At 61.3% G+C, this 114159-nt stretch carries 110 protein-coding genes and 3 tRNA genes (2 of these 113 only partly in view); 46 read left to right on the top strand and 67 right to left on the bottom strand.

All coding sequences use genetic code 11. The annotated features are described in order from the left end of the window. Positions 1–687, top strand: the 3' portion of a protein-coding gene (locus SM766_RS03385; protein WP_368946939.1) for a pirin family protein. Its footprint begins 225 nt before the window's first position; only the last 687 of its 912 coding nucleotides appear in the window; the start codon falls outside the window, past its left edge; the stop codon is at positions 685–687. Between the two features lie 53 nt (positions 688–740). Here SM766_RS03385 and SM766_RS03380 read toward each other — a convergent pair whose 3' ends face one another. Further along, a complete protein-coding gene (locus tag SM766_RS03380) occupies positions 741–1328 on the bottom strand; it encodes a TetR/AcrR family transcriptional regulator (protein WP_274867327.1) in 588 nt (195 codons plus the stop codon). Between the two features lie 130 nt (positions 1329–1458). On the opposite strand from SM766_RS03380, the gene SM766_RS03375 reads away from it, so the two are divergent. The 5 genes from SM766_RS03375 to SM766_RS03355 all read left to right on the top strand — a co-directional run bounded on the left by SM766_RS03375 (position 1459) and on the right by SM766_RS03355 (position 6311). Further along, a complete protein-coding gene (locus SM766_RS03375) occupies positions 1459–1725 on the top strand; it encodes a hypothetical protein (RefSeq protein ID WP_368946938.1) in 267 nt (88 codons plus the stop codon). A gap of 135 nt (positions 1726–1860) precedes the next feature. Further along, positions 1861–3147 carry a homoserine dehydrogenase gene (locus SM766_RS03370; RefSeq protein ID WP_065270927.1) on the top strand — a complete coding sequence of 429 codons (1287 nt, stop codon included), beginning with the start codon at positions 1861–1863 and terminating at the stop codon, positions 3145–3147. Positions 3148–3302: 155 nt separating this feature from the next. Continuing rightward, a complete protein-coding gene (gene glpX, locus SM766_RS03365) occupies positions 3303–4286 on the top strand; it encodes a class II fructose-bisphosphatase (protein ID WP_065270928.1) in 984 nt (327 codons plus the stop codon). A 106-nt stretch (positions 4287–4392) separates the two neighbouring features. Beyond that, complete coding sequence (recJ, locus tag SM766_RS03360) at positions 4393–6138, top strand: single-stranded-DNA-specific exonuclease RecJ (protein ID WP_368946937.1); 1746 nt, start codon at positions 4393–4395, stop codon at positions 6136–6138. 98 nt (positions 6139–6236) lie between these two features. Continuing rightward, positions 6237–6311, top strand: a tRNA-Glu gene (locus SM766_RS03355). A 252-nt stretch (positions 6312–6563) separates the two neighbouring features. Here SM766_RS03355 and SM766_RS03350 read toward each other — a convergent pair. Then, positions 6564–9500 (bottom strand): calcium-binding protein, encoded by a 2937-nt coding sequence (locus SM766_RS03350; protein WP_368946936.1) that lies wholly within the window; start codon positions 9498–9500, stop codon positions 6564–6566. Positions 9501–10337: 837 nt separating this feature from the next. Here SM766_RS03350 and SM766_RS03345 point away from each other — a divergent pair. After that, positions 10338–10412, top strand: a tRNA-Glu gene (locus SM766_RS03345). 247 nt (positions 10413–10659) lie between these two features. Here the strand turns inward: SM766_RS03345 and SM766_RS03340 are convergent. From SM766_RS03340 to SM766_RS03255, 18 genes are all read right to left on the bottom strand, one after another. After that, the gene (locus SM766_RS03340) at positions 10660–12159 is read right to left on the bottom strand and encodes a tripartite tricarboxylate transporter permease (RefSeq protein ID WP_368946935.1); all 1500 of its coding nucleotides are present in this window, start codon (positions 12157–12159) and stop codon (positions 10660–10662) included. Between the two features lie 12 nt (positions 12160–12171). After that, positions 12172–12597: a tripartite tricarboxylate transporter TctB family protein gene (locus tag SM766_RS03335; RefSeq protein WP_274828234.1), complete on the bottom strand. Its 426-nt coding sequence runs from the start codon at positions 12595–12597 to the stop codon at positions 12172–12174. Between the two features lie 61 nt (positions 12598–12658). Then, on the bottom strand, positions 12659–13606 hold the full coding sequence (locus tag SM766_RS03330; RefSeq protein WP_368946934.1) for a Bug family tripartite tricarboxylate transporter substrate binding protein: 948 nt from the start codon (positions 13604–13606) through the stop codon (positions 12659–12661). 163 nt (positions 13607–13769) lie between these two features. Then, positions 13770–15371 (bottom strand): acyl-CoA dehydrogenase family protein, encoded by a 1602-nt coding sequence (locus SM766_RS03325; RefSeq protein WP_368946933.1) that lies wholly within the window; start codon positions 15369–15371, stop codon positions 13770–13772. Between the two features lie 3 nt (positions 15372–15374). After that, positions 15375–15839: a DUF3237 domain-containing protein gene (locus SM766_RS03320; protein WP_368946932.1), complete on the bottom strand. Its 465-nt coding sequence runs from the start codon at positions 15837–15839 to the stop codon at positions 15375–15377. A 1-nt stretch (position 15840) separates the two neighbouring features. Beyond that, complete coding sequence (locus SM766_RS03315) at positions 15841–16713, bottom strand: amidohydrolase family protein (RefSeq protein WP_065270936.1); 873 nt, start codon at positions 16711–16713, stop codon at positions 15841–15843. A 13-nt stretch (positions 16714–16726) separates the two neighbouring features. Then, entirely contained in the window at positions 16727–18541 is a 1815-nt protein-coding gene (locus tag SM766_RS03310) for a feruloyl-CoA synthase (RefSeq protein WP_368946931.1), read from the bottom strand. Between the two features lie 3 nt (positions 18542–18544). Further along, entirely contained in the window at positions 18545–19027 is a 483-nt protein-coding gene (locus SM766_RS03305) for a MarR family winged helix-turn-helix transcriptional regulator (RefSeq protein WP_065270938.1), read from the bottom strand. 4 nt (positions 19028–19031) lie between these two features. Continuing rightward, a complete protein-coding gene (locus tag SM766_RS03300; protein WP_274832390.1) occupies positions 19032–19799 on the bottom strand; it encodes a crotonase/enoyl-CoA hydratase family protein in 768 nt (255 codons plus the stop codon). 12 nt (positions 19800–19811) lie between these two features. Beyond that, positions 19812–20576 (bottom strand): SDR family NAD(P)-dependent oxidoreductase, encoded by a 765-nt coding sequence (locus SM766_RS03295; RefSeq protein WP_368946930.1) that lies wholly within the window; start codon positions 20574–20576, stop codon positions 19812–19814. 191 nt (positions 20577–20767) lie between these two features. After that, entirely contained in the window at positions 20768–22192 is a 1425-nt protein-coding gene (gene pdxR / locus SM766_RS03290) for a MocR-like pyridoxine biosynthesis transcription factor PdxR (RefSeq protein WP_368946929.1), read from the bottom strand. Between the two features lie 41 nt (positions 22193–22233). Further along, a complete protein-coding gene (locus tag SM766_RS03285; protein WP_368946928.1) occupies positions 22234–24300 on the bottom strand; it encodes a molybdopterin-dependent oxidoreductase in 2067 nt (688 codons plus the stop codon). Between the two features lie 239 nt (positions 24301–24539). Beyond that, entirely contained in the window at positions 24540–25550 is a 1011-nt protein-coding gene (locus tag SM766_RS03280) for a GGDEF domain-containing protein (RefSeq protein ID WP_065270942.1), read from the bottom strand. Further along, positions 25547–26134 (bottom strand): heme NO-binding domain-containing protein, encoded by a 588-nt coding sequence (locus SM766_RS03275; RefSeq protein WP_065270943.1) that lies wholly within the window; start codon positions 26132–26134, stop codon positions 25547–25549. The genes SM766_RS03280 and SM766_RS03275 overlap by 4 nt, the downstream gene beginning before the upstream one ends. Before the next feature lie 378 nt (positions 26135–26512). Then, positions 26513–27532, bottom strand: a complete 1020-nt coding sequence (locus SM766_RS03270; protein WP_368946927.1) for an Ldh family oxidoreductase — start codon at positions 27530–27532, stop codon at positions 26513–26515. Positions 27533–27584: 52 nt separating this feature from the next. Next, complete coding sequence (locus SM766_RS03265; RefSeq protein ID WP_368946926.1) at positions 27585–28235, bottom strand: DUF3726 domain-containing protein; 651 nt, start codon at positions 28233–28235, stop codon at positions 27585–27587. Continuing rightward, positions 28232–29881 (bottom strand): hypothetical protein, encoded by a 1650-nt coding sequence (locus SM766_RS03260; RefSeq protein ID WP_368947111.1) that lies wholly within the window; start codon positions 29879–29881, stop codon positions 28232–28234. Before SM766_RS03260 ends, SM766_RS03265 begins: the two co-directional genes overlap by 4 nt. A gap of 122 nt (positions 29882–30003) precedes the next feature. Then, positions 30004–30975 carry a membrane dipeptidase gene (locus SM766_RS03255; RefSeq protein WP_368946925.1) on the bottom strand — a complete coding sequence of 324 codons (972 nt, stop codon included), beginning with the start codon at positions 30973–30975 and terminating at the stop codon, positions 30004–30006. Between the two features lie 149 nt (positions 30976–31124). Between SM766_RS03255 and SM766_RS03250 the strand changes: the two genes are divergently transcribed. The 10 genes from SM766_RS03250 (at position 31125) to SM766_RS03205 (ending at position 42281) form a co-directional block, all read left to right on the top strand. Beyond that, positions 31125–32045: a LysR family transcriptional regulator gene (locus tag SM766_RS03250; protein WP_065270947.1), complete on the top strand. Its 921-nt coding sequence runs from the start codon at positions 31125–31127 to the stop codon at positions 32043–32045. Positions 32046–32185: 140 nt separating this feature from the next. Then, on the top strand, positions 32186–33559 hold the full coding sequence (locus SM766_RS03245; protein ID WP_274835851.1) for a sigma-54-dependent transcriptional regulator: 1374 nt from the start codon (positions 32186–32188) through the stop codon (positions 33557–33559). 346 nt (positions 33560–33905) lie between these two features. Further along, positions 33906–35636 carry an OFA family MFS transporter gene (locus SM766_RS03240; RefSeq protein WP_065270949.1) on the top strand — a complete coding sequence of 577 codons (1731 nt, stop codon included), beginning with the start codon at positions 33906–33908 and terminating at the stop codon, positions 35634–35636. A gap of 165 nt (positions 35637–35801) precedes the next feature. Further along, positions 35802–36401, top strand: coding sequence for a DUF6134 family protein (locus SM766_RS03235; protein ID WP_368946924.1), 600 nt, complete (start codon positions 35802–35804; stop codon positions 36399–36401). Positions 36402–36412: 11 nt separating this feature from the next. Continuing rightward, on the top strand, positions 36413–37090 hold the full coding sequence (locus SM766_RS03230; protein WP_274832381.1) for a response regulator transcription factor: 678 nt from the start codon (positions 36413–36415) through the stop codon (positions 37088–37090). Continuing rightward, positions 37087–38451 (top strand): sensor histidine kinase, encoded by a 1365-nt coding sequence (locus SM766_RS03225; protein ID WP_368946923.1) that lies wholly within the window; start codon positions 37087–37089, stop codon positions 38449–38451. Before SM766_RS03230 ends, SM766_RS03225 begins: the two co-directional genes overlap by 4 nt. Before the next feature lie 111 nt (positions 38452–38562). Continuing rightward, positions 38563–39162 (top strand): thermostable hemolysin, encoded by a 600-nt coding sequence (locus tag SM766_RS03220; protein WP_368946922.1) that lies wholly within the window; start codon positions 38563–38565, stop codon positions 39160–39162. Next, positions 39162–40604 (top strand): AMP-binding protein, encoded by a 1443-nt coding sequence (locus SM766_RS03215; RefSeq protein WP_368946921.1) that lies wholly within the window; start codon positions 39162–39164, stop codon positions 40602–40604. The genes SM766_RS03220 and SM766_RS03215 overlap by 1 nt, the downstream gene beginning before the upstream one ends. Beyond that, the gene (locus SM766_RS03210; RefSeq protein WP_368946920.1) at positions 40601–41392 is read left to right on the top strand and encodes an SDR family NAD(P)-dependent oxidoreductase; all 792 of its coding nucleotides are present in this window, start codon (positions 40601–40603) and stop codon (positions 41390–41392) included. The genes SM766_RS03215 and SM766_RS03210 overlap by 4 nt, the downstream gene beginning before the upstream one ends. A gap of 31 nt (positions 41393–41423) precedes the next feature. After that, positions 41424–42281 (top strand): TauD/TfdA family dioxygenase, encoded by an 858-nt coding sequence (locus SM766_RS03205; protein WP_368946919.1) that lies wholly within the window; start codon positions 41424–41426, stop codon positions 42279–42281. Between the two features lie 19 nt (positions 42282–42300). Here SM766_RS03205 and arsB read toward each other — a convergent pair whose 3' ends face one another. The 8 genes from arsB to SM766_RS03165 form a co-directional block, all read right to left on the bottom strand. Then, positions 42301–43317 carry an ACR3 family arsenite efflux transporter gene (gene arsB, locus SM766_RS03200; protein ID WP_368946918.1) on the bottom strand — a complete coding sequence of 339 codons (1017 nt, stop codon included), beginning with the start codon at positions 43315–43317 and terminating at the stop codon, positions 42301–42303. Further along, positions 43314–44579 (bottom strand): organoarsenical effux MFS transporter ArsJ, encoded by a 1266-nt coding sequence (gene arsJ / locus SM766_RS03195; protein ID WP_368946917.1) that lies wholly within the window; start codon positions 44577–44579, stop codon positions 43314–43316. The genes arsB and arsJ overlap by 4 nt, the downstream gene beginning before the upstream one ends. Further along, entirely contained in the window at positions 44576–45574 is a 999-nt protein-coding gene (locus SM766_RS03190) for an ArsJ-associated glyceraldehyde-3-phosphate dehydrogenase (protein ID WP_368946916.1), read from the bottom strand. Before SM766_RS03190 ends, arsJ begins: the two co-directional genes overlap by 4 nt. After that, a complete protein-coding gene (locus SM766_RS03185; protein WP_368946915.1) occupies positions 45574–46416 on the bottom strand; it encodes an arsenate reductase/protein-tyrosine-phosphatase family protein in 843 nt (280 codons plus the stop codon). The genes SM766_RS03190 and SM766_RS03185 overlap by 1 nt, the downstream gene beginning before the upstream one ends. Before the next feature lie 127 nt (positions 46417–46543). After that, the gene (locus tag SM766_RS03180) at positions 46544–47455 is read right to left on the bottom strand and encodes an MBL fold metallo-hydrolase (RefSeq protein ID WP_368946914.1); all 912 of its coding nucleotides are present in this window, start codon (positions 47453–47455) and stop codon (positions 46544–46546) included. Positions 47456–47602: 147 nt separating this feature from the next. Beyond that, positions 47603–49120 (bottom strand): tripartite tricarboxylate transporter permease, encoded by a 1518-nt coding sequence (locus tag SM766_RS03175; RefSeq protein WP_368946913.1) that lies wholly within the window; start codon positions 49118–49120, stop codon positions 47603–47605. A gap of 1 nt (position 49121) precedes the next feature. After that, the gene (locus SM766_RS03170; RefSeq protein ID WP_368946912.1) at positions 49122–49616 is read right to left on the bottom strand and encodes a tripartite tricarboxylate transporter TctB family protein; all 495 of its coding nucleotides are present in this window, start codon (positions 49614–49616) and stop codon (positions 49122–49124) included. Positions 49617–49712: 96 nt separating this feature from the next. Beyond that, positions 49713–50693, bottom strand: coding sequence for a Bug family tripartite tricarboxylate transporter substrate binding protein (locus tag SM766_RS03165; protein ID WP_065270963.1), 981 nt, complete (start codon positions 50691–50693; stop codon positions 49713–49715). Positions 50694–50815: 122 nt separating this feature from the next. Here SM766_RS03165 and SM766_RS03160 point away from each other — a divergent pair, with 122 nt between their 5' ends. From SM766_RS03160 to SM766_RS03150, 3 genes are read left to right on the top strand one after another with little or no spacing between them, the layout of a single operon-like run. Beyond that, positions 50816–51481: a response regulator transcription factor gene (locus SM766_RS03160; RefSeq protein WP_368946911.1), complete on the top strand. Its 666-nt coding sequence runs from the start codon at positions 50816–50818 to the stop codon at positions 51479–51481. Then, on the top strand, positions 51478–52893 hold the full coding sequence (locus SM766_RS03155) for a sensor histidine kinase (protein WP_368946910.1): 1416 nt from the start codon (positions 51478–51480) through the stop codon (positions 52891–52893). The genes SM766_RS03160 and SM766_RS03155 overlap by 4 nt, the downstream gene beginning before the upstream one ends. Then, positions 52863–53909, top strand: coding sequence for an ABC transporter substrate-binding protein (locus SM766_RS03150; protein WP_368946909.1), 1047 nt, complete (start codon positions 52863–52865; stop codon positions 53907–53909). The genes SM766_RS03155 and SM766_RS03150 overlap by 31 nt, the downstream gene beginning before the upstream one ends. A gap of 15 nt (positions 53910–53924) precedes the next feature. On the opposite strand, the gene SM766_RS03145 is transcribed toward SM766_RS03150, so the two are convergent. Beyond that, positions 53925–54662 carry an aspartate/glutamate racemase family protein gene (locus tag SM766_RS03145; RefSeq protein ID WP_274867357.1) on the bottom strand — a complete coding sequence of 246 codons (738 nt, stop codon included), beginning with the start codon at positions 54660–54662 and terminating at the stop codon, positions 53925–53927. Positions 54663–54810: 148 nt separating this feature from the next. After that, positions 54811–55716, bottom strand: a complete 906-nt coding sequence (locus SM766_RS03140; protein ID WP_368946908.1) for a LysR family transcriptional regulator — start codon at positions 55714–55716, stop codon at positions 54811–54813. Positions 55717–55860: 144 nt separating this feature from the next. Between SM766_RS03140 and SM766_RS03135 the strand changes: the two genes are divergently transcribed. The 5 genes from SM766_RS03135 to SM766_RS03115 all read left to right on the top strand — a co-directional run bounded on the left by SM766_RS03135 (position 55861) and on the right by SM766_RS03115 (position 61203). After that, positions 55861–57102: an NAD(P)/FAD-dependent oxidoreductase gene (locus tag SM766_RS03135; RefSeq protein ID WP_368946907.1), complete on the top strand. Its 1242-nt coding sequence runs from the start codon at positions 55861–55863 to the stop codon at positions 57100–57102. Between the two features lie 54 nt (positions 57103–57156). Further along, positions 57157–58137 (top strand): TRAP transporter substrate-binding protein, encoded by a 981-nt coding sequence (locus SM766_RS03130; RefSeq protein WP_368946906.1) that lies wholly within the window; start codon positions 57157–57159, stop codon positions 58135–58137. A gap of 81 nt (positions 58138–58218) precedes the next feature. Continuing rightward, positions 58219–58932, top strand: a complete 714-nt coding sequence (locus SM766_RS03125) for a TRAP transporter small permease (protein WP_368946905.1) — start codon at positions 58219–58221, stop codon at positions 58930–58932. Beyond that, positions 58929–60242: a TRAP transporter large permease gene (locus tag SM766_RS03120; RefSeq protein ID WP_065270971.1), complete on the top strand. Its 1314-nt coding sequence runs from the start codon at positions 58929–58931 to the stop codon at positions 60240–60242. Before SM766_RS03125 ends, SM766_RS03120 begins: the two co-directional genes overlap by 4 nt. A gap of 16 nt (positions 60243–60258) precedes the next feature. After that, positions 60259–61203, top strand: a complete 945-nt coding sequence (locus SM766_RS03115; protein WP_368946904.1) for a hypothetical protein — start codon at positions 60259–60261, stop codon at positions 61201–61203. A gap of 14 nt (positions 61204–61217) precedes the next feature. Here SM766_RS03115 and SM766_RS03110 read toward each other — a convergent pair whose 3' ends face one another. Together SM766_RS03110 and SM766_RS03105 are read right to left on the bottom strand one after the other, a co-directional pair. Next, on the bottom strand, positions 61218–62006 hold the full coding sequence (locus SM766_RS03110; protein ID WP_368946903.1) for a lysozyme family protein: 789 nt from the start codon (positions 62004–62006) through the stop codon (positions 61218–61220). Positions 62007–62135: 129 nt separating this feature from the next. Further along, entirely contained in the window at positions 62136–62633 is a 498-nt protein-coding gene (locus SM766_RS03105) for a GNAT family N-acetyltransferase (protein WP_368946902.1), read from the bottom strand. Positions 62634–63442: 809 nt separating this feature from the next. On the opposite strand from SM766_RS03105, the gene SM766_RS03100 reads away from it, so the two are divergent. Then, a complete protein-coding gene (locus SM766_RS03100; RefSeq protein ID WP_274837349.1) occupies positions 63443–64423 on the top strand; it encodes a TRAP transporter substrate-binding protein in 981 nt (326 codons plus the stop codon). 30 nt (positions 64424–64453) lie between these two features. After that, positions 64454–66907 (top strand): hybrid sensor histidine kinase/response regulator, encoded by a 2454-nt coding sequence (locus SM766_RS03095; RefSeq protein ID WP_368946901.1) that lies wholly within the window; start codon positions 64454–64456, stop codon positions 66905–66907. 475 nt (positions 66908–67382) lie between these two features. On the opposite strand, the gene SM766_RS03090 is transcribed toward SM766_RS03095, so the two are convergent. Together SM766_RS03090 and SM766_RS03085 are read right to left on the bottom strand one after the other, a co-directional pair. After that, a complete protein-coding gene (locus SM766_RS03090) occupies positions 67383–68213 on the bottom strand; it encodes a class I SAM-dependent methyltransferase (RefSeq protein WP_368946900.1) in 831 nt (276 codons plus the stop codon). Between the two features lie 144 nt (positions 68214–68357). After that, the gene (locus SM766_RS03085) at positions 68358–68714 is read right to left on the bottom strand and encodes a cupin domain-containing protein (RefSeq protein WP_368946899.1); all 357 of its coding nucleotides are present in this window, start codon (positions 68712–68714) and stop codon (positions 68358–68360) included. 144 nt (positions 68715–68858) lie between these two features. Here SM766_RS03085 and SM766_RS03080 point away from each other — a divergent pair, with 144 nt between their 5' ends. Continuing rightward, the gene (locus SM766_RS03080; protein WP_368946898.1) at positions 68859–69650 is read left to right on the top strand and encodes an AraC family transcriptional regulator; all 792 of its coding nucleotides are present in this window, start codon (positions 68859–68861) and stop codon (positions 69648–69650) included. A gap of 502 nt (positions 69651–70152) precedes the next feature. Continuing rightward, positions 70153–72018: a methyl-accepting chemotaxis protein gene (locus tag SM766_RS03075; protein ID WP_368946897.1), complete on the top strand. Its 1866-nt coding sequence runs from the start codon at positions 70153–70155 to the stop codon at positions 72016–72018. A 352-nt stretch (positions 72019–72370) separates the two neighbouring features. Here SM766_RS03075 and SM766_RS03070 read toward each other — a convergent pair whose 3' ends face one another. Next, positions 72371–72760, bottom strand: coding sequence for a MerR family transcriptional regulator (locus tag SM766_RS03070; protein WP_368946896.1), 390 nt, complete (start codon positions 72758–72760; stop codon positions 72371–72373). A 97-nt stretch (positions 72761–72857) separates the two neighbouring features. Between SM766_RS03070 and SM766_RS03065 the strand changes: the two genes are divergently transcribed. Together SM766_RS03065 and SM766_RS03060 are read left to right on the top strand one after the other, a co-directional pair. Next, a complete protein-coding gene (locus SM766_RS03065) occupies positions 72858–73181 on the top strand; it encodes a hypothetical protein (RefSeq protein ID WP_368946895.1) in 324 nt (107 codons plus the stop codon). Between the two features lie 3 nt (positions 73182–73184). Continuing rightward, positions 73185–73403, top strand: coding sequence for a GDCCVxC domain-containing (seleno)protein (locus tag SM766_RS03060; RefSeq protein ID WP_274867143.1), 219 nt, complete (start codon positions 73185–73187; stop codon positions 73401–73403). Between the two features lie 210 nt (positions 73404–73613). Here the strand turns inward: SM766_RS03060 and SM766_RS03055 are convergent, their stop codons facing one another. Then, complete coding sequence (locus SM766_RS03055) at positions 73614–73832, bottom strand: DNA adenine methylase (protein ID WP_368946894.1); 219 nt, start codon at positions 73830–73832, stop codon at positions 73614–73616. Positions 73833–73917: 85 nt separating this feature from the next. Here SM766_RS03055 and SM766_RS03050 point away from each other — a divergent pair, with 85 nt between their 5' ends. Beyond that, positions 73918–74127, top strand: coding sequence for a hypothetical protein (locus tag SM766_RS03050; RefSeq protein WP_368946893.1), 210 nt, complete (start codon positions 73918–73920; stop codon positions 74125–74127). A 234-nt stretch (positions 74128–74361) separates the two neighbouring features. Here SM766_RS03050 and SM766_RS03045 read toward each other — a convergent pair whose 3' ends face one another. From SM766_RS03045 to SM766_RS02910, 28 genes are all read right to left on the bottom strand, one after another. After that, a complete protein-coding gene (locus tag SM766_RS03045) occupies positions 74362–74700 on the bottom strand; it encodes a hypothetical protein (protein ID WP_368946892.1) in 339 nt (112 codons plus the stop codon). 42 nt (positions 74701–74742) lie between these two features. Further along, positions 74743–75525 (bottom strand): glycoside hydrolase family 19 protein, encoded by a 783-nt coding sequence (locus SM766_RS03040; RefSeq protein WP_368946891.1) that lies wholly within the window; start codon positions 75523–75525, stop codon positions 74743–74745. Positions 75526–75598: 73 nt separating this feature from the next. Further along, complete coding sequence (locus tag SM766_RS03035; protein WP_065270983.1) at positions 75599–75913, bottom strand: phage holin family protein; 315 nt, start codon at positions 75911–75913, stop codon at positions 75599–75601. Then, complete coding sequence (locus SM766_RS03030; RefSeq protein ID WP_368946890.1) at positions 75913–76233, bottom strand: hypothetical protein; 321 nt, start codon at positions 76231–76233, stop codon at positions 75913–75915. Before SM766_RS03030 ends, SM766_RS03035 begins: the two co-directional genes overlap by 1 nt. 3 nt (positions 76234–76236) lie before the next feature. Beyond that, a complete protein-coding gene (locus tag SM766_RS03025) occupies positions 76237–76572 on the bottom strand; it encodes a hypothetical protein (RefSeq protein ID WP_368946889.1) in 336 nt (111 codons plus the stop codon). Between the two features lie 12 nt (positions 76573–76584). Continuing rightward, positions 76585–77541, bottom strand: a complete 957-nt coding sequence (locus tag SM766_RS03020) for a hypothetical protein (RefSeq protein WP_368946888.1) — start codon at positions 77539–77541, stop codon at positions 76585–76587. 12 nt (positions 77542–77553) lie between these two features. After that, positions 77554–78459: a hypothetical protein gene (locus tag SM766_RS03015; RefSeq protein ID WP_368946887.1), complete on the bottom strand. Its 906-nt coding sequence runs from the start codon at positions 78457–78459 to the stop codon at positions 77554–77556. Then, positions 78459–83240 (bottom strand): phage tail tape measure protein, encoded by a 4782-nt coding sequence (locus SM766_RS03010; RefSeq protein ID WP_368946886.1) that lies wholly within the window; start codon positions 83238–83240, stop codon positions 78459–78461. The genes SM766_RS03015 and SM766_RS03010 overlap by 1 nt, the downstream gene beginning before the upstream one ends. Position 83241: 1 nt before the next feature. Beyond that, the gene (locus SM766_RS03005) at positions 83242–83472 is read right to left on the bottom strand and encodes a hypothetical protein (protein WP_368946885.1); all 231 of its coding nucleotides are present in this window, start codon (positions 83470–83472) and stop codon (positions 83242–83244) included. Between the two features lie 98 nt (positions 83473–83570). Then, complete coding sequence (locus tag SM766_RS03000) at positions 83571–83942, bottom strand: GTA-gp10 family protein (protein ID WP_368946884.1); 372 nt, start codon at positions 83940–83942, stop codon at positions 83571–83573. Further along, positions 83939–84388: a phage tail protein gene (locus SM766_RS02995; protein ID WP_065270991.1), complete on the bottom strand. Its 450-nt coding sequence runs from the start codon at positions 84386–84388 to the stop codon at positions 83939–83941. The genes SM766_RS03000 and SM766_RS02995 overlap by 4 nt, the downstream gene beginning before the upstream one ends. Positions 84389–84439: 51 nt before the next feature. After that, entirely contained in the window at positions 84440–84802 is a 363-nt protein-coding gene (gene gp17 / locus SM766_RS02990; protein ID WP_368946883.1) for a tail completion protein gp17, read from the bottom strand. Next, positions 84799–85278: an HK97-gp10 family putative phage morphogenesis protein gene (locus SM766_RS02985; RefSeq protein ID WP_368946882.1), complete on the bottom strand. Its 480-nt coding sequence runs from the start codon at positions 85276–85278 to the stop codon at positions 84799–84801. The genes gp17 and SM766_RS02985 overlap by 4 nt, the downstream gene beginning before the upstream one ends. Positions 85279–85463: 185 nt before the next feature. Continuing rightward, positions 85464–85796, bottom strand: coding sequence for a head-tail adaptor protein (locus SM766_RS02980; RefSeq protein ID WP_368946881.1), 333 nt, complete (start codon positions 85794–85796; stop codon positions 85464–85466). Continuing rightward, a complete protein-coding gene (locus tag SM766_RS02975; protein WP_368946880.1) occupies positions 85793–86398 on the bottom strand; it encodes a head-tail connector protein in 606 nt (201 codons plus the stop codon). Before SM766_RS02975 ends, SM766_RS02980 begins: the two co-directional genes overlap by 4 nt. Positions 86399–86404: 6 nt before the next feature. Then, positions 86405–86632 carry a hypothetical protein gene (locus tag SM766_RS02970; RefSeq protein WP_368946879.1) on the bottom strand — a complete coding sequence of 76 codons (228 nt, stop codon included), beginning with the start codon at positions 86630–86632 and terminating at the stop codon, positions 86405–86407. A gap of 74 nt (positions 86633–86706) precedes the next feature. Beyond that, positions 86707–87912, bottom strand: coding sequence for a phage major capsid protein (locus SM766_RS02965; RefSeq protein ID WP_274840221.1), 1206 nt, complete (start codon positions 87910–87912; stop codon positions 86707–86709). Between the two features lie 36 nt (positions 87913–87948). Beyond that, positions 87949–88611 carry an HK97 family phage prohead protease gene (locus SM766_RS02960; protein ID WP_274832584.1) on the bottom strand — a complete coding sequence of 221 codons (663 nt, stop codon included), beginning with the start codon at positions 88609–88611 and terminating at the stop codon, positions 87949–87951. Beyond that, positions 88611–89834: a phage portal protein gene (locus SM766_RS02955; protein ID WP_368946878.1), complete on the bottom strand. Its 1224-nt coding sequence runs from the start codon at positions 89832–89834 to the stop codon at positions 88611–88613. Before SM766_RS02955 ends, SM766_RS02960 begins: the two co-directional genes overlap by 1 nt. Positions 89835–89837: 3 nt before the next feature. Next, positions 89838–91622, bottom strand: a complete 1785-nt coding sequence (locus tag SM766_RS02950; RefSeq protein ID WP_368946877.1) for a terminase large subunit — start codon at positions 91620–91622, stop codon at positions 89838–89840. Between the two features lie 3 nt (positions 91623–91625). Next, positions 91626–92075, bottom strand: coding sequence for a hypothetical protein (locus SM766_RS02945; RefSeq protein ID WP_368946876.1), 450 nt, complete (start codon positions 92073–92075; stop codon positions 91626–91628). 56 nt (positions 92076–92131) lie between these two features. Then, a complete protein-coding gene (locus SM766_RS02940; protein WP_368946875.1) occupies positions 92132–92542 on the bottom strand; it encodes a DUF8602 domain-containing protein in 411 nt (136 codons plus the stop codon). A gap of 94 nt (positions 92543–92636) precedes the next feature. Then, complete coding sequence (locus SM766_RS02935; RefSeq protein WP_368946874.1) at positions 92637–93332, bottom strand: hypothetical protein; 696 nt, start codon at positions 93330–93332, stop codon at positions 92637–92639. Then, positions 93329–93913: a hypothetical protein gene (locus tag SM766_RS02930; RefSeq protein ID WP_368946873.1), complete on the bottom strand. Its 585-nt coding sequence runs from the start codon at positions 93911–93913 to the stop codon at positions 93329–93331. The genes SM766_RS02935 and SM766_RS02930 overlap by 4 nt, the downstream gene beginning before the upstream one ends. Positions 93914–94187: 274 nt before the next feature. Further along, entirely contained in the window at positions 94188–94808 is a 621-nt protein-coding gene (locus tag SM766_RS02925; protein ID WP_368946872.1) for a hypothetical protein, read from the bottom strand. Beyond that, complete coding sequence (locus SM766_RS02920) at positions 94805–95053, bottom strand: hypothetical protein (protein WP_368946871.1); 249 nt, start codon at positions 95051–95053, stop codon at positions 94805–94807. Before SM766_RS02920 ends, SM766_RS02925 begins: the two co-directional genes overlap by 4 nt. Then, the gene (locus tag SM766_RS02915) at positions 95050–95376 is read right to left on the bottom strand and encodes a hypothetical protein (protein WP_368946870.1); all 327 of its coding nucleotides are present in this window, start codon (positions 95374–95376) and stop codon (positions 95050–95052) included. Before SM766_RS02915 ends, SM766_RS02920 begins: the two co-directional genes overlap by 4 nt. After that, a complete protein-coding gene (locus SM766_RS02910) occupies positions 95373–95582 on the bottom strand; it encodes a hypothetical protein (RefSeq protein WP_368946869.1) in 210 nt (69 codons plus the stop codon). Before SM766_RS02910 ends, SM766_RS02915 begins: the two co-directional genes overlap by 4 nt. A gap of 88 nt (positions 95583–95670) precedes the next feature. Here SM766_RS02910 and SM766_RS02905 point away from each other — a divergent pair, with 88 nt between their 5' ends. Next, entirely contained in the window at positions 95671–96300 is a 630-nt protein-coding gene (locus SM766_RS02905; protein ID WP_368946868.1) for an XRE family transcriptional regulator, read from the top strand. Between the two features lie 53 nt (positions 96301–96353). On the opposite strand, the gene SM766_RS02900 is transcribed toward SM766_RS02905, so the two are convergent. After that, positions 96354–97841, bottom strand: a complete 1488-nt coding sequence (locus SM766_RS02900; protein WP_368946867.1) for a hypothetical protein — start codon at positions 97839–97841, stop codon at positions 96354–96356. A 149-nt stretch (positions 97842–97990) separates the two neighbouring features. Between SM766_RS02900 and SM766_RS02895 the strand changes: the two genes are divergently transcribed. From SM766_RS02895 to SM766_RS02880, 4 genes are all read left to right on the top strand, one after another. Then, positions 97991–98260: a hypothetical protein gene (locus SM766_RS02895; RefSeq protein WP_368946866.1), complete on the top strand. Its 270-nt coding sequence runs from the start codon at positions 97991–97993 to the stop codon at positions 98258–98260. A 552-nt stretch (positions 98261–98812) separates the two neighbouring features. After that, positions 98813–99076, top strand: a complete 264-nt coding sequence (locus SM766_RS02890; protein WP_368946865.1) for a hypothetical protein — start codon at positions 98813–98815, stop codon at positions 99074–99076. Positions 99077–99130: 54 nt separating this feature from the next. Then, entirely contained in the window at positions 99131–99337 is a 207-nt protein-coding gene (locus SM766_RS02885; RefSeq protein ID WP_065271011.1) for a hypothetical protein, read from the top strand. Further along, positions 99331–100329: a tyrosine-type recombinase/integrase gene (locus tag SM766_RS02880; protein WP_368946864.1), complete on the top strand. Its 999-nt coding sequence runs from the start codon at positions 99331–99333 to the stop codon at positions 100327–100329. Before SM766_RS02885 ends, SM766_RS02880 begins: the two co-directional genes overlap by 7 nt. An 80-nt stretch (positions 100330–100409) precedes the next feature. Here SM766_RS02880 and SM766_RS02875 read toward each other — a convergent pair. After that, a tRNA-Ser gene (locus tag SM766_RS02875) sits at positions 100410–100499 on the bottom strand. A gap of 248 nt (positions 100500–100747) precedes the next feature. Here SM766_RS02875 and SM766_RS02870 point away from each other — a divergent pair. From SM766_RS02870 to SM766_RS02840, 7 genes are all read left to right on the top strand, one after another. Then, positions 100748–101665 carry an SPOR domain-containing protein gene (locus tag SM766_RS02870; protein WP_368946863.1) on the top strand — a complete coding sequence of 306 codons (918 nt, stop codon included), beginning with the start codon at positions 100748–100750 and terminating at the stop codon, positions 101663–101665. A gap of 111 nt (positions 101666–101776) precedes the next feature. Continuing rightward, entirely contained in the window at positions 101777–102907 is a 1131-nt protein-coding gene (locus SM766_RS02865) for a D-alanyl-D-alanine carboxypeptidase family protein (RefSeq protein ID WP_065273536.1), read from the top strand. Further along, positions 102904–103557, top strand: coding sequence for a dTMP kinase (gene tmk, locus SM766_RS02860; protein ID WP_274828198.1), 654 nt, complete (start codon positions 102904–102906; stop codon positions 103555–103557). The genes SM766_RS02865 and tmk overlap by 4 nt, the downstream gene beginning before the upstream one ends. Beyond that, on the top strand, positions 103554–104672 hold the full coding sequence (locus SM766_RS02855) for a DNA polymerase III subunit delta' (RefSeq protein WP_368946862.1): 1119 nt from the start codon (positions 103554–103556) through the stop codon (positions 104670–104672). The genes tmk and SM766_RS02855 overlap by 4 nt, the downstream gene beginning before the upstream one ends. 67 nt (positions 104673–104739) lie before the next feature. Beyond that, entirely contained in the window at positions 104740–105552 is an 813-nt protein-coding gene (locus SM766_RS02850; RefSeq protein ID WP_368946861.1) for a TatD family hydrolase, read from the top strand. After that, positions 105552–106349 carry an MBL fold metallo-hydrolase gene (locus tag SM766_RS02845; RefSeq protein ID WP_065271017.1) on the top strand — a complete coding sequence of 266 codons (798 nt, stop codon included), beginning with the start codon at positions 105552–105554 and terminating at the stop codon, positions 106347–106349. Before SM766_RS02850 ends, SM766_RS02845 begins: the two co-directional genes overlap by 1 nt. Positions 106350–106390: 41 nt before the next feature. After that, positions 106391–107323 carry an AEC family transporter gene (locus SM766_RS02840; protein WP_368946860.1) on the top strand — a complete coding sequence of 311 codons (933 nt, stop codon included), beginning with the start codon at positions 106391–106393 and terminating at the stop codon, positions 107321–107323. Positions 107324–107358: 35 nt separating this feature from the next. On the opposite strand, the gene SM766_RS02835 is transcribed toward SM766_RS02840, so the two are convergent. Next, positions 107359–107709 (bottom strand): META domain-containing protein, encoded by a 351-nt coding sequence (locus SM766_RS02835; RefSeq protein ID WP_368946859.1) that lies wholly within the window; start codon positions 107707–107709, stop codon positions 107359–107361. A 311-nt stretch (positions 107710–108020) separates the two neighbouring features. On the opposite strand from SM766_RS02835, the gene SM766_RS02830 reads away from it, so the two are divergent. Both SM766_RS02830 and SM766_RS02825 read left to right on the top strand, forming a co-directional pair. Beyond that, positions 108021–113555, top strand: a complete 5535-nt coding sequence (locus SM766_RS02830; protein WP_368946858.1) for a hypothetical protein — start codon at positions 108021–108023, stop codon at positions 113553–113555. Between the two features lie 22 nt (positions 113556–113577). After that, a protein-coding gene (locus SM766_RS02825; protein ID WP_368946857.1) for a CpXC domain-containing protein crosses the window boundary here: on the top strand, positions 113578–114159 show its 5' portion. Its footprint extends 141 nt past the window's final position; 582 of the gene's 723 nt are visible here — the first part of the coding sequence; its start codon is at positions 113578–113580; the stop codon falls past the right edge of the window.

Raw genomic sequence — 114159 nt, 5'->3', positions numbered from 1 at the left:
GAGCACGGCGACTCGCTGGGCAACACCGGCACGCTGGGCGCCGGTGACGTGCAATGGATGACCGCGGGATCCGGTATCCTGCACCAGGAGATGCCCAAGGGAAACATCAACGGCCAGATGCACGGTTTTCAGCTGTGGGGCAACCTGCCCTCCAGCCAAAAGATGACCGATCCGCGCTATCAGGATGTCGAAGGCAAGGAGATCCCCGAGATCATCGACGATGACGGCACCCGCGTCAAAGTCATCGTAGGAGAGTTCTGGGGCAAGACCGGCCCGGTGGATGGCATCGCCGCAGACCCGCAGTATCTCGATATCTTCGTGCCTGCTGGGGTCAAGAAGACCTTCAAGATCGACACCTACCGCCGCGCCTTTGCCTATGTCTTCGAAGGTCAAGGCGCCTTTGTGGATGCATCCCGCCCACAGGGTGTTCTGCTGGAAAAAGAAGTCGCAGGCGAAGAACTGCACATCCGCGACATGTCCGGCGACCGCACGCTGGTGCGTTTTGGCACTGGCGAAGAGATCACCGTTCAGGCCGGTCCCGAAGGTCTGCGCTTCCTGCTGATTTCCGGCGCGCCGATCGAAGAGCCGGTGGCCTGGCATGGCCCGATCGTGATGAATACCCAGGCCGAGCTGCGTCAGGCCTTCCGCGATCTGAACAACGGCACCTTCATCAAACCGGCGCACTAAGCCCGGCCCCTACCCTGCCTCCGATCCATCCGGGGGCAGGCCAAACCGGCGGATCAGGCCGCGACGGCCTTGCGCACCATGTCCCAGTAGATCGTCTCGACCTCCTGCAACGACAGGCGGCCGCCGGTGCGATACCAGGTCATGACACCATTCAGCATCGCGATCACCGCCAGCGTTGCGATCTTGGTGTCAGGGATCCGGAACACACCCTCCTCCACGCCTTGCTTCAGCACCGCCTCTAGCGCGTCCTCATAGTTGCGGCGCATGGTTTCGATGACGGCGAAGTTCTGATCTGACAGGTTGCGCAGCTCCATGTAGGCGATGAAGACCGCGTCTGGCCGCTCCATATGGAAGCGAATGTGAAAGCGCACGAAACGTTCCAACTCCCCCAGCGCGTCCTCCACCGCTGGATCCGCCTGCCAAGCCTCCATCAACTCACTCATGTGGCGCTGCATCAGGCTGAACAGCAGGCTTTGCTTGTCGGGCGTATAGTTATAAAGCGCCCCGGCCTGCACCCCGACCTCTGCTGCGATCTGGCGCATCGACACGGCGGCGTAGCCATGCTGTGCAAACAGCCGCAGCGCCGCCGACTGAATGCGCGGACCGGTGATATCGGAGTGTGAGCCTTGAGTACGTGCCATGCGTTTAAAGCTAACTGAACATTTGTTCAGATAAAAGCCCCGCTTGTGCCCTTGTCTGCAATTGTGCATCAAGGAGCCACACGTAAGCGAGAAGGACCCGCCTGATGCTTCAACTCTCCGTGAACCGATGATGCCTCTGCGCCTTACCCATATCTCCCTTCTTGGCCTGCTGTCTGCAGTCATCGCGGTTGCGGCCTGTACCCGGGTGCCGGAAATCGAGGACAGACTGTCGCCGGATATGCGCTCGGCCAGTTATCCGCCGCTCCTGCCCGTAGACCAGTTGGTTACCCCTCTGCCGGTCCCCGAAGAGCAAAGCAGCGATCTAGAGCAGGAGATGGCGGCCCGCACCGCGCGCCTGCAGGCCCGGGCAGAAGAGCTCAGGAAGGCGCAGAACTGAGCCATTTGCGCCTCTGACGCCACCCTTTCCATTTTCTGAGACCGCTTTCCGGCGCCACTCGGTCCGGCGCCGTTGCACCGCTGCGCCGAACCCGCTAAGGCGGGGCAAAGATTATGTGACAAAGGATCTCCAGCTATGACAGAGCCGCTTCGCCTTGGGATTGCAGGTTTGGGCACGGTCGGCGTCGGCGTGGTAAGAATCATCCGCCGCCAGGCCGAACTGCTGGAGGCGCGCACAGGCCGCCCTGTTGTGATCACCGCTGTATCAGCCCGTGACGCGACCAAGGATCGCGGCGTTTCGCTGTCCTCCTATGCCTGGGAAACCGATCCCGTGGCGTTGGCAAAACGCGACGATATCGACGTTTTTGTCGAACTGATGGGCGGACACGAAGGCGCTGCCAAAGAGGCGACCGAGGCGGCGCTGGCCGCTGGCAAGGACGTTGTCACCGCAAACAAGGCGCTGCTGGCGATCCACGGTCAGGCTCTGGCCGAACAGGCCGAGGCCGCAGGCCGCGTGATCCGTTTCGAAGCCGCCGTCGCAGGCGGTATCCCGGTTATCAAATCCCTTACCGAGGGCCTTGCCGGCAACGAAATCACCCGCGTCATGGGCGTGATGAACGGCACCTGCAACTACATCCTGACTCGGATGGAGCATTCCGGCTTGCCCTATGAAACGGTCTTCAAAGAGGCCGACGATCTGGGCTATCTCGAAGCTGACCCGACGCTGGACGTGGGCGGCATCGACGCCGGGCATAAACTGGCGCTGCTTGCCGCGATTGCCTTTGGCACCAAACCGGCCTTTGACGATGTGCAACTGGAAGGCATCCAGCGGATCGCCATCGAAGACATCCGCCACGCCGCCGACATGGGCTTTAGGATCAAGCTTCTGGGCGTCGCGCAGACCTCGGCCCGCGGGCTGGAACAGCGCATGGCCCCCTGCCTGGTGCCCGCGAATTCGCCGCTGGGGCAGCTGGAAGGTGGCACCAACATGGTGGTGATCGAAGGCGATGCCGTCGATCAGATCGTACTGCGCGGCCCCGGTGCCGGCGAGGGTCCGACCGCCAGCGCCGTGCTCGGCGATATCTGCGATATCGCGCGGGGTCTGCGCATTGCTACCTTTGGTCAGCCCGCCGCCACCCTGCAGGAGGCGCCCTCGGCCATGTCCGGCCTGCCCGCGCCCTATTATCTGCGCATGGCGCTTCAGGACAAACCCGGTGCCCTGGCCAAGGTTGCCGCGGCGCTTGGCGATGCTGGCGTATCTATCGACCGGATGCGCCAGTACGGCCATTCCGAAACCATCGCCCCGGTTCTGATCGTGACCCACAAATGCACCAGCGCCATGCTGGACGATGCCCTTGCCGGTCTGGCAGCCACAGGCGTCGTCGATGGCGCGCCTGTGGCCCTGCGTATCGAAGAACTCTGAGGCGACGCCCTGCCCTCATCCAGAAGGCAGAACCATGAAATACCGCGCGGAATGGCCACGGAACTGGTCCAATCCGCGCGATCATCCCTTGCCCGCAGCGCCCTGCGCGGGGTATCGACAAGCAACCCATACGGATTGACACAGGATTATTGAGTATGACCTCGACCAGCTCTGACGCCCCCTTTCACGACCGCATGCTGTCTCTGGGCCTGGCCCGGGTCGCCGAACAGGCCGCACTGGCCTCTGCCTCGCTGATCGGGCGCGGCGACGAAAAAGCTGCCGACCAGGCCGCCGTGAACGCCATGCGTGAACAGCTGAACCTCCTGGACATCGCAGGCGTCGTCGTTATCGGCGAAGGGGAACGGGACGAGGCTCCGATGCTGTTCATCGGCGAAGAGGTCGGCACCGGCAATGGCCCCGGCGTGGACATCGCGCTGGACCCGCTCGAAGGCACCACCCTGACTGCCAAGGACATGCCCAACGCGCTGACCGTGATCGCCATGGGGCCGCGCGGCTCGATGCTGCACGCGCCCGACACCTATATGGACAAGCTGGCCATCGGCCCGGGCTACCCCGAAGGCGTCGTTTCGCTGGATATGTCCCCGCGTGAACGGGTCGAGGCGCTGGCTAAGGCCAAGGGATGCGCGCCGTCGGACATCACCGTTTGCATTCTGGAACGCCCCCGCCACGAAGCGATGATCGCCGAAGTGCGTGAAACCGGCGCTTCGATCCGCCTGATTACCGATGGTGACGTGGCCGGCGTCATGCATTGCGCCGAATCCGAAGTGACCGGCATCGATATGTACATGGGCCAAGGCGGCGCCCCCGAGGGTGTTCTGGCCGCTGCGGCGCTGAAATGCATGGGTGGTCAGATCTTTGGTCGTCTGCTGTTCCGCAACGATGACGAAAAGGGCCGCGCCGCCAAAGCTGGCATCACCGACCTGGACCGCGTCTACACCCGCGACGAGATGGTCACGCAGGACGTGATCTTTGCCGCCACAGGCGTTACCGGCGGCTCGCTGCTGCCGCGCATCAAGCGCGAGCCGGGCTGGCTGGAAACCACCACCCTGCTGATGCGGTCGAAAACCGGTTCGGTCCGCCGCATGTCCTACCGCACTCCGGTTGAGGCACAGGGCTGATCCAGCCAACTGTCAGGCCCGAGCGCAGCGGCGCGACGGCTCGGTCGGATTAAACTTTCAAAGGGCCGGGTCCGCAGGGCCCGGCCTTCCTGCATGGGAGAGATGCGTGAGCTTTCTAGGGGTTGAACAGTCACTCACCGGACGGCGCTGGCTGGGTCCGGGCATCGATCTGGAACGCGCGGCCGAGGCCATGGCTCAGCAGACAGGCCTGCCCGCCGCCGTCTGTCAGGTCCTCGCGCGGCGCGGCGTTCCCGCCCATGAGGCAACCGGCTTCCTGACCCCCGCCTTGAAGAACCTGCTGCCCGATCCCCGGCGCATGAAGGACATGGAAACAGCCGCCGCCCGGTTCCTGGAGGCGGTCGAGCAACGCCAGCGCATTGCCATCTTTGCCGATTACGATGTCGACGGTGGCAGCTCTGCGGCGCTTCTCTTGGTCTGGCTGCGGGCCATGGGGCAGGATGCAACACTCTATATCCCTGACCGTATCGACGAGGGTTACGGCCCCAACGACGCCGCCATGTCCGCCTTGGCGCGCGATCACGATCTGATCGTCTGCGTCGATTGTGGCACGCTGTCCCATGGACCGATCGCAGCGGCCAAGGGCGCCGATGTGATCGTGCTGGACCACCACCTAGGCGGCGAAACCCTGCCCGACTGCGTGGCGGTGGTGAACCCGAACCGGCAGGATGAAGACGGGGATCTGGGCTATTTCTGCGCTGCAGGCGTGGTGTTTCTGATGCTGGTCGAGGTGCGACGGCAGGCCCGGGAAAAGGGTCTTGGCACCGGACCGGACCTGATGGCCCTTCTGGATCTTGTCGCCCTTGCCACGGTGGCGGATGTGGCGCCGCTGATCGGCGCCAACCGGGCGCTGGTGCGTCAGGGGCTCAAGGTCATGGCCGCGCGCAAACGCGTGGGCCTGGTGGCGCTGGCTGATGTCAGCCGCATGGATTCGGCGCCCTCCACCTATCACCTCGGCTTTTTGCTGGGACCGCGGGTCAATGCCGGCGGGCGCATCGGCAAGGCGGATCTGGGCGCGCGTCTTCTGGCCAGCGACAACCCGCATGAGGCCGCCGCGCTGGCCGAACGCCTTGACCAGCTCAATACCGAACGCCGCGACATCGAAAACGCCGTGCGCGCTGCCGCACTTGAGCAGGCGGAGGCGCGCGGGCTGGACGCACCGCTGGTCTGGGCCGCGGGCGAAGGCTGGCACCCGGGCGTTGTCGGCATCGTCGCCTCGCGCCTGAAAGAAGCCGCAGGCCGTCCGGCGGTGGTCATCGGTCTGGACGGAGACGAGGGCAAGGGATCAGGTCGCTCGGTCAGCGGCATCGATCTGGGCGCAGCGATCCAGCGGCTGGCCAGCGAAGGCCAATTGATCAAGGGCGGCGGGCACAAGATGGCCGCCGGTCTGACCGTCGCGCGGGATAAACTCGAAGAGGCGATGGCGCGGCTGGGCGATCTGTTGGCTAAACAAGGCGCCGGGGACCTTGGCCCTGCGGATGTGAAGCTCGACGGGATGCTGATGCCCGGCGCCGCCTCGATCAACCTGATCGAGCAGATCGAACAGGCCGGCCCCTTCGGCGCCGGGGCCCCTGCCCCGCGCTATGCCTTTCCCGATCTTGAGGTCCGCTTTGCCAAACGGGTCGGAGAATCGCATCTGAAACTGTCGCTGAGCGACGGGCTGAGCAGCGGCATTGACGCCATCTGTTTCGGCGCCTTCGACACCGACCTTGGCCCCCGGCTGCTGGATCATGGCGGCGCCCGGTTCCACTTTGCCGGACGGCTGGAGATCAACACCTGGGGCGGTCGTCAAAGCCCGCAATTGCGCCTGGAGGACGCCGCGCCAGCGTCCTGAAGGGCGCTTTTTCCGACAGGGAAATATTTTCGCTGAAACCCCGTTTTTTCGCTTGCGGCAACTGACGGGAATATCTAAACACCGCTCACACACAGAGTGGCCCGTTCGTCTATCGGTTAGGACGCCAGGTTTTCAACCTGGAAAGAGGGGTTCGATTCCCCTACGGGCTGCCACTTTTCCCTTCCTGAATAGCGAAAATTTACCGCCTGGTTTGTCGTGGTATTCACTGATTTGCGCCCAACTGCGTTCAGATCCGCATGTGCGTAGTAATGCCTTTCACAAAGCCAAGGCAGGGCCCCATCAGCCCCTGACGATCTCTGCGCCGTGAGGATGTCGGCCCCGGTGGCCAATTCAGGCACTCCGAAAAGAGAAACGGCCGCAAACCCAAAGGTCCACGGCCGCTTCCAGTCACTATCTGTTCAGGCTCACGCCAGGATCAGCACATCGTCAAAGACCAGGGTCTCGATGCTGGTCAGCGTATCGACATGGCCAGTGGCGTTATCGGTAACTTCCCAAGAGCCAGAGCCGTTGTCCACAACGGTAAAGTCAGCTTCGACCCCATCGAACTCAGCCCGGTCATCGCCCAAACCACCGTCAAGCACATCGCTGCCCCGGTTGAACAGGAAGGTGTCATCACCGGCCTCACCGTAGATGGTATCGGCACCCAGACCACCGTGCAGAACGTCGTCTCCGCCGCCGCCTTTCAGCAAATCGTCCCCTGCGCCACCGCCAAGACGATCGTTCGCCCAGCCACCGTCGAGGGTGTCGCTTCCAGCACCGCCCCGCAGAGTATCCTCACCCAGACGACCTACCAGATCATCGGCACCATCGTTGCCGATCAGCACATCCGAACCCAGTCGGCCAATCAGATTATTATCCTCCGCGTCCCCGATCAGCCGGTCATCGAACAGCGAGCCGGTCACGGCTTCGACGTTCATCAGAACATCACCTTCCGCTTCACCACCGATACCGGTTCCCGCCTCGAGATCCACAGTTACAGCTTCGGCAGAGTCCACATAGTAAGCGCGGTCAGTGCCGTTACCGCCGTCCAGCGTATCTGCGCCGTCACCGCCGATCAGCAGGTCCCAGCCGCCGCCGCCTTCAAGCAGGTCGTCTCCGCTGCGGCCGTTCAGAGTATTGCCCTCGTCGTCTGAACCGATCAGCGTATCTGCAGCATTGGACCCGATAACGTTTTCGATTCCGGTCAGGGTGTCACCATCCGCCTTACCGCCCACACCAGTTCCGTTCTCAAGATTGACGGTCACACCTCTGATTGAAGTCGCATAGGTTGCCGTATCCGTGCCAGTGCCGCCGATCAGAACATCCGCACCAGTGCCACTGTCAAACAGATCGTCACCTGCACCGCCGTCAAGCGAATCCGCGCCACGGTTGCCGATGAGTTCATCATCACCACCAAGACCCAAGATTGTGTCGTCACCAGCCAAACCGACCAGAACGTTATCGAAATCATCGCCAACAATGTAATCATCATCGTTCGTTCCGGTCACGGCTGTATCGCTGCTGCGGTTGATCAGCAGGAAATCTTCCAATTCCAGCTCGGAGGTGACGCCGCTCAGCGTTGCGATCTCGTAATCGCCGAGGCTGACGTGCAAACCGTCACCTTCGACGCTTTGCGATACCACATCCTTGAAGTTGACGTCTGTGACGCTGAGATCGATCAGTCCCAGAACATCCTCTCCCTGCTGGAAGTCGGTGACAGTGCTGCTGACGATCTTCGAATAGTCGTTGGTGACACCATAGGACAGAACGAACAGGTCATCGCCGTCATCGCCGGTCATGGTGTTGCCGCCCTGGCCGACCAGAGTGTCGTCCCCGGCGGAACCGGAAACACCTACACCCTTGCCGTTGATGGTGACTTCTTCATAGCTCATGACCAGCTGGGTGTCATAAAGCGTCGCAGGCTTGATATCGCCTTTGACGTAGAAGGCCACGTCGAAATTGTTGGTCATGTTGAGACCGTTGATCGACACCGAACCCGCGTTGTTCTGCCAGCCAGCACTGATCGCCAGCGGCGATACGGGGAATTCCCAGTCCAGAAGGTTGATCACGGTCTGGGTGTCTTCGCCGACTTCGTATTTCACCTGATCGTTGGTGGTCGGCGGCTCCAGGCTCGGGTCGGTCGGGATGACGACGCTGGGCAGATCCTGACCGTATTTATCCGGCTGCAGGCGCCAGCGGGGCCCGACGATGTACTCGGTTCCATCTTCATTCAGCACCGCCTCAAAAGGCTCGCGATCCATGGTGGTGTACCAGGCGTTGGTATAGCCCTCTTCCAGATCTTCCGACATGGCGCCGATCTGATCCAGGGTCGAGCCTTGCGCCGCCGCAGCCAGCGCCGGATCTTTCAGAACGGTGCCTGCCGGATAAAGCGTGCCATCACCGCCATAGTAGTCATCGGTGGTAACCCATTTGCCATCCTCAAGGATTTCATAGGTGGGCAGCTGGCCAATGGCGGATTCGTTCTCGAAATCCTCGGGGCGGATCTGGTCATTCGGGTTGTTGGTGATCGTGTGACGGGTGACCAGCTCGGCCTGGGTGATCTGGAACAGCGGGATCAGATCATCATTGTCGGCATCCGGGGTCGACCATTCGTCCGGCAAAGGCAACTCGGCCTCGATGCGCACATCGTTCGGCTTCTTGATGGTATTGCCCCAACGATAAAGCAGCTTGCCGTCATCCTTCAGCGTCACCGAATAGTCGTTACCGACCGCGATGTTTTCCTGAATGGTGGCTTCATTGGGCTCCAGCACATCCTTCAGATCCAGTACACCGTCGCCGTTTACATCGCCGACCTGAGGCAGCACGTCCGCCACATATTGACCGTCGTATTCGCCGCCAACAATCCACAGATTATCGTCCAGCTGGTATTCTGCATCCGGATCACCGGGGAAACGCTGATCCGACAGCACCTGCTGCATCACCACGTAGTGTTCGGTCGAGGCTTTGACCGTGTTGCCACCAAGGCCAGCCAGCCAGGTGCCGTGAACTGCCGGGGTCTGGAACACATCGGTGGGGGCGTTCGAAACCACCAGCCCCAGATGCTCTCCGCCCTCACCGGACAGATCGCCAACGAAGCCTTCTTCGTATTCCGGATCGTCGAAAAAGTCTTTTTCAATCGCTTGGTCAAAATCAATGACGTTATAGCCAAATTCGCTGTTTACCGGATACAGCGCGACGCCCTCTTTGGTGATCACCGGTTCGGCGGAAAAATCCACAACGGCAGGATCGCCGTCTTGGACATCGCCCTGTGTCAGCCCACCGAAGGTACCAGTCACATCATTTGTGCTGAAGGTGTGTGTCACTGTATACGTGGGTGTCTGGTTGAGCACTTGATCTGCCATGATGGGTCCCCCGGCAATACGCTTCAAAGTTTCAAAATCTTCCGCCCGCAAAAGACCGGCTCGGCATCATGTGTTCGCGCGCCTTCACATGCGGATGTTTTGATGTTTACAAACCGCAGATCAAAAGTCTTTTGATCTTGATCAAAAGACGCAAAAAAGACTGAGGACGAGGCTCCCCGCCCCGTATTATGCCCCCTGCACGCCTTCTGACGCGTACCGCAAAAGATGAATGCAAATAATTGAATTTATTTTACAAAAACGAACATTGGGCATGAGGTCTCATAGTGAGCCGCCATTCGTTTTCAAGACCGGTGGCGACAGGCGATTTTTTGCCGACAGCCCCTGTTTTTGCCAGAAAAAGGACCACACCCGGACGTAACCCCGCCCGGAAATTACGTTTTTCGCAGAAGGTTCAGCGCAGGAGAATGTTGATTTTCCGAAAACTTGATTCTCCTGACTGCGGCCTGACCTACCCTTCCCGCCTCTCTTCACAAGCCCAGAGGCCGCGCGCGATGCGCCGAAAACGCTCAGCGCCTAGCCCGCACCGCTTTCAAACGATATTTAGGCCAGTTTTCACAGCCGGAACCAAGACAACCATAAAGCGTTGCGGAAAATCGGGGAGTGATACGCAAAGAAGAGGTTGGCCCACGACATATCAATGTGGAGAAAACCTTTGACCGAATTGCAGCGCAGGCCTTCTGACGCCGCTTTTGGGGGGACGCGAACTGCCCATGAAACCACCCGGAACACCCGCCTCGAATATTTCTTCCCAAATGAGCAAAAATCACTCTTGCGCCCACTCACCTGACTGAGTACATAGCGCCTCACGCACAGAGTGGCCCGTTCGTCTATCGGTTAGGACGCCAGGTTTTCAACCTGGAAAGAGGGGTTCGATTCCCCTACGGGCTGCCACTTTCTCCCATACTGCTATCATAGCCTGGCATGCGGTTTGCGGTCCTGTTGCGCGGTTCGAGCCAGTAAAATCCAGCCGCAGCGCCGCCCGGGTCCAGCCCTTTAATCCCTACCCTATCGGCTGTTCTGATCAAGCTTCATCCGTTCAAACCGCCGTAGGCCTCCCTCTCGAAGAGCAAAAGGGAACCGCCCTCTTGGGCAATTCCCTCTGTTCATGCTGCTCTGACCTTCGGCCGAGCTCAGATAGTCACAGCTCGGCCTCCCGGCTGCGGGCCAGGAACCACACGAAAGACACCACCGACAAAAGCAGCAAAGCGACGGCAACCGGGCTTTTCAGAACCTGGGTCAGATCCCCGTTCGTAAGCGCAAGCGATTGTGCGATGGATTTCTCGAATCTTGGTCCCAGAAAGAACGCGATGATGAAGATCACCAGCGGATAGCCGAAACTGGACATCAGGTACCCGATCACCGCGAAGATCAGCATGATCGCAACGCCGAACAATCCGTTGGTCGCCATCGACACCCCGACAAAACACAACAGAACCGCCGAGGAAAAGATGATGGACTCCGGCGCCGACACCACTTTGACCCAAAGCCGCAGTCCGACCTGCCCGATCCACAGGTTGATGAAATTCGCCATGATCATGGCCCCGAACAGCCCGTAGACAAGCCGCCCCTGATTTTCGAACAGCAAGGGGCCGGGCTGCATGCCGTGGATCATGAAGGCACTGATGATCAGTGCCGCGCTGACACTGCCCGGAATGCCCAGCGTCAACAGCGGGATCAGGTTAGAGCCGACAACCGCAGAATTGGCGGATTCGGCTGCGGCGATGCCATGCAGGTTGCCCTTGCCAAAGCTTTGCGGATCTTTTGAGCGGGCCTTGGTGAAGGCATAGGACATGAAGGCGGCAGCGGTCGAACCGATCCCCGGCAAGGCGCCGAAAATGGTTCCGATGGTGGCACCGCGCAGCATGGTATAGCGACAGGACCAGTATTCCGCCCAGGTCACCCGACGGTCGTCCGGGTTGCCGGTATCCTCCATGATGATGGCGGAACGGACGCTGCCATGGGCATCGGACATGCGGCGCAGGATTTCCGAAATGGCGAGCATGCCAATCGCAACTGATGGCAGGGGCAACCCGTCGAACAGGTCCCAATAGCCAAAGATGAGCCTAGGTGTGTAATGCTCCGGATCGGTCCCGACCGAAGCCACCAGCAATCCCAGCGCCGCTGCGATGATACCCTTGGTGAGGGAATTGCCGATCAGCCCGGCCAGAACGGAAAAGGCAAAGATCATCAGCGCGGCGATCTCAATCGGGCCCATGCGCAGGGCCAGAACCGCCAGCGGCGCCGACACGGTAATCAGTACGAGGTCGCTGAAGGTATCGCCCGTCACCGAGGAAAACAGCGCCATCTTGGTGGCCTTGAGGGGCTTACCCTTCTTGGCAAGCGGGTAGCCGTCCATCGCGGTTGCGGCGGCATCGGGGGTGCCGGGGGTATTCATCAGAACCGCAGGCACTGCCCCGCCAACCAGTCCGCCCTTGTTGACCCCGACCAGAAAGGAAATCGCCACCAGCGGATCCAGCGCAAAGGTAAAGGGAATAGCAATCGCCATGGCCATGATCGGGCCGATGCCGGGCACCGCGCCGACGAATTGCCCCAGGATCACGCCACAGATGACGAACAGCAAGTTGATCAGGGAAAAGGCATCGCCAAAGCCTGCCAGGATCGTCGAAAAATCCACCATGATTTTACTCCCTCAGGGCAAGGCGCGGCCAAGCGCGTAGGTCACCAGGAACCAGATCAGCGCAGGCATGACGATGACGCCCGCCGCCAGCCAGGCCGGGCGGCGTTCCCCGATCATCCACATGATCGCAAACGCCAGCGGCGGGGCGACATATTCAAAACCGAACACGGACATCGCATAGATCCCGCCTGCCAGAACCGCCACATAGGCGCCTGTAATCGCAAAGACATGCGGTCTTTGGGTGCGGTGACCGGTCGGTTTCAGCATCAGGAACGCGCCACTAACGGCGATCACAATGGAAATCAGATTGGGCATAGTATCCGGTGACAGATTTCCCCCTTCGACCCGCTCCACATAGGAGGGGATGACCAGGAAATAGAGCACAAGACCAAGCAGAAGAAAGAACGCGCCCGAAGCACGGTCGGCAGACAAACCCATGGAACCCTCCCAAGTTCTGAAACCGCCCTGCGCGCGAACACGCGCAGAGCGGTTTGCAGTTTTATTTCGCGAACAACACGGCTGCGTTTGCCAGACCGTCGGTCATCATCTTATGGGTGCCCTCGGGTCCCATATTGATCGGCGCGCCCTTGACCGCGTTCTGCACGATTTCAGCCATTTCCGGCGAGGCAACCGCTTCATCGATCGCGGCCGCGATGGCCTCGGCCGCGGCAGGATCGGTGCCTTTTGTGGTCGCCAGATAGAACACCGGATCGACATAGGCGTTGATGCCGGATTCCACGAAGGTCTTGACCTCCGGCGCATAGCTCAGCCGCGACTGGTTGGCGCCCGCGATCACCTTCATGTCGCCGGATTCAAGATAGGGAAACTGCTCTCCCGATCCGAAACCCGCAAGCACCTGACCGCCCAGGATCAGCTTCATCACCTCGGCGCCACCATCGGCGGTCACCAGGTTGAAATCCGCTCCGGTGGTCTTGGTCGTTGCCTTCATCATCAGAACCTGCGGCGGTGCCATGGTGGCAACCGCCAGCTGGCCCTGCTCCTTGGAATAGGCGATCAGGCCCTCCAGATCGTCAAAGGGCGCATCGGCGCTGGCCACCAGCGCAAGCTCTGCCTTGGCGACGGTGCCAAGGTAATCAAAGCTGTCGACATCAAACGGCAGCTGATCGCCGCGCTGAACCAGCTGGACCAGAACGGGGATGCTGACCCCCATGCCAACGACCTTGCCCTGCGGAGGGCGCTGCGACAGGCCGGTGAACATGGCAACGCCGCCGCCGCCGGGCTTGTTCTCGACCACGATATCCCAGCCGGTGTTCTTCTCCATCACGCTGGCCAGCACGCGACCCATGGTGTCTGTCGATCCGCCGGCACCAAAACCGACCTGAATGGTCAGCGCTCCATCGGGTTTCCAGCTCTCTGCGGCCAGTGGCGCGGCAAGCGTCATCATCGCGGCGGCGCCCAGCGCCAGAATCCGGGATTTAAGTGTCATGTGATTTCCTCCTCTTTGTTGTCTTTCCTCCGTCACCCACAAACAGGCGCGACGGGTCTCCTCCTGGAAAGTTACTTAACCAGTAAACTATTTACTTCTCCCCTTGCTCAACAGTGAATTTCCTCGGCCAGACGACGCAGATCTCCTCACCTGCGCCGGATGGTTATGCCCCGGCGGTTTGCGCAACTCCCAGCAACGCGAGCCGCGCCGGACGCATTGCGGCAATCACTTCCAGTTGGCGCGTGGCGACCCGTGTCAGCCGCTCCGGATCCGAATGGGCCGATGTGGCCCGCAGAACCCGGCTCCACAGCGCCGTCAAAAGAGTATCGCGGGTCAGCAGATAGAATTCATGCGCAAAGGCGGTTGGGTCAGGGTTGTCCAGCAACTGTTTTCGCGCAAGGTTCCAGCCTTCCAAGGCAGCAGCAACGGCCTCTGCCTCCTTGCCCTCTGCCGCCATGAAGGCGGCAAAGGCCTCCGCCGGAGGTGTACCCAGCAGACGTGTCGCCAGCATGCGTTCGTGAATGCCGTTAGCCCCTTCATAGATCGCGGTGATGCGGGCATCGCGATAGGTCTGCTCCAACCGGTATTCGCGCAGATACCCATAGCCGCCCAGCACCTGCACACCCAGTTCGGCGCCGCGGATACCGGCTTCGGTGCCGCTGACCTTGGCCAAGGGGGTCAGGAATTCCACCAGATCGGGATTGTCGCCCTTCTCCATGGTGACAAAGGCCAGATGGGCAATCGCGCGGGCGCCCAGCGCACCGGCGTCGATCTCATCCAGCATCCGGCGCACATCCGCGTGTCCATCCAGTGTCACCGGCTGTCCATCCGCGCCGCGTCCCTGCTGGCGCTCTGCCGCATAGGATGCCGCAACATCAAAAGCACGCGCCGCATGGGCCACGCCTTGCAGCGCAACATCAGAGCGGGCGTGGTTCATCATCGTGAACATCGCCATCAGCCCCTGCCCCTCGGCGCCGATCAGTTCGGCCTCGGCGCCATCAAAGGCCAACTGGCAGGTGGGGGAAGCATGCAGGCCCATCTTTTCCTCGATCCGGGTGACGGTGACAGCATTGCGGCTGCCATCGGCGCGGGTGCAGGGACACAGGAACAGAGAGAGCCCTTTGATCCCGTTGTCCGAGGTTCGCGCGAGGACCAGATGCAGGACCTTGTCGCTCATGTCCTGGTCGCCGCCGGAGATGAAGATTTTTTCGCCAGTGATCTGCCAGCCATCCCCATCGTCGCTAGCCCGGCAGCGCACGCGCGAGAGGTCCGATCCTGCTCCGGGTTCTGTCAGGCACATGGTCGCCAGCGTTTCACCCGAGGCCAGAGACGGCAGGTAGCGGGCCTGCTGATCCGCCGTGCCGAACCGCGTCAAAGTGCGCGCAGCCCCCGGAACCAGCCCGGTGACCATCTGCATGGAATGATTGGCGCCTGAGAAAATCTCGGATGTGATCGCCAGCATCATCGCGCCCATGCCCTGGCCACCGAATTCCTCGGGGATGGTGAGGCCCGGCCAGCCCTGTTCAGCGTAAGATCGGTATAGATCCTTGAAGCCAGCGGGCATCGCGACGCGGCCATCCGTCAGCGTGCAGCCCTCAAGATCACCGGGTTCATCCAGCGGTGCGATCTCACCTTCGGCAAAGGCCGCGAAATGCCCGGCAATCTCGGATGCGAATTCCGCATCCCAATCCGGCAGATCCGCTGTGCCCACCACATGGTTCAGCGTGAACAGAATGTCCTCAACAGGGGCGGCAAAAGGCTTCATTGGTTATTCCACTGCATAATAGTCGATTTCAACGGCAGAGGCCCGGCGGATACCGGAGCAGACAAAGAGCATGTGATTGACCCAAGCATAGCGGTCATCGCCGGTCTCCAGCCGCGCGGCGGTGCGCATGTAATAGCTGGTGGGGTCCACATCCTCGCCTTTGGCCAGCCGCGCGATAACATCCGCAGGGCCATGGCGGCTGCCGACGTTGACGATCTCGATCACCGCGCCGTCCTCGGTTTTCACCGCATAGCGCGTATCAAGATGGGCTGCGCCATCGGCGAATATGGTCTGCCAGTCCGCGCCAAGGTTCAGCACCTCGCCGGTCAGATCGGGGCCAAGCGCCTTGCCCCCGATGATCGGTATGATCCGTCGCACACCCGCGCGTCCCTGCCCCATTTCAATCGGGGCACCCAGTTCCACCCGCAGGCGGAAGGCATGGCGCAGCTTTGGTGCGGGGATCTCCATCTCAGTCGACCCCGAGCAGACGCATGGCGTTGCCCTTGATGATGTCTTCGCGCAGGTGGTCCTTGATCGCAATTTTCTCGAAATCAGACAGCCAGCGCTCCGGCGTGATCATCGGCCAGTCGGATCCGAACAGCACCTTCTTCTTCAGGATCGAGTTGCAGTATTTCACCAGGATCTCGGGGAAATACTTGGGCGACCAGCCGGAGAGGTCGATATAGACGTTGGGCTTGTGCTGAGCCACCGACAGCGCCTCTTCCTGCCAGGGGAAGGACGGATGCGCGAGGATAATCTTCATGTCCGGAAAGTCCACCGCCACGTCATCCATGTACATCGGGTTGGAATACTTCAGCCGCATACCGTTGCCACCGCGCATACCGCTGCCGACGCCGGTCTGACCGGTGTGGAACAGGGCGATACCGCCTTCTTCGGCAATCGCTTCATACAGGTCATAGGCCATACGGTCATTGGCATAGAAGCCCTGCATGGTCGGGTGGAACTTGAAGCCCTTGATGCCAAAATCCTTGATCAGGCGGCGCGCTTCGCGGGCGCCCATCTTGCCCTTGTGCGGGTCGATGCTGGCAAAGGGGATCAGAACGTCGTCGTTCTCGGCCGCCAGCTCGGCAACCTCTTCGTTCTTGTAGCGGCGATAACCGGTTTCGCGTTCGGCATCGACCGGAAAGATCACCGCGGCGATGTTCTGCTCGCGGTAATGGGCAGCGGTCTGCGGCACGGTGGGCGGATGCTGCCAGGGCGCACCGAAGTAGCTGGCCATGGTGGCCTGCAGCTCATCATAGCCGTCATCGGCATGGCAGCCGCAGGGTTCCTCGGCGTGGGTGTGGAAGTCGATCGCACGGACCTTGGAAAAATCTACCATCGTTGTGTTCCTATCAGAGTTTCGCAATGCCACTGGCAGCGTCATCATAAAGCCGCTCCAGCAGATCTGCGCGGCGCGTCAGCACCTTGCGGAAGTTGAGGTTGCCCTTGGCGGTGATCTCAGCATCGGTGAGCGAAGGCGGCTCGGCCAGCACAATGGCGCGCACCACCCGGGTGGAGGAGCCGGAAATGCGACCTGCGCGCTCGTTCAGCCGGTGATGGATGTCGGACAGAAGCTGCGGGCAGACCAGCGCGCCGCCATCTTCCTCCAGCGTGAAGCCTGCTGCCTCGATCGCCTCGCGGTTGGGGAAGATCATCACGCCGATCTCGTTCTTGTCCTGCCCGGTCACCACCAGATCGGCGGCCAGCGGTGCAAGTGTCGAGAGCATTTCGATCCTGAGGCCCGCCGCCCGCACCCAGGTGCCGGTCAGCAGTTTGAAGTCCTCGGAAATCCGCCCGTCAAAGCGCATGCCCTTATTGATGTCGTCCTTGTCCACGAACACCATCGCATCGCCGGTGATGAAATAGCCTTCCTCGTCAAAGGCCTCGGCGGTCTTTTGCGGGTCTTCGAAATAACCGGGCATCACGTTCGGTCCCTTGACCCGCACTTCGCAGCGCATGTCGTCATCCGGGATCAGTTTCAGGGTCACACCGGTCATCGGCACACCCACCACGCCCGAGCTTTCCGTCGGCTCCTGCTGGATCATCGTCGCGGGCGCAGTCTCTGTCAGCCCCCAGGAAGAGGTCATCAACGGCACCTCGCCCTTGATCTCCATCGCCATGGTCTCGAAACCCGACCAGACCTCCTGCGGCAGTGAGGCGCCGGCGTAAAAGATCATGTCCAGCTCTTCAAAGAAACGCTGACGAAGCCCCGCGTCCTTTTCCAGTGCCTCCAGCAGCATGGCAAAGCCCATGGGCACATTGAACACAAGGCTGCCGGTTACCATCGACAGGTTCTCGACTGTGCGATCAAACAAGCCCTTCACCGGCTTGCCATCGTCGATGTAAAAACTGCCGCCATTGGCCAGCATCATGTTGAAGTTATGCGAGCCGCCAAAGACGTGGTTCCACGGCAGCCAATCCACGATGCGCGGCGGGCGCGCGCGCAGGAACGGCAGGCTGTCGGCGAGTTGGGTCTGATTGACGCACATCATCCGCTGCGTGGTCAGCACCCCTTTGGGGTTCGAGGTCGACCCGCTGGTCATCAGGATCTTGGCGACGGTATCGGGCGTCACCTTGGCAAATCCCGCGTCCACATCGACGCCCGCATCGCCTTTCAGAAGGTCCGCAAAGGCCGTGACATCGGTGCCGCCGGTGCGGGTCGCAACGATCTCAACACCCTCAAGGGCATCCAGTTTCAGTGCCTCGCCGTATTGATCGGCATCGACAACATAGGCCATCTTTGGCCGCACCAGTTCGATGGCGTGGCGCAGGCGGCCATGGGCGCCGTGGATCAGCGAATACTGCTCGGCCACCGGTACGGTCGGCACACCGGCGTATTGCGCGGCCAGCGACAACAGCCCGTGATCGACGCCATTTCCGGACATGATCAGGATCGGCGTGTCCGCCCCCATGCCCCGCGCCAATAGCGCCGCCGCAATGGCGCGCACCTGCTGCAGGGTCGCCGCATAGCTTTCCTCGCGCCAACCCGCGCCACTGCGCTCGGCCAGGAACACCCGCTCGGGCGCCTCTTCGGCCCAGCGGTGCAGCCAGTCACCAGTCCGCTCTGTCACCGGCCCCAGATCGTATTCAGACCGCAACAGCAGGCTGCCATCGGGGCGATCCTCGCGCGTGACGGCGTGTGGCAGGAAATTGGACGTCCGTTTCATGGTCTATCCTTTCGACAGGCTTTTCTGGATCAGCTGCATCGCCGCGATCACCGTGTCGCGGGTCGTTGCATCCATGTTCTCCAGCAAGCGTTGTTCATGGGCGGTCACTGCTGCCACCGCTTTTTCACAGAGCTGGCGCCCAGCCAGCGTCGCCTTCAGCGCATAGGCCCGCCGATCCGTCGGCACCCGGTCGCGCACGATCAGCTCCCGCCGTTCCAGCTCGTCTATGATCACGACCAGATTGGGCCGCTCCACATCCATCGCATCCGCCAGCTGTGACTGGCGCAATCCCGGATTGTCAACGATCAGCACCAGTGCCGTATAGGTCAGCATCCGCAGATCAAAAGGCTTCAACGTCCGGGCTAGATCGGTCTGCACGACGTTGAACGCCCGCTTCATGTGATAGCCGACAAACGCGCGCAGTGTTTCATCGCTGACGTGAGACACGCCCATTTCAGGCTCAGGCTCTTTGATGACGGTTTTCATCGGATCACCGGAACTTAGGGGCACGTTTTTCAAGGAAAGCACGCAAGCCTTCCTCGGCATCCGGCGTGGTCTGCGACAGCGCCGCCGCCAGCGATTCCGTGAACAGACCATCGGCCTGCGACATATCGTTGATGCGGGCAATCGACTGGATCATCAGATAATTCGACAAGGGCGCATTGCGGGCGATCTTGCCCGCCAGCGTCTGCGCCAGCTCCAGCGCCTCACCTTCGCCCACCGCATAATGGGCAAGGCCAAGCGCCACGCCGGTTTCGGCATCGTATTTGCGCCCCGTCAGCATCATCTCGGTCATCCGGTCCGCGCCCAAAAGACGCCCGACCCGCGCGGTGGCGCCGCCACCCACAAAGATGCCGCGCCGCCCTTCGGGCAGCTGGAAGATGGTCGAAGGTTCAGCGATGCGAACATGGGTCGAGCTTGCCAGCTCCAGCCCGCCACCGATCACCGCCCCGAACATGGCGGACACAACCGCCAGACCGCCGAACTGGATCTTCTCCATCACCTGGTGCCACTGGCGCGAGTGATAGAGGTTTTCCTCGGCCGAGCGGTGCACATGTTCCGACAGGTCCAGCCCCGAGCAGAAATGCCCTGCGGTGCCGGTCAGGATGACAACACGCACCTCCTTGGGCGGCGCCGAGAAGAAAGCATCAAGCGCCTCCAGCAGCTCTTCGCACATGGCGTTACGCTTGTCCGGACGGTTCATCGTCAGGGTGGCGATGCTGTCATTGATGTCGATTTTGAGTATCTGATCGCTCATGCGCGGGATCCTTCAGCGCGGCGGCAGGCGCACAGCGCCATCCAGCCGGATGGTTGTTCCATTGAGAAATGGATTGGTGACGATCTGCTCGGCCAGAAGCGCGTATTCCTCGGGCGCGCCCAGCCGGGCAGGAAAGGGAATATTGGCGGTGATCTGCGCCGAAATCTCGGGCGGCAACCCTTCCATCATCGGGGTCTGGAACAGGCCCGGCGCGATGGCCATCACGCGGATGCCCGATTGCGCCAGCTCGCGCGCCGCAGGCAGGCACATGGAGGCAATCGCCCCCTTGGAGGCCGCATAGGCCGCCTGCCCCAGCTGGCCATCCTCGAAGGCAACCGAAGCGGTGTTGATGATCACCCCGCGCTCGCCATCCGCCAGCGGGTCCAGCTCAGCCATCAGGCGAGCAGCATGGCTCATCACATTGTAGGTGCCAAAAAGGTTCACCCGCAGCGTCTTTTCAAACACATCGAACGACAGCTTGCCGCCACGACCGACGATGCGCGCCGCCATGCCGACCCCGGCGCAGCTCACCGCGATGCGGGGGGCACTGCCCAGCTGCTCTGCAATGCTGTCGAGGGCTGCACCGACGGCGGCCTCATCACTGACATCCACATGCAGGGCGATGCCGCCGATCTCATCCGCGACCGCCTTTGCCCGTTCGATATCGAAATCCAGAATGGCGACTTTCGCGCCTTTTACGGCAAGATGCCGGGCTGTCGCCGCACCAAGGCCACTGCCGCCACCTGTGACCAGCGCCACATGTCCATCTATCTGCATAGTTCCTCCCCGAACTGGATAACTGATATTATAGTTATCCCGCATATCTTCTTTTTAATCGTTATACGAAATATCTATCTCGCGCCAACAAAATTTTCACAAACACTTAAGCTACTAATTTTGAATGTATTTTCCGGACCGCCTCGGATCTATCAGCACGAATCCTTAATCCTGCATAGCTCGCGCCGCGGTCAGGTTTGATCCTGTTTCGGCTCGGCTTCGCCGTCAAAAACCTGCGCCAGGCGGGTCAGCGCCGCGTCGATTTCGGGGATCTCCATGTGGCAACAGCCCAGAACGAGACCATTCAGCCCGATCACCTCGGCGGCAAATCCCGAAAGCGGGCGCAATCCCAAACCGGCGTCCCGCGCCCGTTTGCAGATCTCCTGATCCTGCCAAGCGTCGTTCAGATAAAACACCAGCTGCATGCCCGCACCGTGGTCCGGCGCGCTGCCATAGGCGGAGAATTCCTGCTGCAGCCGCGCCAGCAGATGCTTGCGCCGCTCACCATAGATACGCCGCACCCGGCGCAAATGGCGGTAGAACTCGCCGCTGTCGATAAACTCTGCCAACGCCTGCTGCGGCATGCCACTGGCCCGGGTGCCAAAGCGCAGCAAACTGTCGTGCAGCGGCGCAATCAGCGTCTCGGGCGCGACCACATAACCGATCCGCAGCGCGTTCGAGAAGGTCTTGGAAAAACTGCCGAGATAGATCGTCCGGTTCAGCCCATCAAACCCCGCCATCGCCGGAATGGGCCGCCCCGCATATCGGAACTCGCTGTCATAATCATCCTCGATGATCCAAGCGCCGGTCCGTTTGGCCCAGTTGAGGAATTCCAAACGCCGCCCCGGCGCCATCGCCCCGCCCAGCGGATGCTGATGCGATGGCGTCAGTACCACCGCCTTCAGGTCGGCATCCTTTTCGGGAACACAGGCGCCAAGAGCATCGACGCGGAGGTAGTGCGAGCGCAACCCCTGCGACTGCACGATACGGTTCAGAGACGGATACCCCGGGTCCTCGATCCCGATGGCGCTGCCGCGTGGTGCCAACGTGCGCAAGCAGAGTTCCAGCGCATCCGTCGCCCCCGCAGTGATAATGATTTGCTCGGCGCCTGCCTCGATCCCCCGCCACTCTGCCACATAGGCCGCAATGGACCGGCGCAGCGCTGCATTGCCCCGGACCGCGCCGCCATCCAGCATGGTTTCCGGCGCCACCCGGCAGATCCGCGATACGCAGCGCGCCCATTGCCGGTGCGGGAACAACCGCATGTCCGGCTCTCCACTGTTGAAGGGCAACAGGGCACGCGGCGTCTCCTTTGCATGCTCCGGGGGTGCAGGATGCACCGGCTGCAGTTCGACCTGCCCCATGGCGCAGACGGTAAACCCCGAACCGCGTTTTCCCGCGATGTAGCCTTCGGCTTCCAGCTGCTCATAGGCCGCCACCACGGTCGAACGCGACACCCCAAGCTCTACCGCGAAACTGCGGGTGGCGGGCAGCTGGCTCGCCTCCGGGATCTCTCCTGCCCCGATCCGCGTCCGCAGCGCCGTGCAGATCTGCTCGAACACGGGAACAGACAGACTGCGGTCAATGGAAAAGGTCGGCCCGGGTACCTGCTGCACGGTATTGGTCTCCACATTCCGCCCAATACTGCCCCATTGCGTCAGTCCGGTCTACTATCCCACCCACGCCGCAGATCCACGAAGGTTTCGTTATAGCAGGCGCCCCCGGCAATATCCGTGCGCAGGGCCGAGGGAATCAGCGCATTCGCCGTGCGGCCGCTGCGCGAGCTGGAAAGCCAGGTGCCCTTGGGGCTGTAGACCACACCGGGCCGGGTGGCAGTTGTCACCTCCAGCGTAAAGGTCACCTCGCCCCGGGCATTCCAGACGGTGACGGGATCGCCATGGCTGAGTCCGCGTGCCTCGGCATCCTGCGGGTGCACCTGTACCACCTCAGCCCCCGCCGACAGCGCATGATGGCCAAAGGTCGCGTTGGTCCGCTTGTCCGAACTGGGGGTGACCAGCACCAGCGGCAGATCCTGCGAGGCGGGGTCATAGCGCGGCACACCGCATCCGAACCGATCCTCAAGATCCTGACTGAACAGTTCGATCCGCCCAGACGGTGTCTGCGGCATCACCGAGTGGCACAGCACCAGCGGGCTGCCATCCCCGGCGGTCATCGCGATGGCCCGGTCGCAGGGGATTTCGCTGGGTGGCTTACCCCCGAACACCGGATGCGACGCGTCCATGGCCTGATCCATCAGGTCCTTGTCACTATCGCGGAACTCGGGCTCCTGATAGCCGAACCGGGCTGCCAAACGGCGAAAGATCTCGGTATTGGGCAGGCTTTCCCCCACCGGCGCGATCACCGGTTCCGCCCGTTGAATGTAGTTCTGCCCATAGGCGCCATAGATGTCATCATATTCGAAATGGCTGGCGGCGGGCAGGATCACATCGCAATAGGCCATGGAATCCGTCATCACCACATCCGCGCCTGCAATGAACAGGTCTTCTTGCGTCAGGGCCTCGATCATCCGGTCCTGATCGGGGTGCGTTGCAACAGGGTTGTGGTTGTAGATCATCACGGCCCCGACCGGCACATCAAGGTTCCGGTCCAGCATCTTTTCCGCCACATCGACGATATTGAAACAGCGCGTGCCGGGGTGAATCAGATGATCCCCCTGCAGGCGGGACGAGGTCTTTGGCGCGGCGGCCCCGGATTTCGCGACCACCCCCGCACCGGGGCGCCCGTGATGCCCTGTCAGCGCATTCAGAGCCATCGCCGCGCGCAGCCCGGCACCGCCCGAGCGGGTCCGTTCGATCCCGTTGCCAAAGGAACTCGCCATCCGGCGGGCCGCGACGATCCAATCGACCAATTGGTGCAGCTCTTCCGCAGGGAGGCCGCAGATGTCGGCGACACGATCCGGGGTATAGGCGCGGGCCTCCTCCATATAGGCGTCAAACCCATGAGTCCATTCGCCGATGAAGGCCATATCCAGCGCATCGCGCCGTTCCAGCTCGGCTGCCAGTCCCAGCGCAAGAACCACATCGGTTCCCGGCTGCAGTTGCAGGTGCATATCGCATTGCTCGGCCAGCTTGATCCGCTTGGGATCAATCACCACCACCCGCGCGCCGGATTTACGGGCCTCTTTGATCACGCGCATGAAATGCAGGTTGGAGACCGTGACGTTGTTGCCCCAGACAAGGATAAGATCCGATTGCACTGCCTGCTCCGGCGGCATGCCCGGCGCGCTGCCAAAGAGGCTGGCGTAGGCCTCTCCGCGCACACCGCCACAGAGCGGCCCGCGATCCAGCAGCGTCGCCCCCATCCGGTAGAAGAACCGCCGGTCCATGGATCCCCCGGCCAGTTCACCATGTGGCCCGGCATAGTTCAGCGGCAGAACCGATTGCGGCCCATGCGCCTCGATTGCCTGGTTGAAACCTGTATGGATCAGGTCCAGCGCCTCGTCCCATGTTATCTGCTCAAAATCCCCCGATCCCCTCGGGCCGACCCGTTTCAAGGGATGCCGCAGGCGGGCCGCGCCATGCACGAAATCGGGATAGCAGCGGGCGACCTTGTTGCAGATCACCCCGGCGGTGAAGGGGTTTGCCGTCGATCCCTTCACCTCGGCAATCCTGCCATCCTCGACCCTGACGGAGAGGCTGCAGGTATCCGGGCAATCCAGCGGGCAAACGCTTGGGCGAAAGGCGGTCGGGTCTTGATTGGTCATCTCGGCCTCTGAAAACAACACTCAAAGGGCGGATACACCGGCAACTGGGAGGGCGTTAAGCTCCAATTTGGGCAAAAATGACCAGACCAATCTGGTGAAAGCATGGGATCGGAGGGCCAAAGTGGCCCGCTATCTGGCCACCACACGCGCTTTTGGCGCCTGCAAGAGGCGCCAAAAATCAGGTGACGAGGAAAAGAAGCTACGGCAACAGGCAGACAGAAACGACGGAATTGGGCCGATTAGTGATCGAGGGCCAGAACCTTGTTTTCCATGCCTTTTTCATAGAAGCAATGCTGCGCTCGGCCAGATCCCTTGGCCGCATAAAGCGCGACATCCGATTCATTCAGAATTTCCGCAGCGGTAAAGGTGCCGCTGTGCCAAGCCGAAAGCGTAGTGCCCGCGCTCGCCGAAATCTTGCACATCTTGCCGCCATAGGGAATCGGCACCTCCAATTCGGAGATCAGCCGTCTCGCCAGCCCTTCGATCTGGCGCAGATCGCGCAGGTCATTGAAGATCAGGACAAATTCATCGCCGCCAACACGCGCAACCGTATCGGACTGGCGGGTGCATTCTACCATGACACGGGCCACATGCTGCAACACCGCATCCCCGGCGGCGTGTCCCAGCGTGTCGTTGACCTGTTTGAAGTAATCGAGATCCAGATGCATCAGGGCAAAATCCCGGCCGCCGCTGATCAACCGATCCAGAATGTGATCCATGGCGCGGCGGTTCTTGAGGCCCGTCAGCGTATCTGTGAAGGCCTGTTCCTCGGCCGCGATCTTGGCCCCTTGCAGACGCAGGTTCAGCTGGCGCGATGCCTCCATCGCGGCGGACTTGGCCTCAACCAGATAAAGCATCTCGATGGTGAGATCGGTTGGAGAAAAATCCGCGCTGGTCAGATCATAATCCCGCACAGCTTCCAGAACCGAGATCCCGAAGGACAGGTTGATGATCGCGCCCTGCCCCTGTGGCAAAGGCACGAGAACGCCTTTCAGGCTGGTTTGCGGCGTGTCCCGAAAATGCAAATGCAATTTGGACCCGGCCGTATTGACCAGGTCCGCCATGGACCGAACCCGGCGCGGGCGCGACAGATCAAAGACACGGAAAAACCGGCGCCCCTCCCATTTCAGATCGGGTCGGAGCTTTCTGAGCGTGGGGCCGACGCGCTGGATATACCCCTTGGCATCCACGATCGCATACATCGGGCAGATCTGATCCGCGATGACGGCAAGCTGTTCATTGGTCATCATAGGGAATGCGCTCCCAGATCAAAGGCCCGCCCTTCGGCAAATTCTCTTTCCACCAGGGTGATGGAAATCACCTCTGCCCCGTCCTGCGCACCGCTTGAATCCAGAATAACGAGATCTCCGTAATCGTCGGCCATGGCCCGCAAAACACCCATCATGACATTTGAATAGCCGGGCAACCCCGGCTGGCAAACCAGTTCGAAATGACCCGGTGACTGTTCCAACAATTCCAAGCCCGGTAGATAAAGATCGGATACGGCAAGACGGGCACGCCCCGGAAGGTCATCCAGAGAATGCAAAAACTCAACATAATTGACCCCGCCGAACCGCAGCAGGCGGCGCAGGGCTTCGACCTGAGGGTTGGACACCAGAAAGGTCCCCATATCCTCAAGCATCTCAGGCAGCGGACGCTCCAGCACCGTTTCCATGGCACTCAGCATCTTGTTCGACTGGTCATCCGTATAGGTCAGCATGGCCTCGAATTGTCGAAACCCAAGCCCAGCCACATCCATGATTTCATACCAGCGGTCCGCGCCATAGGTGCTGGTCACAAAAGCCTGGATCGCCCTGTTGATCAGACCATGCATATCTTGGCCCCTTTTCCTACCGTGTCCCATTATTGGGCCCTGTGTGTTAAAAAACGCCCAACATCGGCAAAATTCATCCAAACAGCACCACGTTCCGGGCACATCCACGTGCCTCCCCCGAAACAGACCGCTGCCTTTAGGTATCCCTTGCCGACAGGACAAGCCCCCGGAGGTGGTCGTGCACACACAGCCCGGTAAACTCCCGGTGAAACGGCATAATCCGCACCAGGCTCACAGGACACGGGCACCTGATATCTTAGCGCCAAGAGCAGGCACCGATGCGACATCATTTGCTTGAAAGAGTTCCGGCGCGGACCCTAGCGATGCCAACCCGCACCCGTCAAGCCAGATGGCATCTTGCTTGCATCCTTTCCTGCATCAGTCGCGGGGCGGCAGCAGTGCCCGCACCCGCGAAAGGGTAGCCGTGCTGACCGCGACCCCGGCCTGTTCCGCCCGCGCCCGTGCTGCGGCACGCCCATCGCCCGGCAGGCGCGCGCCTTCCTGCGCCCGGACCGAGGCCACAAGCGCACCCATGCGGTCTGCATAACCTCCACCCGAGGTCGCGCCCGGATCGATGGCAATGAAGAACTGTCCGGTGCGGGGCGGCCCGCCAACCGGCCCCGAAAACGGGCTGGCCTCACTGCCCAAAAGGGCTCCGGTCATCGCTGCCGCCATCATCTCGACCATCAGCGCCACGCCAACGCCCTTGTACCCCCCGGCAGGCACCATGGTGCCCTTCAGTCCCGCCTCCGGGTCCGTGGTCGGATTGCCCGTCGCATCTAGCACCCAGCCTTCGGGAACCGGTCTGCCTTCGCGGGCGTGTTTCATCACCTCGCTTTTGGCGATGGCACTGGCGGATTGGTCGATCAGAACCATGACCTGCCCATCGGGGCCTGGTGCTGCGATAGAAAAGGGATTGGTGCCCAGAACCGGCTGAGCGCCACCTGATGGCGCGATCGAAGCCGGCGCATTGGTAAAGCCGATGCCCATCAGACCCGCCTGCGCCAAGCGCTGCGTGTGACAGCCCAGAACGCCGCAATTGTAGGAATTGCGGATCGCAAGTACCGCAACCCCCTGCTCCCGCGCCATCAGGATCAGATGTTCAAACCCGAGATCGATCGCGGCATGGGCAAACCCGGTAGCCGCATCCACAGTCACCACGCCGGGCCGGGATCTGGAGACCTGCGGCTGGGCCTGACCGTCCACCTTGCCGCATGTCACATGCTCGGCGTAGATCGGCACATAGGCCAGACCATGGGAGGCAACCCCATCCGCTTCGGTCATGGCCGTAGCCCGGGCCAAAGGCGCGGCATTTTCACGGCTGGTCCCCGCCGCCATCAGCGCCCGGAGCGCCAGATCTTCGATCTCTGCCAGAGAGAGGGTTTCTGTCGCGCTCATCTGTCTCCGCTTTCTGTCCGTTTCACGTCTTCATCCCGTATCAATCTCCGTATCAGTCATTGTCCGCCAACCCGGCCCCTGCCCCGCGCAAGCGCGAGGCCTCGGTGGCGGGGGCATAGGTGCGATGGGCGAAGGTGGACAGCTGCGCCCAGGCGTCATCTGTGACCTGCCCGCGCCTGACTGGCGCAAGGGGAGACCCCAACGTTGCCTCCGCGTGGCAGCGCAGCCAAGGCACATGATCGCGCAGCATCTCTTGCCGCGTGCCGGTCGCGCAGATCTGGCGACCATCGGTCACCAGCCGTATATTCGGCCAATCAAGGGCCACCGGCCGGTCCAGCCGCTGCGCTGCCGCCGCCGCAAAGGGCAAGAGCAGCAAGGGAAGATCCACCTCCTCCATCTCAAAAACCGCACCGGTCTCAAGCTGGGCGGCCCGGTCGCTCAGCGCACTGCCCGACACCAGAGGGCAAAGCCGTCCCGTGGCCGCGCGCCAGCGTCCGCCCTCTATCGCAGTCGGAGCAAGCGCGGCCACGGGACGCAGATCGTTGCGCGCCAGCAGCGCGGCCAGCTGCTCCGCGCCGGGCAAAGCCACCCCGGCCAGAAGACGCGCCGCCGCGCCAGCTTCCTCCGCCAGCCCCCAGGGCAGCCCAGCGCCCCGCGCCGCGCGTTTGCACATGGCTTCGATCTCGTTCAGCGACAGGTTCATGCGTCCGGATCCGGGTAGATCCAGAAATCTCCATCGCGCGCCGACAGCTCTTCGGGATAAGGCGCATTGCCGAACATGCAGATCCGCACCCAGCGGTCCGACCGCGGATCAAAATGCAGCGCGCCAAAGAAGGACAGTTTGCAGCGCAGCATGTCGATCGGCAGAAGATCGCAGGCAATCGTATTGTCCCGGATTTCGGCATAGGGCGCCTCGGCGACGATCTGTACCCGCCGCACCGCGTGCCTGTGCTCCGGGTGGCGCAGCAGAAATTCCGCCACGTTCGCTTCCTCGGGCCAGCCTTCCATCGCGTGATAAAGCGCCGCCACATCGCGCCCCGGGGCCAAAGGCTGCTCATAGGGGGCGATGGGTTCCTCGGCCCGTTCACCCAGGCGCGGTTCCAGTTTTTCCTCCGAAACATACCAGACGCGGGCAGTGGTTTCGGGAAGATCCCAGTCGATGGCCAGCGCCCAGTCATGGGAGCGCTGCACGAGTTGCCGCAGACGTCCCAGCGTCATGCCGCCAGCAATCCGCCGGGTTTCCCCCTCCCCACAGGCCATGGCGGTGGCCAGATCATCGACCAGCGCGCCATAGGGTTCCAGCATCAGCGACACCAACCATTCCTGCCCTTCGCAGGACAGAGATCGCTCGGCCCAGCGGTACAAACCATCCCAGGGGTGCGGGGCCGATAGAACATCGCCCTCCAGATGCCCGGCCAGATGGTCGATATCCGAGATCAGCACGGATCGCTTCCACGCCTGCCCCGGATGCCCGGTCTGCCAGTGCGCCACGGAACGGCGGGCGCGGGCAAAGAGGTCACGAAACCGGGCCACCTCTTGCGGGCTGGCCTGCGGCAGGCTCCGCACCCGCTCCAGCGCGGTTTCCCGCGCGGTGATCCAGTTGTTGAACAGGACCGGGTGGTTCAGCAAAAAGGGCGCCATGCCAAGGCCGGTGGAATTGCCGATGCCCAGACGCCGGGCCAGCGCCGGATCCAGACGCGCCGCACCCCCACCCGAGCGAGCACGGGCGCGGGCATCCGCCATGTGCTGCACCAGATCCCGAACAAAGGTCCGGGTCAGATACACCGACAGCATTTCGGCCTGAAACGGTGCCGCGCATTCCGGCCTGTCCGCGATCATCTCGCGGTCGGCAGCGCCCAGTTTGCCCGAGCCATAGACTGCCGTGGTCCGCATGAGGTAGCCAACCGCCTCGATCTGCGCCGGGTCGGGCTGGCAGCCTGCCGCCAGCGCCGAGACCACATGTTCCCAAAGGCGCACCGAGCGGTTCGCCCGCGACACCGACAGCTCGCGCTCGCTCACCCGGCCGGCTTCTTGCAGCGGCACGTTTTTCGACAGGCGGGCGATATCCTCGGCCTTGGGGACGCCATCGAACAGGGCAAAGGTCGCATCCCAGGCCTCGGCTATCACCCGGTCAGAGCGTTTTTCCGGCGGCAGGTCATGGGCAAAGGCCATAAGAGAATAGCTGCGTTCGGGGCCATGGGCGCTGTAGACCGCGTGCCCGATCCCGTCGTCGCCGATCTCGAACACCGGCCTGTCAAAGTGCCAGCCCTCGGCCTGCATCCGGCGGGTCAGAATGCGCATGAAGGACAGCCGCGACTGATGGAAAGATCCCAGCCGTGCAAGGCGCATCACGGTTTCAGGCGGCCGCGGCCCAGCGGGCCGGTGATCCGATGCTTCCCTTTCCAAGCCGCCCTCCTTCTCTGTGTTACCCTTGTTGCGCTTGTGTTTTCCTTTGACCCGGCGCGAATTGCCTATGCCGGGCCGAACCCCTCGCGGAAGAACCGGTACCAGTTGCCGCCCATGATCGCGGCGACCTCAGCCGCGTTCATGCCAACAGCGCGCAAGCCGGTTTCGATATTGCCAAAATCGCGGTTGTCGCGGAACCAATCCGGCGTCGGCGGAAATCCGGCGGCGTCAGCGGAGCCTTCGCCATAGTCGATCTCCTTGCTCCAGCGCCCGACGCGCATCCATTCCACCACGCTGTCCGGCTGATCCTGACACAGGTCCGAGCCGATCCCCAAATGCTCCACTCCAAAACTATCGGCGGTGCGGGCGATCATGCTGCAGAAACTGTCCAGCGTGCAGTCGGATTTGTCCTTCAGATGATGCGGGTAGAGCGAAAAGCCAATCATACCGCCGTTCTGCGTCACCGCCCGGATTACATCGTCATGCTTGTTGCGCAAGGCGGGCATCCAGCCGTGCGGGTTGGCGTGTGTGATGGCGATGGGACGCTGCGACAGATCTGCCGCTTCGATGGTGGAACGGTCGGCAGAATGGCTCATGTCGATCACCATGCCGACACGGTTCATCTCGCGGATCACCTGCCGCCCCATGCGGGTGATGCCGCTGTCCTCAGCCTCGTAACAGCCCGTCGCCAGCAGCGATTGGTTGTTATAGGTCAGCTGCATGAACCGAGCGCCGAGCGTGTGCAGGATTTCGACCAACCCGATGTCATCCTCAATCGGGGACGGGTTCTGAAACCCAAAGAAGATGGCCGTGCGCCCGCTGTCCCGCGCCCGATCGATATCGCTCGCCTGCGTGCCTTTGAGGATCAGATCCGGGTATTGCTCGAACCAGCGGTTCCATTGCTCAAAGTTCAGAACCGTTTCACGAAATCCTTCGTGATAGGCGATGGTGACATGCACCGCATCAACGCCACCTTCGCGCAGCTGGCGAAAGATCTTTTCGGACCAGTTGGCATATTGCAGCGCGTCGATCCGCATCAGGGCCGACCCCATGCAACACGGCGCAGTGTAGTTTGGTCCATATGGCGTTTCTCCGGGTCCGATATTTGCCTTGGATGAAACTATGGACTCGGCATCCGCTTTCACACAAACTCAAACAACTCAAACTCATTTCAGAAATTTTGAAAATGGCGCTGAAAATTGAGATGCTTCGATGCTTTGCCACGGTGGCCCATTCCGGCACGCTGACCGGGGCGGCACAGCAGTTGGGACGCACGCCATCAGCGGTTTCGATGACGCTGAAACAGCTGGAGGACCATCTGGGCGAGCCGTTGTTCGAGACCGGACGCAAGAACAAGCTGACCGCGCTTGGCGCCTTTGTGCTGGAACAGGCGGATCGGGAGTTGCAGCAATTCGACACCACGGTGCGCGCAATCGAAGGCTTTGCCAGCGCCAGAACCGGCAGGGTGCGCGTGGCAGCGGTGCCCTCGGTGGCGGGCAGCATCCTGCCGCAGGCGATTTCCAGTTTCATCGCGCGGTTTCCCGGTGTCCAGATCGAGGTCTGGGATATGGAATCACGCGCCATCATCCGCGAGGTGAGCCGGGACCGGGTCGATATCGGCATTGCCACGGCAGGGTTGCCGGATTCAGATGCTATGCCCGCGCTGGATCCGCCAACGCATACTGGCCTGCATTGCAGCAACCTGATGTCAGATGCCTTTGGTCTGATCTGTCCCGATGGGCATCCGCTGGCAGCGCCCGGCGGGCCGGTGTCGTGGCGCGACATCGCCGAACAGTCCTTGATCGCCAATCCCCTGTCCGCCGGGATCCGGACCAAGGTCGCGCAGAGCCTGCACAGGGAGGCCCTGCTGCAAGGGCACAATGTGACCTCTCTTCTGGCCATGGTGCGCGCCGGTCTGGGCATAACCATCCTGCCGGAGATGACCATGCTGCTGCTCGGCTCCTCTGGTCTGGTCTTTCGCCCGCTGGCCGATCCCGAAGCCCGGCGCCACATTCACCTGCTGCGCAAGGCCGACGCCCCGCTGCTGCCGGTGGCCCGCGAGCTGGAGCGGCAGATCCAGCTGACGGCCGCCCCGTTCCAGACGTGATCCCCTGCCCCTCCACCGCTTTTTCACCGCTCCCTGCTCGCGAAGAGTTCATGACCCTGTAGGGTGGCTTTTCTTGACCGGGCTGAGTTTGGCGGGCATGCCCTATTGCACTCAGACAACAGAATACGGGTAGACCTGCGGTGGCACAGGCAACAGAAGCGCAGAACGGAAACGAGCTGACAGACCGGCTGGCGCAGGCCAGCATCCTGGTGGTGGATGACGAACCGGGCATGCGCAACTTCCTGGTCAAAACGCTCGCGCCCCACTGCCGAGAGGTCGCCGAGGCCGCGACGACCGAAGAAGCCGGAGAGCTGCTGGCCCAGCGGCATTTCGATGTGATGATCCTGGACAACATCATGCCCGGTCAAAAGGGCATCGACTGGCTGGCCCATCAGCGCAGCGCCGGCGGGTTTACCGATACCATCATGATCACCGCCTATGCGGATCTGGAAACCGCGATCGAGGCGATGCGCGCCGGGGCCGCGGATTTTGTTCTGAAGCCCTTCCGCTCGAACCAAATGCTGAATGCGGTACAACGCTGCATCCAGATGGCTCAGCTGCGGCGCGAGAACGCCCTTTTGCTGCACGAGCTGAACAGCGCCGACACCGGGCGCAGGTTGCGCAACCAACTGATCGGCAGCTCGGACGCGATAGCCGATGTGCGGCGGGTGCTGGATCAGGTCCGCGATGTCAGCACGCCGGTTCTGATCACCGGCGCCTCTGGCACCGGCAAGGAAGTCGCGGCGCGGCACCTGCACGCAGCCTCGGACCGGGCGGCGCATCCCTTCGTGCCGATCAACTGCGCTTCCATTCCGGCAGAGATGATAGAATTCGAACTCTTCGGCCATGCGCCCGGCGCCTTCCCCGGCGCGCAGGGCGGTCGCGAAGGTCTGCTGCCCTCGGCGCAGGGCGGAACCGTGTTCCTGGATGAGATCGCAGGTCTCAGCGCGTCGGCGCAGGCGGCATTGTTGCGGGTGCTGGAGGATGGCTTGGTCCGCCCTGTTGGCACCGAACGCAGCACCCAACTAGATGTGCGCTTTGTCGTCTCCACCAGCAAATCGCTGAAGGACGAAGTCGCCGCCGGGCGTTTCCGCGAGGATCTGTTCTTTCGCCTCAATGTGATCGAAGCGGTGATGCCCCCGCTGAGCCAGCGCGGCACCGATGTTGTGGAACTGGCCGAGTTGTTCGTGCAGGAGATCGCCGAGCAATTGACCCGCGCGCCCTTGCAGATCGATCCCCGTACCCGCAGTGCCCTGCTGCGCCACAAGTGGCCGGGCAATATCCGGGAGCTGCGCAACTTCATCGAGCGCTCTTTGATCTTTGGCAGCTTTCCCCTGGAAACGCTGGCCCACCCGGCGGACGGCAGCGGCCAGATCGAACCGCTGGATCAGATCGAGCGGCGCGAGATCCTGCGCGCGCTGGAGGCTGTCGATGGCAACCGCTCGGAAGCCGCCCGCAGGCTGGGCGTCTCGCGAAAGACCATCGACCGCAAATGCGCCTCCTGGGGACTATAAGCCGGGAATCGTCCATCCCTTCGCGCTCTGGCGCCCTCTGCCGACACCGCTGCTGGCACCTGATCACGCATATTTTTACCGAATTGAACAACCGGACAAACTGGCGCAAATTTTACCCCCTGACTGGGAAACAATTTCCAAAATGTCCAAATTATCCCGGGTCGCGACTATAGCGCTCCGACAAAACGTCATTGTAAGTTATTGTTTTTTATATTTAAAACATTGACGCACCCCTTCACAACAGCCGAAGACTACCACGTCGCATGCGCTCGCATGCCCAGCTTCGGCAGCCGACCTCGGGGAGGAGAGAGACGCCAGCCGGTCAATAATTTGGAGGATAATCCATATGAGTTCCGCACCCAATCGGGGGCCGCTTTCCTTTCTGCTGAAGGAAAACATCGTCGCAGGCCCCGGCTTCAACCGCTGGCTGGTACCCCCGGCCTCGATCGCCATCCACCTGTGCATCGGCTCGGTCTACGCCTGGTCCGTATTCAACCCTGCTCTGACGCGCCAGCTGGGCGTTGTCAGCCCCGCTGCTGACGACTGGAGCCTGACCTCGGTGGTCTGGATCTTCTCGGTCGCCATCGTGTTCCTCGGCCTGGCTGCTGCCTTTGCCGGCAAATGGCTGGAAAAAGTTGGCCCGCGCATGGTCGGCACCGTTGCTGCCTTCTGCTGGGGCGGCGGTTTCCTCATCGGCTCGGCAGGGATCGCCAGCCATCAACTGTGGCTCGTTTACCTTGGCTATGGCGCCCTCGGCGGCTGCGGTCTGGGTCTTGGCTATGTCTCGCCGGTTTCGACCCTTCTGCGCTGGTTCCCGGACCGTCGCGGCATGGCAACCGGCATGGCCATCATGGGCTTTGGTGGCGGCGCGATGATCGCAGCCCCGGTCAAAGGCTGGCTGCTGTCCATCTATGCCAAGGCACCTGAATACCTTGGCACGCGCGAAGCCATCGACACCGTGATCGAAGGCGGCCGAGTATTTGCCCAGACCGCAAACGGCATGGTTGAGGTTGTCATCGCATCGGCGTCCCAGGCGGCAGCCCTGCCCGGCGGCGGCGAGGCTGGCGTCTATGTGGTTGGCACCGGCGACACCGGCGCATCCTCCACCTTCCTGACCCTTGGCATCGTCTATTTCATTGTGATGATCATCGCCTCCTTCAGCTATCGCGTTCCGGCGGAGGGCTGGAAACCTGAAGGTTGGGAGCCGAAACCGGCCGCTTCGGGTCTGATCACCAAGAACCACGTCCATATCGACCAAGCGCTGAAAACACCGCAGTTCTGGCAGCTGTGGGTGATGCTGTGCTTCAACGTGACGGCTGGCATCGGTGTGATCGGCGTCGCCAAGACGATGATGTCGGAAATCTACGGCACCACCATGCCGCTGATCGTGACCGCGGCTTTTGCCTCGACCTATGTTCTGATGATTTCGGTCTTCAACATGGTCGGCCGCTTCTTCTGGGCCTCGACCTCTGACTTCATCGGGCGCAAGAACACCTATCACGCCTTCTTCATCCTTGGCACGATCCTGTACCTGTCGATCCCCTATTTTGCGACCGCAGGCGCAGCAAACCCGTCGATGTTCTACCTGATCGGCTTCTACGTCGCGACGATGATCATCTTCTCGATGTATGGCGGCGGCTTTGCCACCATCCCGGCCTATCTGGCGGATATGTTCGGCACCATGCACGTGGGCGGCATTCACGGCCGGTTGCTGACCGCATGGTCCACCGCTGGTGTGCTGGGTCCGCTTGCGATCACGTCCTTGCGTCAGATGTCCGTAAACAATGCGATCACGGATCTTGCCGCCAAGGTAGATGCGCAGGCCTTTGAAACCGCCTTTGGCGCCCCGGTGTCGCAGCTGGACGCTCTGGTGTCCGCGAAGACGGTGACAATCGCCAAGCTGATGGAGATCGCGCCGCAGGGCATCGTCGATCCGACGCCGAGCCTTTACAATACGACCATGTATTGCATGGCCGGTCTGCTGGTTGTGGCCTTCTTTGCCAACCTCCTGATCCGGCCGGTGGGTTCGCACCACCACCACCCGGAAACCGGCGCAGCACCTTCGCCCGCCGAGTAACTCCGACACAATCCCAGAACCTGAAGGGGGCCTGCAAGCGCAGGCTCCCTTTTTTGCATTTATCGCCATGCACGGCCCGTGCCCCGGTCACGCCCGTAAGGTTCGCGTAAGCGGCACCACCCATATCGGGCGCCAACCCTGTACAAATATCGCAAGGAGCGTGTCATGCAGATCCTCAGGAAACTCGCCGTTCTGGTCACAGCCATCGGGCTGGCAACGCCGGTATTGGCCTCTTCCCCACCCAGCCAGGGCGCATTGCGCTTTGACGTCATCCGCAAGGGCAAGGACATCGGAGAGCTCAGCTACAGCTTCTCCGGCTCTGCCGCCAAATACTCCGTTCAGGTCGTCACCGATATCGCCGTCAAGATCCCGCTGATCCGCGTCAATGCTTATGCCTTCAAGCAGAACAGCGTCGAGACATGGGCAAATGGCAAGATGACCTCGATCCGCTCGGCCACCGATGATGACGGCGACGCCCATCAGATCAGCGAAAAGGGGCGTGGCCTGCTGCCCGCCAGCCTGTGGAACGATGATATTCTGAAACGCCGCCAGTTGCTCAACACCATCGACGGTACCGTCATGTCGGTGCGGGTGATCGATCTGGGTGTTCAGAATGTTCCCACCCGCAGCGGCCAGCTACGCGCCCATCACTATCGTATCTCAGGCGATCTCGAACGCGATGTCTGGTATGACCAGAACGGAGACCTTGCACATGTTTCCTTCAAGGCCGATGATGGGTCAACCGTGACCTACCTGCGCAAATAGGATCGCAGCCCATGCGGCTTCTCTATGTGGAAGACAACGAAAGGTTGGCGCAAAACACCTGTGCCAGCCTTGAAAGCAATGATTTCGTCGTCGACTGGGTGGCGACTGGCGCGGATGCGGTGCATTCCGCGCGCAGTTATTCCTATGACGCGATCATCCTCGACCTGGGCCTGCCGGACATGGACGGGCTGTCGGTGCTTGATGGGATCAAACAGGCCAATGCCGACACGCCGGTGATCATCTGCACCGCCCGTGATGCACTGGACGAACGGGTGAAGGGCCTCAACGCCGGATCTGACGATTATCTGGTCAAACCCTTTGACAGCAGCGAGTTGATCGCCCGCATCCGCGCCGTTCTGCGCCGCCCGGGCGGTGCGCTGGGGCTGAAGCTGAGCCTTGGTAACATCCGCTTTGACACCAACGATCGTTCCGTTGAGATTGCTGGCCAGCCCGCCCGGTTTTCCCGTCGCGAGCTGGATTTGCTGGAGGTCTTCATGCGCCGCAAGGGGCGCATCCTGTCCAAGGACAGCATTGAGAACGCGCTTTACGGATTTGATGCGCCGCCAACGCCGAACGCCATCGAAGTCGCGATTCACCGGCTGCGCAAGAAACTGCAGGATCTGGGCGCCGCAAGCACCGTCCACACGCTGCGCGGCATCGGCTACCTGATGGAAGACGACGGTCAATGAAGGCCCTCACCCAGTCTGCCCATGCCCCCCTTGGCGGACCGGGCTCACTGCAGCGCAAGCTGACAGTCAATATCGTCCTGGCGCTGCTGCTTGCCATCGCAATGTCCGTCACGATCCTGATCTCCGAGTTTTTCGAACATCTGGAAGAAAACCTCGAAGAGACGCTGCTGCGCGAAGCAAACGAGGTTCTGGTTCAGGCCGACCCGGAGGCGGAGAATTATGGCCTGCCGGTGCAATCGCTCCGATTTCGCGGCGCCGAGGGCGCCTATCGCTATACGGTGTTTGGCCCGGAAATGGTGCTGCTCGCGGGCGGTGAGACCTCTCCGCAAATCAAGGCGCAGATTGCACCGCTGCCGCTTGGCACCGCTGCCGAGATTGACCTGCCGGGAGAGCGGCGCGGCATGGCTCTGTGCGGCATCAATGCAGGGCTGAAGATCTGCGTTCTCGCCTCGGCCTATGCCCCCATCGCCGATACCAGCATCCTTGATGCCATGTGGCACGAGGTAGAAGAGCAGATCATCTGGATCATTCTTGGTGCGGTGCTGGTACTGTCATCGGCGCTGCTGGCGGCGCGGCTCTCCCTGCGGCCGCTGGATCGCGTCATGCAGCAGGCCGGCAGTATCGGCCCCGACGCGCCGGACCAGCGCCTTTCGCCCGAAGGGTTGCCGTCCGAGATCGTGCCCCTCGTCGCTGCCGTTAACAGCGCCTTTGCCCGGCTGGAAAAAGGCTACCGGTCGCAGCGCGAGTTTTCCTCGAATGTGGCGCATGAGGTCCGCACCCCTCTCGCGGTGCTGCACTCCAGCGTCGATACCATCGGTGACGCCGAGGTCCGCCAACGCCTCAAACAGGATCTGAAACAGCTAGAGCAGATCTTTGAACAGCTGATCGATCTGGCCCGCGCCGATGCGCTGGAACCCTCGACCTTTCAGGAAATTGCTCTGGACGATCTGGCGGTGCAGATCTCCTGCGCTCAGGCCCCGAACGCCATCCGCGCGGGCAAAAGCCTCGCCGTCACCGGCGCCAAGGGCGTCCGGATCCGCGGCAATGAGGGCCTTCTGGCCATCGCGCTGGACAATCTCGTGCGCAACGCGCTGATCTATTCGCCCGCCGGAACCGAGGTTGAAATCTGCGTCATGGCAAATCCACCCGGCATCGCGGTTCTGGATCGCGGTCCCGGAGTGGCCGAAACGGAACGCGAGGCGCTGTTCGAACGCTTCAACCGCGGCTCCGAGCCGGGCCGGGGCAAGGGCTCGGGAATTGGCCTGGCCATTGTAAAGGCCGTGGCCGAGGCCCATGGCGCCCGGGTCGACATTGCCGACCGGGATGGCGGTGGCAGCCGGTTCAGCATCGAATTTTCATAAAACATCACAGATACTTGACCTCCTCCGCCCATGGTTCTGCGAACCTGTAAGCGGGCTGTAAGCCTGGCGGGCGATTTCCCTAGACAACAGGAAATCCAAGCGAGGCGCTCCATGCGAATTGAGTTTTTGACGCCGACCTCTCTCGGCCGTGAAGCCGCTGAGGCCCATATCCGTGACGTTTACGACACCACCTATGCGGCGCAGGTCAAAGGCTTTGCCCCGGTTCTGGCAGCAGCCTCCAACGCAGAGGGTAAGATCCTCTGCGCGGCCGGGATCCGCACGGCGCAGGACGGGTTTTTCTCGGACTGCTACCTGAATGGCGATTTCTGCGAGGTCCTGAAGGAACGCACCGGACGCGATATCCACGCCAGCCAGATCATGGAGGTCACATCCCTGGCCTCGGTGTCGCCCTTTCCGGTGTTGCCCCTGCTCGACCGCATGATCGACTGGGGACGGCAGCAGGGCGTAGTCTGCGGCGTCTTCACTGCCACCCTGCCCCTGCGCCGCCTGCTGACGCGCACTGGGCTGGGCTATATCCCCCTTTGCGCCGCTGCGGCGGACCGCGTGGCGGACCCAGACAACTGGGGAAGCTATTACGACACTGATCCCTGGGTCTGCGCCTTTATCGAGACCGAGACGGATCTGGCGTTGTTGACGCCCGGCACCGCTGCGCCTGCATCGCTGCCGGGCCTTCAGGGAGGCGCTGCATAATGGACATGGTATTCGAGGCCCTGTGGTGTCACGCGGCAGAGCGCCCGCAAACGGTTGCCTTTTCCGGCGATGGCGACAGCCTGACCTGGGCCGATCTTGCCGCCGAAGTCACCGCACTTGCGGCGCGGCTGGACGGTGCGCCGCGTACCGTTGGCATCGCCCTTCCGGGCGGCTGCGCCTATGTAGTGGCCGATCTGGCGCTAACCCTCACCGGCCGTCGGCAGGTGCCGCTGCCGTTTTTCTTTGCGCCCGAGCAAATTGCCCATGTGATCAAGGACGCCGGGATCGGCGCGCTGATCACCGCACCCGAAACCGCCGGGCAAAGCGCTTTGCCGGAGATCCCCCTGTCGCTCGGCCATACCGGTGCTGGAGCGCGGCATAACCAGACCTCGACAGCCTCCAAGGCAGAGCGGATCATCTACACCTCCGGCTCGTCCGGGCGCCCCAAGGGCGTTGTCATCGGAAGCAGCCAGTTGCAGGCCTCGCTGAATGCACTGCTGCCCGTGGTGGCCCCGACGCACAGCGACCGCCACCTGTCGATCCTGCCCTTGGCGCAGCTTCTGGAACAGATCTGCGGCATATTCCTGCCCATTCTGGCGGGCGCGGAAACCCGGTTTGACTTCAACGCCACGCGCACTCTGTTCGGCGCCGAAATCGGACCATTGACCGCCGCCTTTGCCCGCGAAAGGCCCACCACCAGCCTGCTGGCGCCCGCGCTTCTGGGGCGCTGGGTTCAAGACCTCAGCAGCAAGGACGGCCGCGCGCCCAACTCGCTACGCTTCGTGGCCGTCGGCGGCGCTGCCAGTTCGCCCGCGCTGCTGCACGCCGCCGAGGCTGTCGGCATCCCGGCGCACGAAGGCTACGGTCTGTCGGAATGCTGCGCCGTGGTGGCGATGAACCGCCCCGGACACAATGCCATCGGCACCGTCGGAGAGATTCTGGAAGGGCTCGACGTTCAGATCATCGACGACGAGATCACCGTCGCAGGCCCCACCGTGATGACCGGGTATCTCAATGGCGATCCGCCCCCTGCCCGCTGGCACACCGGTGATCTGGGCCGCATCGAAAACGGGCGTCTGATCGTGGACGGGCGCAAGGACGCGCTGATCGTCACCGGCGCCGGACGCAACATCTCACCCGAGTGGGTCGAGCAAAGGATCAACGCCGATCCCCGCGTCGTCAGTTCGGCCCTTGGCCTGCACGAGGACGGATCGCTGGTTTTGGTGGTCGCTGCCGCGGCCCCGGTCAGCGGCGCAGAGATCGCCGCCGCACTCGAAGGGATCCCGCCCTATGCGCAGCCTGCGGCGGTAATCATGACCTCTCCGGCAGAGCCGGGCCTGCTCTTTGCGGCAGGCACCCCGAACCGCGCCGTCGCCGCCCGGATTATCAACGACCGCCCGGCGCAGCCTCTTTCCCAGACAGCCGAAAGCCTTGCCTCATGACCCAGAAAAAGACCGTTCTTATCACCGGCGCGGGATCCGGCATCGGCCGGGCGCTGACGATGGAAGCCGCACGCCTTGGCCATGTGCCGCTGATCACCGGACGCAGTCGGCACAAGCTGGAAGAGACCGCGACGCTCGCAGGATTGCCTGAGAGCGCCATCCTGCCCGCAGACGTGACCCTTGCCGAGGATCGCGCAAGGCTGGTCGCGCAGGTCGGTGGGCGGCTTGATATCCTGATCAACAATGCCGGCTGCCTGACCGTCGGACGGCTGACGGATCTCGGCGATGCTCAGCTGCAGGCGATGACGGACACAAACCTGATGGCCCCGATCGCGTTGACCCGGGATCTGTTGCCCGCCTTGCGCGCAGGCAAGGGGCGCGTGGCAAACATCGGCTCTGTCTTCGGCGATATCGCCTACCCCTATTTCGCGGCCTATTCGGCGACGAAGTTCGGCCTGCGGGGCTTTTCTGACGCGCTGCGGCGCGAATTGTCTGGCAGCGGCGTTGGCGTCACCTACATCGCCCCGCGCGCCGCCCGCACCGCCGCCGAAAGCGAATTCGGCGCCCTGATCGAACCGCTGGAGATGACGCTCGACAGCGCGGAACGGGTGGCTGCAGAAGCCTGGGAAGCGATCCGCAAAGGCAAACGCGAAAGCTTTCCCCGCGGCAAAGAGCGGTTCTTTGTCAAAGTCCAGCGGCTGTTCCCGCAGCTGGTCGACCGCTCTGTCGGGGCCCAGGCCCGCGCCGAGAAAACCATCGCCGCCCTGGACAGCCTGCGCCGCGCCTAGACCCTCCTGATTTCAAGAAGAAAGACCAAACATGACCTATACCGTGATCCGCGCCGCGCGCACCGGCAGCCAGATCGATGCCCCCGCCATTGCCACCGTCCGCGACCACCTGAACCGCGATGGCTGGGCGCTTCTGCGGGGCTTTGACGTTGATATGGCCGCCTTCAGCGCCCTGACGGCAGAGCTGTGCAGCACCATCACCTTTGACCCCGCGCGAGAATTTTCCGAACGCAACACCCAGATGGTTGACGCCGGGCTTGGCCCAATCGGCCTGCATATCGAAAACGGCAACACCCCGGTCTGCCCCGATATCGTCGCCTTCTATTCCGCCAAGGCCGCCTTTGAAGGCTCGCAGACCACGATCTGCGACGGGCGCGATGTGCTGGCCAGCATGTCGGACGCACAGCGCGCGCGCTGGAGCCAGCCGATGACCGTCTCGCGCAAGCTGCCGGAACTTTTGTGGAAACGCTACCTGGCCAATGAACACCCCGCAATCTCGGAGCCTGAAGAGGTGACCGAAGAGCATATCCTGCAATTCAAGGCAGCGATCCCGAACCAGGATTTCGACATGCACGAGGATGGCTCGCTCACCTATCATATCACGCTGAACCCGGTGCGGCCCTCGGCCCTGTCCGGCGCTGCAGGCTTTGCCAATGCGGTTCTGGGTCCGTCGCACAATTACGAGCCGCCCGTCTACCGGCTGGCAGATGGCAGCCTGGTCAGCGCCGAAGAGATCGAGGAGCTGCGCGAACTGGCCGAAGACAGCACCACCGAGATCAACTGGCAGGACGGCGATATCGCTGTGCTCGACAATACCCGCATCATGCACGGGCGCCGGGCAATCAAGGATCAGGATCGCCAGCTGTTCATCGGCATGGGCCGGGTCTGATCATAGTCCCTCTGTGCCCTCACCCGTTGCCGGGAAACCGGCTGCGGGTCCGGTTGGCAAAGGCCACCAGCGACAGCATCACCGGCACCTCGACCAGCACACCGACCACGGTGGCCAGCGCGGCGCCGGAATTCAGCCCGAACAGCGAGATCGCAACCGCGACGGCCAGCTCAAAGAAATTCGAGGTGCCGATCAGCGCGCAAGGCGCGGCGATCCGATGCGGCACCTTCAGCGCGAAGGCCGCGCCATAGGCTAGCGCGAAGATCCCGTAGGACTGGATCAGAATGGGCACCGCGATCAAGGCGATAACCTCGGGCCGGTCCAGGATCACCTGCCCCTGCAGGCCGAACAGGATCGTCACCGTCGCGATCAACCCGATCACCGACCAGGGTTTAACGTGGGCTTGAAAGCCCTCAATCCGCGCCACACTGCCCAGCCGCTTGCGCGTCCAGATCCCGGCCAATAGCGGCAGCAGCACAAAGAGGATCACCGACAGGACCAACGTTTCCCAGGGCACCTCGATATCGGTGACACCCAGCAGGAAGGCCACGATGGGGGCAAAGGCAAAGACCATCACCACATCATTCAGCGACACCTGCAGCAGGGTGTAATTCTCATCCCCGCGCGTCAGCTGCGACCAGACAAAGACCATAGCCGTGCAGGGCGCCGCGCCCAGAAGGATCAGACCGGCAATGTACTGTTGCGCATCCTCGGGCGATACCAGATCGGCAAAGACGCCTTCGAAGAACAACAGCCCCAACAGCGCCATGGTGAAGGGTTTGATCAACCAGTTGACCACCAGCGTGATGCCCAAGCCCCGCGGCTGTTTGAAGGCATCCTTCACCGCGGCCGGATCGACGCCGACCATCATCGGATAGACCATCGCCCAGATCAGCACGGCAACCACCAGATTGACCCGCGCCAGTTCCGCCGCCGCGATCATCTGCACCAACGCCGGTGCGATATTGCCGATGACGATGCCTGCCACCATGGCCAGCGCGACCCAGACGCTCAGATATCTTTCAAAGATGCTCATGGCGTGACCTCCGCGCCTTCAACGTGCAGCTTGCCCGCGGCAAGCGCCGACAGCGCCACCATAAGGGCCGCCGTCCCCAGAACAAGCGCGAGCCCGCCAACCTGATAGGTCAGCCCGGACAGAAGCGTACCAGTCAGGCGACCGCCCGCATTTGCCATGTAATAAAAACCCACATCCATCGTGACCCGCTCGGCCTTGGTGAAGGCCAGGATCAGGTAGGAATGCAGCGAAGAGTTCACCGCGAACAGCGCGCCAAAGGCCAGAAGGCCAAGGACAAGAACCGCCGTCAGCCAGGGCTGCGGCGCCGGCGACATCCAGACCGCAAGGGTCAGCGCCGCAGGCACGGTAAAAAGCGCCAGCGCCCAGCCGCGCGCGGCGCGGATCAAGGCGCCCTCGGGCCGTTTGGCTGCGCCCAGCAGCCACGGTGCAGCGGCCTGCACCGCACCATAGAGGATGATCCAGACTGCCGTGAATGTGCCGATCATGAAAAAGGCCGCGCGGTTGCCCGCTTCGGATCCATCCGACAGCACCGCGTAGAAATAAATCGGGATGCCCACCACGAACCAGACATCGCGCGCGCCGAACAGGAACACCCGCGCCGCCGACAGCCAGTTCACATTGGCGGATTTCGAGAACACCTCGGAAAACTTCGCGCCCTTGCGCCCGGTCGGCAGCCCCGGCGGCATCAGCATCACGATGGCGGCAAAGACCAGCGCCAGAACCATGGCCATAGCAATGATCGACCAGCTAAACCCAAGCGTCGCCAGCAGGGCCGCGCCCAGCAAAAAGCCCAGGCCCTTTACCGCGTTCTTGGATCCGGTCAGCACCGCCACCCAGCGAAACAGTCCGCCGTTTGCGGATGGCGCCAGCAGTTTCACCGCCGATTTCGACGACATCTTGGCCAGATCCTTGGCCACGCCGGAAATGCCTTGCACGCACATCACGAAGACGACCGAGGCACCAATGGCCCAGTCCGGATCAAGCTGCGTCAGCGCGCCCAGCGCCACGATCTGCAATCCCAGCCCGGCATAAAGCGTCGCCGCCAACCCGAACCGCGCCGCGATCCAGCCCGCCGAAAGGTTGGTCACCATCCCGGCGATCTCATAAAGGACAAAGAGATAGGCCAGCTGTACCGGAGAGAACCCCAGCGTGTGAAAATGCAAGAGGACCAGCATCCGCAGCGCCCCATCGGTGAGCATGAAGGCCCAATAGGCCGCCGTCACCGCTACATAGGCCGACAGACCCTCGGGGCGATGGTTCACAGTGAGGCTCCGACCATCAGGGCCACATCGACAAGCCGCCAAGCGTAGCCCATTTCATTGTCATACCAGGCATAAACTTTCACCTGGGTGCCATTGACCACCATGGTCGAGGGCGCATCCACGATCGAAGAGCGCTGATCATTGGTGTAATCGGTCGAGACCAGCGGGCGGGTCTCATAGCCAAGGATGCCCTCCAGCTCCCCTTCGGCGGCGGCCTTGAACAGAGCGTTGACCTCTTCGGCGGTGGTTTCACGCTCCACCTCGAAAACACAGTCGGTGAGCGAGGCATTCAGCAGCGGTACCCGCACCGCATGGCCATTCAGGCGCCCGGTAAGCTCCGGATAGATCAGCGTGATTGCCGTGGCGCTGCCGGTGGTTGTCGGGATCAGCGAATTCAGCGCCGAGCGCGCCCGGCGTAGATCCTTGGCGGGGCGGTCGACGATAGTCTGGGTATTGGTGACATCGTGGATGGTGGTGATGGAGCCGTGCCGGATACCCAGATTTTCGTGGATCACCTTGACCACAGGCGCCAGGCAATTGGTGGTGCAACTGGCAGCCGTCACGATGCTGTGGCGCGCCGGATCATAGGTGCCCTCATTGACGCCATAGACGATATTGGCCGTATCGCCATCCTTGACCGGGGCGGAGACCACGACCTTTTTCACGCCCGCGTCGAAATAGGGGGCAAGCTTGGCCTCTGTCTTGAACACACCGGTGCAGTCGATGACCACATCCACGCCGTCGAGCGGCAGTTTGGACAGATCGGAGGTGCCGACGAAGGGAAGACGCATGTCATTGATCGTCACGCTGTCTGCATCATGGGAAAACTCCGCATCCCAGCGCCCATGCACCGTGTCGAACTCCAGAAGATGTGCGTGCATTTCCGGATCACCCACCGCGTCGTTAATCCAGGCGATTTGCGCGCCCTGCTCCAGCAGCGGTTTCAGAGCAAGTTTTCCGATCCGGCCAAGGCCGTTCACAGCATATGTGGTCATTAGGTGTCTTCCTGTGCTTGGCTGGCGATATCATCCACCGCGTGTTGCAGGGCGATGCGGTCCAGTGTTTCGATGGGCAGCGCCGTAAAGGCCTCGATCCGGCGTTTCAGCGCGCCATAGGCCTGATGAAAGGCGAGGCTTTTTTCGGCATCGGTGCCCTCGGCCTTGACCGGGTCCGGCATGCCCCAGTGGCCACTGATCGGCTGACCGTCCCAGGCAGGGCATTCCTCGTTGGCGGCCTGATTGCAGACGGTAAAGACGAAATCCATCTGCGGCGCACCGGGACCTGTAAACTCAGCCGTGTTCTTGGCCCGCAGATGCGCGGTGTCGTGCCCCTTGGATTGCAGCACCTCCACCGCGAAGGGATTCAGATCTGACTGGGGGCGGGTTCCGGCGGAGTAGACGTTGAAGCGATCCGACGCGCGATCGCGCAGGATGCTTTCGGCAAAAATCGAGCGGGCGGAATTTCCGGTGCAAATGAATAGCACGTTGTATTTGCGCGCGGTCATGGCGGGGTGTCCTGTTTGGGGGGAAGTGGCGGTGGGCAGGCAAAGGTCCGGACGCCCACGGCAACAATCGAGCATCAGATAGTCAAAGGTCTGTTGCACCGCTGACATATCGACAGTGTAGAGCAGCGAGGTCCCGACCCGTTCCTGCGTCACCAACCCCGCCTGCATCAGCGCAGACAGATAGGCGGAGAGGGTGCTGGCCTTCAGATCCAGCGCCCCGGCGATTTCACCTGCGGGCATCCGGTCCGGATAGCGCCGCATCAGCAGCCGGAAAATGGCCAGTCGCTGTGGATGACCAAGCGTGGTCAGGCGGGAGGGAATCTCTTTTTCCATACTTCATGAATATAGGAAATAAAGAGCTCATGACAGTGAAGATTTTGTAACGGCCTTATGACAGGGGCCGAAACAAAAACCGCCCCCGGGATGGAGGCGGCTACAGGTTACAGAACGGCCAGCGGGGTTATTCCCACTCCATCTCCTCATAGACCGTCTGCGCATTGCGCCCGGCCAGGCTGTCGAATTGCTCAAGCCCGGCAAAAGCAGACTGATCAACCCCGGGCGCGTCCATGATGTCACCGCCCTCTTCGATCAGGGCACCGATCTGGGAGCGCAGGTTCACAAGGTATTCGTAGGTGTCAGCGCGGGCCTGTTCCAGCGTGGTGGCATGGCCATGGCCGGGAACCACATGGGTCGGCTCATAGGCCGCCATCGCCTCAAAGGTCTCGATCCAGCTTTTGGCGTTGGACTGCGGCCCGACGCCTAGGATCCGCTCCACATAAACAATATCCCCGGTGAACATCACGTCACGATCTTCCAGCCAGACAAAACTGTCGCCCAGCGTATGGGCCTGCCCGTGATGGGTGATCTGGAAGGTCAGACCGCCGACAGCGAGATCATGACCGGCGTCAAAGGTCACATCGGCATAGCGCGGCTCGGTACCTGCCAGCTCATCGCCCAAAAGCTGCGAAAGCATGGTCATCTGCATGGATTGGCGGTCCTTGTGATCCGCCACGGCAGCCTCGGATGCGATCACCGTCGCGCCCTGCGCCTGCCAGTAGCCGTTGCCCAGCCAGCGGTGATCCTGCCCGCCCGTGTCGATCACATAGGTCACCGGCTGGTCGGTGATCTGATCGATGGTGGCGTCAATCATCTCGGCGCCTTTCCAGGAGCCGCCGGGATCCATCAGCACCACCCCTTCGGAGGTCACCACCACGCCGAAGGTGGCATTGTTGCCAAGGTTCTCAGTGTTGCGTTGGCTTTTCGGACCAACCAGCGCCCAGACATCATCGGCAACCTTCTGCACCTCCAGCACATCCGCGAAGGCGGCCAGCGGCAGGGCTGACAGAACAAGGGTCAAGGTAAGTGATTTCATGTGCAGCCCTCCCGGCATCTGCGCGCGTTCCCGAAAGACCCTGCCAGAGTGGGCGAGCGTCAGACAGAGGACCATCCGACGCAGACAAAAAGACTGGCCCGGGATATCCGCCCGGGCCAGTGTTTAGTGCCAATTCAGCTCCAGTCTTCAGTCGCCATCGGACACACCGGCCTGCCGCAGCCGAGCGCGGCGCGCGCGAAAGCTGGGCAACAGCACCAAAAGCCCCGCCAGCACCAGCAGCGCCAGCGTCATCGGCCGGTCCAGCAGGAACCCCATTCCATCATAGAGCTGCATCGCGCGGGCAAAGTTGTCTTCCAGCATCGAGCCAAGGATGAAGCCGATCAGCAACGGCGCCAGCGGATAGTCGGCGAACCTCAGCACAGTGGCGCAGATGCCAAGCCCGACAAGGATCAGCAATTCGGTTGCGTTGTTCTGCCCGATGTAGGCCCCCATCAGGGTGAAGAACAGGATGAAGGGGATCAGGTAGTTGCGCGGCACCGCCAGCACCTTGGCGATGTAAGGGATCAGCGGCAGGTTCAGCACCAGCAGCACAAGATTGCCCACATACATAGAGATGATCACCGCCCAGAAGATCTGCGGCTCGTCGATCATCAGACGCGGCCCGGGCGAGACGTTGAGCGCGATGAGCGCACCCAAGAGGATCGCCGTGGTGCCCGATCCGGGAATGCCCAGCGTCAGCAGCGGCACGAAGGATCCGGTGCAGGCCGCGTTATTGGCGCTTTCCGGCGCCGCCAGCCCTTTGACCGAGCCTTTGCCGAATTGTTCCTGCTCCTCCTTGGGCGCAATGTTGCGCTCCACCGCATAGCCCAGGAACGAGGCGATGGTGGCCCCTGCCCCCGGCAACACCCCGATCAGGAAGCCCTGGATCGACTGGCGGCCAATCACCGGCGCAATCGCGCGCGCTTCGTCCCGCGTGATGCGCAGGTCCTTGATCTCGCTGCTGCCGCCGTCCGTCTTGGACCGGCTGGGATCCAGCACCAGATACAGCGCCTCCGGCAGGGCGAACATCGCCATGGCAAGGGTGATAAAGCCAAAGCCGGACTGCAGATCCATGATCCCCATGGTGAAACGCGGCATGTTGAACAGCGCGCCCTCGCCCACGGTGGCCATGATCAGCCCCAGCAGTGTCATCAGCAGTGCCTTCACCACCTGACCGGTTCCGGCAAAGGCCGCGATGGCCGACAGCCCCACCACCATCAGCGCAAAATACTCTGCGGAATGGAACAGCAGCGCCACGGTTGCCAGCGCGGGCGCAAAGATCATCAACAGCACCGCGCCGATGCTGCCCCCGCAGAAGGACGAGATCGCCGCCACCGTCAGCGCCTTGCCGGCCTTGCCCTGCCGCGCCAACGGATAGCCGTCAAACGAAGTCGCCACGGTCGAAGCCACCCCCGGCGCATTGATCAGGATCGACGAGGTCGAGCCGCCAAAGATCGCGCCATAATAGACCCCGGCCAGAAGGATCAGCGCCGCCGAGGGGTCACCAATGGTGATCGCCACCGGGATCATGATGGAGATGATGCTCATGGGGCCCAGGCCCGGCAGCATACCGATGAATGTGCCGATCAGACAGCCGCCGATCACCATCATCAGGTTCGTCAGGGAAAAGGCGCTGGAAAGGCCAATCATGATACCTTCGAACATGTCAGCCTCCCACGCCAAGGAAGATCGGCCAGGGGCTGAGGAAGATCCCCAGAACCTCTTGCACCAGATACCAGACGCCGCCCGCCGCAAGCGCCGCGATGGGCAGCAGGACGTGCAGCTTGCGCTCACCCAGGATCACCGCGCCAAGGGTCAGGAAGCCTACCGTGGAGATCAGGAACCCGGCGGGCCGCAGCAAGAGCGCATAGGCCACCATCAGAGCCAGAAGCGCCAGCGCCTGCCCCAGTTTATAATCGCCAAGCCGCCGGTGATCGATGTCGCCAACCTTGGGGCCGCTGTCGCCCTTTTGCGGGCTCAACACAATGATCAGGGCGCAAATGGCCGCCAGCACCGACAGGACCTTGGGAAAGGTGCTGGGCCAGATGGCATTGAATTTCATGAAGGGGGGAAGGCCTGCGTCCATGGTGAAATAGGCCGCATAGCCATAGGTGAGGCTGATCAGCAGGATGACCAGCGCGATCCATCGATCAAGCGCCATGTTCTCCTCCGGGTACGTCTTGGAAAATGGAATGGCGTCGCCTGCCGGGCAGATCTATCGATGCCCCGGAGGCGACGCCGGTTTGGAAACGCGGGATCAGAGGAACCCGAGTTCCTGCATCAGCGATTTGATGACCTCTTCCTGACCTTCCAGGAACTTTTCGAAGTCCTCGCCGCTGTTGTGGATGTTGACCCAGCCGTTGCGAGCCCGCACCTCTTCCCATTCGGGCGTGTCGTACATCTTCGCGATGGCTGCCTGATAGGCCGCCTTGCGCTCTTCCGGCAGGCCGGGGGCGCCGAAGAAACCGCGCCAGTTGACAAAGCTCGCGTCTATGCCCTGTTCCTTCATGGTCATGGCATCGGCATAGGCCGGAACGCGGTCATCTGCGGTAACACCGATGATTTTCACCTCACCTGCGTTGGCCAGATCGATGGCCTCGGAGAACCCGGTGGAAAGCGCCTTGATCTCGCCCGACAGCAGCGCCGCCATGGCCATACCGCCCGCGTCATAGGGGATGTATTTGACCTCAGTCGGGTTCTCGCCCGCAGCCTTCATCACCATGGCAGCGACCAGATGATCCATGCCGCCCGGAACCGAGCCGCCGCCGATGGCGGTGCCGCGCGGGTCTGCCTTGTAGGCGGCGATCAGGTCGGCCATGGAATTGATCGGGCTGTCCTTGCCCACCACGATGGCGGCGTAGTCGCCGATGGTGCCAGCGACCATTGTGAGGTCACGGAAGTTATGTGGGAAGACCCCGGTCAGCGAACGGATTACGATGGGGGTAGAGTTCACCATCAAGGTGCCGTGGTTGCTGTCGGCGTTCTCGATCAGATAGCCGATGGCCTTGCCGCCGCCGCCACCCGACATGTTCTCGAACGATGCCGTGCCCACAAGTCCTGCCTTGGTCAGCGCCTCGCCGGTGCCGCGCGCAGTGCCGTCCCAGCCACCGCCGGCGCCGCCGGGAATCAGGAAATGGATGCTGTCGACGGCCATGTCTTCGGCCATCGCGGGTGCGCCAAGGGCAAGGGTCGCGGTCGCCGCAGCCATCAGGGCCCGTCGGGTCAGGGTAAATGTCATGTGTTGTCCTCCCATTTGACAAGTGGCGGCCAAGCCGCTCATGACTGAATGAAGAACACGCAAAGCTGACACGGACCTGTCACAGACCTGTCAGCATGCGCCGGATCAAGGACAGGGATGGGATGCGATTTCTGCTGGTTGAGGACAACATGAGCCTGGCAGCTGCGGTCTGTGACAGGTTGCGGATGGATGGCCATGTTGTCGACCATGCGCCAGGCGCCCGGGACGCCGAGGCATTTTCCGCAACCACGGATTACGATCTGATTTTGTTGGATATTATGTTGCCGGACGGGGATGGCCGCAACTTCCTGAAAGCCCATCGCGCCCGCGAGGGAAAGACCCCGGTGATCGTGCTGACGGCGCGATCAGAAGTGTCGGACCGGGTCGGCGTGCTGGACCTTGGCGCTGACGATTACATCACCAAACCCTTTGATTTTTCCGAGTTGGAAGCCCGCTGCCGTGCGGTTCTGCGGCGTCAGGGCGGCAACAGTTCCAACCAGCAGCGATTCGCGAATCTGGTCTTTGATCCGCTTGCCGGCACGCTTGTGGTGGCCGGAACCCCGGTGCCGCTGCGCAACAAGGAACTGCGGCTGCTAGAAATCTTCCTGAGCGCCCCGGACCGCATTTATTCCAAGGCAAAACTGGTGGATCGGTTGTTTTCCTACGACGAGGAAGTGTCGGAGAACGCCATCGAGGTCTACGTGGGTCGGCTGCGCAAGCGCCTTGCCGGATCCGGCGCAGCCATCGTAACCGTGCGCGGGCTGGGCTACCGGATGTCGCTGGCATGACCCCGCCGAAGCCCCCCGCACCCCAGACCCCTCCCCTGCGCACCAGCGGATCGCTGCGGCGCCGGTTGATCCTGCAGGTGGTGATGAGCGCGGCGTGTCTGGCCACGATCCTGTTTTTCACCGTTCTTGTCTTTACGCGCGACGTGTCTCAGCGCACCCATGACAGCATCCTGCTCGCCTCGGCGACATCGATCATGGATTCGGTGCGGGTACAATCCGGCGCCGTCACCCTCGACATTCCCTATGCGGCGCTTTCGATGCTGGGCAATGTCAGCGATGACAGGGTGTTCTACAGTGTGCGTCAGGATGGCCAGCTGCTGACCGGATACGAAGACCTGCCGCAGACCGCCCAGCGCCCTGCCCCGGGAGATCCCGCCTTTGATACCGAAAGCTACCGCGGCAGCAGCCTGCGCATGGTGGCGCTGGTCCGGCGCCTGTCCCTGAATAACGGACCGGTCGATGTGGTCATCACCGTGGCTCAGACCCGCGAAGGACAGGCGGCCGAGCTGGGGCGGCTGACCCGCTGGGCCATGTTGATGGGCGGCGGTTTTTTCCTGATTTCCGCCCTGCTTGGTGTCTGGGCCGCACAATCCAGCATCCAGCCGCTGCACGCGCTCAGTGCCGTTGTCTCGCGCCGCGGCCCAAAGGATCTGCGCCCGGTCCGCCATGCGGTGCCCAGCGAAATGCTGCCACTGGTGCAATCACTGAACCGGTTTATTGAACGCCTGCGGGTCTCCCTCGCGCGATCCGAAGACTTCATCGCCGAGGCCGCGCACCGGGTCCGCACGCCGCTGGCCACAGTCCGGGCACAGGCCGAAATCACCCTGCGCCGAGTGGACAAGGCAGAAAACCGGGCCTCCTTGCGTGAGATGATCCGCGCCATCGACGAAAGCTCCCGCGCGGCGGGGCAGCTTTTAGATCATGCCATGGTGACCTTCCGCACCGACAGTCTGGAGCGTAAGGAGGTGGCCCTTGACACGCTGACCAATGATCTGGTCGACCGGCTGCGGCCCGTCGCCGATCTGAAGGATATCGACCTGCAGTTTGCCTGCGACGGGGTTGCGCCGCTCTGGGGCGATGCCATTCTGATCCAGAACGCAGTGCGCAATATTCTGGATAACGCCATCAAATACGCCCCTTCGGAAACCAATGTTGAGGTCACGGTGCGGCAGGGACCGCTGGACGCCATCGTCTCGGTCCAAGATCAGGCAGGTGGATTCCCCGAAGACACAGACACAGCCGCCCTGACCGAACGGTTTGTGCGCGGCAGCAATGCCGCCGGGACAATCGGTTCCGGCCTCGGGCTGACCATTGCCCGCGAAGTTGCCGAAGCCCATGGTGGCAAGCTGATCATCGCCCCTTCAGATACAGGAGCCGGAGCATGCGTTTCCTTGTCTTTTCCCTTGCGCTGATGGTGACGGCCCTAGGGCTGGCCTTGCCCGCATCCAGTTTTGAAGTAGAGGAATTCCGCCGTTTTGGCCCCGAGGGCGCCCCGGCGCTGCGGGTAGTGTCCACCACGGACATGGATGTTCTGGCGCCGCTGGTCGAGAGTTTTCTTGCGGACAGGCCGGGCACCGCCATCGAATACACCACCGTCAGCAGCGCTGTTTTGATGGAGGTGGTGACCACGGGTTCGGGCCCGCAGGCGCGGTTTGATATCGCCGTCTCTTCTGCCATGGACCTGCAGACCAAACTGGCCAACGATGGCTATACCCGGCGCCACAGGTCTGCCGCGACCGACGCCATGCCGGACTGGGCGAACTGGCGCGATCATGTCTTTGCCTTTTCGCAGGAGCCTGCATCCCTGCTGTTGTCGCGCGCCGCCTTTACCGGGCTGGAGCTGCCCCGGACCCGACAGGATCTGATCCGCCTGCTACGACAGAACCCCGATCGGTTCCGGGGCCGTATCGGCACCTATGACATCGCCACCAGCGGCCTTGGTTATCTGTTCGCCACCCAGGATGCGCGGACCTCGGATTCTTACTGGCGCCTGATGGAGATCTTTGGCGGGCTAGAGGTGCGGCTGTACTGCTGTTCGGGGCAGATGATCCGGGATGTCGCGCGCGGAGATCTCGCCATCGCCTATAATGTGCTGGGCAGTTACGCGCTGGCGCGCACGGACCTGACAGACAGTATCGTGATCATCGATCCGCAGGATTACACCAACATGATGCTGCGCACTGCCGTAATCCTGGAAAATGCCCAGCAGCCGGATCTGGCCGGAGCCTTTGTCGATCATTTGTTGCAGGCGGCCTGGGGTCCTGACCCCGATCCCGGCTACCCGTTTCACCGCTACCCGGTCGAAGCCAGCGATCACAGCGCGCCCCTTCGGCCGATCCAGCTGGGGCCGGGGCTGCTGGTGTTCCTGGATCGACTGAAGCGGGCGCGGTTCCTGAACGAATGGCACAGCGCCGTCAGTCAGAAATAGCCTGCGCGCGCCGCGTCACATCCAGCGCGGATCGTCCACCTCTAGCGGGAAATGCCGCGGCAGCAACCCGGCCTGGAACCAGTTGATGAAGCTGTAGATGGAATAAACCGGTACCCCGGTGACCTTGCGCAGGTCCCGCGCATAGGGAACCATATTGGTGCATTCCAGCACGATGGCGCCGACGTCCGGATAGCTTTGCATCATGCCAAGACCCGCATCGATCATGTCGAGACGGCAGGCCGCGAAGTCGATTGTCGGCTTGTCCCCCAGAAAATCGCGGGTCATGCAGCGCCCGCCATCGGTTCCCACCACCGGCGTGTCCGGCGGCGCCCCCGCAGCGGCCAGATGCTCCGGGCCCAGCGCCTCTTCGGAGATCGTCAGAACGCCACAGCGTTTCCCGGCGGGCAGCAGGCTTTGCACCATCGGCACCTGCATCAATGAGGATGTAGCCACCGGCACGCCAAGCGCCGATTTCACCTCCTCCTGTATCAGCGACAGGAAACCGCAGGTGGTGGTGATACCATCGCAGCCCGTGCGGATCAGGTCATGCCCCGCCTCGATAAAGCGCTCGGCCAGGTCAGATGGGTCATTGCGCACCACCCGGTCGGGACTGGCGCCTTCGACAACACGATACTGCACCGGAAAATCCCAGGTCAGCGCATTTCCCACATCGCCATGCACCCGCGGAAACTGCGTTTCCAGCATCAGGATCCCAACAGTCGCTCCGTAAACCGTCTTGCCACCGCGCTCCATATCCGTGCCCTCCCGCTTTGCGTTCTCAAACAGCCATAAATCGTAAAATTATCATAAATTCACGCGATAGCAGGCCCTCAAGTCAACAGATAAGCGTCGTTGAGATAACCCGTTGTGGCCTCTTCGATGCAGGTATGACCGCGCGGGGTCAATCTGATACGGCCAGGGTATAGGGCACCAGCGCGGTTTTCAGCCGGTCCAGAAATTCCTGACCGATCGCCGAAAGCGGTCGTGCGCTTGAGGTGATGACGGCCATTTCCATCAGGATTGCAGGCTGAAACCGGCGCGAGACAAAGCCGCCGTCCCGGTCGAAATCCAGCACGAAGGGATCAATGATGGCAACGCCCATGCCTTCTTTGACGAAACTCAGCAGGTTCTTGAACAGATGCGCATGGACCCGCGCCCGCAGCGGCACCCCCGCCTGCAGAAACGCTTCACGTGTGCGGCGGTGGGTCATGTGATCCGGCCCCATCACGATAAACGGTTCGCCCTCCAGCAATTCGGGCGTGATTACCTCGTGCCGGGCCAGCGGGCTGGCCTCCGGCATGGCGATGCGACATTCCACGGTGACCGGATGCACATCCAGCGCATCATACAGAAGCGGCATTTCGCAGATGCCGATCTCAAACAGGCCCGACAGCACCCATTCCTGTATCTTGGACGAATATTGCGACTGGAAGGAAATCGACAGATCCGACCGGTCACGGGCGAATTCGGCGATCAGCCGCGGCATGAAACCAAAGGACATCGAATGCTGCGAGGCAACCTGCAGTTGGCCCACCTGCTTGTTCTGCAAATCGATCACCGCCTGGGTCACATGATCAAAGCCCCGCACCACGGTGTCGATTTCCCGGAACAGAAGCGTTGCCTCGGGCGTGGGGGTCAGCCGCCCCTTGACCCGTTCGAACAGTTTGATCCCGGTCTGCCGCTCCAGTTGGCTCAGCAAATTGGAAATGCCCGGCTGCGAAATCCCAAGGGTCGCCGCCGCCCCGGTGACCGTCCCGGTTTCCATGACGGCATGAAAAGCCTGCATCTGACGAAATCTGAGGTTCATATCACAAGCATATCATTTTTCCTGATACCCCTGCCAGATAATAGTATTTGAAATGATGTAATTCCCTATGCATGGTTGGCCAAAACCAGCAGAGACGATGACAGAAATCATGACCACCTACAGTTTCGCAGAACGGTCCCCCGCATGAGCGCGCCGCAGACCATCGTGATCGGCGCGGGCATTGTCGGCGCCGCCACCGCCATCTGGCTGCGCCGCGCGGGCCATGAGGTAACGCTTATCGACAAGGGCGAGCCGGGCATGGGCGCGTCCTATGGCAACGGCTGCATTCTGGCCAGCTGCGCCATCGTTCCAGTCACCACGCCCGGGCTGCTGCCTAAGGGGCCGAAATACCTGATGGACCCCAATTTCCCGCTGTTCATGCGCTGGTCCTATGCACCGAAACTGGTGCCCTGGCTTGTGAAATACCTGTCGCATGCCAACGATGGCGACACCCGCCGCATCGCCAAGGGGCTGACCCATGTCATCGGCGACAGCGTCGAACAGCACCAGGCCCTGACCCATGGCACCCCCGCGGCCAAATGGGTGCAGGAAAGCGACTATTGCTTTGCCTATGAAAACCGCGCGGCCTTTGACGCGGATAAATACATCTGGGATCTGCGCCGCGAGGCCGGGTTCGTGCCCGAGCTGATCGAAGGCGCCGAAGTACAGGAACGGGAGCCGATCCTTGCGCCCGAGATGAAGTTGCTCGCGGTGATGAAAAATCACGGCTTTATCCTCAACCCCGGCAAATATGTTCAGGATCTGGTGAAGTTGCTGCAAGAGATGGGCGGACGCTTCGTACAGGCCGAGGTTAAGGATTTTGACCTGTCCGGTGGGCGCATCAGCGCCGTGGACACCGACAAGGGCCGCTTTGAATGCCGCGAGGCGGTGCTGGCCACCGGCGTCTGGTCCAAGCCACTGATGCAGAAACTGGGGCTCAACGTGCCGCTGGAGGCGGAGCGCGGCTATCACATCGTCTTCAAGGGGCCCAGCCAGACCCCCAACAATCCGATGATGCTGGCCTCGGGGAAATTCGTTGCGACCGCGATGGATCAGGGGCTACGCTGCGCGGGTGTGGTGGAGTTCGGCGGCCTCAGCGAAGAAAAATCCAAGGCACCGCTGGCGCTCCTGCGCCGCAAGGTCAAGCAGTGCTTTCCGCAGATGGTCGCGGAGAGCGAGGAAGAATGGCTAGGCTATCGCCCCGCGCCCTCGGACAGCCTGCCGCTGATCGGCGAGGTCGGCAGCACCGGCGTCTATGCCGCCTTTGGCCATCACCACGTGGGTCTGACCGGCGGCGCCAAGACCGGCCGTATGGTCGCCGATATGATCGCAGGCCAGCCCAGCAATATCGACCTGCGCCCCTATGAACCGGACCGGTTCGCCTGAGGCGCCAAAATCATAAGAACCATAAAAAAGACCAACCAAAACAGGGAGATCACAATGATCGCTAATTTCACAAAGACCGTCGCATATTCCGTCTCTGCCCTGGCCCTGTCGGCTGCGGCAGCCGCAGCGGAAAAATGGGACATGCCCATGGCCTATGCCGCCACCAACTTCCATTCGGAAATGGGCGTCGTATTTGCCGACAAGGTCCGCGACTATACCGGCGGTGAGATCGACATCACCGTGCATCCGGGCGGCTCGCTGTTCAAAGGCGGCGAGATCAAGCGCGCCGTGCAGACCGGGCAGGCCCCCATCGGCGAACGCTTCATGTCCGCCCATGCCAACGAGGCGCCGCTTCTGGGCTGGGACAACCTGCCCTTTGTCGCCACCACATACGCCGACAACGAAAAGCTGTGGGCCGCCGCCAAGGACAAGGTGAACGCCCAGCTGTCCGATCTCAACCTGGTGGCGCTTTACACCTGCCCTTGGCCTGGTCAGGGCTTCTACTTTAACAAGGAAGTCGGCTCTTCGGCCGATACTCAGGGCGTGAAGTTCCGCTCCTATAACACCGCCACCGCCACCTTTGCCGAAGAACTGGGCATGATCCCGGTGCAGATCGAAGCGGCAGAGCTGTCGCAGGCGCTGGCCACCGGCGTTGCCGAGGCCTTCATCTCCTCCGGCTCCACCGGCTATGACCGCAAGGTCTGGGAGCATCTGAGCCATTACTACAAGGTCAACGCCTGGCTGCCGCGCAACTATGTCATCGTCAACAAGCAAGCCTGGGAAGGCCTTAGCGATGATATGCAAGCCGCCGTTCAGAAGGCCGCCGATGAAACCGGTGCCGCCTGCGCCGCCAAGTCCGAGGAACTGGCAAACTGGTATTTCGACCAGCTGAGCGCCAATGGCATGACAGTCACCGACGCTAGCCCCGAGTTCCTGGGCGAGCTAAAGGCAATCGGCGCCAAGATGACCGAAGAATGGCTGGCCTCGGTCGGCGATGACGGCAAGGCCATTCTCGACGCCTATAACGGCAACTGATCCGCCCACCCGGGCGCAACGGCTCCGCCCTGCCTGGTGCGGGCGGAGCCTAATCTTTTCTGACTTTCTGGGGGTGTCAATTTGCGCGACTGGCAACCGTTTTTGGGCCTGCCGCTCTGGCTGTGGCTGTTTGTAATTCCAACCCTTGTGGCACTGGCCTGCCTGCTGGTTCCCGGCCCCGCCGGGCGCATACTGCGCCCCCTCCAGCGGCTGGCGGACCGGATTTATCTGGGCTCTGGTGTTCTGGCGGCGGGATTCATGCTGCTGATCCTTCTGCTGATCGTGGCGCAGATGGTCGCCCGTTGGAGCAACCTAACCTTTCCCGGCTCCACCGAATACGCCGGCTATGCCATGGCCGCGACCTCCTTTCTGGCGCTGGCCCACGCATTGACGCGCGGCGCCCATATCCGGGTGTCGATCTTACTTAATATCAGCCCCCGGATCGGTCTGGTTCTCGATGCGGTGGCGATGTGGATCGCCGCCATCACCGCGACATACTTCGCCCGCTACGCGATCAAGACCAACATCTTTTCCAAGATGCTGAATGACCGCACGCAGGGGCAGGATTTCGTGCCGGAGTGGCTGTTGTCCTTTTTCGCCATGTTCGCCACCGCCCCCAGCAAATGGGGAGAGCTTTGGGCCAAGACCGGGTCCGAATGGGTCTACACCCCGGTTTGGCTGCCGCAGCTGCCGATGTCGATTGGCACCGTCCTTCTGGCGCTCGCCTTGTGGGACTACCTGTGCCGCCTGCTGATCACCCGCCGGTCCAGCATCAATTCGGAGGCCGTGGAATGAGCGAGATCTACACCACCATCATTTTTCTCTTCGTGCTGTTTGCCCTGCTTGGCAGCTCGGTCTGGATTGGCCTTGCGCTGATGGGCGTGGCATGGGTCGGGATGGAGTTGTTCACCACCCGCCCCGCAGGCGACGCGATGATCACCACGATCTGGACCGGCGCCTCCAGCTGGACGCTGACAGCGCTGCCGCTGTTCATCTGGATGGGCGAGATCCTTTACCGCACCCGCCTGTCCGAGGATATGTTCCGCGGCCTGGCGCCCTGGATGCGCTGGCTGCCGGGTGGTTTGCTGCACACCAATATCGCCGGCTGCACCATCTTTGCGGCTGTCTCCGGCTCCTCCGCCGCGACGCTGACCACCGTGGGCAAGATGTCGATCCCCGAGCTGCGCAAACGTGGATACCCTGAGTTCATGATCATCGGCACCCTCGCAGGTGCGGCAACGCTGGGCCTGATGATCCCGCCTTCACTGACGCTGATCGTCTATGGCGTGTCGATCAATGAATCGATCACCAAGCTGTTCATGGCAGGGATCTTTCCGGGTCTGGTACTGGCCGGTTTGTTTATGGCTTATATCGTCGGCTGGCATTTTTTCTACAAAGGCGAACGCCCACAGGAAGAGCCGAAAATGACCCTTGGGCAGATGCTGGCCGAAAGCCGGTTCCTGATCCCGGTGCTGCTGCTGGTCGCAGTTGTCATCGGGTCGATGTATCTGGGCTATGCCACCGCGACCGAAGCCGCCGCGGTCGGTGTCCTTGGTTCGATGACGCTGGCATTGGCGCAGGGCTCGCTGACCTGGAACACCTTCTCGGCCTCGCTGATGGGTGCGACACGCACCTCGGCGATGATCGCACTGATCCTGATGGGCGCCTCCTTCCTGTCGCTGGCCATGGGGTTCACTGGACTGCCGCGGGCACTGGCTGGCTGGATCGATCAGATGAACCTGTCGCCCCTGGTGCTGATCATTGCATTGACACTGTTCTACGTGGTGCTGGGGATGTTCCTCGATGGTATTTCCTCGGTCGTGCTGACCATGGCCATTGTCGAGCCGATGATCCGCCAGGCCGGGATCGACGTGATCTGGTTCGGCATCTTCATCGTCGTGGTGGTGGAAATGGCGCAGGTGACACCGCCCATCGGCTTCAACCTTTTCGTGTTGCAAGGCATGACCCGGCACGAGATCTCCTACATCTCGAAGACTGCCATTCCCATGGTCGGCCTGATGCTGGTGATGGTGGTGATCCTTGTCGCCTGGCCCGAGCTGGCCACCTGGCTGCCGGAGAACATCCGCAGCACGCCGTCCGGCTAAGGGGCGGGCTGAGGGCATGCTGAATGCGCTTGCCTTTGTGGCCCGGCACGGCCGGGCCGCTTTGGTTCTGGGCCTTGTGGCAGGGCTTTTCCTGCCGGATCTGGCTCGGCTCCTGCGCCCTTGGCTGCCGCAGATGGTGGCGGGACTGTTGTTCCTGACCGCCTTCCGCATCGGTCCCCGCGCCGCCCTTGGTGGCCTCTCCGAAGGGATGTCATCGCTGCGGGCGGTACTGGTTCTGCAACTGATGCTACCTCTGGCGGCGCTGCTGCTCCTTTGGCTCGCCGGTCTCGCCGGAACGCCCGCGGCAATTGCGCTGGTTCTGATGCTGAGCGCCCCGTCAGTCACCGGCGCCCCCAATATCACCCTTCTGCTGGGGCACGCGCCAGAGCCTGCCTTTCGCGTTCTGGTGCTGGGCACGGCGCTGATGCCGCTGACGGTGATCCCGGTCTTCCTGCTGGTGCCCGATCTTGGCGGGCTGGAAGCTGTCCTCTGGGCCACACTGCGGCTCATCGGCACTATCGCTCTCACGGTCATTACCGCTTTTGCCCTACGCCACCTGATCCGCCCCGATCTGCGTCAGGAGCAGGTGCAGGCGCTGGACGGGATGACGACCCTGGCACTTGCGGTAATCGTGGTCGGATTGATGGCGGCGCTGGGACCTGCGCTGCGACAGGATCCCTTCTTGGTCGCCAAATGGATGACCTTCGCTCTGGCTGCCAATTTCGGCATGCAGCTGTTGACCTATGCCGTGCTGCGCCGCCGGGGCCACGAAGCGGTTGCCGCACCCTATGCCGTGGTCGCGGGCAACCGCAATTTTGCACTGTTTCTGATCGCTCTACCCGCAAGCACCACCGATCCGCTGCTGATCTTTCTCGGCTGTTATCAGGTGCCGATGTATCTGACTGCTGTCGTGATGCACCGCGTCTATGCGCGCTCTCGCCCCGGAAAAAAGGCCGGGTAACACATGGCCCGCTGTCAGCCCGGGAATAGCTGTGCCATTTCCTTGTCGAACTTGGCCCAGCTCAGCACTGCCTTATTGCCCGCCAGACCGTGATAGTAGGACTTCCCGCTGGAGGTCGGCAGTCCGGCCCAGATCTTGGCCAGATTGTTCATAAAGTCATGGCGGCTCATATCCCCTGCCACGGTCGCGCTGAAGCCGGCCTCTTCGAGAAGCTGTTGCGCCAGCCGGTCTTGAAGCTGTGGAGAGAACCGGTCAGAGCGGTTGGCCCCCACATGTTTCACCAGCCGTTTCAGGGTGGCCGGAATGAACTGATAGCGGCCGATGGCATGCTGCTGACCAGGGGTGTCGTCGATCCATTTGTAAATTTCGCCGATGGTCATATGCGTCGGCAGTTTCGAAGGACGGATCGTTGCCGCGTATTGCACCGCATCATATTGCGCCTTGCCCGCCTCGGCGCTGGCAATCAATTGCATCAGCCTGCGCGCCGCATCGCCACCGACAATGCTGCGGCGCGTTACATCCCGGAACATGCTGGTGCCGCTGCGGCCCCGGAAAAGGCTGGCCAGATTGGCCTGCACCGCCTCCATCTCAGCCTCCAGATCGGGCTGTGCCCGTGTCTCTGTACTCGTGCGCGGAATGATCTCTGCCTTGGCAGGGATGGCCAGAACCGGGCGCCTGTCTCCCGCGCCCTTCTGAAAGAACTGTTCACTGACGATTGAGAACTGTTCGCTCGCCCCCAGACTGGAGGCCAGAAAAGAAAACGACAGGGCTGCAAACGCCAGTGCAGAATTGCGATGGGCCATGGAAACCTTCTGTTTCGAGCGACAAGCAGCCCTCATCCTGACCGGACAGAATTGATATTTCCTTTAATTGCATTCGAGAAAATACGCGAACCGCCCCTAAAACGGACAGGCAAAGGCCACCGCCCCGGGTTAGCCCGTCTCTGACAGGACCTTCTGCATCAGCACCAGATCCAGCCATTGCCCCCATTTGCGCCCGACCTGCGGCATGCGGCCTACCTCGGCAAAGCCAAGCGAAGCATGAAAAGCGATGCCGCCGGGATTGGCGCCACTGACACCGGCCACCAGCACATGGATGCCGTCGGCGCGGGCGACATCCTCAAGCCGCGCCATCAGCCGCCGCCCCAGCCCACGCCCTTGCGCTGCCGGAGCAAGCTGTATCGAATGCTCCGCCGTGTGCCGATACCCCGGCCCGCCGCGAAACGCGCCATAGGTCGCAAATCCAACCACCTGCCCGTCGACTTCGGCCACCAGATAACGCGGACCGCGTTCCCCGATGACGTCCCGCAGGGCAGCAGGAGTCTTTTCGTCGCTGGTAAAGGTGATTAGCGTATCCCGGATCATGTCATTGGCGATCCTTGCAATCGCCTCGGCATCCTCAAGGTCGGCCTGACGGATAAGCTCGGCCATCCTGTCTCCTCTGAGCTGTTCCAACCTGTTGTCGCCGCAGACCCTGCGCCCGCAGCATCGCATCCTTGGAGCAGCCATAGCAACGGACAAGATCAGGGCATACCGCGAAGGAAGATCGGGGGTTGATCGCAACATGCAATCGGTGGCGGGGAGACAGGGATTCGAACCCTGGGAACGCTCTCACGTTCAACGGTTTTCAAGACAGGAGAAGATTACAACAATCCAAACACATAGCTCAGATATTTCCCGGGACATTTGCAGAACATTCAGCGACCATGGGAAACGACTGTGGAAGTAAATACTAGGCATTTCTCCGTTCTGGGACAGCATCCTCAAGGTCGGCTAGGCGCAGGAAGTGTACATACTTCCCAGACGCAATGCGCAATCCGATGCAGGCGCGAAAATTCGAGGCTTCCTTCCCGTAAGCGGTCCCTCTGCGAGGCGATGTGGTCTCCGTTGACGCAACGAGCGAGAGCTACGTCGGCGAGGCACAGGAAGCTGTCTTTGCGAGCAGATGTTTCCTGGGCTGTAGATCCTGGTAAAGTCGCCGCCCAGCGTGGCTGACCGAAGGCCTGTGTGCACATGCCCAGCGGATCAACCGGCCCAGTCGCCTCCTTCACCTTGGGTGTGCTACTTGTCGGGCTAAATCTTTAGAAATGCGAAAAGACTTGGTGCTAGGTCTAGTCGGCCAGATTTCCAAACGAAAGGAGCACGGTGTGACAAGGATCAATCGAAGAACCGCAATCGCGGGTGGGTGCGGGATCCTACCGGCCATTGCCGCGCCTGCAATTGCAAGCGGCACCCAGCGGATGACGATGGTCACCGCCTGGCCACGGGAAATGAAGCCGATGCATAACACGGCAGAGCGGCTCGCGTCGCGCATCACGGCGATGAGCGACGGTAAGATCACTGTTGATGTTCTTGGGGCCGGTGAAAAAATAGGGGCATTCGAAACCCTCGACGCGCTCGCCGCGGGGGCTGCGGATCTTTCGCATGGGACTTCCTACTACTGGACCAAGAAGTCCCCCGCCTTTGCCTTTTTTGCAACTATCCCATTCGGCATGATGGCAAATGAACACAATGCTTGGCTTGAGCATGGCGGCGGACAGCAGCTTTGGGACGAGCTTGGTGAGAGGTTTGGAGTGAAGCCCTTGGCAGGCGGGAACACCGGGGTTCAATCGGCCGGGTGGTTTCGAGACCCGCTTCGCACACGGCGCGACCTAGAGGGGTTGGTCATCCGTTTCCCATCCCTCGGTGGTGAGTTGTTTCGGACGCTAGGCGCGGTGCCTAAACTGACAGCAGCAAGCGAATTAAAAGCGCTGCTTGACAGTGGAGATCTGGATGCTGCGGAATGGATCTGTCCCTGGGTCGATCTGGAATTCGGCATGCATCTCCACGCCAAGAACTGCTACTATCCTGGAGTGCACGAGCCTGGCCATACTCTCGAAGTCAACGTTTCTCTGCAAAAATGGAACAACTATGACGACGCCACGCGTGCGATCATAATGAATGCGTGCCAAGCCGAAAGCGCCGCCATGCCGAACGAATTTGCAGCACAGAATGCTGCTGCAGTCGGCAAGTTGTCACGGAACTTCGGCGTAAAATTCCTCCCCTTACCGAATGATATCGTCCGAGCCATGCGACATGCTGCACCGGGAATCATCGAGGAATTCGTTGCGGAGGATACATTTTCAAAACGCGTTCACGCCTCCTACAACGATTTTGCGCGCAGCTTGGGCCGCTGGTCCGAGTTCTCCGAAAGAGCTTATTGGCGTGCCCGATTTACCTAAGCTAAGTTGTCAGTTCCGACAGAAGAATTAATGCTCGAGCCAACTTCCAAATTTCCGGCGCCTGCTTGGGAGCGCCTGAAAAGCCACTTTTCGCCTGCTCTCGCCTTGTCGTGCACAGTCGTGATGGCCTTCGTTGTGGTCATCGCCATTGTGATCCAGCTGGTCGTAGAAAGCGCAATGGAGGAAAGTAAGGCTCGCGTCAGGTCTGCGATCGAGGTCTTGGCAAATGAAATCTCAGGCTCGCTACGACACACCGAGGATGTGTTGCAACAACTCGCTCGAACCATAGAGATCTACGGGCCAGGCATTGTTGCAGACGACATCGATCCCAGATGGGCGGCGAGTGCGCGGCAGCGGAATTATCTGGGAATCAGCGTTTGGTCGACATTTGGCGATTTAATGGTGACAACCGATGAGGCCCACTGGAACTACGACCTGAAGCAGGCGGTCTCGCATTTCATGTATGGTGAAGGGCCGGACACCCCGCCGATCCTGATCGAGATTGAAAAACGCAGAAACGATGCTGCCGGGACCTCAGCACAATTTGGTATCGCGGATGGCCTCTACGAGGACGGCTCGTTAATCGGCCTGACAATGGCCGAAGTCTCGATACTGCATTTCTTTGACCTTTTGGAAGAGGTGCGGAAGAAGACCGGTGCTGACATCTCAATATACTACAGGGGGGAGCCACTGGTAGATGTGTCATCCCCTAGGCCGCAAGACAGTAGGTCCCATTCACCAAACGAAACCAGGCTTGGCACGGATGCGCTGTATGGTTTTTCTGTAGAGGCGGTACTTGACGAAACGCTCATACGCCAGAATGCTATATGGTCACTAAGACTACTGCTGGCAGTCCTATGCGGGATCCTACTCACTCTGATTGCCTTTGCGGTACTGTTAGTCATCGGTGAGCGCAAGCTACGAGCCGAGATGGAGCGCACCAACGAAGCCGCAAATGCCAAGGCGCAGTTCCTGGCCAATATGAGCCACGAAATTCGCACACCGATAAACGGCATCATGGGCATGGCTGAGTTTTTGGACGGTGACAGACTGACACTCGAACAACATGAATGCGTTGAAACGATCCTGAGGTCCTCCAAGACACTGTTGAAAATCATCAACAGCATCCTTGATTTTTCGAAGAGTGACGCCGGGGAGAACGTTCTGCAAATCGAGGCCTTCTCTCTGTATGACACGATATTTGAAGTGGCGGCCTTGCTCGGCCCGCCGATTGGCGGTCACGAAGTGGAAGTGATTGTCGACTACGATGATCAGCTTCCACGATGGTTCTATGGCGATCCTGAGCGGATACGTCAAATTATTGTGAATCTGACTGGGAACGCCGTGAAATTCACCCCCAAGGGAGAGGTAGTCATATCGGTTAAGTACGAGCCCGAAGAAGCATTGCCGCTGGTTGTCACAATCAAGGACAGCGGCATTGGGATCGCTGAGGAAAAACTCGCCAGTATTTTTGACGCATTTCAACAGGCCGAAATGCACAAAGCGCGCCGTTTTGAGGGAACAGGACTTGGCCTCACCATTACTCGGCATCTGATCGAAGCCATGGGTGGCGATATTTCCGTTACCTCAAAGCCTAGCGCGGGATCGACTTTTGTATTTAGGCTTGCACTGGAGAAAGCTTCTTCAATGGTTCAGAAAGAACTGTTTAGCCTAGAAGCGCTGTCCGGCAAGAATGTGCTCGTAGTCGACGACATCGAGCTCAACCATGATATCGTGAAAAGGACGCTGGAACAGTGGGGCGTTGTCGTCCATTGCTACAAAAGTCCAGAGGCCGTTCTGGCCATGGAACCTAGCGAATTGGCAACAATCGATATCGGTATTCTGGACTACAACATGCCAAATATTAGCGGAGATGAACTGTTCAGGCAACTCAAGACGCGTATGGGCCCGGAAACTTTCCCGATGATCCTGTATTCTTCCGGCCAACAAACTAGTGATCAGACCCTCCTAACCGACTTAGGGTTTGACGCGGTGCTGATGAAACCCGTACGCGCAACAGTGCTGGGACAGTGTCTGCAAAACACACTGACTGGAAACGAGCAGAGACACAAAACGAAACAGCCTGAGGGACGGATAGATCTCTCAGGGACGCAGATTCTCGTAGCCGAGGACAATCGCACGAACCGGCTGGTGTTGGAAAAAATGCTAAAACCAACGAAGACCACCCTCATTTTTTGCGAGGATGGCCAAGCGGCGGTGAACACCTATGGGCAGAGCCATGCGGAAATTGACCTTATTTTGATGGATTTCTCAATGCCAGTTATGGACGGCCTGACTGCGAGCCGAGAGATACGTGATTTTGAGGAAGCTCAGCACCTCCCCCCCTGTCCGATCATCGCGCTCACCGCAAACATCATGCAAACTGATCGGGACGCCAGCGTTGAGGCAGGCATGAATGCTTTTCTTACAAAGCCTGTACGCAAACAGGAGCTGCTGGAGATTATCTCTAAGTTCGATTGTTGAATGCTAATAAAAAACACCTCCACTGAGGGGCCGCATGCCGCACGATGTGAAAATCGGTCATGTCCGCTTGAAGCAGAAGACCGGACATCGCTCGTAGGAGCGTCTGAACCCCGCCAACCAGTGTTTCCGGCCCAGAGCCGCCGTTCATGCTCTTGACTTAGGACGTCCGGTCCCCAGACCAATTACGACATTCATTCAAGGCGCGGCGAAGGCGCTGCTGCGAGCGCGAAAGGCTTCCCTAAAGCGGACCTTCAAGTCTGCTCAGTTGACCTAGGCGATGCTACGCCCGGCTTCAAGGTCAGCGAAGCGCAGGTAGCGACCTTTGCAAACTCGGTCTTCCATCTGCCTACTTCGGCCACGGGCGCTGCTACGCCTCAAGAAAAAGCCGCCATTCGCTGCAGTCGCAACATCGGTCCGCTCTCGATATGCCGCTTGACGGAAAAAGCGAGCCCCGCGCCAACCGTTCAGCACCTACCTATTTGGGTTTGAAGCATATGATCTGGACGGGATGGGTTCTACGCTCGGCGATGTTTCGCGCTGCATTTCGCACGATCTGCGGCGCTTGTTCTCCCAGCAAGATATGCACCCCAAAAATAGGAGCTTTGCCCTTTTCGGCAGCTTCAATGGCTTGGTTATAGCCTTGTAAGTATTTGTCGCCGGTATCAGTAACCTCTACGTCGGTGAAACCGGCTTTCACCAGCGCGGCAACGGTATCGGCAGGGCGCATCAGGTAAGCTCCGCTTCCGTCCGCTGACCAAGGCACCGGATGGTGGGGCTCACCTACCTCTCCGAGCCCGTGCTCGGTAAGCGCAAAAAAGGCACCAGGCTTCAGCACCCGGTAGGCTTCAGCAAAAAATACCTCCCTGTCGGGTACGTTCATTGTGACATGCTGAGTGTAGCCACCGTCAAATGCCTGATCATCAAAAGGTAGTTTCTGCCCATCACCGTGCTGGCATTTCACCGCTTCATCCATACCAATGAGCGCGCTCAGTTTGTTGGCGGCCTCCACAAAAGAAGCCGTTATGTCCACGCCGTCGACATTGCAATTGAACCGCTTTGATAGGTACCTGGCTGGCCCTCCGAGCCCGGAACCGATGTCGATGAGCGTATCACCATTTTTGATTGGCAGCGCGTCAGCAAGTTCGACGGTTGCCGGAAAACCTCTTGCATGGAAATGATCCACTGGTGAAAGTTGTTCGACCGTCAATGAGTGCGGATCAATGCCCGCCAACTTCATCGTATCCAGAAGTCGGGAAAATACATCTCCTTTACCCCAGTGATCTGAAATGCTCTGTGCGTCAGTCATTTTGTCTCTCCCCTGGTATTGTAGAGAAGTTTAGCACATTTTCTGGGTCACTGTATCTGGGTTCAATGCGACAGCTTCGGGCTCGCACCGGACTTGCGGCGATGCGGCGGGCATGAACTTCAGCTAACCCGCCGCCAAATTAAATCAGATACGGGTCTTCGGCGCAGCTTCACGATCTGAGTCACCGGAATTGGGTTCCCCTTTGGGTTCGATCAGCAGCACTTTTACTTCGCTGTGTGCCCGTGGCCGATGAACCACGCCCTTCGGCACAATGAACAATTCGCCCGCCTGGACCGTGTGCGATGGTTCCCCCTCAATGTCCATCTGCATCTCGCCTTCCAAAACGTAGAAAAAATCATCTGTGTTGTCATGTTTGTGGAAAGGATATTCACCGACGAACTTGACTACCATAACCTCGTTTTCGTTGTAATCAGCGACGACATGCGGATCCCAATGCGTCGAAAAATGAGCCAACTTTTCCGCGAGATTTACTGACTTCATTGATGATTTCCTTCTTGGTAGTATTGCGGGTAAGTTTTCGAAGCCATCAGGAGACTTTTCATCCAGAACAACCGACGACCCGACGAAGTAAGAGCACACGACCTCACACCGGGTCTTGAACGATCGTGCGCGAATGATTGGGTGGTGGCGGCGCCGTGGCAGACCGGCATCCAAAGGATTGAGGCGTATTTCTCTGGGGAGGCATATGCGCCACATCGGCATGATACTTACTCGATCGGATACACAATCAAGGGCGTCCAGAGCTTTAGCTATCGTGGTGCGCGTGCCGATAGTGTCGCAGGACAGGTGATCGTCCTTCACCCCGACGAAATTCATACGGGCGAGGCTGGAACAGCAGCCGGATTTCACTATCGAATGCTGTATGTTGAACCTTCGTTGGTGCGTGACGCCCTGGGTCGGCAAGCAAGCGCACTTCCGTTTTTACGTCAGGCTGTTCTGACTGATCAGCGTTTGATGCAAGCGATCCGTGCCGCTTTTGCTGATATGGATACTTTGCTTGAGAAAGTGGCAATGGACGAGCTGACAGTGTTGCTGGCGGATGGCTTGCTTGCCAACGATGAATCCGCTCAGCGAACAACGCGGTCTTTGATAGACTTCACGGCGACCAATCGGGCGAAAGAGTATTTGGACGGCAACCTTGATCAAGCTGTTAACTCTGAACAGTTGGAAAAAGTCACCGGCCTGGACCGATATTCACTGTCGCGCCAGTTTAGAAAGACGTTTGGAACAAGCCCCTATCGGTACCTAACAATGCGTCGTTTAGATCAGGTGCGAGGCGACATCGCGGCCGGTGCATCCTTGGTTGATGCTGCCGTGCGCGCAGGTTTCAGTGATCAGTCGCACATGACACGGCGATTCAAAGCTGGCTATGGAATTTCGCCGGGCCAGTGGCGACGATTAGTCTGCAAGACTTAAAACTTTAATCCAAAGCGGCCTCCTCATTTGACAGCCCTGAAAGTCCGCAATTTCCACATAACTGCTGTTACCCTCAGAAACTCGCTGGGCTTCCCTACCAAACTTGTCAGATGACCGCTTCGGGCTGAAAGCGGACAGTACAAAGTTTGATTTACACCTCAAGATCAATTGTAGACAGGGCATTTAGAGGGTTATGAATGTGACGTCACACGTTTGCTTTCGGCGTTGAGGAACTCCACATTTCTGAGCCTTATCTCCGGCATTAGCTTGAGGGAGCCAAGCGCAAGATGGCAACTTCGCCTCTAGCTTGGCACCTTCCACGGCCACTGTTTGCATCTACGAAACGGTCCTGCGACGGCGGGTGGCACACAATTCTCGATCAATAATTTCAGGGAGTTACGGAACGCCAAACCTGGCTCAATCCTGCATTACCACCTTTTTAACCCGGTTGTGGTGTAGTTATTTTACGTAATTTTTGCGAAACAACCAGGCGAGAGATAGAATGAAACGATTTTCATCCGTTCGGTCCCGGCTCTGGCTGGTAAGCGCGGTCTCTGCAATCGCCGTCGGGGTCTGCACATTCCTTGGCGTCGCGGGCCTTCTCCGCAGCAATGCGGCTCTTGGTGTATCAATCACCGCGACCTCTGCAGTTCTGCACCAAAAGCACGCTGACATGATGCACGACGGCATGCGAGCCGATGTACTATTTGCTATGCTGGTTGGCCCCGAAGGGGACCCTACCGAAAAGAACACTGCACAAGAAGAAATTCAGAACCACGCCCAGGAATTTCGGGACGCCATTGCGGCAATGCAGGCCTTGCCACTGGAAGATGAAATTCGCGAAAAAGTGGAAGCCGTAGCCCCCGTTCTTGATGCATATATCGAACAGGCCCTCGCGATCTCCAACCTCGCGTTCAAGGACTTAAGTGCGGCAAAGGCTGAACTGCCTTCCTTCGAAATCGCTTTCGGAGACCTTGAAGAGGTAATGGAAGTCCTTGGCGAGGAAATCGAAGCCTTCGGCAACCAGGCCGGGGAGCACGCAACATCTCAGAATAGCCAGTGGGTCAATCTACTTATTGGCCTTTCCTGTATCTCGATTGCGTTCGCATTGACGCTTTCGCTCAAGGTGAGCAAAGGCATCGTCGGATCTCTTGATGCCCTTCGATCCGCCATAGCCAAGATAGCTGGCGGAGAGCTTGAACATCCGGTCCCAATCTCAAAGCGTGATGATGAGCTAAACAGTATAGCCAAGGCTTTGGAAACACTGCGAGGCCAACTGTTACATGCACGGGATCAGGAACTTGAAAACAAGCGCGGCACGCAACAGCTTGTAGTAAAAGCTCTTGGGACGGGTTTGCAGCAGTTGTCCGAGGGCAATCTGTCGCATATTATTTCCGAACCGTTTCCCGATGACTATGAACAATTGCGCCGCAACTTCAACACGACCGTTTCGAAGCTGGCGGTTACGGTGGCCGAAGTCATCGAAACCTCTGGGAGCATCCAAAACGGAGCCAATGAAATCAGTCAGTCTTCCGATGATCTCTCCAATCGGACGGAAAGCCAAGCAGCAACGCTCGAAGAAACCGCTGCTGCGATCGATGAGCTAACAGCTTCAGTGAAATCGGCTGCCGATGGCGCTCGCAGCGTAGAAAACATCATGGGCGAAGCCCGCACTGAGGCTGAAAACAGCGGCAAGGTTGTTCAGAGTGCTGTTGCTGCGATGACCGAGATCGAGGAATCCTCCACCCATATCGCTCAAATCATAAGCGTGATTGACGACATTGCCTTCCAGACTAACCTTCTGGCCCTAAACGCTGGGGTCGAGGCTGCAAGGGCCGGTGAGGCTGGGCGGGGGTTTGCAGTCGTCGCCTCCGAGGTCCGTGGCCTGGCGCAACGGTCCGCCGATGCGGCAACCGAGATCAAGACGTTGATCACCGACAGCAGCAAACAGGTAACACGTGGTGTGGACCTTGTGGGCAAGGCGGGCGAAGCGCTCACCAGTATCGTTGATCGGGTCAACCATATTTCCAAGCTGGTCAGTGACATCGCCGAGGGCGCAGTTGAGCAATCCACAGCACTCGGAGAAATCAACACCGGCGTTGTGCAACTGGATAAGGTGACACAGCAAAACGCAGCCATGGTGGAAGAGGCAACAGCCGCAAGTCACATGCTGAAAAGCGATGCCACCAAATTGGCCGAGCGGGTCGCCCACTTCAAGATCTCGGGTGGAGCAAAGGTCACGCCCATGTACGCGGTCTCGACGTCACAGCCGACCCGTCACGGAAGTGACGACTGGGAAATGGGTGAAGCCGTATCGGCGGCCACCGCGCATGGAAACGCAGCCTTGGATAAGTGGCAGGACTTTTAGGGCTCACTCGCAGCGGAAATGAGGTCAGCGAGGACAGGTTCGTTTGAACCTGTCCTTCCCGTTTCGTTGAACACGCAGAGTGTCCCGCAGGGTTCGCCTAGATGCAAAGCACAAATGTTGCAAATTCCGCTATCTGCGCTTCGCTGCCTCTGGTGCTGACTGCAGAGCCGCCGCCGCTTGCTGAATGGCAGCTTTTGGGAAACCCGTCGCACATGCAGCAGAGATTTCGCTGCACCTCGCATGAATGTCGTGGTTGGGCTGCTAGCGTCATCTGATGGCGGGGACTAGGTGCCGTATCGCTACGCGTTCCTTGCCTCAGCGCCGCAGGTCCGGTGTGAGCCCTTTGTGCGCTTCAATGCTCTCGCAGCGAAAGCAACATAGGACAGTGCCAGCTACCGTTCGAACAGTTGGCGGTGACCTCATCCAGTGCGCGTTCCAGACGTTTCAGGTCGGAGATTTTTTTGCGGATGCTCTGCTTGTGTGACGCGGCAATTTGCGAGGCGGTGCCACAGTCGGCTCCATGCTCTTCTGAGAGGTCGAGCAGCGCCTTCGCGTCTGCCAGCGGGAACCCCAGATCACGGCATTTTTTCAGGAATATCAGCCGTCCCACGTCGGTCTTTGAATATTGCCTTCGATTGTTCGCTGCACGTTCGGGCCTAGGGATAATGCCCTCACGCTCATAGAAGCGAATAGCCTCAATTCCGACGCCGCTTTGCCGTGACGCCTCTCCAATCGCAAACATGTGACTTCGCCTTTCTTGCTCCTGTAGCAACTACAGGAATTAGAACACTTTCAGTCAACATGAAATGACGCGTTCCCGCGCGAAGAAGGATGTCAAAATGAAAAACTACATCGGCGTTAGCTACTTAGCATCACTCGGCGCTCTCGGCGTCGCATCTTGCTGTGTCCTACCAATGACGATGATGTTGCTCGGTCTGGGCGGCAGCTGGCTAGCAGTTTTTGGCAAGATCGCCGCAGCAAGTTACTATGTGCTTGCAATGTCGACGGCGCTGGTCGTGGCGTCTTGGTTTGTTTCACGTCGTCGCGGCTCACTGGCAAGACTGAAATGGTGGCTCGGTGGAACGACCTTGGTCACTGCAATCGCATGGGTAATCGTGTTCAACGAGACCCGTATCAACGACCTCCTGATAATGCAGATGTGACCCATGACAGATCAAACCATCATATTGGAAAGCGTAATCACTTGCCCGCGTTGCGGACATACCGAAACCGAAATGATGCCAACGGACTCGTGCCAATGGTTCTACGAATGCAGATCGTGCAAGTCAGTGTTGAAGCCCAAAGAGGGTGACTGCTGCGTGTTTTGCTCCTACGCGACTGTGCCCTGCCCACCCATTCAGGCGGGCGACAGTTGCTGCGGATGATCTTACTGTCTGCTTCGTCCGCCAAGCGGCCTATCGACAGCTAACCGAAGGTGCAACTGCAGCGAATGGCGGCTTCTGAATGCGGCGTGGCAGCGCCAGTGGCCGAAGTAGGCAGATGGAAGGGCGAGTTTGCATAGGTCGCTATCTGCGCAAACCAGTCAAAGCCACATGCGCCCGCCCCAAAGGGGACGAGATCACCACATCACCGCCTCAGAATAACCCGACCCGCGTTTCGAAGTTGGAGATGATCAACTCGGCTGCGTCCGTCGCAGCGCCCGATGATACGGTGTATTTCAGCGCCACCTCTTCAAACCGGAAGGCCGCGAAGATCTCGCGGATCTCCGGCCGATCGTTGATCGACAGAATGAAATTGCCGCGGATCCCGGCCATCTGGTCGGCCATCGCCTGGAAGTGATCGCGCTCAAACATGCCCTTGCCGCCTCAATCAAGCTTGCCTCAGGTGGCCTGTATTGCACTGTTGTGTACAACCTTATGTTGTTGATAGGTTAGAAACATGGCTAAAGACCCGAAGGAACTATACGATATCCCAGTCGAATTTTCCTGCCCGCACTGCAGCGATGGCATCAAGCAACCATTGCGACGGGTACAAGACGGAACTTTTGAGTGCGCGTGCCCGTCCTGCCGACGCGACATCCAGTTTCATGACGAACAAATCATCCGAGCGCTCCTCGAACATGGCAATAAACTTGATGCGCTGCGCTGAACGTTGGGAAAGTGGTAGAGTAAGTTACCTTCCGCAGGATGTATCAGTAACGCACACAATCAAATAGCATTTTACGTAACCACAAATCGCCGACCTGTCGGCCAACTACTTCATCTTCCAAAAGGCCTAACTGCGGCGCGCGTCTGCGACAGACACCAGAGGTCTGGTAAACGCCGGTCAATAAACAGAATAAGGCCCCGCCAGATGGCGGGGCCTTGTCTTTTCGCAATCGCCCTACTTAGCCCCGATCTCCTTCAGCTTGCCGACCACCAGGCGGCGCAAGACGGCCTCACTGGGCCGCAGCCGCGCGATCGCATCGGGCACCGATTCCCGGGCATAGGTGACGGCCTGCTCGACCAGCACATCCTTTCCGGCGCCGGGGCCGTCCTCGATGGCGGCGCGGGCGCCGCTCATCAGGGCGCTGTGCAGGGCCTCGCGGTGGCGGGCCTCAATCTCAAGGCCGAAGCGCTGCTTCGCCACTTGGGCAGCGCCGCCGATCAGAACGGTCAGGAGCAAGCTCAGGCCACTGATCAGCGCGGGCTGAAGCTGTTGCAGAATGTCATTCCAGTTCATGGTTGTGTCCTCTGTTTGGGATTGGGAAAAGCGGCCAGCGGATTAGTCCGCCAGCCAGGGCAGGAACTGCGCAAGGAAGGCGCGGATCCCGGTGGTTTCGATTTTGGGTTTGGGTTTCGGAGGCGCGACCGGCGGCAGGGCCAGCAGAGCCGCATGCAGCGCGGCATGGGATTTCGGGCCGGGAATGCCATCCACCACCAGCCCGACAGCGCGCTGGAAGGCGCGCAGATCCGTGGCGCCATATCCCAGCAGCACCAGTTGAGCGCGCAGGGTCCAGCGCTTGCGTTCGGAGAGATGATTGTAGCCGCCATTGATCCGCCGGGTGACGGCCCGGATATCGCCCCGATCTGCCAGCAGGTTTAGTCCGCGCTCGGACCAGTACCAGAGCGGCCCCAGCCCCTCCCAGGGATCGAGGTTCACCGCATCCGGATCCGCCTCAAAATCAGGCGCAGTGGGATCGAGGCGGCGCACCCAGGCGGTGAAGGCGCGATAATTGGCGCGCCCGGTGATCTGCATTCCGGTGCGGCCCCGGAACCGGTAGCCATCGCCATCACGCTCCGGCGTGTTGCCGAGATCCGTGCGGGTGTCATAGCGCGCCTGCGCCGGGGTCGGGCCCCAGATTTCCCGGTCATATCGGAAGGCGCCGCATTCCAGCAGCACCTGCCCCAGCAGGTAGGCCAGCCGGTGCGGTTGGTTCAGACCCAGATCGTATCCGTGCCGGTTCAACGCCAGCAGGAAGGACTGCGCATTGCGCGCCTGGTTACTGCCCGGCGCGATCGGGCCGGTGATCTTCTGCAGAGCTTCAAAGGTGAGAATGTCAGGCATCGAAAGCCTCCAATGCAAAAGCCCCGCGCAAGGGCATCCTTGGCGGGGCGGTTTCAGGGTTCGGGGGATCAGGTCAGGGTTTGGCGCGAGTCAGCCATTTGGCCAGCAGCACCTCAGCGCCGCGCGGGCCGATGTAGGCGGCCAGTGCTACAATGCCGGTGCTGACCGTGGCGCTGGCGCCAAGGTAGCTGGCGATCGCTTCCCCGATGATGGCCATGCCAAAGGCCACCGGGATTTCCCAGAGAAGCTCCGGGCCGAAGAAGCGCCGCTGCCCTTTGCGCACCTCGCCGGAATGCCACATCAGGCGCCCCAAGGAAGCGCCCACCAGCGTTGTTGCCGCGCCGCCGATCAGATTGGACAGCCAGTCCACCAGGCCGGTTTCATCCATCAGAAGTCCCCCGCCAGCTCGGCAGCGCCCGCAGGCACAGCGGGCCAGTTTGCATCATCGGTGAGATCCGCACCGGATGCGGCCAAAGCAGGCCATGCGGCGCGCATCTGCATGATCCAGGTGAGGCCCGCTACATAGGCGCTGCGCTGTTCAGGGGTAAGCTGATCCGCAGCAGCGGCAGCGGCCAGATTGATCTGCGCGGTCTCATTGACGACTGCAAGGATCCGGCGGCGGCACTCGGCCTTAGCCTCTTCCATCGACAGCGCCAGGTCCTGCTCGGCCATCTCGGCAGCTGTGGTTATCTTGAGGGTGAAGGTCATGGCTCAGGCCTCCTGAGGGTCTGGCTGCGGTGCAGGCTTGCGGATGATGGGATCGGGCACCTCCCCTTCGGTGACGGCCAGGACGGGCGCGACACCGGGCTGGTGAACATCGGCGGTGGACGTGTCATAGGCCCAACGCAGGGACAGATGCAGTTCGCCTCCGATGCGGGCGATCTGGCCCACGAAGGGATGCTCGCCCTCCGGTTCGGCAAAACCGCCTTCGGGCACGGCGGAGAGGTCATAGGCGACGCCATCCACGGTGATTACTTCGCCGCTGACGCTGGCAGTTGTTTCGGGCTGGCCGGGCAGACCGACGATGCAGGTGCAGGTAATTTGCATGAGGATGTTCCTTTAGAACCAGCGGCCGATGGCGACCAAGCGGGTACCCCGCGTGTATGCATTCAACGTCGCGCTAAGCTGGCGAAATGAAATCGAGGTGAGCTGAATATCCCCGAGTGCCAGCCATCTGTATGTTGTATTTGTACTGCCACCATCTACCCCGCCGCTTACGGTAGGCGTGCCGAAAAAAGCTGCCGGAAAGTTCCAAGTTTCGACCGGCCCACTGTAAAGGCCACCAAAAGCAGTATCCGCTGCAACAGTGGGCATAGTGTGGGTACAAATCTGCGTCCCGTCAGCGAGGCGCACATATTCGCCATTGGCGTTGCTGCCGCGCTCAATCACTGCACCGGTTGGGGCGCCGCCGGACTGAGATACAGCGCCGAGGATATTCCCTGCGGTATATATCGCAGCCCAATCAGTCGGTACGCCACCACTAAAATGCCGATACAGCAGATCACCGACACCGCGCTGCCAAAGCTGGAACGCACCTGGGCTGCCTGTCCCCGTGGCCCGAGCAACATGCAGGAGGGAGCCATTTACAGATGTTTCGTTTCCGGTGCCCGTGGTGCTCGCGTCGGTAGTGTAGAAGCCGGAAGGAATGCCGTCTGATACGTCGTTATTTGGCGCGAAGTTCTGGGTGTTATGCCCCAACCCAAAGGCACCCACGGGCATCAACTTACCCGGCCCCGCATCCAGCGGATCCGCCTGCACCGCAGCCCCGCCGAGGCTATCTGCCTCCAGCGCGGTAAACTTCCCCTCTGCAGGGGTATCCAGCCCCACGGTGGTGGCGTTCAGCGCACCGCCAATGATGGTGCTGCCCGTCTTCAAAAAATCGATCAGCGCGATCAGCTCCGCCCGGTGGGTGGTGGCAAAGTGCTGGAACAGCGCTGACATCTTGGTGTCAAAATCCGCCTCCGCCGCCGATCGCTGCGGGATCGGCGGGAAGTCGGAGAACTCCGGATAGCTCATGGCTCTCGTGTCCTATTTCAGTGTTTTCATGATCAGGGGGAATGTGCTTTCGCCCGCCACATCCAGCGGCTGGCCGTGGTCATCGAGGAACCCCAGCCCCTCGATCCCGTAGGTTGGCCCCGTGCCCGAGGCGTAAAAGGCCGTCGCAAGACCATCGATCTCGGCCATAATGTCCATCACGCGCGGCGCCTGGATCGTCGGCACCAGCAAGGCCACCTCGATCTTGCGGGTGGAGCCACGCTTCACCAGGATCTCGTCTCCAAAGTCATCGTATCCCTTGCGGCTGTGACTGACGAAGGAGATGCGCGGCAGGTTCATCACCTGCCCCAGAAGATGATTCCGGCCCAGAACAATGTGGCCCACCTTGGCCGTGGCCCCGACCGCCGCGATGGTGATGTCGATACGGTGGCCGATGTAGCCGGGAAAGCCATTCAGAACCTTCTGGCGGGTGTAGACAATGCCGCCGAAGAACCAGGTGTAGACGCTGACCACATGACCGGTGTCGACCATCACGAAGGTCTCATCATAGATCCGGCTTGGACCGTCCCAGACCTCGATCCGCACGGACCCGGCGGTGAGGCCAAAGAGCGCGATGGCATCGCAATCCTGCGTCGGGGTGATCGAATAGGTGATCTGGTCTGGATGCGACGCCGTGTTGGAGCGCCGCTGATCAAAGGCTGACCAGCGGTTGGTGGCCCGAAGGTCGAACCACCAGCTGCCATCATCGGTCAGAGGATCATTGCCCAGGTTGCCATCCTGCATGCTCTGGTAAATCCGGTGCGAGGTGAGCGAGATCACCAGATCGTCCTTGGCGTAGGTTGTGCCCGCCGCCCATTCCGGATGATCATCCTCGGGGATATTGGAGGCGGTCAGCTCGGCATCGGTGACGGCCATCGGCGCGATGATGTTGAAGTCCATCAGACCCGCACCTCCGGCTGCCCGGCTTCATCCCAGTCCTCCAGGAACTGCGCGATCTTGCGCACGAACAGCTCCATGCTCTGCCCCTGCACCCCGACCTGTTTGGCCAGCGCGTTGACGCTCTGCACCACGAAGCGGTTATCCAGCATCGCCACGGACTCCGCATGGCTGTGAATGCGGGAGGCGCCGGTGCGCTCGATCTCCCAGCCGCGCTCCCCGACGATGCGCAGACCGCCCGCATGGGCGCCGCCCGCGGCAAACTGCGGAATACCGCCCAGCCCCCGGATCTGCGCCCGCAGGCGCTCCAGCCGGTCGTTCCTGCCGCTGATCCGCTCATTGTAGGCCGCGATCTTTGCTTCCAGACCATCAGCGCCCCGGAAGGCCGCATTGAAGGCCGCCAGACCGGCGCCGCCGCTGGTGTAATCCGCGCGATAGGCAATCGTGCCATCCTCCCGCTGACGCAGGATCGCGTCCTCGCCTGTCCCCCGCAGCAGCCTGATCCCCGTGGAGGCCTGCAGATCCTCGATCTGGCCGATCAGCTCGGCGCCCCCTGCCCGTTTGACCTCTGTGCGATCCGCCAGCCCGGCGCCGCGGATCTGCAGCGATGCGATCTTTGACTGCGCCTGCCGCTCTGCCGTGTCCAGCCGTACCGCCGCGCGCAGATCCCCCAGCATGGCGCGCAGGTTTTCCATCGGCTGTAGCAGATCCCCGGTGGCCGAGGTCAGATCGCTGAAGACGGTATCCGCCGTCAGGCGCACCGCGCCGCCAAAGCTGAGGTGCCCGGCCTGCCCACGCGCCCCGATCAGATCATGCAGGCGCGTTAGCCGCTCCACGGTATCGCCGCCCTCCCGGGTCAACGCCACGTTCACCCGGCGCGACAGGTTGGCGCTGCGCGTCAGCACCAGGGCGCGGGTGTCCGGATCAAGATCCCTGCCCAGCTGCAGCATCAGCTTGCGGCGCAGTTCCTCGGTGTTGGTCAGCACCAGTTTCCGGGTCTGCCGGTCCAGATCCTCGCGCAGCACCAGGTCAAGGCTGGCCACATGCTGCGACAGGGCATGGGTGGCAATCCAGCGGTCCGCCGCCGTCAGGTCATCGCGGCGGATGATGAAGTCCAGCGTGGTGCGGATCCCGCTATCCGCCTGCTCTACCATCCGGCGCAGCCAGCGCGGCGCATCATCGGCCAGCGTAACCGCCACATCCAACGCGCCCACCAGGTCATCATAGCTGAAGGCTTCCGCCTGGCTGATGGCATCCTCCAGCGCGCCGAGGGAGGTTTCAAATGCGCTGACGGTGCCATCCCAATCCGCTGCCAGATCCTGAACGCCCTGGCTCAGATCCGCGATCTGATCGCCGGTCAGCCCTTCAAGCTGCAGGAAGCTGCCAAGCGAGGTCAGGACCTCGATCTGCTGCTCGTAAAGACCGGCCAGAACCTCATCATTGCCGCTTTCCAGATCCGCCACCCCAGCTGCAAACCGCAGCTGACCCTGCACCCCTGCCGCGATCCGCCGGTATTCCAGCGCGGATCCTGCACCGGCCCGGGCCGATTGCAGATAGGCGCGCGCCAGCTCCGGTAGGCTTTCCGCTGCGGAGAGATCCCCGCCGCGCACCGCTGCAAGCGCACCGTCCAGCCGCGCCCGCTGCGCTGCCTCTGCCTGCGCCGCACTGGCGCCGGTCAGATCGCCAGTGATCAGCCCATCCACCAGATCCCGCAAGCCGCTGCCTGCACGGCGCCAGCTTTCCGCCGTGGCGCGTTCCTCAGATACCCGGGCGCGGGCCGCATCGATCTGCGCGCCAAGTTCGCCGCCGATCTCCCCCACCATGCCCGCCAGCTCGGCGGAATAGGCGCTGACCTGCGGCAGCACCTCGGCCATGGCGCCGGACATCTGCAGAAGGCCTGCATAAAGCGCGCGCCCGTGCTCGGTGGTGGTGTCGATCCCCTCCACCAGTTCCCGGAAGCCGTCCCGGCTTGCAGGCATAGCCACGCCGAGATCCCCGAACTCTTCGCGCAGACGCCGCAGGATCACCTCCGTGCGCTCGCCTTCGGAGTAGAAGGCCCCGAAGTAGGCCGAGACAGATCCCACCATGGCCTCGGCGCCGCCAAAGAGATCGACCAGCTGCGAAGCTGCATCGCCGCCCTTCAGCGAGACATCAAAGAGACCATGGCCGAGGAGATCCGCCGCATCATTGACCGCGGTGAGGCTGCCCGACAGGCGCCCCAGCGTATCAAGCGCGGTTTCTCCGGCGCGGCTGAAGCGATCCGTGCCCAGAACCAGCTCGGCCATTTCCGCGCCGGTCTCTTCAATGCGCGCCTGCAGTTCCTCCTGGATCTTTTCCTGGCTCTTGCCATTGGTCCAGAGCGTGAAGCCTTCGCTGGTAAAGCCCTCCAGCGCCTTGGTGCCAAGGTTCAGCGAGGCCGCCATATCCTTCACACCATCGGTCAGCCCGGTGACGCTCTGATCCAGCGCCGCCTCGAAGTCTGCCTCCAGCGGTTTGTAGTCGGTGCGGTTGGAGCGCAGGAAGCCGCCCTTGTAGAAGTCGATCGAGGAGCCTTCAAAGCCATCGGCGCCAAAGCGCCCCCGGATCCCCGAGCCTGCGTATTTGCGGCTAAGACCCTTGGCCAGAAGCGCAATGCCCCCCAGCACGAGACCCGCCGCAGGCAGAGCTGCGCCAAGCGCGCCCCAGCCGCTGGAGGCACCGCTGACCAGCCCGCCGAGGTTGGCAAAGCTGGAGCCAAGGCCACCGCCTGTCAGAACCCCGCCAAGGCCAGAGCCGATCCCGGCGGCAATCCCGCCGCCGCCAACCAGACCGCCGACATTGCTCAAGATCCCCAGAGGGTTCACGCCACCGCCGCCACCGCCCAGCACGGCAGTGCCTGCGCTGGCCGCGCTGCCGGATCCCGTCACCGACAGGCCCAGTGCAATCTTCAGCGTGTTCTGCGCAAAGGAGGAGGCCAGATCCGCCAGCCCGCGTTTTGCCGCCTGTTTGATCCCGTCCCAGAGGCCTTCAAAATCCCGCAGGCCATTCGCGACCCAGTCCCCGAAGGAGCGCGCAACGCCATCCACCGCAGAGGACAGCGGACCGTTCAGCTCTTCCGACAGGTCCTTTGCCTTTTTCTTGGTCTTATCCAGCTTGCCCTTGGTGCCGCCACCGGATCCGTCATCCAGCGTATCGTTCAGATCCTCGAGGCTGTTCTTCAACGCATCGGCGCTGTCATCGCCCGCATCCAGTTCGGCATTGGCGCTGTCCATCTGAAGCGTCAGGGTCTTGAGCGCAGCCGTGGCCTTGCCCCAGCCCTTCACTGCCAGATCCTTGGCCTCTTTGGTGGCCGCAGCCGCCGCGTCCTGATGTTCATCGATCCGCAGCGTCAGATCATGCACCGCGGATCCGGCCCGCACCGCAAAGCCGTGCAAATTCAGCGCCAGATCATCCAGCCCCGCCGCCCGGGCGCCCGCTGTCATATCCTGCAGGAACCCGGCCCATGTTCTCTGGACGCCCCGCACCATCTTGAGAAAGCCCGCCTGCACCGAGGCCCAGACCGCGCTCAGCGCCGGGCGGATCGCGCTGGCGCTGGTCTTGATCCCCTCCCAGACGCCCGAGGCGAGATCACCAAGCGCCTGTAGCGCCATACCCCAGCCACCGGTCGCGGTGACCAGCTGGTGGAACTTCATGGCCAGATACCCCGCACCCACAACCAGCGCGCCAATCCCGGTGGTGATCACCGCACCGCGCAAAAGCACCAGCCCCCGCGACAGGCCCTTGATGGCAACACTGCCAAGCGCGGCCCGGGTCGTGGTGGCCCCGAGCGCCATTTCCAGCGCCACCGCGGACTTTGCAGCCGCAAGGAACCGCACCGGTGCCAGCGCCACGGTGGAAAGCATGCCCGCCATCGCCACACCGAGCGGCGCGGTTAGCTTGAGAGTGAGGCCCAGCCCCACCGCCAGCGGCCCCAGCGCCGCCGCGCCTGCCGTGCCAAGCGCAATCACCCGCTTGGTGCCCTCGCCCAGCCCGTTGAACCATTCCGCCACCGAGGCCGCGCCATCGCTGACGGTCTGCATCGCAGGGACCAGCGCGATGGTCAGCTGATTGGCCAGCCCCCGACCGGCCAGCCCCATCCGCGACATTGCATCATTGGCCGTCTCCAGCCGGTCCGCATCCACTTCGGAGATGGCCACGCCAAACCGGCCCACATCCTCTGCCGCAAGCTTCAGCGTCGCGCCATCAATGCGGGTGAAGATCAGACCGGCTCGGCTGCCAAAGAGATCCGAGGCCACCGCCGCGCGCTCTGCCTCCGGCACGTAATCCGCCAGCGCGCCCTGGATCCGGGCCAGGCGCTCATCAAGCGGCAGACGCTGCAAATCGGAGGCATTCAGATGCAGCCGCTTCAGCGCCTTCGCCGCGGCGCCGGATCCGCCCGCCGCCTGGCTCAGCCGCTTGGTCAGTTGGATGGTTGCCTGCTGCACTTCCCCGATCGACACGCCCGACAGATCCGCCGCCCGGTCCAGCACCTGCATGGATTTGACCGTGGTGCCGAGGGATTGCGCCATCTTGGCCTGCGCATCCACCATCTGCAGGCTGGATTTGACCGCCACCGCAGCGGCGCCCGCCAGCGGCAGGGTCAGGCCCAGCGACATCCGCCGCCCGGCCTTCTCCATATTGGCGCCCATCCGCAGCATGCGCCGCTCGGTCTTGCCCATGGTGGACTGTGCCCGCTTGGCGCCGCTTTCAAACGCAGCCGAATCCATGGACAGAACGCCCCGAAGAGCGCCGATAATCGCGGCCATCTCATGCCCCTCTCTGATTGTGGAAGTGCAGGCTCATCAGCGAGGCGCGCAGCTGCTCGACAGCCTGCGCATCGCTCTTCTTGTCCCGCGTGTTTTTGCCGGAGTGTTCCGCCCCCGCCTTCGTGAAGTCGGGGATGGTTTTTGGGCTGTGGAATGCATGGCTGATCAGAACCGCCAGCTCCTGCTGCAGCACCCGCCGCGCCTGGACCTCATCGTTCTTGCCATCGATCACTGCCCGTGTGATCAGATCGTATTCCCGCAGGGTGACCGCGCCAAAATCATCGTGGTGCAGACCCAGCCTGCACCACGACCGATAGAGCGCCTGCCAGTCTACGCCCCTGCGGACTGCCCGTTTCCCTCGCTGTTTCCCTCTGCGTCCTCATCGGGATCAGCGTCCGGATCTGCCTCGGCAGGGAAAGCAGCCGCGATGGCTTCACCAACAAAGGGCACCGCCTTGCGCACTCCGCCAACCGCATCGACCAGGGCGACGGCCTTCTCGCGTTCCACACCCTTGCCATCATTGAGACCAGCAGCCAGCGCCGAGATAACCAGGGAGGCACCACCCTTGCCGGTGATCAGCCGATCCAGCAGCACGTCAAACGGCTGGCCGTCATTTTCCGCTTCCATTCGCATCAGCGCGGCGGTCGAGAACTTCAGCTTGTGGGTGGTCTTGCCCACTTTCATCTTCGCGTGATTGATCATACCGCTGCCGTCCCTTCTACCCAGTCAACCGCGCCGGTGGTGCGCAGCTTGAGATCGGTCATCAGATCACCGTCCTGGTCGGTGGTGGGGATCGTCGGAACCACGTAGGCCTTGTAGGCGAAGAGATCGCCCGTGCTCTGCCCCTCGCCCGGCGGCAGCGTCGCCCGGAAGAACACCGGCTTTCCGGCGGCGTTGTAGGCCGCGGCCTGCTTGTAAAGCTCGGTCGAGTAAAAGCAGTTGAGGGTAATCTCACCGCCATCCTTGAGGCCGAGACCCCATTCCTTGAACCGGCCCGGGCTGTCCAGCGAGGTCCGGTCCCGGTATTCCTGGTCAACCTCCGGGATCCCGATCGTCTTGCAGCCCTTGATCACCGCAAAGTTCCCGTCCACCCCGTCGACGGACCATTCCATGTCAACGAGATCGCCCGGAATGACATTCTCTGCCATTGGCTTCTTCCTTCCATCATTTGTTGATTGAGCCGGTCACCCGGCCAGAGGTCAGGCGCGGTAGCGCACCTGAATGTCCAGCATCTGAAGCCGGATCACATCGCCGCCGGAGGGGGTCGTCCCATCCCGGCGGGATATCTCTTTGCAGCGGATCACAGACCCGCCGCGATAGTCTGTCAGGGTTTGCGAGACCTGACGTGCGAGCGGGATGATCTCGCCATAGGTGCGGGCATGGATGTTCACCTGCACCCGCGCGGTCTCCACATCCCCGCGCCCGGTCTGGGAATAGGCCGACAGGTTGCTGATCCGCTGCAGGCTGATGCGGGGAAAGCCCACGTCCCGGTCAAAGACGCCCCAGACCACCGGATGCCCCAGCGCCTTCAGGAGATCCTTCAGCTCGCCTTCCATGCTCATGTGCCCGCCCGCGCCGCCTTGCGCCGCGCGCGCGCAATCGTCTTTTCGATCTCGGCCCAGGTCTCGCGTTTCAGGGTCTCCAGCATCTGCGCCTTGTTGGCATCCCAGGCGGGCCGCATGAAAGGCCGCGCAGGCATTGCCCCGACGAACCTGCCGGTCGTTTCCTGCACCCGTGGTCCGGTGCCGAACTCGTAGAGGTGCCCGTGTGGTGCATCGCTGTCATCCGGCTGCACCGGCCCCACATAAAGCACCACCTTGCTGCGCCCCCGGTCGCTGCGTGCCTCACGCGCCTGCCGGGCCGTCAGCTTGCTGGTGACCTTCACCGTGAAGGGCGACAACGCATCGGCCATTGTGGCCACCGGCTGCAGCGCTTTCTTCATCGCGCGGCGCTGCACGCCCTTGGCCGTGCCCCGCGCAAGCTGACCCAGCGCCCGCTCGATGTCACCGGCGCCTTCGATCTTCATCTTGACTGACATGTCAGAGACCCTTGCCTCAATAATTGCGCGTTAAACGCCCAAATTGTTAATCACCAGCTAACCGTCCGTTAACCTCTATGACGGTAGACATGAGAGCTCCTACCGAAGGAGCAGCCCGTGATAATCTCCGCCCCCTACTGAGCAACATCGCGGGCTGCACACTTCGGGAGCCCCCCACCCAGCTATCAGACCTTCCACGCGGTAATCTCGATCCAGAGCCCGCGGCCGAGCTCCTTCACCCCGGTGATCTGCCAGTCGACCCCGTCAAACCGGATCCGGTTCTCACCACTGACCGCCGCCAGCTTGATCGACCAGCGGACAACAAACCGCGCATCGGTCTTTTGCTCCACGGATGCCGCCCGCATGCGCTCACCATCAGAGACAGGCGTGTATTGCGCCCGCTCCTCGGCATACTCCGCCCAGCCGGTGGCAACCTCTTCCCCAGCCTCATTCTCCGCAAAACCCGCCTCAAGGATCACGATCCGCCGATCCAGGCGCGGCGCCGCTCCCGCCTTCATCCTGCAAAGGCCCGGTAGCGGCGGGTCAGCCGATCCACCCCGCGCTGCACCTGCTCCGGAATGCCCAAAGCCGCATCCGCCAGCGGATGATCATAATAGAGCTTCACCAGCTCACGCGCCGCCGCCCGGATATCCTCCGGCACCGCCTCAACGGCGGCAAAGCCCGCCGTGAACACGATCTCCACCGCATCGGCGCGCGCCGCATGGGAGGGCCAGGATTTGCCGGGCAGCAGCTCAATGCGCCGGGCGCGGCCGGATCCGGCAAGGATGTAATCCCCAGGCGGCACGGTCAGGCTGGATCCGTCCTCCTGCAGGCAGCGCACCGCATCCACCGAGTGGATCCGCGCAAACGGCAGGCGCAGCAGATCACTGGTAAACCCCGCCCCCTTGCGCACCCATTGCTGCGAGACCAATGGAAAGCCGAGGCCACCAAAGCCATCGCCATCCACATCCAGATGCGTTGAAGCCGCAGCAATGGCCCGGGTGATCTCCGCATCAAGCTCCGGATCTTCTCCTTCAGGCGTGAGGATCCGCAGCTTGTCCTTTGCATCCGCAAGCGTGATCAGCGCCGCATTGCCACCAGAGAGCCGTTCCAGCCACATCGCGGCCTACTCCTGCCCTTTGGTTTCAGAAGGCTCGGAGGCTTTGACCTCAGGAACCGGGCTGGCCTTGCTGCCCTCCGGATCCTCAGGCGCCTCTGCAGCCTCTTCCTCTTCGGGCACAACAAGCACGCCGCGCACCACCAGATGCGCCACATCGCGCGGATCCGCCTCCCGCGTGTCCCCCTCATTGTACCACTGGTCGCCCTGATGCGGACGTTTGACGATGTATTTCATGGGCTTTCTCCCGCTTCTTCAAAAGAAAAGGGCGCGCAAAACTGCGCGCCCCTGATGGCTCAGATCACTCCGGATCAGACAACAAAGCCCAGATCCCCGTAGATAAAGGCCTCCGGGCGGTAAATCGCCAGCGCCAGGCGCTCCTCGGCCAGGATTGTCACCATGTTCCGGGTGAAGTCATCGTTTTCATAACCGGTCTCGATCGAGGCATCCCAGCGGTCAAAGACCTGGCCACCCATGCGGAACGCCCCGGTCAGGAACTTGTCCACCGTGATCGCCTGCGTCTGAACCACCGGCAGGCGCCAAAGCATCGGCTGCGCGCTGCCCTGCGGATTGCCGATGATGTAATCCTCGTTGGCGTTCTTGGTGAGCTCAATGCGCGCCCAGTCGATCGGGTTCAGCACATGACCCGTGGCCGGGTATTCCGCCAGGGCCGCCTGCAGCATCGCAAGCCGCAGCTTGTCGATCACAGTCTCCGCCCCGACCGCAAAGGCAGGCGCATAGGCCGTCGCATTGGGAATGATCCCATGCAGGTTCTGCCCGGTGCCATCGCCGTTCAGGATCTGCACCTCTTCCTTGAAGTCCAGCCCATAAAGAAGCCGCTGGTCAATCATCGAGCGCAGCTGCGAGACATCGCTCAGCGCCTGGCGCGACACCTTCATGTGATGCGCGATCACCTTGGCGCCGGTGGATTTTTCAGTGAGCTTTATGTCCGATCCCGGCTTCGGGCCCCCTTCCGCAACAGGCGCGGCGTTGTTGTTGAACCCGGTCTCCTGCACATATTCCAGCGTATTGCCATCCATCCGGCCCGGTGACAGCAGATCGCGCACCGTCATCCGCCGCTGCGGCATCTCCTGAATGCCCGGAAGGCGCGTTGCGCCAACCCCGGCCCCCACTGCACCATCGGTGTCCGTGGTCGCCAGCGTGAGCGAGGCTTTGAGCTCCATCCGCGCCTTGGAATTGCGGCCGAACCCGTCTTCGCCGAAGGACTTGAACTCGTCGCTCTCGACAAACTGCTGACCGACGCTCTTGTGCTCGGTCCCCGCCGCACCGCCATCGCGGTCCAGCTTCTGCTCCAGCTCGGTCAGCGTGGATTTGAGGCCGTTCATTTCCACCAGGGCCTCATCGGCCTTTTCCTTGACCGACCGGCCCAGCTCTTCACCGGCCTGCGCCTTACCCAGGGCATCCTCGGCAATGGCTTTCACAGCGTCGAACTGACGATCGAACGCAGCTTTCGTTTCCGCTGCCAGCTCTGCAGCGGTCTTGGTCTCTCCCGACATGGGGAACCTCCTGTAAATTGTAGGGTTGTCTGCGGGTCAGGAACCCAGCATCGCGGCGTAAAACGACACCGCCTCGCTTTCCGCTGTGGCAGGCTCCCCCTGCCCCTTCAGGTGGATGCGCGCGGCACGCTCCGCCTGCGAGTTTGAAAGACCAATTCCCTTGGCCATCCGTTCAAACTCCCGCTCCGTCAGCCGGTCCCCGGCCCGGAGCTTGTCCAATACCTGCGCGGGCACCTCGGATTTCGCGGCCACCCGCGCCTCCGGCAGCATCGGGAAGGTCACAAGCGAGACCTCCCAGAGATCCAGTTCCTGCAGAAGCCGCTGCCCGCCGCTCTGCTTTTGCGCCTTCACTGTCCGGTAGCCGATCGACAACCCGTCAATCGATCCCGCCTTGATCAGCGCCTGCGCCTCGCGGCCCTTGGCCACCTCCGTCAGGATCCGCCCTTTCACCCAGAGCCCGCGCTCATCCTCGCGCGCCTCATCCCAGACCCCGATCGGCTGCGCCGGATCATGCTGCCAGAGCATCTTCACCCGGCGTCCGTCCTGCGTCAGCTTGGCAAGGCTCGCGGCATAGGCCCCCGGCGCCACGATATCGCCGCCCTGGTCCTCGATCCCGAAGAGGCTGGCATAGCCTTCAATCGCGCCACTGTCCGCGGCGGCCGTCAGATCAACCGCCATATCCTTCGTCTCCACCACCATCAGCCCTCTCCTGTCTCCGTGATCGGAATGTTCTGCATCTGCATGCGCACCTCATCGCCGCCCGTCACAGGCCGCCGCCCTTCCAGCTTGCGCACCTCGTTGATCGTCATCGCGCCGATCTGAACCATGATCTGGTAAAACGCCGCCCGGCTGGCGCTGTCCCCGCGCATCAGCCCGTCCATGTTGATCCGAACGCTCACCCCCGCCGCCCGGTCCGCCGGGGTCAGCAGCTGCTTTCTCACCGCCTGCTCGATCCGTTTCACCCGGCGGCGCAGGTAAAACTTGGTGAACATCAGAACCTGCTGATCCACGCTGGTCGGCCAGGCCGTCGAGGCCCCCGCATGACCAATGAGCGCGGGCGGCACCTGGAAGTACCGGCAGATCTCCTCGACCGAGAACTGCCGCGTCTCCAGCATCTGCGCATCTTCCGGCGAGATGCTCAGGTGGTCATATTCCATGCCGCCCTCGGCAATGAACGGCTTGCCCGAGTTCACAGCCCCCAGGTACTTTTCGACGATCTTCTCCGCCGCCTCCCGCTCCGGTGCGCTCAGCCATTCCTTGAACTTGATCAGCCCCGAGGGGCGCAGCCCGTTGCGGAACATGCCCGCCGCCGCCCGGTCCGCCGCCAGCGCCGAAGAGAAGGCCTGCACCCCAAAGCGCAACGTCGACATGCCCCCGAGCGCATTGCCGCCCGGCCCGCGGATGTGGAACACATCCCGGTCCAGCCGCACGAAGGATTTGCCGCCATCGCTCCAGCGGTATTCAATCCGCCCGCTGCCAAGCCGCCGCACCGCCATCGCCTCCGGATGCACCGGGTAAAGCGCCACGATCTTGCCGTCCCGCCGCTGCACCGAAGCATAGGCATTGCCCCAGAGCTCGATCGACAGGTTCATGAAGTCCCAGAAGTCCAGCGCCGTCTGGTCAAAGTTCGGGCTCTCATGGATCACTGCATGAAGTGGATGACCCGGATACGTTTCCATGAAGCCGTCCCCGTCCCGGCGTTGCACCTCGAAGGGCAAGGACGACAGCGTGCCGCTGATCAGGTTGGCGCAGCCCCAGACCGCCGAGAGGCTCAGGCTGGAGCGCGCGCTCACCACCTCGCCCGCATTGCCTACATGGCCCTCGCTGCCACCGCCTTGCGTGCGGCCATCGGCCCAGTTCACGCTGCTTTCGGATTTCAGCTGCAACCCGACAGAGGACAGCGCCTTGCTGATCAGACCCATTTGTTACGCTCCCTGCGGCATGCCAAGTGCCTGGAAAAAACTGTTCCGCCGGTCTTCATTGCCCGTGTCTTCCGGCACCTGGCTCAGCGGCCAGAGCGCGTTGATCAGAGCAACGATCCCGTCGATCTTGTCCTCCGGCACCAGCTTGGCCGGATAGATGTAGTCGCCTCCCTGCACCTGCTTCAGCAGCGTGTTGCCAGCCATCCAGGTCAGAACCGGATTGCCGTCATTGATCAGCCGGTGATCATCCACCGCCGCGATCAGCTTGTTGAAGGGTTCGTTGAGGTTCGAAGCGCGAGAGCGCAGCTCCACCGCCGTCATGCCAGCAGCCTCCCAGGCCGCCGCCATCTGCGCTGCAAAGAGCGCATCGTAAATCACCATCTCGATATCAAGCGCAGGCAGGTGCCCCCAGCCCCAGCTGTCATCGCCAAGCCCCGCCAGCTGCAGAACCAGCGCCTCCACGATGCGCAGATCCAGCTCCGCTCCCGGCGTCGTGCGGATGAAGCCATCCTTGGCCCAGCCCCAGAGGTGTTCATTGCCCGGCGCCTCGACCAGCTTCTCCGGCAGGAAGTGCCAGCTGAAGACCTTGAGTGGCCCCTTGGCCGGATCGCCCTCATCGGGGATCACCAGCGTCACGCTGGCCGGATCGCGCCGCGTTGCCAGATCCACGCCGAGATAGGCCTTGCACCCGGCAAAATCCGCAAGCCGCAGCCCGGGATCCTCGCTCGCGCGCCAGGCATCCATATCCAGCGCCGCGGCCCCGACACTGGTCCAGATGTCCAGGTGCTTGCGCAGGAATTCCCCCATCGCCGCCGGGCTGGCCGTGGCCTTCTCCCATTCGTCCTGCATGTATTCCAGCGACTTGGCCGAATAGAGGCTCGGGTTCGCCTTCTCCCAGGTCGCCGGATCGCCCGGCTCATCGCCCTCATCGGCTTCAAAGATCAACCCCAGGTAGCGCTCATTCGCCCGCGCCCCGTCCAGAAGGCTCTGCACGTATTTGCGCTGCTCGTAGCAGATCCCGGCCGTGTTATAGCCCGCCGTGGTGATCGCGATCAGCAGCGGATGCTCCCGCGCCCCCAGAGCCGAGGCCATCGAGTCCCAGACATCGCGCTTTTCGTGCTCATGGAGTTCGTCGACGATGGCGCAATGCGGGTTCTTGCCGTCCTTCGATTTAGTCTGGCTCGCGATCGGCTGGAACACCGCCGCCGGATCCGGCGTCTTGATCTTGTGCTCCTCGATCGTAAGCCCAAGGAGCTCATCAAGGCCGGTGCCCTCGAACTCGCCCGTCAGCGCCATCACCCGCGCCGCGTCAAACACGATCCGCGCCTGGTGGGTCGAGGCCGCCGCCGAATAAACCTTCGCCCCCGGCTCACCGTCCGCGCCGAGGAAGTAAAGCCCCACCCCGGCCAGCAGCGTCGATTTCCCGTTCTTTCGCGGCACCTCCACATAGGCCGTCCGGAACCGGCGCAGGCCACTGACCATGTGGCGCCAGCCACCAATCTGGCTGATCAGGAAGGCCTGCCAGCCCAGCAGCTCAATCGTCTCGCCCCGCGCCGCCCAGGCCCCCTCGATATGAGGCAGCGTTTCCATGAAGGCGCACATGTGCTCGGAGGCTTCCGCATCGAACAAGTAAGGAAAGGCATCCGTGCCCGCCCGGCTCAGGTCGGTTCGGAACCGCTGGCAGGCCTGAATGATCCGCTTGCCGCTGGGGATGGCGCCAGACAAAACCCCATCCACCCAGTCAAACGCCCTTTGCGTGACCGGCATCTCCACCAGATTGTCCTGCATATCCTACCCGCGCCCCGCCTTGCGCGTTAGCGGCTTGAAGGGCGTCACCTTGCCACCGCCCGAGGGCGGCGCAGGATCCCCCAGCAGATCCATGAAGGAGGTCTGGGTTGCCTGCCCGTTCTTGGCCCGCACGTAAGGCGTGCCCAGCAGTTCCTTTTCCAGCGCCGCCAGGCGGTTTTCATGAAAGGCGCGCTGCTGGCTCAGACCGGACAGGAAGTTGCCCTCCATGGCCTCAAACCCCTCATCCACGATCAGCACCGACAGCCGGTCAAACGCGGCCCGGTGCACCGCATAGCGCACCACCTGGCCAAAGACCGGCTCATCCACCAGCCCGTCCCGTTTCAAGTACCGCAGCAGGCTTTCGCCATGCGCCTTTTCCACATCATCAAAATGAGGTGGCCAGCCGCCCAGAAGGCGCACCAGTTTTTCAATGTCCGTTCCACTGTTCTGCATACCCCCCCCTCCAAATTTGTGCGCGGAAAAATCCGATTACCCCGGCCGGTTTCACATCAGAAGGCCCCGGACTTTCCGAGGCCCCCCACCCGATCAGCGCGCCGTTCGGCCCGCTGTTTCTTGCTGTCATGACAAGACTTGCAGAGCGACTGCAGCGCCCCGAACCAGAACAGCCCATAATCATCCCGGTGCGGCACCACATGGTCCGCCACCGTCGCCAGCTGCTTTGAGTGATCCGGGCACAGCCGGCACAAAGGTTCCGCGTCCAGCTGTGTCAGCCGCCGTCCGCCTTTGCCCCGCCAGCCCTTGCTTGCATACCATTTCCGGCTCGGCCGCTCTGACCGCCGCCGTGCCTCCAATGGCCGGTCCCGGTTCTGTTTCTCGGCCCGCTCATGGGCCTTGCAGTAGATCGTTCCGACCTCAACCAGACGGGAGCACCCGCCCTGCGCACAGGGTTTCTTCGGCATAAGCTCTCCCCCAAACGCAAAAGCGCCCGGAGCAGGATCTCTGCTTCAGGCGCAATTCAGACAGGTGCTTTATGTCAACAGATTGAGATCCGCGTCAACCCCTTTGCCACGGCGTTCTTGGCGGCATCGCCTCCGTCACGACAAAGGACGTCAGATGGCAGGCCGCCTGGAAGATGTGCCGCAAGTGCAGGAGCGCCCCGTACCAGCTGAGATACCGGCGCCGGGCTGCTGCAATCTCCCGCCCCGTCACGCTGTAGCCAACAGGACACCAGGACCCATCCGCCCGCTTGCCCAGCTGATCCGCAGGCCAGCGCAGCCCCGGCACCCGGCAAACCTCCACCGCTGCAAACCGCCCGTGTTTCGTGCCGCGCCAGTCCAGCGGCGCACAGCGCTGCTCTGCTTCCATCAGGCAATCCGGGCGTTCACCAACCCGGGCCAGCTCCGCAATCTGCACAGCCATCCGTCGCCCGCCATAGATCTCGGGCAGGCAGGCCAGTGACGCCGCAACCATATCCGCATCATGGTGGCGCGGCGATGTTCCGCCACCCTGCACCCGGCATCCCAGCTGTGCCTGCTGCATCATCAGGTATTCCATCCCGATCCCCGGACGCGCCCCGGTTTCCCGCTCGATCTCGTCAAAGTCGAGGCCTACCTTTTCCCGCTGGAACGCCCATTCGATCAGGTCCAGAACCCCGACCGCCAGCCTGCCACTGCGCGGGGCCCGGACCCCGGTCAGCGCCGCGCCCCGCGCCGTACCCACGAGCGGACGTTCAAGAACAGCCATGTTCATGCCGCCCCCTTTCGGCGGGCCTGATCCGCAATGTCCTGGCACCTTTGCAGCGCAGCCCGGCGCTGCAGCCGGAACCGGTCTTCGGCCGCGCTGATGGCATCGCCCCGCGCCAGGCGCATCTCGATATCCTCCAGCCGTCGCACCGGATTGTCCGCGCTTTCCCGGATCTTGGTCTGGCTCCACCGGCCTGGCCATTCCCGGCCCGCAGTGATGAACTCCAGGAGCTCCGGCGCCCAGCCCTGCTGGATCGCCCTGAGGCCCAGCTCATCGCGGAACACATTCAGCATCAGCGGCGATGGCCCGGTATCCGGCGCTTCCTTTTCCCGCGCCTTGGCCAGGATCTTGAGCGCAATAGGAAACCGGTCCTTGTTCTTGCCCTCGGGGTGCGCCTCGATCCACTCCCTGAGATCCGTCAGCCCGTCTTCGCTCATATAGGCAAGCTTCTGGCGCAGTTCCTTTTTCATCACTTCAAACTTGGCAAGGGTGGCCGTTGACGGCCGCGCCAGCCCCAATGCCTCCAGCGGCGCAATCAGGATGTCCTGCACCCGCTTTTCTCCCGCTGCCTGCTCTTTCGCATCCATCGCCTCTGTCTCCTTTCTAAGCCTGTTCCGACATCCCTCCAGCCACGCGGTGGCCCCTCTGGCCCTGCCCGCTGCGGTGCGCGTTCCGTCAGTCTCGTTTCATTTCTTTTCGTTTCTTCTCCTTTCAGCGGTGACAGAAACCGCGCAAAAAAGGAGAGAACCGTATCGATCCCGGGAACTTCCGTGATTTTCCGGGTCAGTTCCGTGATTTTCAGTGATTGTTCCGTGATGTTCCGTAACCGTCACGGAAAGTCACAGGTGGTTTCAGAACCGCTCAGCCCTGCCCCTGCAGCTGGAATTCATCCAGCGCCTTGCGGATGAAGGCCTCGCGGCGCTGCACATCCGGATAGGTCTCTTCCAGCCAGCCATGGAACCGCTCCAGGAAGTCCGGCGCCCGCAGCAACTGCCCTGCCCCGATCCGCACCTCGATCATGTCGCGCAGATCCTTCAGCCGCTTGTTCACCCGGCGCTGTTCCTTATCCGCCAGATTGGCCCGGCGGGATTTCAACGCCTCGATGGCAACTTCCGTCACCACCTTATGGGCATAGCGGACCTCGCCATTGTCACAGCGCACCAGCGACCAGTTGTGCAGCGGCGTGATCTCCCGATTGCACAGCTGCCGCCAGCGATCGACGGAGATCTCCGCCGCATTCGCCAGCAGCCGCTCATCCGTCGGCAATGTGCCCACCGGGGTTTCCTCGTGGGAGACGCAGAACAGGTTGAACCCGATCCAGCCGACCTCTGGCTCCGCCAGTTGGCGGAACTCGCTGCGGCGCCAGCGTTTGAGGTTCCACTGAATGAAGAAGTGGCTGTCCAGCCGGTCCTGCGACGAGATCGGATAATCCGGCAGATCTCCCGCATCGACCGGGCGCAGGAATTTTGGCGCGGTGCTCATGCGAAGACCTCCATCAGATCCTGCGCCCGGCCCGACTGATACGGCCGCATCTCTACCGCGCGCCATCGGCCCGCTACCGCCCGGCGACGATAGCGGTGGCCCCAGCCTCGGTGCATGCAGATGTTGCGGCAGGTCTCCGCGCTCGCGCCGGTAAAGGCAGCGAGATCAGCCAGTGTGCAATCGCCACCGGCCTCGCGGGTCAGCCACCAGATCTGATAGGCGATCCGTTCAATCCGCACATTCATGCTGCGGCCCTCCTCATCTTATCATGGAAAAAGCCCGGCGCACCGGGGTCCGTCAGCATCACCAACAGCGCGATATGGCTGGTAGGCGCCGTCACCGCGCCCCACCAGTTCAGCGCCGTCTGGAAGCTGACATCGCAATACAGCGCCACCTCACGCGGGCTATTGAACCGCTCGCGGAAGTAGGCAGACCACAGGTCCGCCGCAGTGGATTTAAGCGCATAGGGGTCAAACCGATTTGACCAAGACGCTATACTCTCAGACGTGCCAGGCTGTTTGCATGGCACATCATTGCTCACAATCAGGGTTAGACGCGGGCGGCTCATGCGGCGGCCTCCGGCGTTTCTTCTGGTGCTGGATTGTCGCTCATGTACTGGCGAAGCCGGTCAGCCACGCCAAGCGTACAACTCTTGCCATCCTTCAAGCGGCGATACAGGCGGCTATTGCCGACTGCGCGGCTAGTCACAGTAGCCGGAGCGACACCCTTAGAAGAGGCAAACCGTTCGATCTCAGAAATCAGCTGTGTGGTCATCATGGCACCATATAGGGATATTTATCCCCACACATCAAGGGACAATCCTCTCCTATCCTCAACGCCGATAAGGGAATATTGTCACCACATGCCATTGACATTCAGAGAAGCGCTCAACGGAGCAATGACGGCATCAGGACTTTCGATGCGGAAGCTGGCCGAAAAGGCGGGCGTATCTTACGAGCAGCTTAAGAAAATCAATCAAGGCAAGACTCAAAGTACGAATGCAGAAGACGCGCTGCGTCTTGCCGCCGCTCTAGGTGTATCCTTGGAAAGCTTCATGGCTGGGGAGTTTCAGGGCAAACCAACCATCGCAATTGCAGGCAAGGTTGGCGCGGGTGCCCAAGTTCCTGTATTCGATGCTTACCCGAAGGGCGGCGGCCCTCAGGTCGAATGCCCCCCAGGTCTATCTCCGAATGGCATCGTTGCCGTGGAGGTAGAGGGCGATAGTATGGAACCAGTCTATTCAGATGGGGATCTGCTATTTTACAGCCGAAACGGGCACGATAGCGTTCCCTCTGACATCATCGGTCACCGCTGCGTCTGCGAAGATGAGGACGGCATGGGCTGGGTAAAACAAGTAAAGGCCGGTGACGAGCCCGGCCTGTTCCACCTGATTTCACTGAACCCTGGCGCCAACAACATGTGGAACGTGCGCCTAAAATGGGCAGCAAAGGTCCAACTGCACTGGCCTGCTGACCTCGCCAAGAAGATCTAATCCACCTCACATCACAACAGTCAACCTTCGCGGCAGACCAGCTCGCAGAAATTTCAAAACAGCATCAATCCTAGTGAGACTAATCCTCCGAGGACCGCCAAGATATTGAGAGCCTTGAAACCCGCACTCGAATGTATCTTGTTAACGAACTCAGGTGTTTTTCTAAGTGCAATCAGCATTCGCGCCGACCTTCCGAACACACGCACCGCTTCATCCTGACCGGTGACAATCGCATCGGCTCTAGTTACACCGGGTAATTTTGGTGGCCCGACGCGCATCTCTTGCGTTAGGAACAATACATCATCACGCATCTGTTCTCGAAGATCACCTTGAGTGATCGCCTCCAGAACAGGGGCGGCTTCGGCGATTTTTTCGAGGTTTTCGGGAGACAACTCACGAAGTGATTGTTCTTGCAGCAACCTCCGATTTTCGGCAACCTCTGGATCAGTCGCGCGTATGCCTTGGGCACCTTCCTGCAACGCCGAAAGTAATGCCTGGTTCTCTTCAGACGGCGGCAACTCACCTGTGCCAATTTGAACCGTCAAACTGTGGTGAACCGTTGTAAGATCCATCTCGACCCTTTGGGGGTCATTGGCATAACGCTCTAGAGTGCGTCGCAGCTTCCGGATTTCTAGGGAATTCTCATTCAGCCCATTGGACTGATTTTCGAGCACATCTTCGATTGCGTCAGCCAGCTGCGCGAGCGTCGCAGCCAGTAAGTCAGGTTTCTCAACCTTTTTTGCCCGCACCTCAAAGGCGCCGGTCTCGGGATCTTGTTCCAGCTCCTCAGCCAATGGCAGAAGTCGGCTCAATGCAAGAGCATCTTCTTCAGCAGATCTTTCCTCAGCGATTTCCTCACCATCATCGAAAAAATCAGGCCCAGGAATTGGCGACCAATCCCAAAGACCGCTTTCGTCGACAATGTCCGCGGCAACCTCTTCAATGAACTCTTCTGGATAGTCACCGGAGAAGCTGCTCCCAAGAGCATCCTGTGGTGTATCCGGCCCTCCGTAAATCCACTGGTAGCCTCCCTCCGCTGAGACGTACGGCAGCGAATTGGCTGGATCTTCATAGTTTGCGTAGAACCATTCCCTCATATCTTCGGCTGCAGCTTCGCGGTCGAAGTCGTCTTCATCAAAGTCATCGTCGTCAAAGTCTGGTTCATGCTCAATGCCAACAGAAAATTTCTGTACGAGTTCATGGCCCCTCAGGTATGGAACAGGATCACCAAGTAAGCCCTCGGGGTACTCCGACATCTCCCAACGAATTTCGCCCAACTCATCGCGGCTTATTGAAGCGCTCCACAGCCGATCAGGGCCCATGTCCCGCTCTTCGCTCGCAACCACTTCCCAATTAATTTCGTCAGGTTCAATCTCGAACAATTCTCCAGTTTCGGAATGACGAACTATGGCGATGCCAGTGGTACTAATTCTCATTTTTTTAAAACTCGATGTGTCGAATGGCGTATATAAAAGTCTTACAATCTGCTTTTCTGAAATACCACATTCAACTGGCAAACCCTGCCAGTCCGAGGTCCGCATCAAGAGGCCAGTGAACCTCAAGCCCGTGTGGACTAGGAAGGCACAGTGAGGCCCCCGATTCGAGAAAGGGGATTTATATCCCCATTTTTGGTTGACAGGGACTTTTGTCCCCTGATAGCAATTCTCCCATCAACCTGATGGAGGATTGAATGAACGACATCATCAAGACCGCACGGCAGATCGCAGGTTCGCCCGAGGCACACCTCGACGAAATCCACCTATTCACGTCGGCATGGGCTGCCATGAAGGCCGCACGGGGCCAAGGCTTCAGCCCTGCCCGCCTCCGTGCGGCCCACCTGATTGACCGGCCCGCACCTGCGCCGGAACCCGTTGATCAGACCCTTGATCGCGTCGCGCAGAAAGTGCGCCAAATCATCGATGCGAAAGGTTACCAACCTCAGCGCCGCCATGCGGCCTGACCAGCGCACCAATTTGCCAGCTCCACACCAATCCAAGGCAAAGGGCAGCTTGACCGGGACGCACCCACGGGCACCGCCCCATCCCAGATAGCCAGGTAGCGGCGCGTGATTTTCGGAGGATTGCACGCGCCGCTTTTTCTTAAGGTTTCGCGCCCATGTGCAGGAGCGCGAAATGGCGCGGGCGGTTCAATCCTCCTCCAATAAAATCCGCCCGCGCATCTTCGACGAGGCCCCAATGCGAAACACCGCATCTCCACACCAACAACAAATCTACTCAGACATGCAGCAGTTGGCGAATACGCCCCTCTTCAGACGCGCCGCCCTGTTCAGGAAGGCAGGCGGCACCTTGACCCCGCCACATGAGGACTGCCGCTGGGATTATGATGCAGGCCACTGGTGGGCCTCTTTGCACGGCATGACGGCATATGGCGCCAGCCGGACCGATGCGATCCGCGGATGGCTACGCGCGGCTCGGCAAGGTTTTCGGGCCGACCCGTCCCGCCGCGCAACAGATGACCGCCCGGACTGCCCCTACAATGGGCAGGCTGCGCTTTGAACAGAACGACAGAAGCAGAAAGCTGTACACCACCTGCCGCTGTACAATTGAAAAGCACAAGGCCAGCCTCGGGAACACAGCCCTTTGGCCTACGGGCGTTGTGGCTGCATTTCGCCAATGAACTGGAAGTCAGGCGACTCGCAAAACTCCACCTGCGGATCCTGCGCAAACAGGATGCCCTGAACCAGCTCATCAATGAACGACAAAAAATCATGAACCGATGCATCCGCCGTATGCGCCGCGCCAATGGCAAGAACTAATGCATGCCGAATCCGCACGAACCACACGCGAAAGAATGACCCGGAGGAAAACAGATGGCTAACCTCACACCCTTAGCTGTCGGGGAAAAGTCAGCTGCAAAACTTCTGGACATGAAGGTGCCCGAGTTCCTCTCGCTCGTGGCGGATGGCGTGTTGCCCGGTCCTCGTAAGGTTGGCCCTTTTCAACGATGGGACACAGAAGAGCTCCGAGCCGTGATGCGCGGTGACCTCGTTGACGGTTTCGAGGATGTGAAATGGTGAGGAAGAAGTTCACTGCGACCAAAACGGTCAAGGGCCGAAAATACCAATATTTCCGAAAGGATGGGCAGTATGTGCGCCTGCCAGACGATCCGAACAGCGAAGAATATGATCGGGAGTATTGGCGCCTGATGCGCGGCGGCGGCAGCCTGTCCCAGAAGTTCACCTTCGAAAAGCTGATCCTGAGCTACAAGCAATCGCCCAAATGGGACCGCCTGGCCCCTCGCACCAGGGCGGATTACTCCAAGGTGCTTGAATACTTGTCAGACACAGTGGGCAGCAAGAACCCGACCAAGATGCGCCGATCCACCATCATTGAGGCGCAGATGGCAAACCGGCACCGGGCGCGTTTCGCGAACTACATTCCCCATATGCTGTCCATCCTGTTCGAACATGCCATTGACCTGGACTGGCAGCGCGACAATCCCGCAAAGGGCATTGCGAAGATCCAAACCGGCGAAGGGCACAAGCCCTGGCCTGCCTCGGCAATTGCACTCTACCGCGAACATGCAGACGGCCTTGCGCTGCTGATCTTTGAATTGGCGCTGGGAACAGGGCAGCGCGCCTCGGACCTCACCCGCATGGAATGGAACCATATTGAGGATGACGGGATCTGGGTGACCCAGGGCAAGACCAAAGCCCGGCTTTGGATCCCCTTTACGGCGCGCCTCGCAGCCGCTCTGGCAGCGACCCGGCGCAACAGCGCGCGCCATATCCTTGCCAGCGATACCGGGCAGCCGCTGAAGTATGACCAACTGCAAAAGAAGGTGATGGCCGTTCGGAAATCTGCCGGGTTGACCGCATATTCGCTGCACGGTTTGCGTTACAGTGCTGCCGGTGAACTTGCAGAAGCAGGTTGCACGGACCAGCAAATCGCCGCGATCACAGGCCACAAAAGCCTGTCGATGGTGCAAAAGTATTCGAAAGGCGCGAGTCAGAAACGCCTGGCGAAAGAGGCCCAGAGCCTCCGGGAACAGAGCAAAAACAGATCGTGAACGTGGGAAACTTTTTGGGAAACCCTGAAATTCAGCCTGCGGAGCAGGCTAGTCAGGTGGCAGCTAACTATTTGATTTAGTGGCGGGGAGACAGGGATTCGAACCCTGGGAACGCTCTCACGTTCAACGGTTTTCAAGACCGCCGCATTCGACCACTCTGCCACCTCCCCGGTCCGCTGGCGGTTTAGGCCGCGCCAGCACATCGTGCAAGGGAAAATCGTGCCATCTTTTTCGAACAAGGAGCTGTGCCCGATGTAAACGCACGCGAAATAATGCCAATTGCCATGCTTTTGTGCCGCCCGCTTGGGGACAGGGTTTTCATGCAAGAAGACGCAGGCTATCATTTGCAAAATCAAACGATGACCGGGAACCCGGCAAGCAGCGCATCGCCGCTTTGAGCACAGGCAAGGGAAGAACCATGACACAGGCCAGAACTCGGGCCACGCCAATCGGAAAAACCGGCGCGCGGATCTGCGCGTCTGCTTTATGTCTGCTGATGCTGACCGCCTGTGAAGACGGCGCCGGGCTGCCGTTCCTGCAGCCCAAAGCCTCTGCGACCGACACAGCGCCGACATCGGCCAGCAGCACCAAACTGGTGGAGCGCGACGTGGAATCGCCGGATGTATTTCAGGTGACCGAGGCCGGACTTTGGGACGGGCGTCCCTCCCTTGGCGGTGTCTGGGTGGCCCACCCCGATGCGCAGGATCCGGAACGGGTCATCATCCGCAACAGCGCCAATGGTAAATTCGTGATCGGCGCCCTGTTCCGCCGCGAGCGTGAAATTCCCGGACCGCGCATTCAGGCGTCGTCCGATGCGGCAGCGGCTCTGGGCATGCTGGCAGGCGCCCCGGTCGAACTGAACGTTACCGCCCTGCGCCGCGAGACAGCACCGGAAGAGGTCGCTGCAGAACCGGCGGAGGATGCCGCAGATACCACGGCACAGAGCGAGGCACTGACGCCCGATGCGGTAGCAGAGGCACCGCTGGACCCGATCGCCGGGGCTGCAGCAGCTATCGATGCGCCCGCACCTGATGCAACCCCAGCGTCTGCGCCTGCGAAACCACAGGCCGCGCCCGCGACGCCGAAAACACGCGTTTCGCCGCTTGAAAAACCTTACATCCAGATCGGTATCTTCAGCGTCGAGGCAAACGCCAATCGGACAGCAGGTCAGATGCGCAATGCAGGCATGATCCCGATCGTTTATGAGCAATCCTCCAACGGCAAACCCTTCTGGCGCGTTGTCGTCGGACCGGCACAGACCAAGAGCGAGCGCAGCCAGCTGCTGAAAAGCGTCAAACAGGCTGGCTTCTCGGATGCCTACGCGGTGACCAATTGACTTGCATGACGCTCCCAGCCCCGCGTCGCCTGCACACAGACCAACAAGGATGACACACCGGTGATCGATCTTGTCAAATCCGCACTGAAACTGACCGCCTGCGCCGGGCTTATGCTGAGCATTGCCTCTGTTCCGGCCTCGGCCTTTGATACAAAGGCCCGCGCCGCCTTCGTGCTAGATCAAAGCACCGATACGGTTCTACTTTCGAAGAATGCCGAGGTGCCTTTGCCCCCGGCCTCCATGTCCAAGCTGATGACGCTTTATGTGGCCTTTGAAGCCCTGCGCGATGGGCGGCTGACGCTGGATGAACAGCTGCCGGTCAGCGAACACGCGATGAGCTATGGCGGCTCCACCATGTTCCTGGACACAACCGACCGTGTCCGGGTCGAGGATCTTCTGCGCGGCATCATCGTGCTGTCGGGCAACGATGCCTGCGCGGTGATCGCCGAGGCACTGAGCCCGGACGGAACCGAGGCCGGTTTCGCCCGTTACATGACCAAGCGCGCGCGCGAACTGGGCATGGCCAATGCCACCTTTGCCAATTCCAACGGTTGGCCCGCCGCCGGGCATCGCATGTCGATGCAGGATCTGGGCATTCTTGCCCAGCATCTGATCGAAGATTTTCCGCAGTATTACCCGCTGTTTTCGGAAAAAACCTTTGAATTCGATGGACGCGCGCCGTCGAACACCCGCAACCGCAATCCGCTGCTGACGTTGGGCATTGGCGCCGACGGTCTGAAAACCGGCCACACGAGTGAGGCGGGCTATGGCCTTGTTGGATCGGCCAAACAGGGCGACCGGCGGGTGATCTTCGTGATCACGGGGCTGGCCAGCACCAAGGCGCGTGCAGAGGAGGCAGAGGCCCTCGTTAACTGGTCGTTTCGCCAATTTACCAAGAAAACCATCGCCAAAGCTGACACCCCTGTCGCCGAAGCCGAAGTATGGCGCGGCGCGGCACGATCGGTAGGCCTGGTGCCGGCCGAAGATCTGGAAATCCTGGTACCCGCCCTGACCGGCAGTGAGATCAACGCCGAGGTGGTCTACACCGGCCCCATCGACGCGCCGGTCCGCAAGGGCGACAAACTGGCCGAGCTGGTCTTCCAGCCCGATGAGTTGCCCGAGGTGCGCTTGCCGCTGGTGGCAGCGAATGACGTGCCCGCAGGTGGCTTTCCGGTGCGGGTCAAGACCGCCGCGCAGGTTCTGATCAAACGCTTTCTGAACGGCCCCGAGGACGCGCTGTGACACCCGGTCCCGAACGCGGATTGTTCATCACCTTCGAAGGCATCGACGGGTCCGGAAAATCCACCCAGTGTCGGCTGCTGGCCGAGACGCTTCAGGCGGCAGGGCGCGAGGTGGTGCTAACTCGCGAGCCCGGCGGCTCCCCCGGGGCCGAAGAGATCCGGCGGCTGGTGCTGGAGGGCGATCCCGACAAATGGTCGGCGGAGACCGAAATCCTGTTGTTCACAGCCGCGCGCCGGGATCATCTGGAGCGCACCATCGAACCGGCGCTCGCCGCTGGCAAGGTGGTGATCTGCGATCGGTTTGCCGACAGCACCCGCATGTATCAGGGCCTGTCGCGCGGCGATCTGCGCGCTACGGTGGACCAGCTGCATGACCTGATGATCGGCCGTGAACCGGATCTGACCATCCTGATCGACATGGACCCGGCCACCGGCCTCTCGCGCGCCAAGGGGCGTCAGGGCACCGAAGAACGGTTCGAGGATTTCGGCCTGTCCTTGCAGGAAAAGATGCGCGCCGGGTTTCTGGCACTGGCGCAGGAATTCCCCGACCGGTTCCGCGTTCTGGACGGCGACCGTGCTCTGGATACGGTCGCGCAGGACGTTCTGTCGCAGGCGCTGGCGGCCCTTTCCCCCGAAGGACACCCGGTATGAGCGCGCAGGACGAGCTGCCGCGGGCAGATCAGGCCGCAGGCGCGCCACACCCGCGGGAAACCCCACAGATATTCGGCCAGAACAAGGCAGAGCAGGATTTTCTTACCGCCTTCAACTCGGACCGGTTGCATCACGGCTGGCTGTTGACCGGGCCGCAGGGCATTGGCAAGGCGACGTTGGCCTGGCGCATCGCGCGGTTTCTTCTGGCGACGCCCCCGGCCGAGGACGGGCTGTTCGGCGCGCCGCCGCCAGCGACCACGCTCGACATCGACCCGGATCACCCGGTATCGCACCGGATCCACGCTCTGGCTGAACCGGGGTTGGCCGCGATCACCCGCAGCTATAACGACAAGGGAAAACTGCGCGATCAGATCGTTGTCGATGATATCCGCGCACTGAACCGGTTCTTCGGCCTGTCTGCCACCGATGGCGGGCGCCGCGTAGTGATCGTGGATGCCGCCGATGACATGAACCCCAGCGCCGCCAACGCCCTCTTGAAGATGCTGGAAGAGCCGCCCGCGCGGACCACCATGTTCCTCATTTCACATCAGCCCTCGCGCCTGTTGCCGACGATCCGCTCGCGCTGCCGCACGCTGCGCCTTGGCCCCCTGTCGGCAGAGGATATGCAGGCCGCCCTCAGTCAATCCGGGGCCGAGCTGCCAGAGAACGCCGATCATCTTGCGGCGCTGGCCGCCGGATCGGTCGGCGCGGCGCTGCGTCTTCTGAACCTTGGTGGTCTGAAGACATACGCCGAACTTGTACAGATCCTCGATTCTCTGCCCCGTCTGGACCGTCAGCGCGCCATGGCGCTGGCCGAAACCGCGGCCCAGCGTGGCGGCGCGGAAAAATTTGAGCTACTGCTGACCCTGACCGAGGTCGCCATGGCCCGGCTGGCCCGTACCGGCGCCACCGGACAGCCGCCCCAGCCAGAGGCCGCACACGGTGAAACCGCCATGTTGCAGCGCCTCGCCCCTGATCCGCACAAAGGCCGGGCATGGGCCGACCTTTCTGCCGAAGCAACAGCACGCGCCCGCCACGGTCAGGCCGTGAACCTTGACCCCGCCGCGCTAGTCCTAGATACGGTTTTCAAGATGCAGGAAACCGCGTCGCGCTGATCCCGACTCGTCCGGGCTGGTCTGGGCAGGTCCGGAGCTGCGGCGCACAAGACGACGAAAGACAGGCATGAGCAGCACATCCCTTCCCCAGATCACCGACAGCCACTGCCATCTGGATTTTCCGGATTTCGCTGGCGAGCTGGATCAGGTGATCGCCCGTGCCACCGAGGCCGGGGTCACCCGGATGGTCACCATCTGCACCAAGATGAAGAATGAACCCTCGGTGCGCGCCATCGCCGAAACCCACGCGCCGGTGTTTTACGCCGCAGGCACCCACCCGATGAGCGCGGCTGATGAGCCGCTGGTCAGCGTGGATGAACTGGTGGCGCTGGCTAAACACCCCAAATTCGTCGGCATCGGCGAGACCGGTCTGGATTACCACTACACCGCGGACAGCGCCGAGATTCAGCAGGTCTCGCTGCGCAATCACATTGCCGCCGCCCGAGAAACCGGCCTGCCGCTGATCATCCACGCCCGCGCCGCGGATGACGACATGGCCCGAATCCTGTCCGAAGAAATGAAGAACGGCAGCTATTCCTGCGTGATGCATTGCTTCTCCTCCTCGGCGGAACTTGGCCGGGCGGCGTTGGATCTTGGGTTTTACCTGTCGATGTCCGGTATTGCCGCCTTCCCCAAAAGCCAGGAGCTGCGCGACATCTTTGCCGCCGCGCCCATCGACCGCATTCTGGTGGAAACCGACGCGCCCTATCTGGCACCGCCGCCGCACCGGGGCAAACGCAATGAACCGGCCTATTCTGCCCTGACCGCCAAAGTCGGCGCCGAGGCTTTTGGCATGGACTACGCCGATTTCGCGGCCCAGACGCAGGAGAATTTCGACCGGTTGTTCTGGAAAGCAGCGCAATATCAGGCGGCCGCCTGATGGCTGAACTGCGCTTTACCATCCTCGGCAGCGGCTCTTCGGGCGGGGTGCCGCGCCTTGGCGGTCACTGGGGCGATTGCGACCCTGAGAACCCGCGCAACAGACGGCGGCGCTGCTCCATGCTGGTTGAGCGCGACGGCCCGGATGGCACCACCACGGTGCTGATCGATACTTCGCCGGATATGCGCAGCCAGCTGCTGGATGCAGAGGTCGGACGGCTGGACGCGGTCGTCTATACTCATTCCCACGCGGACCACGTGCATGGTATCGACGATCTGCGCATGATCGTCTTCAACATGCGCAAGCGGATCCCGGTCTACGCAGATGGCGATACCCAGAACGCCCTGCTGTCGCGCTTTGGCTATGCCTTTGTGCAGCCCGAAGGATCGCCCTATCCGCCGATTCTGGATCTGCAAAGCATCAATGGCCCTTTTGTTATCGATGGCCCTGGCGGCGAAATCCCCTTCCGCCCCTTCGAGGTCGGGCATGGGTCGATCGACGCGCTGGGGTTCCGGATGGGCGGGCTGGTCTATCTTCCCGACGTGGTCGACATCCCCGACAGTGCCCTGCCCGAGCTGCAGGATATGGATTGCTGGGTTCTGGACGCCCTGCGCCGCACCCCACATCCCACGCATTTCAACATGACGCAGGCGCTGGAGTGGATCGAGCGGATGCAGCCCCGGCGCGCGGTGCTGACCAACATGCATATCGATATGGATTATGCCACGGTCGAGGCAGAAACCCCCGATCATATCTCTGCCGCCTATGATGGCATGGTGATCCGCAGTCCGATCTAGGGCCGCCCAACCGGGCGAGCGCCCATTAGGACTACGACTATATGCTGCAAAGCCTGATCGACGTCATTCTGCCCGTTTTCCTGGTGGTCGCTGCGGGCTATGCCGCAACGATGAAAGGATATTTCACGCACAGCCATATCGAAGGGCTGATGAAATTCACCCAGAGCTTTGCCATCCCCTGCTTGTTGTTCCGGGCGATTGCCAATCTGGATCTCTCTAGCAGTTTTGACCCGACATTGCTCGTCAGCTTTTACACCGGGGCGGGGATCTGTTTTCTGATCGGCCTCTTCGGTGCGCGGCTGATCTTCAAACGCGACTGGGAAGACTGCGTGGCCATCGGCTTCTGCTGCCTGTTCTCCAATTCGGTCTTGCTGGGCCTGCCGATCACCGAACGCGCCTTTGGCCCGGACAATCTGACCGGTAACTATGCGATCATCGCGTTCCATTCCCCTTTTTGCTACGGCATCGGCATCACCGTGATGGAGATCGTCAAGAACCGCGGTAGCGGCAGCATGAAGATGGCACGCTCGGTGCTGACTGCGATGTTCCGCAACGTGCTGATCCTCGGGATTGCACTGGGATTTGCCGCCAACCTGATCGGCCTCACCATTCCTGGTGCATTTGACGATGCCCTGCAGCTTCTGATCCGCGCCGCGCTCCCGGCGGCGCTGTTCGCCCTTGGCGGCGTACTGGTGCAATACCGCCCCGAGGGTGATCTGCGCACTATCGCATTTGTCTGCGTGACCGCCCTGATGGTGCACCCGGCCATCGTCTGGTCCCTTGGCAGCACTCTTGGCCTGAAACAGGATCTGTTCCGCTCCGGTGTTCTCAATGCTGCGATGGCGCCGGGCTTTAACGCCTATATTTTTGCCAATATGTATGGCCGCGCCCGGCGCGTCGCCGCTTCCTCGGTGCTCATCGCCACCGGGGCGTCAGTACTGACGGTGTGGTTCTGGCTCGTGGTCCTCACCTGAGGCACCCCCCCTGCCCGCCTAGGCCTCGCGCAGGTTCAGCCGGGCAGTCGAACCGCCCAGAGCAGCGGCTCATCAAAGTTATACATGACCAGCTGCCCGTCCTCGGCCAGTTCCATCCGGTTGACTAGACCCAGCCGCTGCAGGAATTCGCGCTCTGCGATCATCGTCTGTTCGTCACAGAGCCCGCCACCGATATCGAACGGCGTGAACATGAGGTTCTGCAGGTCCGGCCCGTAGGTGGTGGTGAAGCTGCGACAGGGGCCAGAGCCATAAAGCGTGCCCTCAGCGAAATCGAACCGCATCTCGTCAAAGCCCGCAATGTCGATGCCCTTTACCCGCTGCACGATCCAGGCGCCATCGAAACTCTCTGCCGTGGGTGAAACCATGGGGACCCCTCCACTGGGTGCATTGGCGTGCTCCGAGGCATAAGAAAATCCCGCCAAACTCCAACCCCAAACCCCGGCACTGACTGCCAGGATCACGGCCAGAAAGGGACCTGAAATCCTCATGTGGCAGAGCCGGTTATCTGGAAAATCGGCATAATCTCACCTTGGTGCATATGCCCGCAGAGTCTGCGCAGTCTGTACGGTTTCACAAGAAAAAAATTCTTGCCGAAACGTTAACCGCGTGCGACCCTGAAAGAGGCAAGTGTGTAGTGTGCTATTTTTAAACAGTTTTTCAGTCCAGGAGCTGCCCAATGCCTCTTGATGGATCTGCCGCGAAAGAAATCAAACAACAGATGGCAATCGCCCGCAAACGCGAGCTGGCCTTTGGTTTGTGTTTTGGCAAGAAGATCGAAGACTCGGTCTTTCTCACCCACAAGACCAAAGCCGCCAAGGTGCTTGGCAAGCAGGCGAAATCCGATGGAGAGACGCCGCAGTTCACCTTTGGACGGCTGAAACTGGACGGCAAGGAACTGACCCTCATTGTCGAAGGAAAGATCCCGCCGGGCATGGCCCGTAAGACCAAGAAAATGTTCATGGTCGTCGGGCTGAAATACAGCATCATCATTCAAGACCTCGACGGACAGGTCGTCGAAGCGGAGAAAGATGAGAACGAAGAAGTCCCGGCTGCGAAAGAGGCCGCAAGCGGCGAGACGGCGACGGAAACGGCAGAACCGGATGGCCCTTCAGCGCCCTCAGGCGCCACTGATCCGGCAGAGGAGAAATGGGCTGCAGCCGCGAAAAAGGTCGAAGCCAACCTCGTGAAGCTGCGCCAGATCGCCGGGATTGATCTTTCCCGGGTCGAGACGCTTTGGAAGGCGTTGCAGGCCAAGGCGGACACCGGCGCCTTTGCCACGGCGCTAGAGCATGTGGCCAAGCTGTCAGCGGAGATGAAGACCGCGGCCCAGGACGCCGCTGCGCGGGCCAAGCGGCAAACCCTGCTTGAGGCAAAGTGGCAGCAGGCAGAAGCCAAGCTGAAGCCGCTGATCGACGAGGTTCTCTCCTTCAAGACAACCCAATCCGAGAAAATTCAGGCGGTCTGGGCTCAGATCACCGCGAGGGTGGAAGCCACGCCGCCTGATTTCGAAGGCGCGCTGAAGGCAGTCGGTCCGCTGGCACAGGCCATTTCCAAGGCGCGTCAGGCCGCGGCCGAGGCACCTCAGGAAGAACCGGCCCCGCCAAGCGGAGGGGCCGAGGCGGCGGAAGGCGGCGACACGACAACGATCCCCCGCCCGGACGCACCGGAAAAAGCGCCCGAACAATCCGCTCCGCCCTCAGGCGAAGCCGCTGGCGATACGGATGATACCGACCTGTCCGATCAGATTGCCCGTATCGAAGCCGCGTTGAAAGAGCTGCGCGACGGCCCGGTGAAGACCTATAACACCATCGTGCCCGAGGCGGTCAGCCAGACCCCGGACAAATGGAAGACCGCCCTGGAGAAAGTCGAGGCGCTGGCGAACGAAGCCAAGGCCAAGCCCGAAAGCAGCAGCACGGCCAAGCTGGAGGCTGGCGAAAAGGCCCTTGCCGGGCTGAAAAAGGCAGTTGCCACCGACACCGAAGCCAAGACCGGTTTTGGCAAGGCGCTGGAGATCTTTGACCTGCGGATGGTCCCCCTGACCAGCCATCCAAAGGCCGGGGCCCCGGAAATCGCGCCCGAAATCGCCAAGATCAACGACATCCGCACGGACGCCATCGCAAAGGCAAAGGCTCACGATCTGAAAACCGCGACTGAGGCGCTCACGGCTGCTGAGGCCGAGATCGCCAAGGCCGAGGCGCTGGCCGATGACTTTGCCCATTTCATGGCGCTGGACCCCGACCGCAAGGAACTGGCCGACGCTGCGCGTGGGGTGACAGTTGGCGATCCCGCAGTCGACGATGCCGCCCGCGAGATGGAACGCCTTTACGATGCGGCGCAGCAGGACAAGGCCGCGAAGAAATTCAAGGATGGCATCAAGAAGCTGGATGAGATCGCCGCAGTTTACGCCAAAACTGCCCGGGTGCGGACGCTGCGGGAAAGCTATGAAGACGCCCGGCCCAAGGCCAAGACTTGGGTCGATTACTGGGCCACGCTTCCCGGCGCTGTCAAAAACCTGCTCACGGTGAAGTTGACCGAGGCGAACGGCTATTACAACGATTCCGATGTCGCCACGAGCAAGGACTACGCCGAGTCACTCAAGACCCTTGGCAAGTTCTGGCACCTGCGCGCATTTCTGGAAACCGAAATTCCCGTGGTGCAGCAATACGCGCCCAAGCTAACCGCCTTTGAGGCCAAGCTGAAAGAGTTCAAGGACCACGACGGCGCCTCGGGCATTCAGGTGATCATCCTGAAAATGGAAAGCGATCTCGCCTCGGCCAAGGCGGAAGCAGCGCTTCACAAATACTCAACGGCCATATCCCTGCTGGATGCCACAGCCGGGGATTGGGCAGCGACCACTGCGCAGGCGGACACCTGTAAGGCCTACAAGGAAAAGCGCCAGGTCGTTCAGGGCAAGATCGCACCGCTGAAGAACGTACCGCAAGCCGCAGGCATGCTGGCCGATGCCGAGGCGCTGCTGGCCGAAGCCGTAGCCCATGCGCTCAAGCTCGACTTCCCCACGGCCAACACCTGCCTCGCGGATGCGGAAAAACGCATCGACAGCGCTAAGGCTGCGGCAGAGGCCGCGGTCGAGCTGGACGGGCTGACCGATACCGCCGCGCTGGATAACCTGAAAAAGAAATGGGATCCGGCCTTCAAGGTCTTCACCGATATCCGGGACAAGGTGGTCGCGGCGGATACCGGCAATGATTTCACAGTGCTGATCGCCAAGGGACAGGTGCCTGCCGCGGAGGCTGAAAAAGCCAAGAAGGCCAAGAAATACGACGATGCGCGCGCGCATCTGGACAGCGCCATCGCCAATCTGAAACTCGCCATGGTGCTGGTCCATCAGCATCACGCCTATGAGGAACTGAAAACCTCGCTGGGAACGCGGGTGGCTGGGCTGGCGGCGCTGAACGATGCCAATTGCCTGCAGCCGCATCTGGATGACATCACCCGTCTGACCAGCGAAGCAGACGATCTGATCAAGCCCGAAGCCTATGACTACGACGGCGCCGAGGCCAAGCTTGCCGCCGCACGCGCTATGGTCGACCAGGCCCGCGCGGAAGGTGAGCTTTACAAGACGATCAAGGCCGACCGGGCCAAGGCCACCGCGGTGATCGCCAAGATCACCACCGAGGGCGGCGATGTAGAAACCCAGCTGGAGCATCGAAAGACGGAGATTCAGGCGCTGATCGACGAGAGTATCCGGCTGCAAACCGCGCGGGATTTCAAGGGCGCAGCGGAGAAGGCCAAGGATGCAGCCGGTTGGGAAAAGGCCACCGACGCGGATCTGACGACGCTGAAAACCGTGCTGGGCTGGGAAGGTCCCTATTTCAAGGTCCCCCGTGCCACGCTGATCGGACCGGGCAAGGAAGCCGGGGTACATCAGATCGCCCGGGCGGACGCGGATTTTGCCAAATATGAGGCGATGAAGGCCGCGCATACCTACACGGCCGCGCGCGGCATGTTCGAAAAGGCTTACCAGAAGATCGAGGCGTGCAAGGTTCTTCTTGCAGCGGCGGCCCCCTACCCTCAGGCGGTTACCGATGCGCAGGCAGCTGTCGATGCGCTGGCCGCCGAAAGCAACGATGCCACCAAGGACCGGATCAAGGAGATGACAGACCGGCTGGCGGCAGCCAAGCTCGATACCACCCGGACCGACCTGACGGAAAACGATTATTCACAAGCTGTGAAGGAGTTGAAGGCTCTCACCGAGACCGCCAAGGCGTTGCTGACCGCGATCACCGGATCCTCGGCGTATGAAACCGCCCGGGCAGAGGCAAAGGCCAAGCTGGACGAGGCACGGGCGCACAAACATGCCGAGGCCATTGCGGCCCAGCTGACCCGGCTGACAGCCAAATACGACGCGCTGGTCAAACTGGCACCGAGTGACTACGCGACGGCAAAAACCATGGCAGAGGAAGTGGCGCGTTCGGCCGAAGAGGCCCTGTCGACTGCCAAAACGCATGGCATCCTTGAAGTGGTGAATTCGGCCATTGGCGGGGATGAGGACAGCGCCCCCTGGTGGCCGCAGGTACAGGCGGCGAAACTGTCGATCAAAGTGGTCGGCAGCCGTGAAAACGCCGATGTCGCAGCGGTACACCTGAAGACCGCGACGGCGGAAATCGAAAACTGCCAGAAAGACGGAGTGGCGCCCAAGGTCGCCAAAGGGCATCTTCTTGCCGCGCTGGAGGCCTGCAACACGGCGGACGAGGTGATTTCGCAATATGCCTTCATCACACAGGAAATCGCTCGCGCCCGCACGGCCCTGACCCCGGTCGAGGGCCACGAAGAGGCCGCCTATGTCGCCGTCGAGGTCGCCGAAGTTGAAAAGCTGCTGACTGGGGCGCAAACCGCTGCCAGAGGTGGCCAGAACTATGCTGCGGTCAGCGCCGATATCGAAAAGGCCATCGCCCTGACCAAGACGGCGCTGGAGCTGGCCAAGCAGCATAAGACGTACAAAGAGCTGCGCGACGAGCCGGAAGTGAAGCCCCGTCTGGCCGTGCTCGAAGGGCACGAACACCGCTACGCCATCAAACCCAGCATCGACACCATGCGCAAGAAACTGGCGGATGCCGCGGCGCAGGACGCAGGCAAACAGCCTGCAGATGCCATCAAGCTGCTGGAAGAAGCGCGCGCCATTGGCACCAGCGCCTATGTCATGGCGCAGATGCGGGCCAATACGCCGCCAGACCCGGCAGACATCGAGAAAATCCTGGCACGCCCGGGTGGCACCGCCGAGCTGGATGCGATGATCGACAATCTGGAGCCGGAAGCCCAGCGCGCGGTGGTCAAGGTCGCCTTCAAGGCGCGCTTTGGCTGCGATATCAAGAACTTCAGCAACAAGAACTTGGCGCCAGCCACCGAAATCGCCGATGGCGATCTGAAAGGCCCCAATATCGTGGCCTTCTACAAGGCAATGCAAGACCTGCCGATGGACCACACGCTCAACAATGACTCGCTGAAGAAATTCGCCATCAACGAAGCCGACAAAGGCGGATCCATGTACCAGGGCAACGAAAAGCGGATCGTGATGCACGAAGGTGATGCGGGCCTGTCGCCCAACTATGCCTTCGGCAGTGATGACGCGGTCGGCAGCCTAGATGATGCGGCCACCCCGGAAGAGCGTGCCGAGCTGGAAAAATGCAAACCCGCGAACGAAGAGCCGGTGACCTACTTCAACTGGAACACCCTGCACGAGGTTGGCCATGCGGTGGATGACAAACACGGCTTCATGAACAGCAACGGCAGCAAAAAGGATTTCGGTGGCTGGACCGAATACGGCATGGCGATTTCGGACATCGCCGAGAAATTTGCCAAGAAGTTCAAATATGACAAAGACTATATCACCGAATACATGGCCCATAACACAAGCGCCCATGCCCCGGACAAACCCGCGGACGAGACCTGCACGGACGAAGAATGGGACACCCGGCGCGTTCAGGTTCAGGCACATATCGATAGCGCCTCTGAGCCCGCAAAACCATGGTCCAGCATGACCTCTGCCAAGAAGCTCGCGATTGACGGTGTTGTGTATCAGGAGAGTTATACCAACAGCTGGACCTCCTATCTGCTTGGCGCACGCGCCAAGGGCATGACCGGCTACCAGTTCCGGGCGCCGGGCGAATGGTTTTCCGAACTTTATGCCGCCTATCACTCGGGCAAGCTGAAACCGAACCATCCGGCGATTGACTGGTTGTCCAAACTCTGACTGATCGAAAGGCCACCGACCGATGTCCCTGTTTCATCCCGTCAATCTGCTCTGCCCGCAATGCGAGGCGCCCATGTCCATGTCCGCCGTCGGCAGTGTCAACGCCGACCGTCGTCCCGACCTACGGGACGACATCCTGGAGGACCGGTTTCAGGACGCGGCCTGCCCCGCCTGCGGCGAGAGTTTTCGCCTGCAACCGCAGTTCAATTACCTCGACGCCGGGCGCGGGCAATGGATCGCTGCGATGCCCGCCAACCGGTTGCGCGATCATCTGGAACTGGAGGATGAGGCCAATGATCTGTTTTCCACCAGCTATGGGTCGCAGGCTCCCGCTGCCGCACAGGAGGTCGGCAAAGGGCTGACCGTGCGACTGACCTTTGGCTGGCCAGCGGTGCGGGAAAAATTGCTGCTGCGGCAACTGGAGCTGGACGATGTGATCGTCGAGATGATGAAGCTGCATATCCTGCGCAGCGTCGAAACCGCCCCCTTGGCTGAAGGCATTGAGCTGCGGCTTGTCGATGTGGACGAAGAGACCGGCAGCTATGTCTTTGCCTGGCTGGAAACCGCATCGGAAAAATACATTGAATACCTGAACGTGCCATCA

The organism is Pseudophaeobacter sp. A-200-2, assembly GCF_041008815.1.
GTDB lineage: Bacteria > Pseudomonadota > Alphaproteobacteria > Rhodobacterales > Rhodobacteraceae > Phycobacter > Phycobacter gallaeciensis_A.
This window is presented reverse-complemented; position numbering and strand designations above follow the sequence as displayed.

Excerpts from the sequence above, each read along its gene's own strand:
- SM766_RS03380 (WP_274867327.1), bottom strand. The coding sequence starts at position 1,328 with ATGGCACGTACTCAAGGCTCACACTCCGATATCACCGGTCCGCGCATT.
- SM766_RS03375 (WP_368946938.1), top strand. The coding sequence starts at position 1,459 with ATGCCTCTGCGCCTTACCCATATCTCCCTTCTTGGCCTGCTGTCTGCA.
- SM766_RS03370 (WP_065270927.1), top strand. The coding sequence starts at position 1,861 with ATGACAGAGCCGCTTCGCCTTGGGATTGCAGGTTTGGGCACGGTCGGC.
- glpX (WP_065270928.1), top strand. The coding sequence starts at position 3,303 with ATGACCTCGACCAGCTCTGACGCCCCCTTTCACGACCGCATGCTGTCT.
- SM766_RS03350 (WP_368946936.1), bottom strand. The coding sequence starts at position 9,500 with ATGGCAGATCAAGTGCTCAACCAGACACCCACGTATACAGTGACACAC.
- SM766_RS03340 (WP_368946935.1), bottom strand. The coding sequence starts at position 12,159 with ATGGTGGATTTTTCGACGATCCTGGCAGGCTTTGGCGATGCCTTTTCC.
- SM766_RS03335 (WP_274828234.1), bottom strand. The coding sequence starts at position 12,597 with ATGGGTTTGTCTGCCGACCGTGCTTCGGGCGCGTTCTTTCTTCTGCTT.
- SM766_RS03330 (WP_368946934.1), bottom strand. The coding sequence starts at position 13,606 with ATGACACTTAAATCCCGGATTCTGGCGCTGGGCGCCGCCGCGATGATG.
- SM766_RS03325 (WP_368946933.1), bottom strand. The coding sequence starts at position 15,371 with ATGAAGCCTTTTGCCGCCCCTGTTGAGGACATTCTGTTCACGCTGAAC.
- SM766_RS03320 (WP_368946932.1), bottom strand. The coding sequence starts at position 15,839 with ATGGAGATCCCCGCACCAAAGCTGCGCCATGCCTTCCGCCTGCGGGTG.
- SM766_RS03315 (WP_065270936.1), bottom strand. The coding sequence starts at position 16,713 with ATGGTAGATTTTTCCAAGGTCCGTGCGATCGACTTCCACACCCACGCC.
- SM766_RS03310 (WP_368946931.1), bottom strand. The coding sequence starts at position 18,541 with ATGAAACGGACGTCCAATTTCCTGCCACACGCCGTCACGCGCGAGGAT.
- SM766_RS03305 (WP_065270938.1), bottom strand. The coding sequence starts at position 19,027 with ATGAAAACCGTCATCAAAGAGCCTGAGCCTGAAATGGGCGTGTCTCAC.
- SM766_RS03300 (WP_274832390.1), bottom strand. The coding sequence starts at position 19,799 with ATGAGCGATCAGATACTCAAAATCGACATCAATGACAGCATCGCCACC.
- SM766_RS03295 (WP_368946930.1), bottom strand. The coding sequence starts at position 20,576 with ATGCAGATAGATGGACATGTGGCGCTGGTCACAGGTGGCGGCAGTGGC.
- SM766_RS03285 (WP_368946928.1), bottom strand. The coding sequence starts at position 24,300 with ATGACCAATCAAGACCCGACCGCCTTTCGCCCAAGCGTTTGCCCGCTG.
- SM766_RS03280 (WP_065270942.1), bottom strand. The coding sequence starts at position 25,550 with ATGATGACCAATGAACAGCTTGCCGTCATCGCGGATCAGATCTGCCCG.
- SM766_RS03275 (WP_065270943.1), bottom strand. The coding sequence starts at position 26,134 with ATGCATGGTCTGATCAACAGGGCGATCCAGGCTTTTGTGACCAGCACC.
- SM766_RS03270 (WP_368946927.1), bottom strand. The coding sequence starts at position 27,532 with ATGAGCGCGACAGAAACCCTCTCTCTGGCAGAGATCGAAGATCTGGCG.
- SM766_RS03265 (WP_368946926.1), bottom strand. The coding sequence starts at position 28,235 with ATGAACCTGTCGCTGAACGAGATCGAAGCCATGTGCAAACGCGCGGCG.
- SM766_RS03260 (WP_368947111.1), bottom strand. The coding sequence starts at position 29,881 with ATGCGCCTTGCACGGCTGGGATCTTTCCATCAGTCGCGGCTGTCCTTC.
- SM766_RS03255 (WP_368946925.1), bottom strand. The coding sequence starts at position 30,975 with ATGCGGATCGACGCGCTGCAATATGCCAACTGGTCCGAAAAGATCTTT.
- SM766_RS03250 (WP_065270947.1), top strand. The coding sequence starts at position 31,125 with ATGGCGCTGAAAATTGAGATGCTTCGATGCTTTGCCACGGTGGCCCAT.
- SM766_RS03240 (WP_065270949.1), top strand. The coding sequence starts at position 33,906 with ATGAGTTCCGCACCCAATCGGGGGCCGCTTTCCTTTCTGCTGAAGGAA.
- SM766_RS03235 (WP_368946924.1), top strand. The coding sequence starts at position 35,802 with ATGCAGATCCTCAGGAAACTCGCCGTTCTGGTCACAGCCATCGGGCTG.
- SM766_RS03230 (WP_274832381.1), top strand. The coding sequence starts at position 36,413 with ATGCGGCTTCTCTATGTGGAAGACAACGAAAGGTTGGCGCAAAACACC.
- SM766_RS03225 (WP_368946923.1), top strand. The coding sequence starts at position 37,087 with ATGAAGGCCCTCACCCAGTCTGCCCATGCCCCCCTTGGCGGACCGGGC.
- SM766_RS03220 (WP_368946922.1), top strand. The coding sequence starts at position 38,563 with ATGCGAATTGAGTTTTTGACGCCGACCTCTCTCGGCCGTGAAGCCGCT.
- SM766_RS03215 (WP_368946921.1), top strand. The coding sequence starts at position 39,162 with ATGGACATGGTATTCGAGGCCCTGTGGTGTCACGCGGCAGAGCGCCCG.
- SM766_RS03210 (WP_368946920.1), top strand. The coding sequence starts at position 40,601 with ATGACCCAGAAAAAGACCGTTCTTATCACCGGCGCGGGATCCGGCATC.
- SM766_RS03205 (WP_368946919.1), top strand. The coding sequence starts at position 41,424 with ATGACCTATACCGTGATCCGCGCCGCGCGCACCGGCAGCCAGATCGAT.
- arsB (WP_368946918.1), bottom strand. The coding sequence starts at position 43,317 with ATGAGCATCTTTGAAAGATATCTGAGCGTCTGGGTCGCGCTGGCCATG.
- SM766_RS03190 (WP_368946916.1), bottom strand. The coding sequence starts at position 45,574 with ATGACCACATATGCTGTGAACGGCCTTGGCCGGATCGGAAAACTTGCT.
- SM766_RS03185 (WP_368946915.1), bottom strand. The coding sequence starts at position 46,416 with ATGGAAAAAGAGATTCCCTCCCGCCTGACCACGCTTGGTCATCCACAG.
- SM766_RS03180 (WP_368946914.1), bottom strand. The coding sequence starts at position 47,455 with ATGAAATCACTTACCTTGACCCTTGTTCTGTCAGCCCTGCCGCTGGCC.
- SM766_RS03175 (WP_368946913.1), bottom strand. The coding sequence starts at position 49,120 with ATGTTCGAAGGTATCATGATTGGCCTTTCCAGCGCCTTTTCCCTGACG.
- SM766_RS03170 (WP_368946912.1), bottom strand. The coding sequence starts at position 49,616 with ATGGCGCTTGATCGATGGATCGCGCTGGTCATCCTGCTGATCAGCCTC.
- SM766_RS03165 (WP_065270963.1), bottom strand. The coding sequence starts at position 50,693 with ATGACATTTACCCTGACCCGACGGGCCCTGATGGCTGCGGCGACCGCG.
- SM766_RS03160 (WP_368946911.1), top strand. The coding sequence starts at position 50,816 with ATGCGATTTCTGCTGGTTGAGGACAACATGAGCCTGGCAGCTGCGGTC.
- SM766_RS03155 (WP_368946910.1), top strand. The coding sequence starts at position 51,478 with ATGACCCCGCCGAAGCCCCCCGCACCCCAGACCCCTCCCCTGCGCACC.
- SM766_RS03150 (WP_368946909.1), top strand. The coding sequence starts at position 52,863 with ATGCGTTTCCTTGTCTTTTCCCTTGCGCTGATGGTGACGGCCCTAGGG.
- SM766_RS03145 (WP_274867357.1), bottom strand. The coding sequence starts at position 54,662 with ATGGAGCGCGGTGGCAAGACGGTTTACGGAGCGACTGTTGGGATCCTG.
- SM766_RS03140 (WP_368946908.1), bottom strand. The coding sequence starts at position 55,716 with ATGAACCTCAGATTTCGTCAGATGCAGGCTTTTCATGCCGTCATGGAA.
- SM766_RS03135 (WP_368946907.1), top strand. The coding sequence starts at position 55,861 with ATGAGCGCGCCGCAGACCATCGTGATCGGCGCGGGCATTGTCGGCGCC.
- SM766_RS03130 (WP_368946906.1), top strand. The coding sequence starts at position 57,157 with ATGATCGCTAATTTCACAAAGACCGTCGCATATTCCGTCTCTGCCCTG.
- SM766_RS03120 (WP_065270971.1), top strand. The coding sequence starts at position 58,929 with ATGAGCGAGATCTACACCACCATCATTTTTCTCTTCGTGCTGTTTGCC.
- SM766_RS03115 (WP_368946904.1), top strand. The coding sequence starts at position 60,259 with ATGCTGAATGCGCTTGCCTTTGTGGCCCGGCACGGCCGGGCCGCTTTG.
- SM766_RS03110 (WP_368946903.1), bottom strand. The coding sequence starts at position 62,006 with ATGGCCCATCGCAATTCTGCACTGGCGTTTGCAGCCCTGTCGTTTTCT.
- SM766_RS03105 (WP_368946902.1), bottom strand. The coding sequence starts at position 62,633 with ATGGCCGAGCTTATCCGTCAGGCCGACCTTGAGGATGCCGAGGCGATT.
- SM766_RS03100 (WP_274837349.1), top strand. The coding sequence starts at position 63,443 with ATGACGATGGTCACCGCCTGGCCACGGGAAATGAAGCCGATGCATAAC.
- SM766_RS03095 (WP_368946901.1), top strand. The coding sequence starts at position 64,454 with ATGCTCGAGCCAACTTCCAAATTTCCGGCGCCTGCTTGGGAGCGCCTG.
- SM766_RS03090 (WP_368946900.1), bottom strand. The coding sequence starts at position 68,213 with ATGACTGACGCACAGAGCATTTCAGATCACTGGGGTAAAGGAGATGTA.
- SM766_RS03085 (WP_368946899.1), bottom strand. The coding sequence starts at position 68,714 with ATGAAGTCAGTAAATCTCGCGGAAAAGTTGGCTCATTTTTCGACGCAT.
- SM766_RS03075 (WP_368946897.1), top strand. The coding sequence starts at position 70,153 with ATGAAACGATTTTCATCCGTTCGGTCCCGGCTCTGGCTGGTAAGCGCG.
- SM766_RS03070 (WP_368946896.1), bottom strand. The coding sequence starts at position 72,760 with ATGTTTGCGATTGGAGAGGCGTCACGGCAAAGCGGCGTCGGAATTGAG.
- SM766_RS03065 (WP_368946895.1), top strand. The coding sequence starts at position 72,858 with ATGAAAAACTACATCGGCGTTAGCTACTTAGCATCACTCGGCGCTCTC.
- SM766_RS03060 (WP_274867143.1), top strand. The coding sequence starts at position 73,185 with ATGACAGATCAAACCATCATATTGGAAAGCGTAATCACTTGCCCGCGT.
- SM766_RS03055 (WP_368946894.1), bottom strand. The coding sequence starts at position 73,832 with ATGTTTGAGCGCGATCACTTCCAGGCGATGGCCGACCAGATGGCCGGG.
- SM766_RS03050 (WP_368946893.1), top strand. The coding sequence starts at position 73,918 with ATGGCTAAAGACCCGAAGGAACTATACGATATCCCAGTCGAATTTTCC.
- SM766_RS03045 (WP_368946892.1), bottom strand. The coding sequence starts at position 74,700 with ATGAACTGGAATGACATTCTGCAACAGCTTCAGCCCGCGCTGATCAGT.
- SM766_RS03040 (WP_368946891.1), bottom strand. The coding sequence starts at position 75,525 with ATGCCTGACATTCTCACCTTTGAAGCTCTGCAGAAGATCACCGGCCCG.
- SM766_RS03035 (WP_065270983.1), bottom strand. The coding sequence starts at position 75,913 with ATGGATGAAACCGGCCTGGTGGACTGGCTGTCCAATCTGATCGGCGGC.
- SM766_RS03030 (WP_368946890.1), bottom strand. The coding sequence starts at position 76,233 with ATGACCTTCACCCTCAAGATAACCACAGCTGCCGAGATGGCCGAGCAG.
- SM766_RS03025 (WP_368946889.1), bottom strand. The coding sequence starts at position 76,572 with ATGCAAATTACCTGCACCTGCATCGTCGGTCTGCCCGGCCAGCCCGAA.
- SM766_RS03020 (WP_368946888.1), bottom strand. The coding sequence starts at position 77,541 with ATGAGCTATCCGGAGTTCTCCGACTTCCCGCCGATCCCGCAGCGATCG.
- SM766_RS03015 (WP_368946887.1), bottom strand. The coding sequence starts at position 78,459 with ATGGACTTCAACATCATCGCGCCGATGGCCGTCACCGATGCCGAGCTG.
- SM766_RS03010 (WP_368946886.1), bottom strand. The coding sequence starts at position 83,240 with ATGGCCGCGATTATCGGCGCTCTTCGGGGCGTTCTGTCCATGGATTCG.
- SM766_RS03000 (WP_368946884.1), bottom strand. The coding sequence starts at position 83,942 with ATGATCAATCACGCGAAGATGAAAGTGGGCAAGACCACCCACAAGCTG.
- SM766_RS02995 (WP_065270991.1), bottom strand. The coding sequence starts at position 84,388 with ATGGCAGAGAATGTCATTCCGGGCGATCTCGTTGACATGGAATGGTCC.
- gp17 (WP_368946883.1), bottom strand. The coding sequence starts at position 84,802 with ATGAGCATGGAAGGCGAGCTGAAGGATCTCCTGAAGGCGCTGGGGCAT.
- SM766_RS02985 (WP_368946882.1), bottom strand. The coding sequence starts at position 85,278 with ATGTCAGTCAAGATGAAGATCGAAGGCGCCGGTGACATCGAGCGGGCG.
- SM766_RS02980 (WP_368946881.1), bottom strand. The coding sequence starts at position 85,796 with ATGAAGGCGGGAGCGGCGCCGCGCCTGGATCGGCGGATCGTGATCCTT.
- SM766_RS02975 (WP_368946880.1), bottom strand. The coding sequence starts at position 86,398 with ATGTGGCTGGAACGGCTCTCTGGTGGCAATGCGGCGCTGATCACGCTT.
- SM766_RS02970 (WP_368946879.1), bottom strand. The coding sequence starts at position 86,632 with ATGAAATACATCGTCAAACGTCCGCATCAGGGCGACCAGTGGTACAAT.
- SM766_RS02965 (WP_274840221.1), bottom strand. The coding sequence starts at position 87,912 with ATGTCGGGAGAGACCAAGACCGCTGCAGAGCTGGCAGCGGAAACGAAA.
- SM766_RS02960 (WP_274832584.1), bottom strand. The coding sequence starts at position 88,611 with ATGGTGGTGGAGACGAAGGATATGGCGGTTGATCTGACGGCCGCCGCG.
- SM766_RS02955 (WP_368946878.1), bottom strand. The coding sequence starts at position 89,834 with ATGGGTCTGATCAGCAAGGCGCTGTCCTCTGTCGGGTTGCAGCTGAAA.
- SM766_RS02950 (WP_368946877.1), bottom strand. The coding sequence starts at position 91,622 with ATGCAGGACAATCTGGTGGAGATGCCGGTCACGCAAAGGGCGTTTGAC.
- SM766_RS02945 (WP_368946876.1), bottom strand. The coding sequence starts at position 92,075 with ATGCAGAACAGTGGAACGGACATTGAAAAACTGGTGCGCCTTCTGGGC.
- SM766_RS02940 (WP_368946875.1), bottom strand. The coding sequence starts at position 92,542 with ATGCCGAAGAAACCCTGTGCGCAGGGCGGGTGCTCCCGTCTGGTTGAG.
- SM766_RS02935 (WP_368946874.1), bottom strand. The coding sequence starts at position 93,332 with ATGAACATGGCTGTTCTTGAACGTCCGCTCGTGGGTACGGCGCGGGGC.
- SM766_RS02930 (WP_368946873.1), bottom strand. The coding sequence starts at position 93,913 with ATGGATGCGAAAGAGCAGGCAGCGGGAGAAAAGCGGGTGCAGGACATC.
- SM766_RS02925 (WP_368946872.1), bottom strand. The coding sequence starts at position 94,808 with ATGAGCACCGCGCCAAAATTCCTGCGCCCGGTCGATGCGGGAGATCTG.
- SM766_RS02920 (WP_368946871.1), bottom strand. The coding sequence starts at position 95,053 with ATGAATGTGCGGATTGAACGGATCGCCTATCAGATCTGGTGGCTGACC.
- SM766_RS02915 (WP_368946870.1), bottom strand. The coding sequence starts at position 95,376 with ATGAGCCGCCCGCGTCTAACCCTGATTGTGAGCAATGATGTGCCATGC.
- SM766_RS02910 (WP_368946869.1), bottom strand. The coding sequence starts at position 95,582 with ATGACCACACAGCTGATTTCTGAGATCGAACGGTTTGCCTCTTCTAAG.
- SM766_RS02905 (WP_368946868.1), top strand. The coding sequence starts at position 95,671 with ATGCCATTGACATTCAGAGAAGCGCTCAACGGAGCAATGACGGCATCA.
- SM766_RS02900 (WP_368946867.1), bottom strand. The coding sequence starts at position 97,841 with ATGCGGACCTCGGACTGGCAGGGTTTGCCAGTTGAATGTGGTATTTCA.
- SM766_RS02895 (WP_368946866.1), top strand. The coding sequence starts at position 97,991 with ATGAACGACATCATCAAGACCGCACGGCAGATCGCAGGTTCGCCCGAG.
- SM766_RS02885 (WP_065271011.1), top strand. The coding sequence starts at position 99,131 with ATGGCTAACCTCACACCCTTAGCTGTCGGGGAAAAGTCAGCTGCAAAA.
- SM766_RS02880 (WP_368946864.1), top strand. The coding sequence starts at position 99,331 with ATGGTGAGGAAGAAGTTCACTGCGACCAAAACGGTCAAGGGCCGAAAA.
- SM766_RS02870 (WP_368946863.1), top strand. The coding sequence starts at position 100,748 with ATGACACAGGCCAGAACTCGGGCCACGCCAATCGGAAAAACCGGCGCG.
- SM766_RS02865 (WP_065273536.1), top strand. The coding sequence starts at position 101,777 with ATGCTGAGCATTGCCTCTGTTCCGGCCTCGGCCTTTGATACAAAGGCC.
- SM766_RS02855 (WP_368946862.1), top strand. The coding sequence starts at position 103,554 with ATGAGCGCGCAGGACGAGCTGCCGCGGGCAGATCAGGCCGCAGGCGCG.
- SM766_RS02850 (WP_368946861.1), top strand. The coding sequence starts at position 104,740 with ATGAGCAGCACATCCCTTCCCCAGATCACCGACAGCCACTGCCATCTG.
- SM766_RS02845 (WP_065271017.1), top strand. The coding sequence starts at position 105,552 with ATGGCTGAACTGCGCTTTACCATCCTCGGCAGCGGCTCTTCGGGCGGG.
- SM766_RS02840 (WP_368946860.1), top strand. The coding sequence starts at position 106,391 with ATGCTGCAAAGCCTGATCGACGTCATTCTGCCCGTTTTCCTGGTGGTC.
- SM766_RS02835 (WP_368946859.1), bottom strand. The coding sequence starts at position 107,709 with ATGGTTTCACCCACGGCAGAGAGTTTCGATGGCGCCTGGATCGTGCAG.
- SM766_RS02830 (WP_368946858.1), top strand. The coding sequence starts at position 108,021 with ATGCCTCTTGATGGATCTGCCGCGAAAGAAATCAAACAACAGATGGCA.